The 114,465-nt window shown below is 59.3% G+C and carries 105 protein-coding genes, 9 pseudogenes and 1 other annotated feature (1 of these 115 cut by a window edge); of the genes and pseudogenes, 35 read left to right on the forward strand and 79 right to left on the reverse strand.

The annotated features are described in order from the left end of the window. Positions 1–71: 71 nt before the first annotated feature. The gene (locus QEG70_RS11135; RefSeq protein WP_308720723.1) at positions 72–605 is read right to left on the reverse strand and encodes a DUF2867 domain-containing protein; all 534 of its coding nucleotides are present in this window, start codon (positions 603–605) and stop codon (positions 72–74) included. 23 nt (positions 606–628) lie between these two features. Beyond that, positions 629–937 carry a muconolactone Delta-isomerase family protein gene (locus QEG70_RS11140; protein WP_308720724.1) on the reverse strand — a complete coding sequence of 103 codons (309 nt, stop codon included), beginning with the start codon at positions 935–937 and terminating at the stop codon, positions 629–631. A gap of 50 nt (positions 938–987) precedes the next feature. Between QEG70_RS11140 and QEG70_RS11145 the strand changes: the two genes are divergently transcribed. Then, positions 988–1,953: a LysR family transcriptional regulator gene (locus QEG70_RS11145; RefSeq protein WP_308720725.1), complete on the forward strand. Its 966-nt coding sequence runs from the start codon at positions 988–990 to the stop codon at positions 1,951–1,953. Positions 1,954–1,993: 40 nt separating this feature from the next. On the opposite strand, the gene QEG70_RS11150 is transcribed toward QEG70_RS11145, so the two are convergent. Continuing rightward, positions 1,994–2,899: an AraC family transcriptional regulator gene (locus QEG70_RS11150; RefSeq protein ID WP_308720726.1), complete on the reverse strand. Its 906-nt coding sequence runs from the start codon at positions 2,897–2,899 to the stop codon at positions 1,994–1,996. 95 nt (positions 2,900–2,994) lie between these two features. On the opposite strand from QEG70_RS11150, the gene QEG70_RS11155 reads away from it, so the two are divergent. Then, positions 2,995–3,822: an oxidoreductase gene (locus tag QEG70_RS11155; protein WP_308720727.1), complete on the forward strand. Its 828-nt coding sequence runs from the start codon at positions 2,995–2,997 to the stop codon at positions 3,820–3,822. A 112-nt stretch (positions 3,823–3,934) separates the two neighbouring features. Here the strand turns inward: QEG70_RS11155 and QEG70_RS11160 are convergent, their stop codons facing one another. Continuing rightward, positions 3,935–4,513 (reverse strand): TetR/AcrR family transcriptional regulator, encoded by a 579-nt coding sequence (locus tag QEG70_RS11160; RefSeq protein ID WP_308720728.1) that lies wholly within the window; start codon positions 4,511–4,513, stop codon positions 3,935–3,937. Positions 4,514–4,647: 134 nt separating this feature from the next. Here QEG70_RS11160 and QEG70_RS11165 point away from each other — a divergent pair, with 134 nt between their 5' ends. Further along, a complete protein-coding gene (locus QEG70_RS11165; protein WP_308720858.1) occupies positions 4,648–5,631 on the forward strand; it encodes an SDR family NAD(P)-dependent oxidoreductase in 984 nt (327 codons plus the stop codon). 367 nt (positions 5,632–5,998) lie between these two features. Continuing rightward, positions 5,999–6,826: an SDR family NAD(P)-dependent oxidoreductase gene (locus tag QEG70_RS11170; RefSeq protein WP_308720729.1), complete on the forward strand. Its 828-nt coding sequence runs from the start codon at positions 5,999–6,001 to the stop codon at positions 6,824–6,826. A 111-nt stretch (positions 6,827–6,937) separates the two neighbouring features. Here QEG70_RS11170 and QEG70_RS11175 read toward each other — a convergent pair whose 3' ends face one another. Further along, on the reverse strand, positions 6,938–7,849 hold the full coding sequence (locus tag QEG70_RS11175; protein WP_308720730.1) for a LysR family transcriptional regulator: 912 nt from the start codon (positions 7,847–7,849) through the stop codon (positions 6,938–6,940). 79 nt (positions 7,850–7,928) lie between these two features. Here QEG70_RS11175 and QEG70_RS11180 point away from each other — a divergent pair, with 79 nt between their 5' ends. Genes QEG70_RS11180 through QEG70_RS16995 form a run of 3 tightly spaced genes read left to right on the forward strand, consistent with a single transcriptional unit; the run spans position 7,929 to position 9,507 of the window. Then, complete coding sequence (locus QEG70_RS11180) at positions 7,929–8,594, forward strand: FMN-dependent NADH-azoreductase (protein WP_308720731.1); 666 nt, start codon at positions 7,929–7,931, stop codon at positions 8,592–8,594. 30 nt (positions 8,595–8,624) lie between these two features. Next, positions 8,625–9,248 carry a YceI family protein gene (locus tag QEG70_RS11185; RefSeq protein WP_308720732.1) on the forward strand — a complete coding sequence of 208 codons (624 nt, stop codon included), beginning with the start codon at positions 8,625–8,627 and terminating at the stop codon, positions 9,246–9,248. A 40-nt stretch (positions 9,249–9,288) separates the two neighbouring features. Next, positions 9,289–9,507: a hypothetical protein gene (locus QEG70_RS16995; protein WP_374762595.1), complete on the forward strand. Its 219-nt coding sequence runs from the start codon at positions 9,289–9,291 to the stop codon at positions 9,505–9,507. A gap of 712 nt (positions 9,508–10,219) precedes the next feature. On the opposite strand, the gene QEG70_RS11190 is transcribed toward QEG70_RS16995, so the two are convergent. Then, positions 10,220–11,451 (reverse strand): IS3 family transposase gene (locus QEG70_RS11190; protein ID WP_308720733.1). Its coding sequence is split into 2 segments (ribosomal slippage): positions 10,220–11,160 and positions 11,160–11,451, totalling 1,233 coding nucleotides; the frame shifts between segments, so codons are not numbered across the junction. Further along, positions 11,051–11,167, reverse strand: a sequence feature (AL1L pseudoknot). Its footprint overlaps the gene before it by 117 nt. 46 nt (positions 11,452–11,497) lie before the next feature. Between QEG70_RS11190 and QEG70_RS11195 the strand changes: the two are divergent. Then, positions 11,498–12,211, forward strand: a pseudogene (locus tag QEG70_RS11195) (DUF3363 domain-containing protein); the annotation flags it as partial. A gap of 206 nt (positions 12,212–12,417) precedes the next feature. Here QEG70_RS11195 and QEG70_RS11200 read toward each other — a convergent pair. The 4 genes from QEG70_RS11200 to QEG70_RS11215 all read right to left on the reverse strand — a co-directional run bounded on the left by QEG70_RS11200 (position 12,418) and on the right by QEG70_RS11215 (position 15,236). Further along, positions 12,418–13,350 (reverse strand): nucleotidyltransferase domain-containing protein, encoded by a 933-nt coding sequence (locus QEG70_RS11200; RefSeq protein WP_308720734.1) that lies wholly within the window; start codon positions 13,348–13,350, stop codon positions 12,418–12,420. Further along, positions 13,322–14,443 carry an HD domain-containing protein gene (locus QEG70_RS11205; protein ID WP_308720735.1) on the reverse strand — a complete coding sequence of 374 codons (1,122 nt, stop codon included), beginning with the start codon at positions 14,441–14,443 and terminating at the stop codon, positions 13,322–13,324. Before QEG70_RS11205 ends, QEG70_RS11200 begins: the two co-directional genes overlap by 29 nt. A gap of 207 nt (positions 14,444–14,650) precedes the next feature. Beyond that, positions 14,651–14,962 (reverse strand): CcdB family protein, encoded by a 312-nt coding sequence (locus tag QEG70_RS11210; protein WP_308720736.1) that lies wholly within the window; start codon positions 14,960–14,962, stop codon positions 14,651–14,653. Positions 14,963–14,966: 4 nt separating this feature from the next. Further along, positions 14,967–15,236 (reverse strand): type II toxin-antitoxin system CcdA family antitoxin, encoded by a 270-nt coding sequence (locus QEG70_RS11215; RefSeq protein ID WP_183116691.1) that lies wholly within the window; start codon positions 15,234–15,236, stop codon positions 14,967–14,969. A 227-nt stretch (positions 15,237–15,463) separates the two neighbouring features. Here QEG70_RS11215 and QEG70_RS11220 point away from each other — a divergent pair. The 3 genes and pseudogenes from QEG70_RS11220 to QEG70_RS11230 all read left to right on the forward strand — a co-directional run. Further along, positions 15,464–17,407: pseudogene (locus QEG70_RS11220) on the forward strand (conjugal transfer protein TraG). A 7-nt stretch (positions 17,408–17,414) separates the two neighbouring features. Further along, positions 17,415–17,846, forward strand: coding sequence for a CopG family transcriptional regulator (locus QEG70_RS11225; RefSeq protein WP_308720859.1), 432 nt, complete (start codon positions 17,415–17,417; stop codon positions 17,844–17,846). 87 nt (positions 17,847–17,933) lie between these two features. Next, positions 17,934–18,205, forward strand: a pseudogene (locus QEG70_RS11230) (transposase); the annotation flags it as partial. Between the two features lie 10 nt (positions 18,206–18,215). Here the strand turns inward: QEG70_RS11230 and QEG70_RS11235 are convergent. Beyond that, positions 18,216–18,978 (reverse strand): annotated as a pseudogene (locus QEG70_RS11235) (IS5 family transposase). Positions 18,979–19,130: 152 nt separating this feature from the next. On the opposite strand from QEG70_RS11235, the gene QEG70_RS11240 reads away from it, so the two are divergent. The 7 genes and pseudogenes from QEG70_RS11240 to QEG70_RS11270 all read left to right on the forward strand — a co-directional run bounded on the left by QEG70_RS11240 (position 19,131) and on the right by QEG70_RS11270 (position 28,004). After that, complete coding sequence (locus QEG70_RS11240; protein WP_308720737.1) at positions 19,131–19,433, forward strand: hypothetical protein; 303 nt, start codon at positions 19,131–19,133, stop codon at positions 19,431–19,433. 985 nt (positions 19,434–20,418) lie between these two features. Continuing rightward, positions 20,419–20,766: pseudogene (locus QEG70_RS11245) on the forward strand (HigA family addiction module antitoxin); the annotation flags it as partial. Between the two features lie 28 nt (positions 20,767–20,794). Then, positions 20,795–22,333: a type I restriction-modification system subunit M gene (locus QEG70_RS11250; RefSeq protein ID WP_308720739.1), complete on the forward strand. Its 1,539-nt coding sequence runs from the start codon at positions 20,795–20,797 to the stop codon at positions 22,331–22,333. Beyond that, on the forward strand, positions 22,330–23,463 hold the full coding sequence (locus QEG70_RS11255; RefSeq protein WP_308720740.1) for a restriction endonuclease subunit S: 1,134 nt from the start codon (positions 22,330–22,332) through the stop codon (positions 23,461–23,463). The genes QEG70_RS11250 and QEG70_RS11255 overlap by 4 nt, the downstream gene beginning before the upstream one ends. Beyond that, positions 23,463–24,461, forward strand: coding sequence for a hypothetical protein (locus QEG70_RS11260; protein ID WP_308720741.1), 999 nt, complete (start codon positions 23,463–23,465; stop codon positions 24,459–24,461). The genes QEG70_RS11255 and QEG70_RS11260 overlap by 1 nt, the downstream gene beginning before the upstream one ends. A 7-nt stretch (positions 24,462–24,468) precedes the next feature. Then, on the forward strand, positions 24,469–24,612 hold the full coding sequence (locus tag QEG70_RS11265) for a hypothetical protein (RefSeq protein ID WP_010512321.1): 144 nt from the start codon (positions 24,469–24,471) through the stop codon (positions 24,610–24,612). Then, positions 24,609–28,004, forward strand: a complete 3,396-nt coding sequence (locus tag QEG70_RS11270) for a DEAD/DEAH box helicase family protein (RefSeq protein WP_308720742.1) — start codon at positions 24,609–24,611, stop codon at positions 28,002–28,004. Before QEG70_RS11265 ends, QEG70_RS11270 begins: the two co-directional genes overlap by 4 nt. Positions 28,005–28,356: 352 nt before the next feature. Here the strand turns inward: QEG70_RS11270 and QEG70_RS11275 are convergent, their stop codons facing one another. Further along, positions 28,357–29,277, reverse strand: coding sequence for an SDR family oxidoreductase (locus QEG70_RS11275; protein WP_308720743.1), 921 nt, complete (start codon positions 29,275–29,277; stop codon positions 28,357–28,359). Positions 29,278–29,426: 149 nt separating this feature from the next. Between QEG70_RS11275 and QEG70_RS11280 the strand changes: the two genes are divergently transcribed. Beyond that, positions 29,427–30,119 (forward strand): type 1 glutamine amidotransferase domain-containing protein, encoded by a 693-nt coding sequence (locus QEG70_RS11280; protein WP_308720744.1) that lies wholly within the window; start codon positions 29,427–29,429, stop codon positions 30,117–30,119. On the opposite strand, the gene QEG70_RS11285 is transcribed toward QEG70_RS11280, so the two are convergent. Further along, entirely contained in the window at positions 30,116–30,625 is a 510-nt protein-coding gene (locus tag QEG70_RS11285) for a MerR family transcriptional regulator (RefSeq protein ID WP_308720745.1), read from the reverse strand. The two genes, QEG70_RS11280 and QEG70_RS11285, sit on opposite strands and share 4 nt — an antisense overlap. A 96-nt stretch (positions 30,626–30,721) precedes the next feature. Here QEG70_RS11285 and QEG70_RS11290 point away from each other — a divergent pair, with 96 nt between their 5' ends. After that, positions 30,722–31,558, forward strand: coding sequence for an alpha/beta fold hydrolase (locus tag QEG70_RS11290; protein ID WP_308720746.1), 837 nt, complete (start codon positions 30,722–30,724; stop codon positions 31,556–31,558). A 189-nt stretch (positions 31,559–31,747) separates the two neighbouring features. On the opposite strand, the gene QEG70_RS11295 is transcribed toward QEG70_RS11290, so the two are convergent. Genes QEG70_RS11295 through QEG70_RS11305 form a run of 3 tightly spaced genes read right to left on the reverse strand, consistent with a single transcriptional unit; the run spans position 31,748 to position 33,113 of the window. After that, positions 31,748–32,131: a type II toxin-antitoxin system VapC family toxin gene (locus QEG70_RS11295; protein WP_062247761.1), complete on the reverse strand. Its 384-nt coding sequence runs from the start codon at positions 32,129–32,131 to the stop codon at positions 31,748–31,750. Further along, a complete protein-coding gene (locus QEG70_RS11300; protein ID WP_308720747.1) occupies positions 32,128–32,466 on the reverse strand; it encodes a type II toxin-antitoxin system Phd/YefM family antitoxin in 339 nt (112 codons plus the stop codon). The genes QEG70_RS11295 and QEG70_RS11300 overlap by 4 nt, the downstream gene beginning before the upstream one ends. Before the next feature lie 8 nt (positions 32,467–32,474). Continuing rightward, on the reverse strand, positions 32,475–33,113 hold the full coding sequence (locus QEG70_RS11305) for a tyrosine-type recombinase/integrase (RefSeq protein WP_308720748.1): 639 nt from the start codon (positions 33,111–33,113) through the stop codon (positions 32,475–32,477). A gap of 230 nt (positions 33,114–33,343) precedes the next feature. Here QEG70_RS11305 and QEG70_RS11310 point away from each other — a divergent pair, with 230 nt between their 5' ends. Next, a complete protein-coding gene (locus QEG70_RS11310) occupies positions 33,344–34,066 on the forward strand; it encodes a hypothetical protein (RefSeq protein ID WP_308720860.1) in 723 nt (240 codons plus the stop codon). A 94-nt stretch (positions 34,067–34,160) separates the two neighbouring features. On the opposite strand, the pseudogene QEG70_RS11315 reads toward QEG70_RS11310, so the two are convergent. Continuing rightward, positions 34,161–34,961 (reverse strand): annotated as a pseudogene (locus tag QEG70_RS11315) (chromosome partitioning protein ParB); the annotation flags it as partial. Between the two features lie 43 nt (positions 34,962–35,004). Here QEG70_RS11315 and QEG70_RS11320 point away from each other — a divergent pair. Next, entirely contained in the window at positions 35,005–35,349 is a 345-nt protein-coding gene (locus QEG70_RS11320; RefSeq protein ID WP_308720749.1) for a hypothetical protein, read from the forward strand. Positions 35,350–35,755: 406 nt separating this feature from the next. On the opposite strand, the gene QEG70_RS11325 is transcribed toward QEG70_RS11320, so the two are convergent. From QEG70_RS11325 to QEG70_RS11360, 8 genes and pseudogenes are all read right to left on the reverse strand, one after another. Further along, positions 35,756–36,685: a hypothetical protein gene (locus QEG70_RS11325; protein WP_308720750.1), complete on the reverse strand. Its 930-nt coding sequence runs from the start codon at positions 36,683–36,685 to the stop codon at positions 35,756–35,758. After that, complete coding sequence (locus QEG70_RS11330) at positions 36,670–37,629, reverse strand: MvdC/MvdD family ATP grasp protein (protein ID WP_308720751.1); 960 nt, start codon at positions 37,627–37,629, stop codon at positions 36,670–36,672. Before QEG70_RS11330 ends, QEG70_RS11325 begins: the two co-directional genes overlap by 16 nt. Before the next feature lie 382 nt (positions 37,630–38,011). Further along, a pseudogene (locus QEG70_RS11335) lies at positions 38,012–38,251 on the reverse strand (helix-turn-helix domain-containing protein); the annotation flags it as partial. A 79-nt stretch (positions 38,252–38,330) separates the two neighbouring features. Then, a pseudogene (locus QEG70_RS11340) lies at positions 38,331–39,142 on the reverse strand (IS630 family transposase); the annotation flags it as partial. Positions 39,143–39,167: 25 nt separating this feature from the next. Continuing rightward, positions 39,168–41,465: a protein kinase domain-containing protein gene (locus QEG70_RS11345; RefSeq protein ID WP_308720752.1), complete on the reverse strand. Its 2,298-nt coding sequence runs from the start codon at positions 41,463–41,465 to the stop codon at positions 39,168–39,170. A gap of 537 nt (positions 41,466–42,002) precedes the next feature. Further along, positions 42,003–42,761: pseudogene (locus tag QEG70_RS11350) on the reverse strand (IS5 family transposase). 417 nt (positions 42,762–43,178) lie between these two features. Further along, the gene (locus QEG70_RS11355) at positions 43,179–48,464 is read right to left on the reverse strand and encodes a sacsin N-terminal ATP-binding-like domain-containing protein (protein ID WP_308720753.1); all 5,286 of its coding nucleotides are present in this window, start codon (positions 48,462–48,464) and stop codon (positions 43,179–43,181) included. Between the two features lie 198 nt (positions 48,465–48,662). Next, positions 48,663–49,940: a type II restriction endonuclease gene (locus tag QEG70_RS11360; protein WP_308720754.1), complete on the reverse strand. Its 1,278-nt coding sequence runs from the start codon at positions 49,938–49,940 to the stop codon at positions 48,663–48,665. 400 nt (positions 49,941–50,340) lie between these two features. Between QEG70_RS11360 and QEG70_RS11365 the strand changes: the two genes are divergently transcribed. Further along, the gene (locus QEG70_RS11365) at positions 50,341–50,706 is read left to right on the forward strand and encodes an antitoxin Xre/MbcA/ParS toxin-binding domain-containing protein (RefSeq protein WP_308720755.1); all 366 of its coding nucleotides are present in this window, start codon (positions 50,341–50,343) and stop codon (positions 50,704–50,706) included. After that, entirely contained in the window at positions 50,703–51,236 is a 534-nt protein-coding gene (locus QEG70_RS11370) for an RES family NAD+ phosphorylase (RefSeq protein ID WP_308720756.1), read from the forward strand. Before QEG70_RS11365 ends, QEG70_RS11370 begins: the two co-directional genes overlap by 4 nt. Before the next feature lie 132 nt (positions 51,237–51,368). Here the strand turns inward: QEG70_RS11370 and QEG70_RS11375 are convergent, their stop codons facing one another. After that, positions 51,369–52,787, reverse strand: coding sequence for an alkaline phosphatase family protein (locus QEG70_RS11375; RefSeq protein ID WP_308720757.1), 1,419 nt, complete (start codon positions 52,785–52,787; stop codon positions 51,369–51,371). Between the two features lie 613 nt (positions 52,788–53,400). Between QEG70_RS11375 and QEG70_RS11380 the strand changes: the two genes are divergently transcribed. Beyond that, entirely contained in the window at positions 53,401–54,744 is a 1,344-nt protein-coding gene (locus QEG70_RS11380) for an IS1380 family transposase (protein WP_308720758.1), read from the forward strand. 299 nt (positions 54,745–55,043) lie between these two features. Further along, entirely contained in the window at positions 55,044–57,434 is a 2,391-nt protein-coding gene (locus QEG70_RS11385) for a copper-transporting P-type ATPase (RefSeq protein WP_308720861.1), read from the forward strand. A gap of 68 nt (positions 57,435–57,502) precedes the next feature. On the opposite strand, the gene QEG70_RS11390 is transcribed toward QEG70_RS11385, so the two are convergent. From QEG70_RS11390 to QEG70_RS11420, 7 genes are all read right to left on the reverse strand, one after another. Next, a complete protein-coding gene (locus tag QEG70_RS11390; RefSeq protein ID WP_308720759.1) occupies positions 57,503–57,808 on the reverse strand; it encodes a type II toxin-antitoxin system RelE/ParE family toxin in 306 nt (101 codons plus the stop codon). After that, entirely contained in the window at positions 57,805–58,056 is a 252-nt protein-coding gene (locus QEG70_RS11395) for an antitoxin (protein ID WP_308720760.1), read from the reverse strand. The genes QEG70_RS11390 and QEG70_RS11395 overlap by 4 nt, the downstream gene beginning before the upstream one ends. 103 nt (positions 58,057–58,159) lie before the next feature. After that, positions 58,160–59,239: an ArsO family NAD(P)H-dependent flavin-containing monooxygenase gene (locus QEG70_RS11400; protein ID WP_308720761.1), complete on the reverse strand. Its 1,080-nt coding sequence runs from the start codon at positions 59,237–59,239 to the stop codon at positions 58,160–58,162. An 8-nt stretch (positions 59,240–59,247) separates the two neighbouring features. Further along, positions 59,248–59,946 (reverse strand): arsenical resistance protein ArsH, encoded by a 699-nt coding sequence (arsH, locus tag QEG70_RS11405; RefSeq protein WP_308720762.1) that lies wholly within the window; start codon positions 59,944–59,946, stop codon positions 59,248–59,250. A gap of 25 nt (positions 59,947–59,971) precedes the next feature. Beyond that, positions 59,972–61,267, reverse strand: coding sequence for an arsenic transporter (locus tag QEG70_RS11410; RefSeq protein WP_308720763.1), 1,296 nt, complete (start codon positions 61,265–61,267; stop codon positions 59,972–59,974). Continuing rightward, positions 61,267–61,689: an arsenate reductase (glutaredoxin) gene (arsC, locus tag QEG70_RS11415; protein WP_308720764.1), complete on the reverse strand. Its 423-nt coding sequence runs from the start codon at positions 61,687–61,689 to the stop codon at positions 61,267–61,269. The genes QEG70_RS11410 and arsC overlap by 1 nt, the downstream gene beginning before the upstream one ends. Beyond that, entirely contained in the window at positions 61,686–62,039 is a 354-nt protein-coding gene (locus QEG70_RS11420; RefSeq protein ID WP_308720765.1) for an ArsR/SmtB family transcription factor, read from the reverse strand. The genes arsC and QEG70_RS11420 overlap by 4 nt, the downstream gene beginning before the upstream one ends. Before the next feature lie 230 nt (positions 62,040–62,269). Here QEG70_RS11420 and QEG70_RS11425 point away from each other — a divergent pair, with 230 nt between their 5' ends. Further along, a complete protein-coding gene (locus tag QEG70_RS11425; protein ID WP_308720766.1) occupies positions 62,270–62,698 on the forward strand; it encodes an RcnB family protein in 429 nt (142 codons plus the stop codon). A 27-nt stretch (positions 62,699–62,725) separates the two neighbouring features. Here QEG70_RS11425 and QEG70_RS11430 read toward each other — a convergent pair whose 3' ends face one another. From QEG70_RS11430 to QEG70_RS11460, 7 genes are all read right to left on the reverse strand, one after another. Beyond that, on the reverse strand, positions 62,726–63,274 hold the full coding sequence (locus QEG70_RS11430; RefSeq protein ID WP_308720767.1) for an MFS transporter: 549 nt from the start codon (positions 63,272–63,274) through the stop codon (positions 62,726–62,728). A 67-nt stretch (positions 63,275–63,341) separates the two neighbouring features. Further along, complete coding sequence (locus tag QEG70_RS11435; protein WP_308720768.1) at positions 63,342–64,958, reverse strand: ISL3 family transposase; 1,617 nt, start codon at positions 64,956–64,958, stop codon at positions 63,342–63,344. A 70-nt stretch (positions 64,959–65,028) separates the two neighbouring features. Further along, a complete protein-coding gene (locus QEG70_RS11440; RefSeq protein WP_308720769.1) occupies positions 65,029–65,733 on the reverse strand; it encodes an MFS transporter in 705 nt (234 codons plus the stop codon). Positions 65,734–65,819: 86 nt separating this feature from the next. Continuing rightward, positions 65,820–67,163, reverse strand: coding sequence for an IS1182 family transposase (locus tag QEG70_RS11445; protein ID WP_308720770.1), 1,344 nt, complete (start codon positions 67,161–67,163; stop codon positions 65,820–65,822). 113 nt (positions 67,164–67,276) lie between these two features. Next, entirely contained in the window at positions 67,277–68,728 is a 1,452-nt protein-coding gene (locus QEG70_RS11450; protein WP_308720771.1) for a multicopper oxidase family protein, read from the reverse strand. A gap of 388 nt (positions 68,729–69,116) precedes the next feature. Then, the gene (locus QEG70_RS11455) at positions 69,117–69,689 is read right to left on the reverse strand and encodes a TetR/AcrR family transcriptional regulator (RefSeq protein WP_308720772.1); all 573 of its coding nucleotides are present in this window, start codon (positions 69,687–69,689) and stop codon (positions 69,117–69,119) included. 141 nt (positions 69,690–69,830) lie between these two features. Then, positions 69,831–70,457 (reverse strand): TetR/AcrR family transcriptional regulator, encoded by a 627-nt coding sequence (locus tag QEG70_RS11460; RefSeq protein WP_308720773.1) that lies wholly within the window; start codon positions 70,455–70,457, stop codon positions 69,831–69,833. Between the two features lie 145 nt (positions 70,458–70,602). On the opposite strand from QEG70_RS11460, the gene QEG70_RS11465 reads away from it, so the two are divergent. Continuing rightward, positions 70,603–71,349: a glucose 1-dehydrogenase gene (locus tag QEG70_RS11465; protein WP_308720774.1), complete on the forward strand. Its 747-nt coding sequence runs from the start codon at positions 70,603–70,605 to the stop codon at positions 71,347–71,349. A gap of 96 nt (positions 71,350–71,445) precedes the next feature. Here the strand turns inward: QEG70_RS11465 and fabF are convergent, their stop codons facing one another. From fabF to QEG70_RS11495, 6 genes are all read right to left on the reverse strand, one after another. Beyond that, the gene (gene fabF / locus QEG70_RS11470) at positions 71,446–72,705 is read right to left on the reverse strand and encodes a beta-ketoacyl-ACP synthase II (protein WP_308720775.1); all 1,260 of its coding nucleotides are present in this window, start codon (positions 72,703–72,705) and stop codon (positions 71,446–71,448) included. A 143-nt stretch (positions 72,706–72,848) separates the two neighbouring features. Beyond that, complete coding sequence (locus QEG70_RS11475; protein ID WP_308720776.1) at positions 72,849–73,526, reverse strand: DUF1638 domain-containing protein; 678 nt, start codon at positions 73,524–73,526, stop codon at positions 72,849–72,851. After that, entirely contained in the window at positions 73,523–74,173 is a 651-nt protein-coding gene (locus tag QEG70_RS11480; protein WP_308720777.1) for an SIS domain-containing protein, read from the reverse strand. The genes QEG70_RS11475 and QEG70_RS11480 overlap by 4 nt, the downstream gene beginning before the upstream one ends. Before the next feature lie 154 nt (positions 74,174–74,327). Further along, entirely contained in the window at positions 74,328–77,438 is a 3,111-nt protein-coding gene (locus QEG70_RS11485; RefSeq protein ID WP_308720778.1) for an efflux RND transporter permease subunit, read from the reverse strand. Then, positions 77,435–78,535 (reverse strand): efflux RND transporter periplasmic adaptor subunit, encoded by a 1,101-nt coding sequence (locus QEG70_RS11490; protein ID WP_308720779.1) that lies wholly within the window; start codon positions 78,533–78,535, stop codon positions 77,435–77,437. The genes QEG70_RS11485 and QEG70_RS11490 overlap by 4 nt, the downstream gene beginning before the upstream one ends. A gap of 87 nt (positions 78,536–78,622) precedes the next feature. Beyond that, a complete protein-coding gene (locus QEG70_RS11495; RefSeq protein ID WP_308720780.1) occupies positions 78,623–79,231 on the reverse strand; it encodes a TetR/AcrR family transcriptional regulator in 609 nt (202 codons plus the stop codon). 139 nt (positions 79,232–79,370) lie between these two features. Here QEG70_RS11495 and QEG70_RS11500 point away from each other — a divergent pair, with 139 nt between their 5' ends. Further along, positions 79,371–80,858, forward strand: a complete 1,488-nt coding sequence (locus QEG70_RS11500; RefSeq protein ID WP_308720781.1) for an efflux transporter outer membrane subunit — start codon at positions 79,371–79,373, stop codon at positions 80,856–80,858. A 108-nt stretch (positions 80,859–80,966) separates the two neighbouring features. Then, complete coding sequence (locus QEG70_RS11505) at positions 80,967–81,845, forward strand: LysR family transcriptional regulator (RefSeq protein ID WP_308720782.1); 879 nt, start codon at positions 80,967–80,969, stop codon at positions 81,843–81,845. Here QEG70_RS11505 and QEG70_RS11510 read toward each other — a convergent pair. The 11 genes from QEG70_RS11510 to trbB are packed head-to-tail and all read right to left on the reverse strand — an operon-like array spanning position 81,817 to position 91,155. Further along, positions 81,817–82,062 carry a DUF2274 domain-containing protein gene (locus QEG70_RS11510; protein WP_308720783.1) on the reverse strand — a complete coding sequence of 82 codons (246 nt, stop codon included), beginning with the start codon at positions 82,060–82,062 and terminating at the stop codon, positions 81,817–81,819. The two genes, QEG70_RS11505 and QEG70_RS11510, sit on opposite strands and share 29 nt — an antisense overlap. Continuing rightward, positions 82,059–83,219, reverse strand: coding sequence for a TraB/TrbI/VirB10 family type IV secretion system protein (locus QEG70_RS11515; protein WP_308720784.1), 1,161 nt, complete (start codon positions 83,217–83,219; stop codon positions 82,059–82,061). The genes QEG70_RS11510 and QEG70_RS11515 overlap by 4 nt, the downstream gene beginning before the upstream one ends. Continuing rightward, entirely contained in the window at positions 83,216–84,202 is a 987-nt protein-coding gene (gene trbG / locus QEG70_RS11520; RefSeq protein WP_308720785.1) for a P-type conjugative transfer protein TrbG, read from the reverse strand. Before trbG ends, QEG70_RS11515 begins: the two co-directional genes overlap by 4 nt. Next, positions 84,202–84,882 (reverse strand): conjugal transfer protein TrbF, encoded by a 681-nt coding sequence (trbF, locus tag QEG70_RS11525; RefSeq protein ID WP_308720786.1) that lies wholly within the window; start codon positions 84,880–84,882, stop codon positions 84,202–84,204. Before trbF ends, trbG begins: the two co-directional genes overlap by 1 nt. Before the next feature lie 2 nt (positions 84,883–84,884). Then, positions 84,885–86,144, reverse strand: coding sequence for a P-type conjugative transfer protein TrbL (gene trbL, locus QEG70_RS11530; RefSeq protein WP_308720787.1), 1,260 nt, complete (start codon positions 86,142–86,144; stop codon positions 84,885–84,887). A 4-nt stretch (positions 86,145–86,148) separates the two neighbouring features. Continuing rightward, positions 86,149–86,421 (reverse strand): putative entry exclusion protein TrbK-alt, encoded by a 273-nt coding sequence (gene trbK-alt, locus QEG70_RS11535; protein WP_173571232.1) that lies wholly within the window; start codon positions 86,419–86,421, stop codon positions 86,149–86,151. Then, positions 86,421–87,167, reverse strand: coding sequence for a P-type conjugative transfer protein TrbJ (gene trbJ, locus QEG70_RS11540; RefSeq protein WP_308720788.1), 747 nt, complete (start codon positions 87,165–87,167; stop codon positions 86,421–86,423). The genes trbK-alt and trbJ overlap by 1 nt, the downstream gene beginning before the upstream one ends. After that, on the reverse strand, positions 87,164–89,590 hold the full coding sequence (trbE, locus tag QEG70_RS11545) for a conjugal transfer protein TrbE (RefSeq protein WP_308720789.1): 2,427 nt from the start codon (positions 89,588–89,590) through the stop codon (positions 87,164–87,166). The genes trbJ and trbE overlap by 4 nt, the downstream gene beginning before the upstream one ends. A gap of 7 nt (positions 89,591–89,597) precedes the next feature. Then, positions 89,598–89,864 (reverse strand): VirB3 family type IV secretion system protein, encoded by a 267-nt coding sequence (locus tag QEG70_RS11550; protein ID WP_308720790.1) that lies wholly within the window; start codon positions 89,862–89,864, stop codon positions 89,598–89,600. After that, positions 89,864–90,190, reverse strand: coding sequence for a TrbC/VirB2 family type IV secretion system protein (locus tag QEG70_RS11555; protein ID WP_308720791.1), 327 nt, complete (start codon positions 90,188–90,190; stop codon positions 89,864–89,866). Before QEG70_RS11555 ends, QEG70_RS11550 begins: the two co-directional genes overlap by 1 nt. Then, on the reverse strand, positions 90,187–91,155 hold the full coding sequence (gene trbB / locus QEG70_RS11560; RefSeq protein ID WP_308720792.1) for a P-type conjugative transfer ATPase TrbB: 969 nt from the start codon (positions 91,153–91,155) through the stop codon (positions 90,187–90,189). The genes QEG70_RS11555 and trbB overlap by 4 nt, the downstream gene beginning before the upstream one ends. A gap of 213 nt (positions 91,156–91,368) precedes the next feature. On the opposite strand from trbB, the gene QEG70_RS11565 reads away from it, so the two are divergent. Next, a complete protein-coding gene (locus QEG70_RS11565) occupies positions 91,369–91,638 on the forward strand; it encodes an HU family DNA-binding protein (protein WP_308720793.1) in 270 nt (89 codons plus the stop codon). Positions 91,639–92,229: 591 nt separating this feature from the next. On the opposite strand, the gene QEG70_RS11570 is transcribed toward QEG70_RS11565, so the two are convergent. The 5 genes from QEG70_RS11570 to QEG70_RS11590 all read right to left on the reverse strand — a co-directional run bounded on the left by QEG70_RS11570 (position 92,230) and on the right by QEG70_RS11590 (position 98,509). After that, entirely contained in the window at positions 92,230–93,492 is a 1,263-nt protein-coding gene (locus tag QEG70_RS11570; protein ID WP_308720794.1) for a hypothetical protein, read from the reverse strand. Positions 93,493–93,932: 440 nt separating this feature from the next. Continuing rightward, complete coding sequence (locus QEG70_RS11575; protein ID WP_308720795.1) at positions 93,933–94,358, reverse strand: CopG family transcriptional regulator; 426 nt, start codon at positions 94,356–94,358, stop codon at positions 93,933–93,935. Positions 94,359–94,363: 5 nt separating this feature from the next. Next, a complete protein-coding gene (locus QEG70_RS11580; RefSeq protein ID WP_308720796.1) occupies positions 94,364–96,346 on the reverse strand; it encodes a conjugal transfer protein TraG in 1,983 nt (660 codons plus the stop codon). 109 nt (positions 96,347–96,455) lie between these two features. After that, a protein-coding gene (locus QEG70_RS11585; protein WP_308720862.1) for an IS630 family transposase occupies positions 96,456–97,402 on the reverse strand; the annotation gives its coding sequence in 2 pieces (ribosomal slippage) (positions 96,456–97,063 and positions 97,063–97,402; 948 coding nt in all). Positions 97,403–97,678: 276 nt separating this feature from the next. Next, complete coding sequence (locus tag QEG70_RS11590) at positions 97,679–98,509, reverse strand: class I SAM-dependent methyltransferase (protein ID WP_308720797.1); 831 nt, start codon at positions 98,507–98,509, stop codon at positions 97,679–97,681. A gap of 582 nt (positions 98,510–99,091) precedes the next feature. Here QEG70_RS11590 and QEG70_RS11595 point away from each other — a divergent pair. Continuing rightward, complete coding sequence (locus tag QEG70_RS11595; RefSeq protein ID WP_308720798.1) at positions 99,092–99,739, forward strand: glutathione S-transferase family protein; 648 nt, start codon at positions 99,092–99,094, stop codon at positions 99,737–99,739. Between the two features lie 56 nt (positions 99,740–99,795). Beyond that, positions 99,796–100,401: a TetR/AcrR family transcriptional regulator gene (locus QEG70_RS11600; RefSeq protein ID WP_308720799.1), complete on the forward strand. Its 606-nt coding sequence runs from the start codon at positions 99,796–99,798 to the stop codon at positions 100,399–100,401. Between the two features lie 213 nt (positions 100,402–100,614). Here the strand turns inward: QEG70_RS11600 and QEG70_RS11605 are convergent, their stop codons facing one another. Continuing rightward, complete coding sequence (locus tag QEG70_RS11605) at positions 100,615–101,178, reverse strand: TetR/AcrR family transcriptional regulator (protein ID WP_308720800.1); 564 nt, start codon at positions 101,176–101,178, stop codon at positions 100,615–100,617. Between the two features lie 147 nt (positions 101,179–101,325). Here QEG70_RS11605 and QEG70_RS11610 point away from each other — a divergent pair, with 147 nt between their 5' ends. Together QEG70_RS11610 and QEG70_RS11615 are read left to right on the forward strand one after the other, a co-directional pair. Further along, positions 101,326–102,033 (forward strand): SDR family oxidoreductase, encoded by a 708-nt coding sequence (locus QEG70_RS11610; RefSeq protein ID WP_308720801.1) that lies wholly within the window; start codon positions 101,326–101,328, stop codon positions 102,031–102,033. A gap of 115 nt (positions 102,034–102,148) precedes the next feature. Next, positions 102,149–102,832 (forward strand): GNAT family N-acetyltransferase, encoded by a 684-nt coding sequence (locus tag QEG70_RS11615; protein WP_308720802.1) that lies wholly within the window; start codon positions 102,149–102,151, stop codon positions 102,830–102,832. Between the two features lie 163 nt (positions 102,833–102,995). Here QEG70_RS11615 and QEG70_RS11620 read toward each other — a convergent pair whose 3' ends face one another. From QEG70_RS11620 to QEG70_RS11695, 16 genes are all read right to left on the reverse strand, one after another. Then, a complete protein-coding gene (locus tag QEG70_RS11620) occupies positions 102,996–104,486 on the reverse strand; it encodes an aldehyde dehydrogenase family protein (RefSeq protein WP_308720803.1) in 1,491 nt (496 codons plus the stop codon). Positions 104,487–104,588: 102 nt separating this feature from the next. Further along, a complete protein-coding gene (locus QEG70_RS11625; RefSeq protein ID WP_308720804.1) occupies positions 104,589–106,148 on the reverse strand; it encodes an MFS transporter in 1,560 nt (519 codons plus the stop codon). 15 nt (positions 106,149–106,163) lie between these two features. After that, entirely contained in the window at positions 106,164–106,655 is a 492-nt protein-coding gene (locus QEG70_RS11630) for a MarR family winged helix-turn-helix transcriptional regulator (RefSeq protein WP_308720805.1), read from the reverse strand. 578 nt (positions 106,656–107,233) lie between these two features. Then, positions 107,234–107,461: a ribbon-helix-helix domain-containing protein gene (locus tag QEG70_RS11635; protein ID WP_308720806.1), complete on the reverse strand. Its 228-nt coding sequence runs from the start codon at positions 107,459–107,461 to the stop codon at positions 107,234–107,236. A 95-nt stretch (positions 107,462–107,556) separates the two neighbouring features. Next, positions 107,557–107,982, reverse strand: a complete 426-nt coding sequence (locus tag QEG70_RS11640) for a LysR substrate-binding domain-containing protein (protein WP_308720863.1) — start codon at positions 107,980–107,982, stop codon at positions 107,557–107,559. Continuing rightward, positions 107,970–108,263 carry a type II toxin-antitoxin system RelE/ParE family toxin gene (locus QEG70_RS11645; RefSeq protein WP_308720807.1) on the reverse strand — a complete coding sequence of 98 codons (294 nt, stop codon included), beginning with the start codon at positions 108,261–108,263 and terminating at the stop codon, positions 107,970–107,972. Before QEG70_RS11645 ends, QEG70_RS11640 begins: the two co-directional genes overlap by 13 nt. Further along, the gene (locus tag QEG70_RS11650; protein ID WP_019086914.1) at positions 108,260–108,532 is read right to left on the reverse strand and encodes a type II toxin-antitoxin system ParD family antitoxin; all 273 of its coding nucleotides are present in this window, start codon (positions 108,530–108,532) and stop codon (positions 108,260–108,262) included. The genes QEG70_RS11645 and QEG70_RS11650 overlap by 4 nt, the downstream gene beginning before the upstream one ends. Positions 108,533–108,621: 89 nt before the next feature. After that, complete coding sequence (locus tag QEG70_RS11655; protein WP_308720808.1) at positions 108,622–110,376, reverse strand: relaxase/mobilization nuclease domain-containing protein; 1,755 nt, start codon at positions 110,374–110,376, stop codon at positions 108,622–108,624. A gap of 246 nt (positions 110,377–110,622) precedes the next feature. Beyond that, the gene (locus QEG70_RS11660) at positions 110,623–111,324 is read right to left on the reverse strand and encodes a lytic transglycosylase domain-containing protein (RefSeq protein WP_308720809.1); all 702 of its coding nucleotides are present in this window, start codon (positions 111,322–111,324) and stop codon (positions 110,623–110,625) included. Continuing rightward, positions 111,311–111,649 (reverse strand): DUF736 domain-containing protein, encoded by a 339-nt coding sequence (locus QEG70_RS11665; protein WP_308720810.1) that lies wholly within the window; start codon positions 111,647–111,649, stop codon positions 111,311–111,313. Before QEG70_RS11665 ends, QEG70_RS11660 begins: the two co-directional genes overlap by 14 nt. A gap of 1 nt (position 111,650) precedes the next feature. Next, positions 111,651–112,193, reverse strand: a complete 543-nt coding sequence (locus tag QEG70_RS11670) for a S26 family signal peptidase (RefSeq protein ID WP_308720811.1) — start codon at positions 112,191–112,193, stop codon at positions 111,651–111,653. Beyond that, on the reverse strand, positions 112,190–112,654 hold the full coding sequence (locus tag QEG70_RS11675) for a DUF2840 domain-containing protein (protein ID WP_308720812.1): 465 nt from the start codon (positions 112,652–112,654) through the stop codon (positions 112,190–112,192). Before QEG70_RS11675 ends, QEG70_RS11670 begins: the two co-directional genes overlap by 4 nt. Next, positions 112,651–112,893, reverse strand: coding sequence for a ribbon-helix-helix protein (locus QEG70_RS11680; RefSeq protein WP_308720813.1), 243 nt, complete (start codon positions 112,891–112,893; stop codon positions 112,651–112,653). Before QEG70_RS11680 ends, QEG70_RS11675 begins: the two co-directional genes overlap by 4 nt. Further along, positions 112,890–113,633, reverse strand: a complete 744-nt coding sequence (locus QEG70_RS11685; protein ID WP_308720814.1) for a DNA-methyltransferase — start codon at positions 113,631–113,633, stop codon at positions 112,890–112,892. Before QEG70_RS11685 ends, QEG70_RS11680 begins: the two co-directional genes overlap by 4 nt. Then, positions 113,630–114,268: a ParA family partition ATPase gene (gene parA / locus QEG70_RS11690; protein ID WP_308720815.1), complete on the reverse strand. Its 639-nt coding sequence runs from the start codon at positions 114,266–114,268 to the stop codon at positions 113,630–113,632. The genes QEG70_RS11685 and parA overlap by 4 nt, the downstream gene beginning before the upstream one ends. Continuing rightward, positions 114,265–114,465, reverse strand: the final stretch of a protein-coding gene (locus QEG70_RS11695) for a replication initiator protein A (protein WP_308720816.1). It continues 855 nt past the right edge of the window; the window shows 201 of its 1,056 coding nt (coding positions 856–1,056); the start codon falls outside the window, past its right edge — the gene reads right to left on this strand; its stop codon occupies positions 114,265–114,267. The genes parA and QEG70_RS11695 overlap by 4 nt, the downstream gene beginning before the upstream one ends.

Below are 114,465 nucleotides of genomic sequence, written 5' to 3' on the forward strand. Positions count from 1 at the left end.
TGCCGCTGCCCATCCACGCGCGGCGTAGCCTAAGGGCAACATGGTTCGAACCGCGTGATCTGATTTACGGATCAGGCCCTCCTTCCAACACGTTTCAGGCTTGATCGAACGACAAGGACATGAAACGGCTTAATCAAGACCAGATAAAGACGACCCAGATTATTGTGGCAATGAACGACGGTGGTGACGAGCACCTCGAAATCGCTTCTGTTAACTGGCATTCGGAGCATGATCGAAATCTTGAAATCAAGGTGCCGGTCATTTTCACCAAGTACAAGCTCATTGGCATTACGTGCAAGAACCGGAAAAAAATCGATGGATTTATTTCCCTCCGCCCGCGCCTTACATCGGAGTTCATCCGTTGTTTTTAAACCGAAGCGAGCGACTATATTGTCGCGTATTGCCAGCAGGCCACGAACCCACCAGGCAGGACGATCAAAAATGATACGCGCTATAAGGTCTATGTCGTAGGGCACATCATTATGAGGTGTTATGCTAAAGGAGTCGACAAGGTCGGCGTCCTTGAATGCGCTGGCAATACTGCTTTCTGTAGGCAGATTGACCAACTTCACAGCATTGCCCGCCCCATTCGATATCAGTTTCATCCGAATGTACCGCCCTGACCGCCTTATGCTGGCCCCAACAGGCTTTTATCGAACAATGCCTGAAACTGTACGAATGGACCTAGCGCGACTACCTGCCGATCAAGCAGATGTTCCTGAATCATAGGCAAGCGATCGAGTTCGGAGTGAAGGGCGGCTTCATCTGCCACTTCGTAGATTAGCGTGACGACAGGTGGTCCTGGCGAGGAATAGAACTCGCGGAGCACCCCATTATTATAAGACTCCCAGACCGCCTTGATCTCCGCAACCATGTGCGGTGCGATGTCTTCCACTTTCTTGCCTGCAGCCGGTGTCAGTAAGACCAGGTATTTCATCTCTCTCTCCATTCCAAGTAAAAATTAATATGTGGCGGATGAGGATGTTCTTGAAGCTAATTAACGTTCATGTCAGTGTTGACTGTATGTCCACACCGTCGCTGTCTCCGGGCCTTCTTCAGCTTTTGTGGTTCGTTCGCATCGTTGAAGCGGGCTCATTCGCAGAGGCTGCTCGCCGCGCGGGCGTTACAACTTCAGCCATGTCAAAGGCCCTGACCCGGTTTGAACAAAAGCATGGTGTTCGTCTGCTACACCGAACGACGCATGCCCTCTCGTTGACGGATGAGGGTGACCGTCTGCTTGGCCAGGGTCGTCATTTGCTGGACAGTCTGGAACAGATTGAAACGTCACTCGCTGAATTGGGAAATCAGAGTGCCATCGGACGTGTCCGGATCACCGCTCCAACAGCCTTTGCGCGCGCCTGTATCATGCCCGAACTCCCTGCGTTCCTGCATGCGCATCCTGAAATCAATATCGAGATCCAACTCGGTGACGAAATGGCGGACCTTGCCACACGTGGCATCGATCTCGCTATCCGCTCTGGTAGTCTCGTCGGTCTGCCCGGCCATATCTCTCGCAGGCTATATTCATTCCCCTGGATAGCATGTGCCACTCCCGAATATCTCCGGCTTCATGGCGTGCCAGAAACACCGGCGGATCTGGCAGGGCACAGGCAGATCGGCTTCAGGAACAAGGGGACAGGCCAAATCGATAACTGGCGCTTCGTGTCACCGGTAGACGGGAAGGCCATACGTCATGTTCCCCGGCCAAAGCATGTCTTTGACGATGGTGAGGCCGCCTGGAGCATCGTTCGGGCCGGGTTCGGCATCGGATGGGCACCTGCGTGGCTGGGTCTTGATGATCTTCGCAGTGGCCATGTCGTCGAGATATTAAAGGACTGGCGGATCGCCGAGGCGCCTCTTTCTGCCGTACGTCTGGAGAAACGCCATACGCCTGCGCGCACACAAATCGTTATGGACTTCCTTGCCGCCCTGCCTTCGACTTGGCAGATTTAAAAGTGAGGACGGCCTCGGGCGCGGGATTTTCGCTTCGGGCCTATGCCGGTTCTCCCAGATGTTCCCGCATCCATTGAGTCTCTTCGCTGGGACTGCGGCGGAAATGGCGCCTGAAGTCCCGGCTGAACTGGGCGGGGCTGGCATAGCCGACTTCGGCGGCAATCGCGGCAATCGACCCCTTACGCCGTGCGATCATCAACCTGGCTTCGTGCAGCCGCAGGGCCTTGATGTACTGGATCGGGGTATTCCCGGTAAGGGACTTGAAGCCAGCGTGATAGGAAGGAACGCTCATACCGACCGTTGCCGCAAGTTTCGGCACCGACAATCCTTCATTGTAGCGTTCGCGAATGAGCGACAGGCTCTGCACGATCCTGCCTGTCGTGCCGTTGCGACGCAGGGCCACCATTAGCGAGCCCCCCTGAGGACCGATCAGGACGCGATAATGCAACTCGCGCAGTAATCCTGGACCAAGAATGGCGAGTTCCTGCGGATGATGGAGAGCATGAAGCAGACGCTGGAGCACATCAGCAACAGAAGGCATCATCCGGCTGGAAACCAGACTTCTTGCCTTCTCCCTCTCCTCATGACCGACCTGCCCTTCCAGCATGGTCACGATTTCAGCGGCAAGGTGCAGGTCAAAATCGAAGTAGATGGCAAGCAGAGGCTGACCGGGACTGGCTTGCGAGGCCATTCGAAAAGGCACGGGGACCGAAACGGCAAGATAGTGGTCGGCGTCATAGCGGTAGACCTCGCCATTGAGGAAGCCCTGCTTGGACCCTTGCAATACGAAGACCGCACCGGGACGATAAAGGACCGGTACATCTTCAAGAATGGTCTCGGAACGCAGGATGCGGATACAAGGCAAGGGCGTGGCGTTGTAGCCATGTCGCGGTGCAAGTTCAGCGGCCAGCGCGATGAGCGGAGAGGATGCGGGTTGAGAATTCATAGTATCGAGCAAGAAAATCAGAGGAAATGCGATAGGGAACGCATTAATAAGATATTATTGATCAAGTCTTGAATACAATCAAGCAGAGCAGAACCATGCCAGAGCAGACTTTTTTCATCACGGGCGCCAACTCGGGGCTGGGGTTTGCCATTGCCCGAGCCGCCCTTGATGCGGGCCACAGGGTAATCGGGGCAGTCCGGTCAGAAACCGCAAGGGCCTCGTTACTGGAACGACTACCAGATGCCCGCGCGGTCCTTTGTGATGTCACCGCGTTCGACCGCATTCCCGCCATCGTCGCACAGGCAGAAGAAGACCACGGCCCGGTCGACGTGCTCATCAACAATGCGGGCTATGGACATGAAGGGGTTCTGGAGGAATCCCCTCTCGAGGAAATGCACCACCAGTTCGACGTCAATGTCTTTGGTGCGGTTGCGGTCGCCAAAGCCTTCCTGCCGCGTTTTCGCGAACGGCGCAGAGGGTTCATCGTGAACGTGACATCAATGGGTGGTCTGATCACGATGCCCGGCATAGCGTATTACTGTGGCAGCAAATTCGCCCTGCAGGGGATTTCCGAAGTCATGCGCGCGGAAATGGCGCCCTTCGGTGTTCATGTCACGGCGCTGTGCCCCGGATCATTCCGCACGGACTGGGCCGGGCGTTCGATGGTCAGGACCGAGCGCTCGATTGCGGACTACGACACTCTGTTCGATCCCATCCGGGCTGCTCGACACGAAAAGGACGGCAGGCAGTTGGGCGATCCGGCGAAACTCGCCGCCGCAGTGCTTCAGCTTGTTGCGTCGGACGCGCCGCCTCCGCAACTCCTTCTGGGCAGTGACGCCCTGCGTCTGGTGCGTGAACGTCTCTCCCGCCTGGAAAGAGAAATTGCGGATTGGGAGGACCTGACCCGATCGACGGACGGCTGACGTTTTCACACGCCACTGTTCGCTGACGGTGGTCCAAATCTGACCACGCCCTGCATCATGTTACCGGGATGGCAGTTGTCACGTGCTGACGCCCTGCCCTTCGCCAGAACGCTCACCCTTCGGGCCGCGAACCTGCGATCAGAACATCAACAAGACGTTTTGCACGCGGCTCCCAGCCGGGACCTGTCGCGTAGTTCGAGACGCCACCGAGGGCGCACAGCAGATCTACCGGTTCGATGTCAGGCCGGATATCACCGCTTTGCGTGGCACGGGTGACAAGCCCGCCAATCGCGGCGGTGAGAACGGTGCGGGAATCCGCATAGATCGCGTCCGTTCCGCCAATCAGGCTGTTCAGCGCGGGGGCGATCACCTGCTTGGTCGCGATGTAATCCACAAACAGGTTCAGCCACGCGCGCAGCGCTTCAACGGGCGCATGAGTCTCCGCCAGATGGGTGGCTGCCGCTGCGAGCCTGTTCAGTTCATCACGATAGACCGCCTCGATCAGGGCCTCGCGATTGGCGAAATGGCGATACAGCGTGCCAATCCCCACGCCGGTACGCCGCGCAATTTCATCCAGGGGAATGTCGATTTCGCCTGATCCAAAGGCAGTTCTAGCCGTTTCCAGCAGGCGTTCGCGATTTTTACGTCCATCGCTGCGTGGCCTGCGCTGGCGCGTCTGGTCCTCTTTCACGTCTTTCCCTCTTGTTAAACGGATGAATGCTCCGTATATAAATAAGCGGAGCATGCTTCCACATAACTCCCCGGGCGCCCATTCCGCAAGGAATGGCGTTCCCTTCATGCTGGAGGCCTATCATGGCACAGACTATGACACAGCAGTTTGGCGCGACATCCACAACCGAGGATGTCCTGCACAATGTTTCCCTTGCCGGCAGGCGCGTCCTTGTAACCGGCGTTTCAGCGGGACTGGGCGTTGAGACAGCGCGTGCGCTAGCAGCCCACGGGGCCACGGTTGTGGGGGCCGTACGCAACCTTGCGAAGGCGGAACACGCCACCGCACAGGTAAGAACTGACGCGGAAAAAGGCGGCGGATCGCTTGAACTGCTTGAACTCGACCTTGCCGATCTCGCCAGCGTTCGTGCCGCAACGGACCGCCTGAATGCGGCAGGCAGACCGTTCGATCTGGTCATTGCCAATGCAGGCGTGATGGCGACCCCTTTCGGGCATACGAAGGACGGGTTCGAAACCCAGTTCGGCACCAATCATCTGGGGCATTTCGTGCTGGTCAACCGGATTGCCGGCCTACTGCGGGCAGGCTCCCGCCTGGTCAATCTTTCCTCCGCCGGGCATCGCTTTTCGGATGTCGATCTTGCCGATCCGAACTTCGCACATACGCCGTACGACCCCTGGGTTGCTTACGGCCGCTCAAAGACCGCCAATATCCTGTTCGCGGTTGCGTTCGATGCCCGGCACAAGGCGCAGGGCATACGGGCCACTGCCGTGCACCCCGGCGCAATCATGACGGAACTCGTGCGGTACCTACCAGAGGGCGCACTGGACGCAATGGAAGCACAGATCAACGCGCAGGCTGCTGCCGCAGGCAAGCCACCATTCGAGTTCAAGACAGTTCCGCAGGGCGCTGCGACCTCTGTATGGGCTGGCGTCGTTGCAGCCGCCGATGCGGTAGGCGGCCATTATTGCGAGGACTGCCACGTCGCACCGGTCATTCCCAATGACGCGCCCAAAGGACTGCTTGATGAGGGTGTGCGTGCCTATGCCGTCGATCTGGCCCATGCCGAGGCATTGTGGGCAAAAAGCGAGGAAATGGTCGGAGAGCGGTTCGCATCGTAACCGCCACCTGCATGACAGCCTGATCTGAAGAGGCATCAATGCCTGCCAGATCAGGCCCTCCCCTATGAATGAACTGACCATCCTCCTGCCTGTCGATCCGCTTTAGATGCTCGGCATATCGGCAGATTGCGTTTCCTTTGTTATTCTTCAGGCTTCTTTCTTTTCGTCTGTAGAACGGCATCAGTATCGACTTCATCAAGCAATAGTTTTTCTTCAGTGATGCCTGCCCTTTGTCCGGTCGTCACTGAAAGAAGCATCGCAGCCGATCCCGGGAACATCAACCTGTACAGGGCAAAGTGGCGCTGCGCTTGATGGTCAGTCGAACGAACGTCCGGATGAGTAAATAATCAATTGAAAGGACAGGCATATGCCTAAAATCTGGTTTGTAACCGGCAGTTCACGTGGCCTTGGCCGCGACATTGTCGAGGCCGCCCTGTCGGCCGGTGATAGCGTCGTTGCAACGGCGCGCAAGCCCGCTGATCTCGATGCGCTGGTCGCTCAATATGGTGAGCGCATATTGCCTCTGCCCCTTGACGTTACCGACGCCCAAGCAGCCCAAGTTGCTGTCCTGCAGGCAAAAGAGCACTTCGGCCACATTGATGTCGTGGTCAATAACGCAGGCTATGCCAATACGGCCTCGGTCGAGGACATGACGATCGAAGACTTCACCCAGCAGGTCCAGACGAACTTCTTTGGCGTCGTCTATGTCAGCAAGGCTGTTCTTCCCATCCTGCGCGAGCAGGGGTACGGCCATATCTTCCAGATAGCTTCAGTCGGCGCGCGTATCACGGTTCCCGGTCTGGGTGCCTATCAGGCCGCCAAATTCGCGGTGCGTGGCTTTTCTCTGGTTCTGGCGCAGGAAATGGCACCGCTCGGCGTCAAGGCCACAACGATCGAACCGGGCGGGATCAGAACTGACTGGGCTGGTTCTTCCATGAAAATCCCGCCAATCAGTGCACCCTATGAACAGACAGTCGGGGCCTTTGCAAAGATGATACGTAAGAGTTCGGGCCATCAGAGTTCGGACCCCGCCAAGATCGCCAGCCTGATTGTCGGTCTGGCGAACCGGGCGGACGCACCGGCGGAACTGCTGGTTGGTGTCGATGCGGTTGACTATGTGAAACGGTCTGACGAAGCCGTGACGGAGAATGACCGTAAGTGGCATGACCTTTCGATCACGACCACGGCGGACTGATGGATGTTGTCTCTCCGGTTAGCAAAGGTAACGGACGAATAAGTCAGGCCTCAGGCGTCGGTGCCGATCGCATGGTGAGGCGGGTCGGGACCGGCTTTTTCAAAATCGGGATCACTGATCGGTAGTTTTGCCTAGGCAAAGCTTCAGCCTGTCGATCAGCCAGCGACCCGCACGCCCCGGCGGCTCGGCCGTGGGATAAACGACCGTCATGGGCATATCCACGCCTCCCCTGGAGATGTTGTCGATACGGAGTTCGACCAGTCGGCCGCTTTCGATATCGGCCTGAACGGTGTGCGACGGCATCCCGCCCCAGCCCAGGCCACCAAGAAGAAAATGATGCTTGGCGTAGAGATCCGCGAGCCGCCATGTCAGCGGAGACATCACGCCGCGTTCCTTGCCAGCGGACAATTCGGTCCGGTCGGTCAGTACGAGCTGGACGTGGCGGGCCAGTTCTTCCTTGGGAATAACACCGTCAATCTGCGCCAGAGGATGGTCATGGGCTGCCACGATCAGGAAACGGATATCCCCCAGCGCCTCGCTGGACATGGAGGCGGGCAGATCAGGAAGGGGTCCTGCAATGCCAATGCTGGCCCGACCATCGAGAAGCGGCTGAAACACGCCGCCAAGGGCCTCGACATACAGCCGCAAGGGCGTGTGTGGAAATGTCTCGCGGAATTTCGCGGCCACGGCTGTGATGCGGTCCATCGGGAAGAACACGTCCACCACGACCGACAGTTCAGGTTCCAGTCCCGACGCCATGCCCTTCGCCCGCGCCTTCATGAAGTCCACATTCGCGACCACGCCGCGCGCATCGGCCAGCAGCACCCGGCCGGCGGGCGTCAGTTGCGGGTAACGACCTGCCCGGTCGAAGAGCACAATCCCCATCTGCGCCTCAAGTGTTGCGATCATTTCACTGACCGCTGATTGCGACCGGTGCAGCAGCCGGGCGGCCGCCGAGAAGCTGCCCTCATCACTGGCGGCAATAAAGGTGCGCAGTTGATCCAGTGATACGCCGTCCAGCATGGGGCCTCCCGATCCATCGTTACAGCCGGTATTATATATCGGAATATAGCGACTTTATAGATGGATAAATCCATGGGACATGCTGGATCATGTTCAGGGCAACCTGTCCAATTCCTCTGCGGAGATGACCACGATGAAGATCCTGCATATCGATTCCAGTATTCTCGGCAACCATTCGGTCAGCCGTCAGCTTTCGGCAGAAACTGTCGCGCAGCAGAAGGCCGCGCACCCGGACGCCACCATCACCTATCGGGATCTTGCTGCAAATCCCATCCCCTATCTGACTGGCGAGCATATGGCGGCATTCCAGGGGGCACCGGTAACGGACGCCGCACTCGCCGATGATCTGGCGACCGGCAACGGATATATCGATGACCTTCTGGCCGCCGACATCATCGTTATTGGCGCACCGATGTACAATTTATCTGTTCCCGCCCAGCTCAAATCCTGGATCGATCGTGTGGTCGTTGCGGGCAGGACGTTCCAGTATGGCGCGGCCGGCCCCAAAGGTCTGCTTCCAAAGGGCAAGAAGGCGTTCATCATCTCGACACGCGGTGGGGTCTATACGGGGGACAGCCCGGCCGCCGCTCTGGATTATCAGGAGAAGTATCTCGGCACTGTCCTCGCATTCATCGGCCTGACAGATGTCACCTGGATACGCGCTGAAGGACTGGCGCTGGGGCAGGACGCAAAAGATGCCGCCATTGTGCAGGCCCAGGGCGAAATCGTCGGTCTTCCAGTCTGAATACCCTTTTATCTCACAGGAATAAGCCCCATGATCAAACGTCATTTTGCCACGTCCGCCCTTATGGCGGCCGTCGTATTCGGCGCGGTTTCACAGGCTTCCGCCCAGCAGGTTGCCAGCACCGATCCGTCAGCGGTGAAGGCTGGCACCTACAAGGTCGAGCCCTATCACACGCAGGTCGGCTTTACCCTCTCGCATATGGGTTTCAGTAATTTCTCCGGTTTTTTCACGGGCGCATCCGGTTCGCTCACGATTGATCCTGCCCATCTTTCAGCCACCAGCCTTGATGCCACGATTCCAGTGCAGTCAGTCGACACCACGGTGCCGAAGCTCGATGGCGAACTGAAAAGTGCGCAGTGGTTCGATGCCGACCAATTCCCCAACGCGACGTTCAGATCGACCCGGGTTGTCCGGACCGGTGCGAATACCGCGAACATCACCGGCAACCTGACCCTGCACGGCGTGACAAAGCCGATCACGCTCAAGGCCCGTCTGGTCGGCAGCGGGACCAACCCGCTCGACAAGATGTTTACCGTAGGCTTTGAAGCGACCGGCACGATTGTCCGTAACGAGTTTGGCGTCAAACAGTACGTGCCGCTCGTGGGTGATAATGTAACACTGACGATCGCCGGCGCGTTCGAGTTGCAGCAGTAAACAGCAATCAGCGCCATGGTCTGTTGAGCGATATACGCATCTGGCGATCATCCTTCACTGGATCATGGCACCCCTGGTATCGCAGGCCCGGTTCTCATCGGCTATGATTCAAGGCAGTCTCACGCCAGATGCAACGTTCCGTCTCTATCAGCTTCCTAAATCGATCGGCATCACGGTTCTTCTGGCTGCAGTGGTGCGGCTGGCATGGCGTTTCGCGCCACGGGCCACCACCGCTGCCACAGACAATTCCACAAGGTGAAAAGACGGGGCAGGCCCATACAGGCCACATCATGCTTTATGCCGCGCTGTTCATGATCCCGATAACGGGCTGGGCACTGGTATCCAGTTCTTTGTTCGGTATCCTGAGCGTACGGAGTGGTACCATGGTCATTCGGCGCAGCTTTTCAACTGGATCATCGGAGACAAACTGAAGGTCCACATCGGGGGCACATACCTGCTGGCAGACGCAGCATCGCAACTGGTTGCGGGTTAGGCGGCTCCGATTTGAACCTGTGAAATCAGCCCATTGATTTATTTGTGTTTTATAGACGCCCCACCATGCGGCCAAACAAAAAACCCCACGAACCTATTGGTTTCGTGGGGTTTTCGATGAGATCGTTGGTTGCGGGGGCAGGATTGGTTCTCAGCTTGCGGCAACCGCAAGTTGAGAACAAAGCGGGATTAATAGGCTGTTTTAATGCACTTTTTCTGCACACGCATGACCTCTCACTGAAATAAATGCCCCTTATCCTCGTAAAGCGTAAAGCTTATGCATCGAGAGCTATGTCAGCTTCCCCCCCATTGCAGTCGTGATTTCCGGTAGATGACGGGGACGCCGTGTTCCGGAACGAGGGGCTAGGTGTCTCTGGGATTGGATGGGATCCCGCGTGGGAAGTGGTGATCAGAGGAAGAGGGCGGCTTCGCCTTTGCTGAACTGCCCCGGGTTTACCGGAGAGCTATTTGTTCAGTAATCAGGCAGCGATATCAAGTATATTCTGATCTGCATAGAAGGCTCGTTCGGCTTCGGCGGGCGGCCTGTAGCCGATTGGCGCCAGCAGGCGTCGGTTATTGTACCAGTCCACCCATCTGAGGGTTTCCCATTCGACCTGCACCATGGATTTCCATGGCCCCAGATGATGGATGACCTCGGCCTTGTATAAACCGTTGATGGTCTCAGCCAGTGCATTGTCGTAGCTATCACCAATCGTGCCGACCGAGGCGTCGATGTCAGCCAGCGCCAGGCGTTCGGTATATCGGATCGACAGGTATTGTGATCCACGGTCCGAATGATGGATCAGCGCCTCGTTTCCCGCGGGCTTTCGTTGCCAGATGGCCTGTTCAAGGGCATCGAGCACGAACTGGGTGGTCATGGACGTCGAGACTTTCCAGCCCACGATCCTGCGGGCGAACACATCAATGACGAACGCCACATAGACCATGCCATTCCAGGTCTGGACATAGGTAAAGTCCGAGACCCAGAGCTGGTTGGGGGCCTCAGCCCGGAACTGCCGGTTGCCCCTGTCATCGGGACAGGGGCGCGCCGTATCCGGACGGGTCGTGATGACCTTCCGGCCCCGGATTACACCCTTCAGACCCATCTGCCGCATCAGGCGCTCAACAGTGCAGCGCGCAACCTGCCGCCCTTCACGCTTCAGGCTGTGCCAGACCTTACGTGCACCATAAACAGCACGATTGTCCTGCCAGATCCGACGGATATGTTCCATCAACTCCCTATCGCGCCGCGCACGCGGGCTGACCCTGACCGGATCTCTTGCTATGGCCGCCTGCTGGTAAAACGTGGACGGGGCAATCGGCAGAACGCGACAGATTGGCTCGCTCCCGTAATCGGCACGGTAGGCTTCAATAAACGCGATCATTTGTGAAACGGGCGGTCGAGCTCCGCCAGAGCAAAATAAGCCGAGGCCTTCTTAAGGATCTCATTGGCCTGACGCAGTTCACGGACCTCACGCTCCAGCGCCTTGATCCGTGCTGTCTCGGCCGTGGTCGGCCCCGGTTGCGCCCCAGCGTCCCGTCGGGCCTGCTTCCACCAGTCGTGCAGGCTGTCGCCCGAGCAGCCCAGCTTGCCACCAATCTCGCGACAGGCCGCCGATAGGCTTGCGTAATCCGATCGATGCTCGTCCAGAAGGCGCACAGCGCGCTCACGGAACTCAGGCGAATAACGCGATGTCTTCTTCTCTGCCATAGGGCTCATCTTCCGAGAGTTTTACTCTCCGGTAAACCCGGGGCAGTTCACCACCGATCCCGTTATCGGTCGGCTGGTCGATCGCGGCCTCGACGATGAACTGCGCGGCACGGCCTATGCGGTGATCGACGGGATTGATGGTAGCACGCACCATGTCCGCCTGCCGCACCTCGAAGCCGCCGGTGACGGGGCAGTCGGTTCCATCGTGGAACTGCGGCATTTTACCGACAAACAGGGACGTAACCGTGGCGCGCTGGCCGTGCGCTCGGACGTCACTTTGGAGCGGCAGGTGACGGCGGATGGCGCGACTTGGCTCGATCGGCAGGTCATTGCGCGAGAGCCTCTTGCCCTGGCGTCTATCGGGTTCGGCGCTGAGGTGCGCGAGGCGATGGAAAAACGCTCGGATCATCTCGTGGAGCAGGGGCTGGCCAGCCGCGACGGCGGAAGCATCCGCTACGCCCGGAACCTGATCGCCACGCTGCGCCAGCGCGAGCTGGACGCGCTGGGCCGGAGCCTCACCGGTAAGTCGGGGATGCCGTTCCGGCGGAGCGGGGAAGGCGATCCCGTCACGGGCACCTACCGCCAGCGTTTCAATCTGACGTCAGGCCGGTTCACGATGATCGATGACGGGCTGGGCTTCGAGTTGGTGCCATGGTCGCCGTCGCTGGAAAAGCAGCGAGGGCGGGAGGTGTCGGGAATCATGCGCGGCGATGGGGGGATCGACTGGTCATTCGCGCGCAAGCGGGGGGTGGGTCTATGAGCGGAAAATCAAGATTTCTGTAAGGGTGTTTGTTGAGTGGCGTGACAAACGAAATGCTCATTCAACATTCGTCTCACGCCTCTCGGAACATGCTACTGGTTAACGTCGCCTGCGTGACCATTTGGAACTTCGTGGTCAGAGAATAATCCTGCTGATGTCAAAAATGTATATGTAACGTGAAAAAATCTATTCACGATGCGAGATGGTTAAAAGATGACCGCCCGATGAATCGGATGATCGGCAGGAAAGGTATTGTTAAAAGCTGCCAGTAGCTCTGTTCCAAAACGATAACCTTCATCCTTGAGTTCACGAAATTTCTGGTCTGTGTCTCGATTTTCCTTCGAGATTGTCTCAAGATGGCTGCGCATTTCCTTGTTATCGATTTGACTGAGAAACCTATTATAGCTTGTTACAAGTTCTTGCGTATTTGCCTTGCCGCAAATATGCTCAATGCGTTTGAGTGGCGGTATGGAGAAAAGACTTTCGAGAGTTTCGATTTTTTCTCTCTGATTTCGGTTGTGGGTCATGGCGACGCTAAACAGGCCGCTCGCGTAGATAAGTTTGCGAGAAAAGACGAGCTTAATATTTCGGATTGCCCATGGCTTGCCAGACTCCTGGGTCTTAAAAGCGTAATCGACGGTTATCGTTCTCCAATATCGAATGATATCATTTAGGAGATATTGAGCAATGTGGCGGTCATCTCGCGTTTCAGATACATACCGTTCAATAATATCGCGCCTGATACTCTTGAATTCCGTATCATTTGTCAAATACTCGCCTTCAAGTAGGTAAAGCATTCTTCTTGTAATGGTCTGATTTGTGTCCTTGTCGCCGCCAAAGTTGTTAAGTAGATCATTTATTTGAATAAGAGATTCAAACGCACCGCCTGCGGCTGGTGGCTTTGTGACGACTTTAGCTATTGCGTCCTTGGCTCGCGTAAACCATTCAGATTCGCTACGATCGAGAGCTGGGACGAGGACATAGAAGTCTAAGTCTGACCCGACAGTGGCTTCGCGTCGAGCATACGACCCGCAGGTTAAGGCGATTGCCTCGGGAGGAATAATAGACTTGAGAGATTCACGTAGACGCTCAAGAGCGGTGTTGGATGTTTCAGTAGTCTTGTCGTAGGTCGAGATCATGAAAAAAATCCGGAATCGAAGGAGAGGATAGGTCGTTCGCAGTGGTAGGACTGGGCGCCTTCATCACCCTGTTCTCTTTTCTCTGCGTATACCGATATTTATCGTCACGTAAGTAAAAATCAAAACGATGATCAACCGAGAACAATCTCGCTTTGTAGGGTATTTCCTGTGTCGAAGACCGAGCCGCGCGCGAATGCAATTTGAATTTCAGGAGTAACATTTTTAGATCAGGTAGTTTTTTGAATATCTGTTTTTCTGTTAAAAAATAATCATCTCGATTAAGACATGAAATGTTGTTCAAGACGAGAGATTCACAAAGGTAGTCAGACGCTACGCCGAATTCCGACCGCACGATGAAACGATATGCGTGATCCTTGTATTCCCAGAACCTATCGACAATCTGCATGTCAGTAGATGTAGAGCGATTATAAGATGCAAGGACGACCTTTTCTGGACTAAGGGCGTTTGCATGGGGTTTGACGTAAGTCCAAGATCTCAATATTCCTTCGATCGTATCGAAGTTGATGGGACCATTGAAAAAACCATCAAAACGCTCAGTCTGCCCATTAGCTATGGAAAGCACCTCTTCGGGGTCAAGACCGTGTGATAACAGGATGTCTATGATCTCGCGACCGTAGGGCGACCGTCCGAGGATTATGTCGGCTCCAGCGATGTGATGGTCAATTCCGAAAGAGCGTTTAAAAGCGTTTTCAAGAGTATGAGAGAGGGGTGCATGGCCAATGTCATGGAGAAGCGCTGCAACCCATGCGAGGCGCCCCTCTTTGGGAGCCAGTCCTTTAACATCTGCGTAGAGTTTGGCAAGCTTAGCGACGCCGAGGCTATGCTGCAGGCGAGTGTAGCGCCTATTACCAGGAGCACCGTTGGGATAACGTACGAGAAAATAATCTATGCCGCCGAGAAAGCGGATATCTGCAAGGCGCCTGAATGCAGATGTCGACACGAGTTCGTAAAATAATGAATCGGAAACGGTATCGCGTGTTGGGACCGATTGTAAGTAATCAAAAGATTCTGGTCTTTCTCCATTCGTCACTTCGGTCGATGACTCGAAGCTAAGTGGTATGTCGAGGTTCACCAATTCATTCCTTTGTCTGATCTGCCTAAGGTTCGTAGATCATGACTCGCACATTCTTTCTAAGCCTACCCGGCTGTAAGGCAATAGGCTATCATAGTGCAGCGATTAAGTCAGTGGCATTTAGATGTTCCACTATCCAGATTATGCGACGAAATCTTAGTTGCCATCCGACTGTATGGGATGGTCGGAGCAGAGGCTCCGTCTCCCTCATGCCCTGCTGACCAGTTTGTCCAGCGCCCTTATGATCTTATCCTGATCGCGTTCGGCCAGGACGCCGACGGCGGTTCCAAGCTGCGCGGCGGGGACAGTCGCCAGGTCGAACGGGTTGGCGAAGACGTCCTCTCCCTCAACATGGAGATGCGGCGTCAGTGGGTGATCCGGCGGGGCACTGCCGGACCGTCTAACGAGCGGCATGACGACGCGGCCCACGCTGCGCTCCAAGCGATTGCTCTGGACCTGGACGACGAACGGGATATCCCGGTTACGGCCGGGGTTTCGGTAGATCGCGAATTGCGGCATCGGATCAGAGCATCGAGAATTCGTCGCTCAGGAAGCCGTGCCGTGTGTGCAGATCGTTCACAGCGTCGATCACACCGTCGAGCCTACGCTGTTCGTCCTCGCGCTGCTGACGCGCGGATTGCAGGTAGTCGCCCAGCAGGATTTCGACCGTCGCCGAGAGGTTAGGCGTCACTTCCCGGACCTGCGCCAGCAGATCGGTGTTGAGCGACAGATTGACCGGGCGGCGGGGGGCGCTTCGGTCATAGGAAACGCCGGGGCTGGTGCGGCTGGGCATAATCCGACTCCTTATGCGCATACCGTGCGCATGAAATAAGGATGCCGACGCCTGACCGCAACGCGCAAGTATTTTTTCGCTCCTGCCCGCTCCGGTACGATGGGTGCCGGATCATGCTTGCACGCCGAAAAATGCCGGTTCTTCGCTGTCTCCCATGACAAGGGGAGGGATCAATGGACCAGCCGGGAACGCGCATCCAGTGAGGGCAGGCGCTGCTGGTCCTGTCCATGATCGTGCTGTCCTGGTGGACAGCGACCCAATGGACGGCCTGGGCATTGGCCTTCCAGCCGGAACTTGGCCTTCCGTGGTTTACGGTCCTGCATCGCTGGCCAGTCTATGCCCCGCCGCTGTTCTTCTGGTGGTGGTACGAGTTCGACGCCTACGCGCCGGCGGTGTTCGCGCGCGGCGCCTGGATCGCGGGTTCCGGCGGGGTGCTGGCCTTCGCGGCGGCGGTGGCACTCTCCGTCCACCGTGCCCGCGAGGCGAAGCGCGCGGCGACCTATGGCTCGGCCCGCTGGGCCGAGGACGCGGAAATCCGCGCGGGGGGGCTGCTGGGCGAGGATGGGGTGGTGCTGGGCCAATACCGCCGGGCCTATCTCCGGCACGATGGTCCCGAGCACGTCCTGACCTTCGCGCCCACCCGCACCGGCAAGGGGGTGGGGATGGTGATCCCCACGCTCCTGACCTGGCCGGGTTCAGCCATCATCCATGACATCAAGGGCGAGAACTGGCAGATTACCGCCGGTTTCCGTAATCGCTTCGGGCGGGTGCTGCTGTTCGATCCGACCAATCCGTCCTCGTCGGCCTACAATCCGCTGCTGGAGGTCCGGCGCGGGGCGTCGGAAGTTCGTGACGTGCAGAACATTGCCGACATCCTGGTCGATCCCGAGGGTTCGCTGGAACGGCGCAACCACTGGGAGAAGACCTCCCATGCCCTGCTGGTCGGTGCGATCCTGCATGTGCTCTACGCCGAGGACGACAAGACCCTCGCCGGGGTGGCGAAATTCCTCTCCGACCCGAAGCGGTCGATCGAGGCAACCCTGTCTGCCATGATGCGGACATCGCATCTCGGGAAGGCAGGGCCTCACCCCGTCGTGGCGTCCGCTGCGCGGGAACTGCTCAATAAATCAGACAATGAGCGCTCCGGCGTTCTCTCTACCGCCATGTCGTTTCTCGGCCTCTACCGCGATCCGGTGGTGGCCACCGTGACCAGTCGTTGCGAATGGCGGATCGGCGATCTGCTGGAGGGCGACCAGCCTGTTTCGCTGTATTTCGTCATCCCGCCTTCGGATATCAGCCGCACCAAGCCGCTGATCCGCCTGATCCTCAACCAGATCGGGCGGCGGCTGACGGAAGATCTGTCCGGTCGGGAGGGGCGGCGTCGCCTGCTGCTGATGCTCGACGAGTTTCCCGCCCTCGGCCGTCTGGATTTCTTCGAGAGCGCGCTGGCGTTTATGGCGGGCTATGGGATCAAGGCGTTCCTGATCGCCCAGAGCCTGAACCAGATCGACAAGGCTTATGGGCAGAACAACAGCATCCTGGACAATTGCCATGTCCGGGTCAGTTTCGCGACTAACGATGAACGGACCGCGAAGCGCGTGTCCGATGGTCTGGGGGTGGCGACCGAAATCCGGTCGCAGAAGAACTATGCCGGCCATCGGTTATCTCCCTGGCTCGGGCACCTCATGGTCTCGCGTCAGGAAAGCGCGCGGCCCCTGATGACGGTGGGCGAGGTCATGTAGCTTCCGGCACGGGAGGAAGTGGTCATGGTGGCGGGGTGTCCGCCCATCCGGACGCGCAAGGCGCGGTATTTCCGGGATCGTCGCTTCGTCGAGCGCATCCTGCCGCCGCCCGATCCGGCACAATTGCCACGACCGGTCCGGCCTGATGACTGGAGTGGCTGCGCGCTTCCTGCCACCCCGCCGCCGGAGAAAACGTCGGCGGCGGAGCCTGACAAGCCCGACGATGCCGACAGCGATGAATCGCTCGGCACGGGGCGGAAATGGTCGCGCGAGCATGACCCGGCTGATGCCGGCAAGCACAGGGCGCGCACCGCCCCTGACCTCTTTGGAGAAGAACTGCCACCGGATCCGGAAGCACGCGATCGTGCCGACCTGACGCGGATCGCCCGGCAGGCCGGGCTCGACCGTGGCAACGATCTCGGGCTGTGAGGGCATGATGAGAACTTCCCCCAAGAAGGCGCGGCTGTCGGTCTATCTTGAGCCGAAGCTGCTGGACGCCCTTACCGCCCATGCGGCGCGGCGCGACCTGTCTCTGTCCCTGGTGGCGGAGGCCGCCATTGCATCCTTCCTGTCGCCCGATGCCGATGAGCGGCGGGAAGCGGCGATGAGTCGCAGGCTGGACCGCCTTGACCGACAGATCGCCCGGATGGAGCGCGATATCGGGATCAGCCTTGAGACGCTGGCCCTGTTCATTCGCTACTGGATGACGGTCAGCCCACCCTTGCCGGAACCAGCGGCCGCTGCGGCACGCTCACAAGGGGCGGAACGTTACGAGGCGTTCGTGGCCGCCCTTGGCCGACGACTCAGTCGGGGGCCATTTTTCCGGCACGAGATCCCGGAGGATGTGCCTCCCACATCGGAATCATGACGTCCGCAGTCAGCAAGTAAAAAACCGCATCCGTTACGATCCTGTACGATCGCAGGAAAATGCTGTTGAAAACGGGAGAAAACAGCACTCTCTAATGATCCCCGTCGTCTGGTCTTTATCGACAAAACCAACCTTTCCGCGAAGATATCCCGCCTATGTCGCCGCGCTTTACGCGGAGAACGCTGTCGGGCTGGCGTTCCTCATGGCCATTGGAAAACTACGATTTCATCGCCGGCCTGCCCCTCACGGGCATGACCGCCCCTTTCGTGCATGAGGGTGCTATGAACGGCGATATTTTTCAGGCCTATATCGAGCATGTTTTCGTGCCGACGCTGAGTCCGAGCGATATCGTCGTCCTAGGCTCAGGACTCATTCTTTGAGATAGAAGATGAAGCTTGCTGCGATGTGGATTGCAGACATGAATGTATGAGCGCAGCGGTCGTATCTGGTCGCCACACGTCGCCAGTCTTTCAGCTTTGCGAACATGTTTTCGATCAGATGGCACTTTTTATACAGATGCCAGTTGTAAGGCGGCTTTGATTTCCGGTTCTTTTTCGGGGGATACAGGCAGTGATATTGCGTTCTGCAAGCGCTAACCTGATCCGGTTGCTGTCATAGCCGCTGTCCCCGATGACTTCTTCCGTCTCGTCGGAGAGATCTGCCAGCAGCACGTCTGCGCCCTTGAAGTCACTGACCTGACCTGCTGTCAGATGCAGGCGAACAGGCCAACCCTGACCATCGCACACGGCATGGAGTTTTGAGTTCAGACCACCTTTTGTCCGCCCGATATGACGGGGAAAAGCCCTTTTTTGAGCAGGGACGCCGATGTCCGGTGCGCTTTGAGATGTGTCGCATCGATCATCAGGCGCTTCGAACAGCCAGCCTGCTCTGTCAGGGCGACGAAGATCCGGTCAAAGACACCCAGGCGGCTCCACCGGATGAAGCGATTATACAAAGTCTTGTGCGGACCATACGCTTTCGGGGCGTCTTTCCACTGAAGGCCGTTGCGGATCACATAAACGATCCCGCTCAGAACACGCCGGTCATCCACGCGTGGCACTCCGTGTGCCAGAGGGAAAAATGGCTCAATCCGCTTCATCTGGCTCTCAGATAGCAAAAATACCTCACTCACAGCCTCACCTCCATCGGTAAGCCTGTGAAGCACAACAGCTCGCTCAGTTCAATAAATTAATAGGTCCTGAGCCTAAGTTTCACGCTATGAAAAATGGCGGGAAACGTGTGCATGGGTCGGCACTATGCCGGTTTACGAATGCCTCAGACACGATGATTATCGCAGAGCATCACAGTGTCTGGGAAAAACCTGATGGTACATTGATAGATATCACACCGCCAGCTTCGGGCGGAGGCGCGACGCTTTTTGTTCGTGACGACACTGCATCAATAGAAGAATCTGAAGAGGGTTTTCTTTTAAGATCTGACAGGACAGATATAGAAGGATTACTCATGCTTCGAGGTCGGCCGACTGAAGAAGAATTTTGGCTTTTCAAGATAAAAGATTCTCCTGAAACGGCGAGTTATGCTTCGTCGATTGGTTTTGATTGGGCCTGTTTTCCCACCAATTCCTGAAAGTATTTTAAGCCGAGAGGAGTTCATTGGTTGCAGTAAGGGATCAGGTGCAGGCAGAAAAAAGAGCATCGAAATAGTCTATTAAGCCCGCTTTATTCTCACCTTGCGATTGTCGCAACTTGAGAAGCAATCCTGCCCCCGCAACCAACGACATATAGAAAACCTCGCTAAGTCTCTGACTCGGCGGGGTTTTTTGTTGATCCACACATCAGGCGCCCATCGAATACATAATCATTTCAACCACTTGGCTTCGGTAGGTTCAAATCGGGGGCCAATGAACCCGCAACCAACTGCTCCAGACACTGGCGTACAAGAGCGTGCTCCGACGTGCCAGGGCTTACCTGGGCGTAGGAGAAAGAGCGAGGGAGGGGACAGGAGGCAGCCGAGGGGAACGCGAGAACTCCCTCGACGAGGGCTACGTCGGGATGACGGCAATGGGGAGAGAGCGGAATGTCCAGTTTCCGCGCAGACCTCAAAATAACGGACATTCATTGGGGCTGCTGTCGGCTTTCGATTGTTCCCAGTGGAAACGAGGCCTGTACAAGTTTTAGAACGAGTGTCCACTGCCATCTTGATGGTTTTTATCTACAATTCCTACTCTATTTTTTATATTTGTAGTAATTATCTATATATAAGTGGAAATTTATCCGAATTGGTAACGGATACCATGAATTGTGTCATGCTCGACCAGTTGCATCTGCTATGCGTCAGTCTGGCCCCCTTTGCAACGAAGCATCGGGGTAAATAACTGTCGAGCCAAGGCCAGGCCACCAGTCTCGCAGCCGTGGCGAGATCGTTGCGGCCCATAGCTGGCGAGCGCAGCATGGCGGTAGGCTCCGACACAAAGGGCGATATCGGAAGTTCGCCGCGCGTGCGAACGCCGCCTTACCACAAGGTAGAAGCGGACATTCCGTCCCATCTGTTATTCTGATCAGCATTTTGGCTACGTGAATGTGCGTCTATCCACTAATTTAGGCGACTATGCGCACGACGACCTATTGATAACCGTCGATTATCACTCTACGGTTTCAGCAATGGAGGAGCAGGCGTGACCCATCCCGGAATCCTTGTTCGCCAAGAGTGCCTTGATCCCAACGGCTTGTCCGTCACCAATGCCGCCCAGGTGCTCGGGTGCAACCGTCAGACTCTCAGCAACCTCCTGAATGGGCGGTCCGGCATTTCGCCGGAGATGGCGCTACGCCTTGAAAAGGCATTCGGCACCTCCGCCCGGTGCTGGATGGAACGGCAAATGAACCACGAACTGGAAACGGTCATGGCCCGCGCCCATGAGATCGAAGTCCGGTCCTTTACAAGGCGCCCCTCATGCACATGAATCGCGCGACAATTACAGTAGGCAGCAAGTGATCACAGGCACTATCAAAACCCAAATCGACCAGATCTGGAACGCGTTCTGGTCCGGCGGGGTCTCCAACCCGCTTTCCGTGATCGAACAGCTCACCTTCCTGATGTTCATCAAGCGGCTTGACGACCTCCAGACGGTCGAGGAGCGCAAGTCTGAAGACCTCGGCCTCCCCATCGCCCGCCGCATCTTCCCCGAAGGCGCCGATGACAAGGGCGAGCCCTACGACAATCTCCGCTGGTCCCGCTTCAAGCATTTCGAAGCCCGAGAGATGATGCGCATCGTGGATGAGCACGTCTTCCCCTTCCTGCGCCAGCTAGGTGAGGAAGGATCGTCCTACGGCACCCACATGAAGGACGCGCGGCTTGGTTTCTCCAACGCCAACCTGCTGGCCAAGGTCGTGCAGATGCTCGACGACATCCCCATGGACGACCGTGATACGAAGGGCGACGTCTACGAATACATGCTGGGCAAGATCGCCAGCGCAGGCACGAACGGCCAGTTCCGCACGCCCCGCCACATCATCGAGCTGATGGTCAACATCATGAAGCCCCAGCCCGGTGATACCATCTGCGACCCGGCGGCAGGCACCTGCGGCTTCCTCGTGGCGGCGGGCGAATACCTACGCGGCCACCACCCGGAGATGTTGCGAAAAAAGCAAACCCGCGACCACTTCCACAACAGCATGTTCCACGGCTTCGACTTCGACGCGACCATGCTGCGGATTGGCGCGATGAACATGACCCTGCACGGGGTCGAGAACGCAGATGTCTCCTACCGCGATAGTCTGGCCGAGGAACATGGCACCGACGCGGGCGCCTATTCCCTGATCCTTGCCAACCCGCCCTTCGCCGGATCGCTCGATTATGACACCACGGCCAAGGACCTCCTGAAGATCGTCAAGACCAAGAAGACCGAACTGCTCTTCATGGCGCTCTTCCTGCGGCAGCTGCGGATCGGGGGGCGCGCGGCGGTAGTCGTGCCGGACGGGGTGCTGTTCGGCTCTTCGACCGCCCACAAGGACATTCGCAAGATGCTGGTCGAGGAACACAAGCTCGACGCCATCATCAAACTACCCTCGGGCGTCTTCCGCCCCTATGCCGGTGTGTCCTGCGCCATCGTGGTCTTCACCAAGACCGGCGTCGGCGGCACCGAGGGCGTGTGGTTCTACGACATGACGGCGGACGGTTTCAGCCTCGACGACAAGCGGATGCCTCTGCTGGAGACCGAAAAGCTCGGGGCCTGCCCGACGCAGACGCTGACACCCGAGGAGCATGCGAAAAACAACCTGCCCGACATCCTCGCCCGCTGGAGTGATCGGGACGCCGAGGCCACGCGGCCCCGCACCGCGCAAAGCTTCATGGTGCCTGCCGAGGACATCATCGCCACCGGATCATGGGACCTGTCGCTGAACCGCTACAAGGAGATCGAGCACGAGGAGGTCACCCACGCCGTCCCCGCCGACATCATCGCCGAGCTGCGCGCGCTGGAGGCCGAGATCGCCGCGGGGCTGGATCGGCTTGAGGGGATGCTGGGATGAACTGGCCAGAAGTTGCGCTCAAGTCAGTGGCTGACATCCAACGATCTGGCGTTTCGCCAGAGGAGATCGCTAGCGGTACCGACTATCTCGGCCTAGAACACATTGCTTCCGGAGGGGAAATCCTGTCCCGGCAGAGAGTTGATGCCGGAGAACTTGCAAGTACGAAGTTTTCATTCGGACCATCCCACCTGCTCTACGGAAAGTTGCGACCCTATCTCGGCAAAATTGCTCTACCTGATTTCGAAGGGGTTTGCAGCACCGACATCCTTCCTGTGTTTCCCGGCCCAGATCTTGATCGCCGTTACCTCGCGTACTTTCTACGCCAGCCGCAGATGATCGAGCATGCTAACAAACTTGCAACCGGGGCAAACCTGCCAAGACTGAGCCCCAAGGCGCTTGCTGAGTTCCCTATCCCCCTCCCTCCGCTGGAGGAGCAGAAACGGATTGCGGGGATACTAGATCAGGCGGCAGAGCTCTGCCGCCTCCGCACCCGCGCCCTCAACAAACTGAACACCCTCGGTCAGGCAATCTTTCATGAGATGTTTGGGGACCCGGCTGATAACCCAAAAGGCTTCCCTCGTAAGAAGCTGCTTGAGATTGTGAAGATCATTGGTGGTTCTCAGCCCGCCAAGAAGCACTTCCTCTATGAGGATGGTCCGGGCAGGGTCAGATTTGTCCAGACACGAGACTTCAGGACCGATGCCTACAAGACCTATGTTCCAGAGGATTTGGCAAAACGTCCGTTTTCTGAAGATGATGTCATTATCGGTCGCTATGGTCCGCCGGTTTTCCAGATATTTCGAGGCCTCGCCGGAACATATAATGTGGCTTTGATGAAGGCTCAGCCGATAGGCGAGATTACGAAGGACTTTGTCTTCTACCTCCTTCAAGAACCGAAGTTACATGGCTACGTGGTAGCCAACTCAGAACGGACAGCAGGACAGTCCGGTGTCAACTTGGATTTGCTCGAGGATTACCCTGTCTATGCTCCGCCGGTTGAGCTCCAGGCGGACTTCAGCAAGCGCTTGACTGAGGTGGATACGGTGACACGGAACGCTCGCCGACAAAGTCTGAAAGCGCAGACACTCTTCGCCTCCCTTCAACACCGCGCCTTCCGGGGAGAGCTTTGATGCGCGGTGAATTTCTGGGCGTCCAAAGCCTGTTGATGGCCGAAGTCTTCGAACCTTTGTTCGAGTTCATTGAAGAGAACGAAATCGAGGTCGAAGACTTGTGGTTGGATATCCTGCAGTCGGCATTGCCAAGGCCGATGCCGCCGGTCGCCCCGACATACCAATCGTACAACGACGACGGTGAGTTGCACCTGCCGGAGGACCTTGAGGCGCGGTCAACCTACGAAGCGGCTCTCGAACGACATCAAGCCAAGCTGGAGACCTACATGGATGCCAGCACAGACGATGGTCTCGCGCGGGATTACATCCGCAACTTTTTCGACGGCGCGCCATCAGAACATGCCATCGTCGAAGCGCTGGAAAAGGCCTTCCCGCCTTTTGACGATGCCAGCGGCGATCAGCTGTCAAACGCGTACTTCGTTGCCGTCCAGAGCTTCATCGAAAAGTTCAGCCTTCGCTACGATGTCCGCCGACCGTCCTTTAACCGTAGGATGGCGATATATCCAACGCTTCCAGGGCTATTCACAAAGATGCTGCGAGATCTGAGGATATCCAGCGCTCAAGATGCCGCTCTGGCCGCGCTAATGGCGGCCTTCGAGGAGACGATCCGAGATCTGCACGATGAGCGATTGCCTCGAAGAGTGAAGCAATGCATTGCGGCTCAGTTCAATCTGCTCGAAGCTATGTTATCCCAGCACCCAAACATACTTGCCTATAATGCCGATATGGAAAACCGCATTCCGCAAGGCCGGAGGGCGAACACCTTCGGTGCAATGTGCGACAAGGCGGGTGTGTGGCCTCACAACAAGGTCAGGGAGGCCGCAAAAGCCATCTATGGCTTTGCGTCCGACTATCCGGGAATTCGCCATGGCGGTAATCCGGCCAGCCAACTGCGTGAAGTTGATCTGCGCGATCTCCTTTCGATATCTGTGATTTTGACAGGGCTTTCCCCTTATTTGAGTCCCTCCATGGATCCCGAAAAAATTTATTTGGGTTGAAGATTAGATGACCACCAGTTTCACCAGTGCTACCGAAAGCCATGCAATCCAAAAGGGCATGCGTCAGCTCATGACCACAGGAGCCGATTTCTCTCTTGGTCAAGCTATTCTTGGTGAAACGGAATTCGATTTTAAGGGGGCTGATACATGAGCCAGTTCAGTTTTCTGTCAGCAGACTTTCCAGCCCTCTTCAAAACGGCCAGCAAAGCCGAGACACACGCGTTATCCGACCCGCGTGGCGCGTGCTTCTGGGCGCGACTGACGCTTGAGACGGCGCTGAAATGGCTCTACCGGACCGACCCGGCGCTGCGGAGGGTCTACACCGACACGCTGGCCGCGATGATTGCTGAGCCGAGCCTGCAGGCGCTGACCGGCCCCGCCATCGTCATCAAGGCCCGCTACATCAAGGACCAGGGTAACCGCGCCGCCCATGACACCGGCAAGCCGCTGAGCGCCTATGATGCCAGCGCCTGCGTGCGCGAGCTGTTCCATGTCTGCTACTGGATTGCCCGGACCTATGCCAAGGTCAATCGCCCGGACCCGGCGCTGACCTTCGACGCCGGGAAGTTGGAGAAGTCGCTGACAATCACCGCCAGCACCGTGGCGCAGATCCAGAAGGTCGAGGCGGACATCAAGGCCGAGCGCAAGCGCGCGGCGGAGGCCGAGGAAGCCCTTCGTGCCTCTGAAGAGGGACGCGCCAAGCTGGATGCGGAGCTAGCCGCCGTTCGGGCGGAGATGGCCGCACTGCGCAAGGCCAACAGCACGGTGCAGGACGACCATGATTACGGCGAGGCCGAGACCCGCGACAACTTCATCGACCTGCTTCTGAGCGAAGCAGGCTGGCCTCTCGATCAGGAGCGGGACCGGGAGTTCGCCGTGACGGGCATGCCCAACCAGAGCGGTGACGGTTACGTCGACTACGTGCTCTGGGGCGACGACGGGAAACCACTGGGTTTGGTCGAGGCCAAGCGGACGAAGAAAGACAGCCGGACGGGGCAGCAGCAGGCGAAGCTCTACGCTGACTGTCTGGAAAAGCGATACGGTCGCCGCCCGGTAATTTTCACCAGTAACGGCTATGAGCACTGGATCTGGGACGACCAGGCCTATCCGCCGCGACGGATCTCGGGCTTTCTGAAAAAGGACGAACTGCAGCTGCTTCTGCAGCGTCGCGAGAACATCCGCCCCTTATCGAAGGTCGATGTAGACCCGGAGATTGCGGGGCGCCACTACCAGCAGCGGGCCATTCGCCGTGTGGGAGAGGCCTTCGAACGCGACGCTCAGCGCAAGGCCCTGTTGGTCATGGCCACGGGCAGCGGCAAGACCCGGACCGTCATCGCCCTGATCGACCAGCTGATGCGAGCCAACCGGGTGAAGCGCGTGCTGTTCCTGGCGGACCGGATCGCGCTGGTGAAGCAGGCACACGGAGCGTTCAAGACGCATCTGCCCTCGACGCCCTCGGCCAACCTGCTTGAGCGACACGACATCAAGAAGAATGATCACGCCGGAGCGCGGGTCTGTCTGTCGACCTATCCGACAATGATGGGGCTGATCGAAGAGAGCAAGGGCGGCGAAAAGCGTTACGGCCCCGGTCATTTCGACCTGATCGTGATCGACGAGGCGCACCGGTCGGTCTACCGCAAATACCGGGCGATCTTCGAGTATTTCGACAGCCTGCTGGTCGGGCTGACCGCGACACCGCGCGATGAGATCGACAAGGATACCTATTCCCTGTTCGGGCTAGAGAAGGGCGTGCCAACCGACGCTTACGACCTCGATGATGCTGTGGACGATGGTTACCTCGTACCGCCGACTACCATCTCCGTGCCGCTGAAGTTCCAGCGCGACGGCATCGACTACGATCAGCTGACCGACGAAGAGAAGGAAGCCTGGGACGCCATCGAGTGGGACGAGGAAGGCACAGAGCGGGACCGCGTCGAAAGTGCCGACCTGAACAAGTGGCTTTTCAACAAGGACACGGTCGACAAGGTGCTGGAGCACCTGATGCGCAACGGGATCAAGGTCGAGGGGGGCGACCGGCTGGGCAAGACGATCATCTTCGCCAAGAACAGCAAGCACGCCCGGTTCATCGTCGACCGCTTTAATGAGGCCTATCCATACTACAAGGGGCAATTCGCCCAGTTGATCGATTACAGCGTCAGCTACGCCCAGTCGCTGATTGACGACTTCTCCGAGGCGGACAAGGCCCCACACATCGCGGTTTCGGTCGACATGCTGGATACCGGCATCGACGTGCCCGAGGTCGTGAACCTCGTCTTTTTCAAGATCGTTAGGTCCAAGACCAAGTTCTGGCAGATGGTCGGTCGAGGCACCCGCCTGTGCCCCGATCTGTTCGGCCCGGGCGAGGACAAGCAGCAGTTCGTCATTTTCGACTACTGCCAGAACCTTGAGTTCTTCCAAGAGAACCCTAACAGGACTGATGGCCCCGCGGCCAAGCCGCTAGGCGAGCGACTGTTCGGCTCACGCGTCGAACTGATCGAGGCCCTGGCAGACGCTGGCGAGCCGCACGAGGTGCTGATCAAGGACATCAAAAGGCGGCTCCATGACGAGGTACTTGGCATGCCACTGGACAACTTCATCGTCCGGGCCATGCGGCGGAGTGTCGAGAAGTTCCGCGACCCGAAGGGCTGGGACAACCTGACCCTCGACGACCGGCTGACGCTGATCGGGGAGGTCGCCGGGCTGCCAACGGCCTTCGAGGATGGCAACCTGCCCGCGAAGCAGTTCGACCTGTTGCTTCTGACCACACAGCTAGAGCTGTTGAAGCAGACCGGAGCCTTCACCCGGCTCCAGATGCGGATCGTCAGCTTCGCTTCAGCGCTGGAAGGCATCGACAACGTGCCTCTCGTGGCGAAGGAAATGGAGCTGATTCTCGACATTCAGACTGACACCTTCTGGGAAGGCATCACACCGGAGATCCTGGAGACCGTGCGTCGACGCCTTCGCCACCTGGCTGAGCTCATCAAGCCTGTGGAGCGCAAGGTGGTCGTCACCGACTTCGAGGATGACATCGGCGAAGGGACCGAGGTCACCATGCCGGAGGTGGGCAGCGGCGTGGACAAGGCGCGCTTCAAGATGAAGGTCCGTCGCTTCATCGACGAGCATCGTGACCACATCACCCTGATCAAGGTCCGCCGAGGTGAGCCCCTGACCAAGCAGGATCTCGAAGAGCTGCAGCGCATATTGATCGAGCAGGAGATCGCGAATGATACCCTCATCGCTGACCTCGAAGAGGAAGGAGGCCTCGGGCGCTTCTTGCGGTCATTGACCGGCTTGGACAAAGCTGCCGCGAAGGAAGCTTTCAGTACATTCGTGGGGCGACATCAGTTGAACGCCGACCAGACCGAGTTCCTCGACTTGGTTATCAATAGCCTGACGGAGTCTGGGTATGTCGACCCGACCAGCTTCTACGAGAGTCCGTTCACCGATCTGGACGACATGGGCATCGCCGGCATCTTCGATCGAGATCAGGCTAAAGAGATTATTCAGATTGTGAGAGCTCTGAACGACGCTGTTGCTGCGTGATGAACTACTTCTCACTGTCGCATATCAAAAACACATCTCTCATGCCTACCAAAGCAACTGCCCCTAGATATAAATTCTGGGGCTATTCACTGTGACACATCAATGCGGCACTCATAATCACGCACGAACTGGCGTCAGAGGATCATTGTTAGGCAGGTAGCGTTATAGGATGATGATCGGATCATAATGACGAGACGTTTAGTGTCCGCAGGTGGCATTTTTGGTCTCTCCACCTGCCCTGTCGTGCGTTCAGTTCCCACAATGTTGCCGCGCAGAAATCTACTTATCGATGTCGGCTTAAGGGAACATCGCTTACGGACGGAATGTCTGGGATGAGGCAGTATCCGCCTCTCTATTCCTTCCTGATCAGTTCCAGCCCCTCTTCATACGTCGTCACGGGAAACTCAGGGAAATGACGTTTGAATTTGCTTGAGTCAAAAAGATTGTCCTGCTCATAACGGGGAAGCAACTCCCTGATCTCCCGTACCTTTTTTGAAAAAATGCCTGCAATGATCAATGGCCATTTTCCAATGACCGAATAGGAAGGGGGATGTCCGAAAATCCTGCTCGCCATGGTGACAAATGTCTTGTAGGTCGGCCGCTCGTCACAGCACGGCAGATGCCAGGTTTGCCCGAAAGCTCCTGGTGTATTGCCCAGCGTTGCCAGCGCGCGGCTCGCATCCGGCGTCCAGATGAGGGTCCGGCGTGTGTCGTCACGGACAGGCACCAGGGGCCTTTTACCTGCTTTCAGCCTGTCAATGATCAGGGCGTTGGTGAAGCTCTGGGTTTTTCCCGGTCCATAGAATTCCGGTGCGCGGGCGATCAGCACGGGAATGTCTCCGCGTGCCATTTCTTCCAACACCATGGAGGCCATTGCCGCGCGCACCCGTCCTTTCCGGCCAATCGGCGCAAAGCGCGTTTCTTCTGTCTGGATCTGGCTGTTCTGCGGATACATGTAGGTATTGTCGAAATAGGCAAAGCTGGCGCCCGCCGCCCGGCACGCCTGCAGGGCATTCCTCAGCATGACGGGAAACTGTTCTTCCCAGAGCCTGCTGTCAGGGGGCAGGCCGGCCGTAAAGTAGACGATCCGGCTGCCTTTAACTGCCTGTGTCGTCTGCCCTGCATCCAGCAGGTTCGCCGCCATGAGCGTATCGTCTTCGTTGACCTTACGAGGATTGCGGCTCACAAGCCGCAACGCCCCCGTATGATGCTGATGCAATATCCGCGCCAGTTCCGTGGCGATCTGACCGTTTGCGCCCAGTATTGTCTGCATGTGAGGCTGCCTCCATGATGTCAGGTAGGTTTGCCCTTACACCATTAACCTTGAAGTCAGATTTAATGTCAAACCGCTGATTGACCTTCAACCGGGCTTGAACGTTACAGGGCAGTGATCAGAAACGCTGCCGCATGGGGGGGCCAGCCATGAACCGTCATATCCTTCACGTTGTCACCAACACCACTCATTTCGGCAATTCACCGCAGCCGACCGGATTATGGCTGTCGGAACTGACGCATGCGTGGGACGTCTTTGCCGCCAGCGGTTATGAACAACGAATTGTCAGCCCAAAAGGCGGCAGGGTTCCGCTTGATCCGCGTGCGTTGAAATGGCCGATGCGCGATGCCTCAACCAAGGCCTGGCTGGCCGATCCGGCAAAAATGGCCCTGCTGTCTTCAACAGATTGCCCCGCAGACATCAATCCGGGCGATTACGATGCGATCTACTTCACCGGCGGTCATGGCGTGATGTGGGATTTTCCCGACAATGAGGGCCTTCAGGCCATCACCCGCGCGCTATGGGAAAAGGGCGGCGTTGTCTCCGCTGTCTGTCATGGATATTGCGGGCTGCTGAACACCCGGCTTGCAGATGGTTCGTTTCTGGTCCGCGGTCGGAAAATCACCGGATTTTCATGGACCGAGGAAAGGCTGGCGGGTGTCACGCGCGAAATCCCCTACAATGCAGAGGCACAGATGAAGGCACGGGGCGCAATCTATGAAAAGGCGCTGCTTCCGTTCATGTCCCATGTCGTGACGGATGGACGGCTGGTGACAGGACAGAACCCCTTTTCCGCCAGGGCGACGGCAAGAAAAGTGGTGGCGCTTCTGGATAGGGCTTAACAGGGTGCCGTCTTTTTGCGGCGGCCCGGGCTTACCGACTGGCGGCGATCCGTCGTATCCAGAAGGCGGATATCGTCCGATGTGACATCGAGGGCTTCGGGGTGTTCCGCAAGCATGTTCGTCAGGACACGATGCGCATTGGCCGCACAGTCCATGTCATCGGGGCGCGCCTGAATATCCTCAACCAGACGGAGCAGATGCACCCTGCTCTGGGCCAGGCGTGCCTGCAGCGCTTCGATATCCGCAATCTTGCGTGTCAGGGCATCCATCAATGTAACATGGTCCCAGTGATCCAGATCAGGGGGCAGCAGGGTGCGGATTTCATCCAGCGTAAACCCGGCCCGCTGCGCCGTTGTGATGAGACCCAGGACCATCACGGCCTGCTGCGGATAGGTCCGGTATCCGTTGGGCCGGCGGTCAACCGTTTTCAGCAGTCCAATGCGTTCATAGAACCGGATTCTTGATGGCGTAAGGCCACTTAACCGTGCCAGTTCTCCAATCTTCATGATTTACTCCGGTCATGAACGCATGCTTGACCTTGAAGCTACCTTCAACGTTAGGCTCTGACCAGTATCCGTTATTGATCGGCAAGGAGGCGTATCATGTCATTCGTCACGACATCTGATGGCGTAGAGATTTTCTACAAGGATTGGGGACCGAAGGATGCCCAGCCAGTCGTCTTCCATCATGGCTGGCCACTCAGCGCCGATGACTGGGACACGCAGATGCTGTTTTTCCTGAGCAAGGGGTTTCGCGTGATCGCGCATGATCGTCGTGGTCATGGTCGCTCGGCACAGGTGAGCGACGGGCACGACATGGATCATTATGCGGCAGATACATCGGCCGTTGTCGAACATCTCGACCTAAAAAACGCCATCCATGTCGGACATTCGACCGGCGGGGGCCAGGTTGCCCGCTATGTCGCGAAATATGGTCAGCCCCAGGGACGTGTCTCCAGGGCCGTGCTCATCAGTTCCGTGCCGCCCCTGATAGTTCAGACGGACCGCAGCCCTGAAGGCGCACCGATCGCTGTCCTGAACGGACTGCGTGCGGGGCTTGCGGCCAATCGCGCGCAGTTCTTCCTGGATGTAGCCAGCGGGCCGTTCTACGGCTTCAACCGCCCCGGAGCAGAAGTTTCGGAAGGCACGATCCGCAACTGGTGGCGTCAGGGCATGATGGGCAGTGCCAAGGCCCATTACGAGGGTATCAGGGCATTCTCGGAAACGGATCAGACCGAGGATCTGAAGGCCATCACATTACCGGTGCTTGTGCTACAGGGCGATGATGATCAGGTCGTGCCTTACCAGAACGCGGCGATCCTTCAGGACAGGCTGCTTCAGGACAGCACGCTGAAAATCTATCCCGGTTATCCGCACGGCATGCACACGACCCATGCAGACGTCATCAATGCAGATATCCTGGCGTTCATTACCGGATGATGATCGCATCATAACGATGTGACGTTTAGCCTCAGCAGGTGGACGTCCTGGTCTCTCCACCTGCTGTTGTGCGTTCAGTTCCCACCATGTCGCCGCGTAGAAACCTGCCCGTTGATATCGGCTTACGGTAACGTCGCTGAGGGACGGAATGTCTTGACATGAAGACGTATTCTGACGGCAGTTTCTGCTTCACGAACAGCGTATTCGCTTGATGGGGTAATGATCCATTTGTCCGTCTTCCGAAAGGAATGTGGCATGTTCAGCTTGCGCCTGTGCCATCAGGAGATGATCAAAAGGATCACGATGATGCAGAGGCAAGGACATCAGGATCTGCAGGTGTTCGGGCTGTATTTGTAGTAGCGAGAAACCTTCCGCAGGAATGGCTGCCAGAATGTCGTTCATATCCGCATCCAGTTTTCCGATACGGATTTTGATCGCAATCTCCCATAATGATACGATACTCACCAGAATATCGTGGACCGGATCTGCAATGATCTCCCGTGCAGTCTCACCCAGCCGGTCGGAGTCCGAAAGCCACCACAGCAACGCATGCGTATCGAGCAGAACCTTCACAAGTCGCGTTCCATGCTCTCAAGAATGTCCGGTGGTGTCTCATCAAAATCTTCGCTCATTCTGATCCGTCCTCGAAGCGCTCCTGGCTGACGGCGGGGGCGATAGGAAGGAGCTGGTGGCCGCAGTTCAGCCACAACCTCATCATGAGACGTCACGAGAATCGTACTACCCTGTCTGACCTGGCGCAGATACGCTGTCAGGTTCCCCCGGAACTCCCGAACACCGACTTTCTGTGGGGATGCTGCGTTATCTGAAAGATGCTCGCTCATGGTCTCCTCCTTATGTGTCATCATATCATGTACACAAAAGGAGGAGGTAGAGAATTCCTGAGGCATACTCGATTTCAGAGATCAGTGGCTTCCGACAGTGCCAGAGCGTCCTCTACATCCACCCCAAGATATCGAACCGTACTATCCAGTTTTGAATGACCCAGCAGGATCTGCACGGTCCGGATATTGCCGGTTCGTTTGTAAATCATGGCAACCTTAGTCCGGCGGAGCGAATGGGTTCCATATTCCCCGGGGATAAGTCCTATCGCCTGAACCCATTGATCCAGAAGCCGGGCGTATTGCCTTGTGCTCAGGTGAGTTTTGGCGCTTAGGCGACTTGGAAAAACATACTCATTCAAGCCACCACCTCGATGCTCCAGCCACGCCCGCACGCTTTCCCGCGTTGTTTCTGTAATTTCGAATTGTACAGGTCGCCGGGTTTTCTGTTGGACGACCATGGCTCGGTGGCGCACCTGACCGCTGGTAACGACATCGCCGATACGAAGGCTGACAAGATCGCAGCCTCTGAGTTTGCTATCGAGAGCAAGATCAAACAAAGCTCTGTCTCTGACACGCTGTTCGCTCCCCAGCCAGAACCGAATTGCCCAGACGTGCTTTTCTTTAAGCGCCCGCTTGGCGCCAACTATTTTTCCTGCATTCCAGGGCACGGACGCCTTCAGCGTAGGCGATGGAAAACGCGTTTTCTTTTCCATGATACTTTCTCCTGATCAGCTGCACATGCAGCAATCAGAAGTCTGGAAAGGATATCGACGGATAACGAGAACTATTGCCGACCGTCCGTTTTCCGGAAACCCGAATGGCTCAGCTCATGTCCTACATGAGGCGATAGCCGACATTACAATGAAGGACGCGGGACGGAGATCGTCCCCGCGTGGCAAAGCCAGACTGGCAACTCGCACCGAGCTGGTTCATTGTTTCTGTGATGAATCCGTTTCGTTCGCCCGACACCGACCTTCCCCTGTCGCATGCCCTCATCCTGAAGGCCGCGCTGCTGACGATCGGCTATATTGAGGAAAACGGCCCGATCGGCCTTACGCCCACCAAGACGCTCAAGCGCTATTTTGTCGCGTGGGCCGCCGAGGCATTTGACTGGCCAGCCTATACGGTCGAAGACCTCTACGCCGTCAACAAAGTCCTGAATGAGCATGATTTCCCGCCGCTGGTGATCCTGCATGAGGTTCTGCTCAGCGCGAAGCTCGCACGGCATTTCAAGGGCACCCTGCGGCTGACCGACCTGGCGAGAAAGCTCCAATCAGAGCCTGCCCGGCTCTGGATACTGTTGACAACCCACCTCCTGTTTGTCGTCGACCACAGTCCTTACACCCGAAGCGATGAGCCGCTGTTCGGCAACTGGGATATCTTTCTCAACGTCATCAATATCGAGGCCCAGGTTGCCGTCACAGAAGAGCGGCTATGCGCGGTTCTCTACGGGGGTAAAGAGGAGGATATCCGTCACCGGGATTTCAAGCTGACCGCCAGTCTTTACGTCCATGTCCTGCGTCCGCTGTACTGGGCAGGACTGCTCAACGAGCACCGAACCGGCACCGGCCTCAACAGGCGGGATTTCTATACCAAAACACCATTGTGGACAGCAGCCCTCAAACTCGAAACAGATCGACACCTGCAGCCTATGACCCGTCACTGACCATCGTCGACAGCCATTCGGACGCGACATCGCTCCCATATAAAAGGCGGCTTCCGGAGACCGGAAGCCGCCCATATCAGTCAATGGACAGATGTTACTCAGCCGCAACCGCGTCCAGGCTGTCGGGCATGTCAGCCGCTCCTACTTCTCCTTCACTCCGCCCTGCCACGTTCCTTGTGCGCAGCGCCTCTGGCAACCAGCCCGAACCGTCCAGAAGCCGCTCGGCAGCCTGCGCCATGTCGCCCTTCTTCATATGGGCGATGCGGTCGGCGGCCTCGTTACCCCGCGCCTCGCGCACGGCTTCGAGGATGCGCGCCTTGGTGACGCGGCCGAGATAGTTCTCCACTGTCGCCTGCCAGCCCGCTTCGGCCAAGTCGAGCGTGAGCGCAGTGGCAAGACGGTCGGCGCGAGCCAGCCTCTCCCTGACGCTGCGTGCCAGAGACGGGCCATAGGACGATTCATGCAGCGCGTTGATCCCGAAAGACAGGCAATGCGCCAGCAGCGCGATGCGACTGGCATCGTCCAATCCGTCGAGCCACTGCCAGAGTGCGTCCTCATCCTCCGGCAGATCGTGCTGCCAGCCCTCGTTGCGCTGGCGTAGCGCGTGGGCCGGCAGGCTGCCGGGCATGTCGGGGGAATGGACCCGCAGCGGGATTTCCCGGACATAGGCTTCCAAGCAATCCACACTCGAGACCTGCCAGTAGAGGTCGCGCACCAGCGTGTGCAGTAGTTCCGTCAGCGCGATACGCGGATTGGCGGCAAACGCATCGCGCAAGGCCAGCGTGCGCCAGGCCGTCAGTTCGGTCAACAGGCGATCGGAAAGCGGCTTCAGTCCATCTTCCTCCTCGGGCTCGGCGTCGGGTGCGTCTTCCCTCCCTTCGCCGTCGTCACCCGCGCTGTGACAGACGACCGCGTCATCATCACCTGAAGTGAACCGTATGCGCATTGAACTGGACGCTGACCTCGTGGCGATGCAGAATGAGTTGCCTCGCATTGATCGCGAACTGGACAAGGCGATTCAGGCCATCCTCGACGGCGTTCCGGGCGCGAAGCTCAAAGATAAGATCGGCGCGCTCGAAGCGCGCAAAATCGAACTGACAGAACGTCTGGCCAACACGGAAGAACCGCCTCCCCTTCTCCATCCGAACATGGCGGAGATCTACCAGCAGCGGATCGCGTCTCTCTATGAAAGCCTTCAGGCCGAGGAGACGAAGACCGAGGCGGCCGAGCGCCTGCGCACACTCGTCTCGCAGATCACGCTCCAGCCAGCCGACAGCGAGTAGGCGATCATTCTGCGCGGCGATCTGGCGGCAATCTTGCAGTTCGCGGCACATAAGAAAAACGCCACGGTCCATCCGGACAGTGGCGTTCTCGATGCGTTCGTATCGCAAGTATCGTTGGTTGCGGGGGCAGGATTGGTCCTCAAATTGCGACAATCGCCAGTTGAGAACAAAGCGGCATTAGACATCTGTTTTAATAGGATTTTTTCTGCTTATGCCTGACCCCTTATAAAATTAATGAGCCCTGCCCTCGCTAAAACGGGGCCTCTTCGTTCAGAGCCACAATCATGTCCGCTGACGCCTTAGGCCAAGCATATAGCTCCTTGAATCGCTCTACGCAAAGCGGACAAGGTAAGCCAATGGAAGATAGACGGGAGCGAAAAATTGGTTTCTTGGAATAGGTCCAATGTTAACGTGACTCACCCGAACCCATTTTTCCTAAGCAGTCGCAGCATTTGGCGGCTGTCATTGGGCGTGAATTTTTCTGGAATGATGGGTGGAATGCTGCGGGCAGATGCGTATTGACGCTCTGGACATGGGCTTTTCCCTCTTCTGACGGGACGGTTCGAGATGGCACCTCACTAGTCGGGGACGACTTTAAGCCAGTAGGTTTATTTTCAGTAATTGGTTCGGGTTTGGTTGTGGTCGGTTCAGGCGGACGGATAGGTATTGCTGCCTGCGGACCATGGGTTTGCACTACCATCGTTTTCGCCGTAGACGTCTGCAAAGTCGAAGTGTTTTGTCCCATGACGGGAGCGAAAAAGCTGGTCGCCATCGCGAGGGTGAATACGAGCACGCCATTACGAATGAGCCCGATCGCCGTCGATGCTTCGTTTGAGCGAATGGCATTCATGATTTGGAAACCACTTGCAGCCGCCCTCATCGCATCTTCAGCTTGATCTCCACCTTGCGTAATAATGCGCAGGTACCCTGCACCATAGCCATAGCGTGGCTTCGGACGGAGGCCGCTGAATCCGATCATTGCACCCAATAGAAACATGCCCATCGATAGAAAGAGAAGGGCTGCGATGACTGTCTTTGTCGATGTAGCGGCCAGCCCATCGAAAACGGTTTTGGAAACAACGCCTCCAACCGTGACAGCCACCGATAGTGAAGCGGTCAGCTTATTCAGTTTTTCGTCGAGCTCTTTAGCGCGTGTCCACTCAGTCTCGAGGTATTTCTCCAACTGATCGGCATTGAGCGCCCTAATGTCGTCAAATGCTGGATTTGTCTCCCAGGCATCCAGCTGACGCTTCAGGTTCCGATTAACGAAGAATATGCGAATTGCATCGGGTAACGCTCGCACCGCCCGCTGTCGAATCTTCAACAGGAGGGGCATGCTAGTTCCTCCGCGATCGCCGCCGATAAACCGCGCCCATCGCGGTCCAGCCATCCCCATTCACCCGTAGGATTGATCTCAATAAACCAATAGCGCTCACCCGAGAGCGCTAAGTCGATTGCCCCGTACCGCAAGCCGAGGTCGCGAACAAGTGAACGACAACGTTCGGCAACATCGGCGGGCAGATCATAGTCCTGATAAGACAACTCATTCTTGGGTCGGACTCGCCAGTCACCATCAATGCCTCCATGTTGATCCATGACGGCATCACACCATAAGCGATCGCCGACGATTGTGACACGCAAGTCTAATTTGGGGGCGATGATGCTTTGGCAAGTTGCAGGTGCAAGATGGAAATACTTGTCCGCACATGCTGTCCAGTCTATCAAATTTGTATAGCCGAAATACTGATGAAGTTCATCCTGCAATAATACCGTGTCGACGCTTTTTAATGCAATCCGATTACCTATCATACCTGGCACATCGGCCTCGCTGTCATTCGTCACCAGTGTCAATGGAACATCGAAACCAAGCTTGGCCGCACGCCTTAATTGGTAAGGCTTGGACTCCGCCTGATATGTCACTGCCGGATGGTTCATCCAGACCGCATGGTCAAATAGCATCATGCCGCGCATGACACCCGACCACTGCGAGCGCTCTAACTGCTCCGCCGTCGTCAATTTGCGGCCCGGCGTATTGCGTAGAAAGGTCGCTTGCCGCCACCATACCGAGCGCAACCCAGCGCCCCCATACCAAGTTTCACCGCCATAACGGCAGGTCATGGTGGCGAGCAAGGGGTCGATTGAAAATCTCAAATCGGCAAGCTGATCTTGGTTGATGCGTAAAAACGATACACCTTGCCGAGAGAGGTGGTCGCATATTCTGTCGGTCGAATAATCCATTAAGCCCGACAGAATAAGAACTGCGACGCTGTTAGCCGTCATGGAATTATTGTCCTTTTTGATCCTCACCGGTCTCAAGGTCACATTTTTTTGTCTGCATCCCATCTTGAGAATCGTAAGCGATCAAGCCAGCGTGGCTACGCCACACTCCCGCCGCGAAGTCGTATATAGCATCTGCGGGCCCTTCGATTTCCCTGAGTTCTGTGACCTTTGCCTCGCGCTGCAGAACGTGCATCGCCAACTCTCCCTCTGAGTAATTTGCTTCCGTTAATTATCCAAAATGCTCCATTTTGAAACGTTTGCATTCACTATCATGAGTGCTCTGCGAACGGCTAGAGTCTGCCACGAATGACAGCTTTCTGGTCATTTTATCCCACACACCGGATCTTCCGTTCTCCCGGCCATTCCCGCTATCAATCTACGTTTCGTCGGTCAGGCCTTCGATGCCATCTCCCACAAACCGCCGCCGCCATTTGCCGACGGTGTGCTCATGCACCCCCAGGCGTGCAGCAACTTCCTTGCTCTGCAAGCCTTCGGCGCAGAGCAGAACCATCCGGCATCGCTCCGACAACGACCGCGGCGCCTTGTGATGTCGAACCTGCCCTTCAAGAAACGTCAGAGCCTGCGGACTCGGCACCACCTGACCTGCCTGCCGTCCCACCATCGTTCTGCTCCCGTCATTGCGACAGGAACATCATATAATGATGCTTATTTCTGTTCCAAGTGACTAGAGCACGTCCACGTTATTCCGGTTCATATCCTGCTGCGGTGAAGAATTTGGTACATTCGTGCGGAGTGAAAGCATCCAGGACTGATTCGGCGGCGTCCCACAGCGCTGTGACGGTTCTTGCTGCCTTGGCCCGCAAGAGAGCCTTGAGCTTGGCGAACGCCATTTTAATCGGATTGAAAGCGGGACTATAGGGAGGCAGAAACATCATCCGAGCCCCCACTTGTTCGATGGCTTTTCGCGCTCCCGGAACCTTGTGAGCGGGCAGATTGTCCAGGACGACGATATCGCCCGGACTCAGCGTCGGCACGAGAACATGCTCGACATAGGCCTGAAAAATATCACGGTTCATGGCACCCTCATGCACGAAAGGTGCGGTCATGCCCGTGAGGCGCAGGCCGGCGATGAAAGTCGTAGTTATCCAATGGCCGTGAGGAACACCAGCCCGACAGCGTTCTCCGCGTAAAGCGCGGCCACGTAGGCAGGACATCTTCGTGGAAAGGCTGGTTTCGTCGATGAAGACCAGACGACGCGGATCATGATCAGGCTGGTCGTTGAACCAGTCCTGCCGGCGTTTCAAGATATCTTCGCGCTCCTGCTCCAATGCATGTGCGGCCTTTTTTTGAATGTCCACCCGCGCCGCCGCAGCCATCGACTGAGCATGCTGCGGCCGATCCTGACGAAGTGCTCACCATGCAGGCGTGTCGCCATCTCGTTGAGCGTGATATCTTTCTGCGTTTCGATCATGCTGACGATAAAGGCTTCATGCCCATCCTGCTTTGAGTCGCGCGGCTTGCCCTGGCGGCGTGCCGCCCGCTCCCCGTTTTCACGTTCGCCGTGAGGCGGTCGATGGTTACAAACCGTCTCCCATCGTTTCTGGCGGAAAAGCGTCACTGCAACCTATTCGTTCAAGAAGAGTGTGTAGTCCCTTTCGTTCGGGAGCGCTAAGCTCCACGATATTGGCCACCGCATGGCGAGCCGAGATCGTCGCCTCAACAAGGCGTCCCATCTCCTGCTCTATCGCAGATTTAAGAAACCATGCCCGTGCATAGGTTTTGCTGATCTGCACGGCCTTTGACAACACGTCTAGAGCGATCTCGTTTCGGTCGACGCTGTCTTGGCTGTCGGCAAACAATGTTGCAATAGCAAGATTGTAGAGCGTCTCTGGCTGTTCGGGATAAAGTTTGATTGAGCGGCACAGATAAATGCGAGCACGTGTGGGATTACGTAATTCCAGATAGACCGAACCAGTAATACCGTGGTAGCGGGCATTTTCTGGTTCAAGTGAGCAGGATCGCTCGAAGCATCTTACAGCTTTTTCTGAATGCTTTCTCTCGAGGTGCATCTCGCCAAGTCGCCAGTATGCTAGACTATTTTTCGAATCAATCTTGATCGCCTCCCGAAAAAGACGAATGGCAGATTTTGTCTTTCCCATCCGAAGATATGCGTTCCCGATGTTCACCTGCATTATTGAACGGGATTGCGGATTGGTTTCAGCGAGGTCATTGAAAAGTTTTATTGCTTTTTCGGGATGTCCATGTTCAGCCATATGTGCGGCAATTTTATTCAGCGTTTCAGGATTGTCTTTGGAAAAGGAAATTGCCTTTTGGTAATGGATATCAGCAGCTGCAGATTTTTTTTGCTCTATCCTTATAGCAGCCAGCGAGAGGCGGGTGTCAGTCGCTAGAGGATTAAGGTGTAAGGAACTTGTGAAAGCGTCTGCCGCATCGTCAAGCTTTTTCAGCCTGTGTAGTACTCGCCCAAGATAATCGTAAGCTCGCCAGTTTTTCGGGTCGGCAGAAACGACGCTCATTATCAAATCGAGAGCCTCGTAGTCATTTCCTTCCATGCTTATTATACAGGCCGAGATTAGGAGGGCTTCAAGATTTTCTGGGTGACGAGATAATATGGAACTGACTGCGGCACGCGCTTCTTCTCGATTGTCGAGAACCAACCATGCGCGAGCAAGTCCGATCAACGGCCCATCTGCACCCGGTTGAAAACTCCTTGCAGCCTCAAATGCAGCCACCGCTTTTCTCGATTTACCCAGTTGCATCAGTGCTTCGCCTTGGGCAGTGAGCGCTTCTGGAGAATTGGGGTGATGTTTCACTGCTTGGGTAAGAATTTTTAGGGCTCGTTTGTCACGACCGAGTACAAGGTATGACCGACCGCGGTTCACATAATCATCAAAACCAGCTCGAAATCCTGGAGCCACCATAAAGTCCATGGCACGCATGCCAGCGGATTTTGCCGACGCTTTGATCGCTTCCCGAAGAGCTGGGAAATCGGAAAAACGTTTTTGTGGGTCTGGATTCAAACAGCGAGAAATAACATCTGAATATGGTGATGTGATAAATGTCGGCCCTTTTTCGTGGATCTTCTCTAAAATAGTGGACTGATAATTGTCGATGTCCCCTTGAAACGGGACGTCATATGGCGATGCAAGGGTCCGTGCTGCTAACTGCCATAATGTTATGCCAAAACTGAACATGTCGCTCTGCTGTGAGGCTCTAGCATTAGCGAACAATTCGGGTGCGATGTAGCCTGGCGTACCACAGATTAATTCTCCGCTCTCAGATTTCAGAATATGCAGTTGGCATGGAGGTTTCGAGGTGTCATTAATGGATGGCTTCTGCCAGCCAGAGGTCATAGCAAGACCAAAATCCGCAATTTTCAAAAATGGACTAGCGCCGAGTAACAAATTGCCGGGTTTGATATCTCGGTGTGCAGCGATTCCACATCTCAAAGCATGTTCCATTCCGACGCAGAACGCGACAGACCATATTCCGATAAGGCGTTCGTCGTAGTCCTGGGTTCTAGATATGCGATCCCCGAGCGTCGTACAGCCGGACTCATCAGGGGCCACATATTCCATAAGCAAGACGGTATTTCGTCCTTCCTCTCTCACTTCGAAAAGTCGGGTTACAAATGGATAGTCACCTAAATCTAGGAGTGAACGTGCCTCTCGTCTAAAGTCTGCGAGATCGCTCTCAGTTGCATTACCCAGGCCCCGCATAACTTTGGCGGCGCGAAGTTGGCCGGATAATAAATGCTCAACGAGATAGACTTCACCCATCCCGCCTTGTCCAAGGGGACGCCTGATTACATAATCATTGCCGAGTTTATCTCCAGGCGAGTAAAATAGATTCATAATATTTCTCATATTTATTTACGAAAACGTTCTTCTGAGATCGCATAAAGTGAATATTTAAACGTATTAGCCATATCAGATGTTATTTAGATAAATAAGTGACGTGCTCTCTTTTTGGATCCACTTAATAAGGAGAATTCCCGTTTTTTATGGCTGGTAGGTGATGGGATGACAAGGGACTTGGGGCCATGCCCCGCAAGACCTCTGTCGGCCTGATCCGGTGTTCTGCGATCCAGCACAAAAAAGCAAGTGTCATTGCACGACTGTGGCTTGAAGTACGTACAGCCTTCCCTTCCCTTTTCCCCTGCGCGCCCACACGCCGGGGTACGCCAGGTCACGCCCGTTTACGCCTGCGTACGGAACAGTTGGTTGCGGGTTTATTGGATCCCGATTTGAACCTACCAGTGCCAAGGCCTTGAAATAATGTGATATTTGATAGGCATGTAGTGTAGTGTTCAACAAAAAACCCCGCCGAGTCAGTGACTTATCGGGGTTTTTGGGTGTTTCTGGTTGCGGGGGCAGGATTAGGGCCCGGACTCATAACCAGTAGCTGACGGCCGCGACGAGGCAGATGGCGGCGTGGAAGTTAGTGGCATTGCGATCGTAACGTGCCGCGATGCGGCGGAAGTCCTTGAGGCGGTTGAACATGCGCTCAATGGCATTTCGCGTCCGATAAAGGACCGGCGAAAAGCAGTTCTTCCAGACCCGGTTGACCTTGGGCGGGATGTTCGGCGCGGCGCCCTTGTCCTCGATCTGTCGACGCACCGCGTTGGTGTCGTAGCCCCCTTGTCGCCGTGGATCAGCCGGACGTTCGAGACCTGTTCCAGCAGCGGGACCGCTGCCGTGCAATCCGCGACGTTACCGCCGGTCAGCACGAAGGCGACCGGACGGCAGGCGGCATCCGTCAGCGCGTGGATCTTGGTCGTGCGCCCGCCACGCGATCGGCCGATGGCCTGGTGTCGCTCCCCCTTTTTCCGCCGGAGGCGCAGCGATGGGCCTTCACGGCAGAAATGTCGATCAGAAGTTCGGCAGGCGGTCCACCGCTCTGCGCCAGCGCCTCGAACAGGCGCGCCCAGACGCCTTTCGCAGCCCAGCGCTGAAACCGATTGTAGAGCGTCTTGCGCGGGCCATACGCGGACGGCGCATCCTTCCACCGCGCGCCGGACAGCATGATCTGAATGATGCCGCTGATCACGCGTCGATCATCCACGCGCGGCTTGCCACGCGTATTGGTGGGCAGTGCGGCACAATCCGCGCAAACTGCCGGTCCGAGAGCCAGAAAAGATCAGCGTCCATCGCTCGTCTCCTTTCAGAGACAGCGAATCACAGGCCGCTCACAATGGGAATCCCTTTATGGATCCGGGCCCTAGTTCTCAAATTGCTACAATCGCAAGCTGAAAATAAAGTGCGATTAAAAGGCTGTTTGGATACACTTTTTTCTGCCTATGTCTGACTCTTTACCGAAATTAATGAGCCCCTCCCCGCCTCAAACGAAGGATTTATTTAGAGCCATATCCGCTTATGCCTCGTCCCAAACGTTTCGAGCGTCGTGAAATGATTCGCGAAGCGGACATAAACTGACCAAACGTCTGGCGCCGACTTGGGGGCTGGCACTGGACCGGCAGCTTTAGATTTCTGTAAGTCGGTAGCGGGCATCTCGCTCGGTGGAAACGGTAGTCCGAGAAGAACTTCGATATGCCTCGAAGCCACGTCTCATTGCCGCTCGAAGCTATAGCGCACCGAGCCGCCCCGCAATACGCGGAACCGATCGCGAGTATTCGGGGTCGCTGGGTTCGACAGCGGCAGCACGCGCCATTGGGCAGGATCGAACACGAACGGGACGTAGAGGATACGGTAGCGCCGCTTGCGCTCGAGGCTCGCACTACCCGCGACTTCGAGTTCACGGGCAGTGAGTTCGAATTCGCCACCCGCGTCCATTGCGGACTTCACCTCGTAAAGCCATTCGTTACGCTCTGTAACAACCCGGAAATCATAACCAAGGCTATCGTCGCCGACGGCACCCGTGCAGAAAGCTGCACGATTGGACGAGACCCAGCAGGCATCGGACATTTCCTTGAGATGCCGCCTACGCAAATATTCGCGGGCAAGCCACTCACTCGCGATCCCCATCGCGGTCTTCACCGCTTCCGGCGGCTGGGTCCGCCACGACCGACCGCCACCCCCACCTCCGCCGCCGGACGTTCCTGGTATGCGTTGAGCCTGCGAGCGTAGTCGCGGGGCGCGGCTACGCTTGAACCAGCCATCACCGTTTTCGATCGCCGCAGCGGCAAGAACTTCGAACCGCCGGGCAAAATCTCCAGCACCCGCGTCGAGATACTCTCCCGCGAACGGGATTGTGCGTCGCGCGGCTTCGGCTTTCCGCTTCGCCTCGCGCGTTTCGATCGCATCGCGCTGCAAATCGTCGGGAACGAGCCCAAGACTCACGAGATCGGCGGTGAGCGGCATCTCCGTGGGCCACGCTCCTACGCGCACGTAGAATTCTGGAAGCCTTACCGGGTCGAGCTTCTCGAAGTCGAGCAAGCCAGCTTCGTCGAGCGTGCGGACCAGTGTTTGCGGGTCCGCCGCTTCGATCGACGCCGGCACCGTCGCCTTGCACTTGCGGCACCAGGCGCGCACCAGCACTGCGAGGTCCTGATGATAGGTGAGCACGAGCTTGCGATTGTCGACGGCAACACGATCAAGCGGTGGGAGATTGACCTTCGGATCGTCCGGCCCCAGAAGTTCTGCGGCAGCCACCGCCGCGCGAGCGGCCACCACCTCGCGGGTGAGCGCTTCGAGGACCCGAAGCCATGCAGGATCGAATGTCACGAAGTCGAGGCGCCGTGCAGCCACATAGGAGGCGAGGTCCTCGCCCGCAGCCCATACGCCAGCAAAACGGCGACGGACCCGGTCGAGCAACCCCGGCTTGAGTTCACCCAGATACACCTCGAACATGCGTCGGAAGTCGTTCTCGTTGTTGAGCGGCGGATAACCCAACGACGCAAGCGTTTCGCCATACGCCACAAAATCGAACCCCATCGCCCGGCGGATAAACCTCTGATTGTCGGTCTCTTCGACTGCGGCTAGCGATCGCTCGGCGATCGTCTCATCGAACTGCTCGGCAACCCATGCACGTAGGTTCAGCGATGGACCAACCCGTTCGTGGAGCTCTTCAAGATCCCCAGCGCGTTCGAGACCCCCGAGATGCGCGACGACTGGAAGCAAGGCGCGCACCCGCCATTCGACACCGCTGCGGGTCGCAGCGAAATGATCGCGGATGATGCTCTCGTCTCGTTTGATAGCACGTGCATATTGCGCTTCGGTCGGTTTCCCGGTGCCGCCGAACCCCGCCCGCTCCAGACGTTCGAGCATGGTTTCCAGCGTGTTCCGCCGCACTCCCATCAATTTGGTAATGGCCGGCGCCGCCTCGCAGAGCAGGTCGAGCCCTATCGTAGCGTTCGCGACCAGCACGAGGGTCGGCGACTTGGGATGAGCGACCGGCTGAGCACGTTCATCGCCGCGCGCGTGCGCGAGTTCGCCATCGATCATCAGCGCAAAGCTGGCGCAGCGCCGGAGGCGGATCTGGCGAAGGCGGCGCTCCAGCTCGTCGGGTGGTATGGTCCGCAATTCGAGGGGATCGCCCAGATATTCATGCGCGAGGACGGCTGCATCGACGAGCCAGGCGAGCGCATCGGCCACGAGGGGAGGGTCATCCGATTCGGGTTCGAAGTCCTCGCCGTCGACGAGGAGCCGCACGTCGCTCGAGTTTGCGACCTGCACTCGAAAGCCACCCATAGCCTCGATAAGCGCGGCGATCGCCATGCCGTCATTCTCGCCTATGTCAAGCACCGCTGCTCCGCGATCGGCCAAGGCCCGCGCCGCGAAGCCCTGTCGTTCGCTGGTGACATGGACGAGCGGCGGATCGATCGAGTTCGGACGACAGAGTTCGAGACTCCCCGCGCGCTCGACAACCAATGAAAGCACAGTAGGCAATGCATGCTTCGTTTCCGCGACGTCGCTCCAAGCACGGCGCAACTGGTCGCGCAGATCGCGGCGCTCAGCGGCCGAGAGATCTTCGAGACTGTCCGCGAGCGATGCAAGGCGCGCCGCCGCAGTGTCGCGGCTCGACCAGTCGCGTAGACCGATGCGCGGGTCGAACAGGACCGCAGGCAACGCCGCGCGGGCGCCGACCTCGGATTGGAAGCGCGGAACGAAACGCGGCGGCGGCTGGCGGGCAGCGGTCGTCGACCAGCTCGCTGCAGGTGCCGCGAAGACGATCTCGTCCTGTTTCGTGCTGGCGACCCAGGGCGCGGTAGCGAGAAACACCGCCAGCGGCGTCGGCAACGCGACGCGGTTATAATGGCGATAATGCTCGATCAAGAATCGGAAATATTTGTCACCATGGTCGCGCAGGAAGGTGACGATGAGATCGGACAGCGCTACGCGGGCATCGAGGGACAACTCGGCATATTCGGTCTGACCCGGCAGCCGCCAGATTTCGCCGGTCAGGTTGTAATCGGTGTAGGGATTCTGGAAGAAGGTCGAGCGGACCCTGGCGATCCACGCCCTATCAAAGCCCTGCTTCGCCGAGACGGTGGAGAGAACACCGCTCCAATAGCCGTGCGGCGTCCCGCAGCCTTGGACATCGGCTGCGAGCGGCGGAAGGCCGTCGCTCGTTCCAAGCAAGGCGAGAAAGCGGGCCCAATCTTCGCGCCGCTCGTCCGCCGCGGCTCGCGGCCAATCGCCGAAGCTGACGAGCAGACAGTCGCGTTCCCGAGCGCAATCGGGCGAGACGGCGGCTGCCTCGACGAAATATTGTTCGACTGTGCGGCCGAGCGATGTCCAGGCGCCGGAGAATAACGCGGACCGTGCCCGGCTCCATCCGCCAAGGGTCGGCACCGACAAATCGGCCTCGCGCAGAGCTTCTTCGATCTGCTTGCCGCCCCCGCCGCGCCACACCTTGAACGACCAGAGCAAGGCTTCCTCACGTTGGAGATCGCTCGCTTTCGGCCCGAGTGCTCCCTTGAGCGCGAGCAGCACTTCAAGCGGATCGTAACTCCTGATGAGTCCAGCTTGCTCGAATGCGTGCTGGGTTGTCTCGGTCAGCGCGATCGCGTCGCTCAGGAAGCGGAATTTGCGCTTGAGTGACGCCGGCGGGCTGGGCGGCCCATCGCCGCGCCGGCCGCGCCCGCCCTTCGTCCGGACGAATACCGGCGGCGCGCCGTCGCGGCCCCTTGCCGTCGCCACAAGGAGCTTGCCGTCGGCATCGACCAGTATCTTCCGGCCCTCGAGCGACGACAGTGGGAGAGCAGCCGCGTCAAACACCGTGCGGACATCGTCGAGAAATGTCTTCCACCGGGTCGGTAAAGCCCGGCGCTCACGCACGAGCCAATCGGCCACCGCTTCGGTCCATGCACACAGCGTCTTTCCGGACAGATCCAGGGGCAAACTCACCAACGCAGCGAGCGCCTTGATACGCGATACGCGATCGGCACCAAGCGTATCGGCAAGAATGTCCGCCTCGGCGACCTCCGCGAGTCGCTGCGTCGTCACCAGCCCCGTTTTAATCTTGGGCCAGACGTAAAGTGTTCCGAAGCTCGCCCAGTTCGACGCACCGCCCGAAACGACGGGCCAGATCGCGGCTTCGCCGAGCGGGCGTTCGATATTTCGAAAGGCGGCGAGCAATTTAGGCGTATGCGGCGGCACCCAGGCAGTGAGATCGACGACGGCTGTCGGCGGCAATTCGAGGGCACGATCAACGATTTCGGTCGCCGCTATCGCGCAGGCAGTGGCCGCCGCCCCAAGCAGGTGCCTATTGAGCGGCAGATCGGACTTCATCGAGCGGCGATCGATGTCAGCGAAGAAGGGCGCATCGATATGGCCGGCTATCGGCGACATCGCATTTTCGGTCATCGGCAGAAAATTGTAGAGACGCCCCAACGCACCGTTCCCGACGAGCGGTACGGCTATTGATACGACCGCCTCACCCTGCCATTCGAGCCACCGTTTCAACGTCGCGGCAGCCTGTATGCTTGCGCGGATAGCATCGAGCAGGGGCTCCTTGGACAGCACCGAGCGAACGAGCAGATAAGTGCAGCCGTCGACCGTAACCTTCGCCAGAGAGCACGCATCCGATGCCATTTCGGCAATCGGTTCTACCGAGCGGGTCGATCGGCGGTGCAAGACTGACGTGCCCTCACGTACGATCTCCACATCCAATGCTGCGAGCCGATCTAGGAACAGAAGCACGGGCGCCTTAGGATCAAGCAACTCGTTCACTTGTCGTTCGGCGAGCGCGACGGCATCCATAGACGTCAGCGGCAGCGAGACGACAGTCGCAAAGCCGGCGGCCGCAAGCGCGTCGAGGGCATCATTTCGCTCTGACACGGGCTTGGGAACTAGATACCGCGGCACGGTGGCGGCCACGTAGCGCGCGTCCTCGGGGTTTGCACCGATGGCCGACAACTCCGCCTCGATCTCTTCCTGAGTCGCAAATCGGAAGCAATAGCCGTCGAAGCAACCAAGCGATCCCGTTGGAGAACTCGAGAATATCCGAACCTCGTCGGTTAGCGCCTCGACGCTTCGGAACCCGAGCCCCTTGTTGCCAATCCCTTCTCCGATACGCTTGTCACTGGTCCCGATATTGATGACCGCATCGAGGTTCGATCGGGTAAAGGCTCGCCCGCGGTTAGCGACAAGCAACTCGCCGCGATCGTCAGCCGAAATTAGGAGCCGGACGGCGATTTCTCCGTTACCGTCGAGCATGCTTGATGGGTGCGCGTCATGCCCGTTTTGTACCAGTTCGAAGAGGACCCGGTCGCCATATTGGGTTCCGATGACCTCGTTGAGATTCTTCAGGCTTTCATAGACCTTGATTTTGCGCCGGCGACCTTCGAGCGCATACTCGAGTTGCGAGGTCGCGATATTCGCGATTTCGCGAAAGAAGTCCGACGGCATGAGATCGCGGTCAGCGTGTCGAGACGCATCGGTGTCAACCATGATCGACCAGAATTTCTGCCTCCTCTAGCGCTTTGCACTCTGCTTGGTGGGATCGAGAAACCCCATCCCCTTGGAAATCGCGCCGAATCCGGCGGCCGCGCGTAGCTGTCAGACACATCAACCGTATGAATGGCCGCTTTTCTAATATCATCGTCTGATGATCGACTTCCGTTCTCTCGGCCATTCCTGCCATCAACATCATGCTGGCGTAAGCAGACGGGATATTGCCTGGATAGGCTTCAATCCGTGACCAAAGCGTTCGATTGCCTCGCGATCCTTCTCAAGCGCCCCATAAGGCAGATACCGGACTTTCAGGTCGGCAATCCTGCTGAAGGCCGGCCGCCGCAACTGTTCCCGCACATCGGCTTCCCGCTTGTCCGGTGCAACAAGGAACAAGCCCTCCAGAGCCTGCGCCTCTGACCCGAGAGCAAGATCCAGCATCCGCACGATACCGGAATAGATGGTCGTTGAATGCTCGACCTCGAATGCCGCAACAATCCCGTGGCTGTCCCGGTCCAGCCATAGGACATCGATCAGACGCACGGATTCTGCTCCCTGCGTTTCCGTCGTGAAACCCGGCAAAACCGACAGGCAGCCGTCTCCTAACTTGCCGTCCTGCCATGGACGACTGCGATCATTGGCCGCAATCCAGACATCATACCCCAGGGAAAGCCCCAGATCGCGAAGCCAACCCTGAATTTCGGTATGGGTATGATCCGTTTCCCGCTCTGCGGCGAGGATCCGGACCTCTTTCGCGCTCTGCTCCCTCACCTGGTGAAGATCGGCCTCCCAAAGTTTTCGAGCTGTCTCGTCATCCTCGAGAGGCGGCGCTGTATAGCGTTCACTTCCGAGATCAAACAGCAGTCCTCCGAGGGCGCCCAGATCATTGGAAAGTAGCGAACGATAGGTCGCATTCAGTTTCAGGATACCCTGCCGCATGGCAAGATATTCCTCCCATCGCCCCAGTTTCACCTTTGATCCGGTCAAGGCGTTATAGCCCTTCACGATCGCCGTATTGAAAGGAGGTATGATCGTGGGATGCAGGAAATACAGCAGATTGGCGACGGCTGGTCCCAGCCCCTTTATCTTTCGGGCATCGATCGCATGAATGGCCGAAACCACATGCTCTTCGGCATTGCAACACAAACAGGTATCTAAAAGCTGCCCGAATGCTTTCTGGTTGGCAGGATTTTCGTAGATATCGGGAATACGTAGCTTTGGCTTCCACAGGAAGGCGTGATCCGCACCCTTGAAAATCTGGCGCTGCTCCGCAATCGAATGAACAACCGTTTCCAGGGATGAGCCACGATAGGCGACCCCGAATGTGCCATCAGCAATCTCGACCACAACCTGCTGCAGACCGCGGCGGATAGAGCGAAAGTTCTTGAGGCGCTCATCCCATAGAAACCAGCTCTGATAGGCCCCTGCCGGATCGTTCCGCCAGCGAAGAATGAGGTCTCGAATAAGGTCGGTCATCAGTCCAGAAGCTAAAATTACATTCGCGTCTGAGCCTGATTGTAACAGCACCTCGCGTCAATGCGGATAATCGCAAGTGGTTGCGCGGTATGATACCCCCGATTTGAACCTACCTTCCCTAAACAACTGAAATTAAACAGTTCTCCAGAATGCGGCCTCAGTTTACGCATAGCAAAACCCCGCTAAGCCGTTGACTTAGCGGGGTTTCAGAAACTGCAAGTGGTTGCGGGGGAAGGCAACCAACGATACTTGCGATTGGTGGACCGCGAGATACCCCGTCTCGCCGCATGATAGAGTGACCATGCCAAAGTGCATGGGCATATCCAACTGGAATCCTTGCCATAAGCAAGTTGCCTCACATATAATCCCATATCATGGTTGATATATGAGGCACTTCGTCATGTCTGAGACCACATTCCTCTCCGACGCCTTCGATCCGTCAGGGCTGATCGCGGCGGAACGACTGAGCAACATGCTGCACATCACAAGGGGTGAACTGGCCATCACTCTGGGCCTGTCACGTGACGCCGTCTCCAAAAGCGCCCGCCTCGGTCGTCCCGCCACTCAGGCGAGGCTGCGCGACATGGTCGAGATCCTCAATCGCGTCCGGCCATGGGCGGGCTCAGCCCAACAGGCCTTCGCATGGTACCGGTCACAACCCCTGCCCTCCTTCGGTGATCAGACTGCCGAAGCGCTCGTCCGGGAGGGGCGCGCCGATGCCGTCCGGCGCTACCTGGACCGGATTGCAACCGGCGGTTACGCGTGAGGTTTACCGGACGGGTATTCAGGGCGCACAATCCCCGCTGGTCTTTCACGCCATTATCAGGCGACGGCGCGGCGCTTCACGGAGGACGATTCAACCCGGTCGGCACACCTGCCCTTTACACGTCACTTCGGATGGAGACTGCCTGGCTCGAAGCCCAGCAGGGCTTCCCGTTCAAGCCTCAGCCCCTGACTATCTGCGCCTATGATGTCGATAGCGAGCCTGTCCTCGACCTTACCGATCCGTCTAGTTTTAATGATCTTGGCTCTTCTCCCATCGCCTTGGCCTGTCCCTGGGAAGAGCTTGCCGACCAAGGCAAGATGCCGCCCTCGTGGGAACTCGCAAAAATGCTCACAGCCAATGGCGTGGCTGGCATCATCGTCCCGAGTTTTGCCCCTGGAGCTACGGAAAATGACAGGAATCTTGTCTTCTGGAGGTGGTCGGACAGTCTGCCCTCCCGTGTAATTGTCATCGACGATGAAAAGCGCTTACCAGCAACCGCAACGTCATGGTCACAGGCGGAGAATAAATGAAGGACTTACGACGATATCAGTCGGCTAAAAGTCCCAACGGAAGCCATTGGGACCATTACGTCACGTCGACCACCAACCATAAAGAAGACAGGCGCCCCTCTTTTTGAGCGGCGACGAAAAATTACGCGTCAATTATGAATTCCGTCCTATAAATGCGTTCATATGAGTCTGAATCTCAACGGACGCGTCTCCAACGGTAGACGGATGCGTTTGAGCAGTAGTCATCGCCGCGACGCGCTTGTTGTGAAGCGCGAGATCAGCGCCAGCGGTTGGTAATTGTCTAGCTGCCTGTGCCAGACTGACCTGAAGGCTGTTTAAAGGCTGTTTGACGGCATCAATCGAATCACGCATCGAATACGACGTTGATGCCTGAACACTGCTGGGACCTTGATTGTCAGGTGCTTTAAGAAGCTCATCGAGAAAGTCTGGAGCTGCCTGGTCACGTTTGGTTAGGGAACGAATTCCAAATAGTTTTCTAAGTGTCGCTATTATTGTCGTGTGGTCATAAGGGGTCGCACCCTGTGGCCTGAATACGTGACCTGGCTTTACATATGGTGATATGATTAATGTAGGGACACGAACACCGAAGTAATCAAAATTAAAACCATCTTGATGTTTATCGTCAGGTGACACTGCTGCTGGCGGAATCACATGGTCAAAACATCCGCCGTGTTCATCGTAGGTAACGATTAAAAGTGTCTTATCCCACAAGGGACCATTGCGAACCGCATTATAGACCGATGCAATGAGTTCCTCCCCGTAGACGACATCGTGCGCCGGATGCTGGTCATTGGGCATCTTCCCTAAAACGGGATCAGCAAAATACCGTGGCTCGATGAAACTGTATGGCGGTAACGCCCCTTTTTTTGCATCAGCCTCAAACTCCTCGAAATGTTTAAAATTCGAAAAAGAGAATTCCCAAAGAGAGGATAAAGTTGCCGCTTGTGGGATATCATGAAAGTATATTCTCCAATCTTTATGAATCTCCTTTAATCTGTTGAATACAGTAGGCATTTCAAACGGGAGCTTATCCGAATAGTTATTGACCCATCCACCAGATGTGCCCGTGTGTGCGAAGATACGGTTTGGCCATGTCTGACATGGAGCGGATGCGTGCCAACGGTCTGAAATGCCGAATTCGCGACCCAGCGTCGTCAATACAGGTAGCTGATCGGGGGTGAAGAAATGCATGACAGATTCAGGGCTACGGGAACCCGGGCGACCAGGCTGGGCCATATAATTATCTACGAATCCTGACATATCTGGTAATCGCGAAGCCAAGCTGCCTTTTTCCTGGCGTCCATGAATCTGTTCGTAAATGTCTTTAAATGATTCACCGGGATCAGGATCTGGAATGCGCACCACCTGACGGTCAGTTCCGTCCGTAGTCCACACGGCTATCGATTCGACGGAGCTGTCCGGATGATGCCAGAGATTAGTCTCCGTTCCTGTTAGTCGGTCGATCGGATCGGCGGACGATGGCGACTGCCCAAACATACTATCGAATGACCGATTTTCTAACATCAATACAACTACGTGCTCAATACCCACTAGTTTCCATTCCTTTTATTTTAACGCCTTTAAATAATGTAGATATCAGGAAATTATTTTTATTTTATTTCGTCAATACTACAAAACTCCCGAACCCGAAACCCAAGCCTCAGTTATTGACGAAGTCCCACTTCCCGATGATCACGGGCTGACTGCCCCGCCCGGCATAATGCCAAAAGCCCCCGAATATTGTTACAGCACCAGCTGTCCTCAGACACCAATTTGTGGAAATTCCGCTATTCCCCCTCTTTAGATGGGTGATACAAGAGAATGTAGAGAACAAGCCTACAGCTTCTGTACGGACACTAGCTCGGCATATCCACGTTGCCCTTCTTCCAACAGTATATCCTGCGTGGCGACGCCACGTAACCCCTGATGGTTACAGACAGATGTCCAGTCGCAGAAACTGGCCATGACCATATCGGGTCCCTGCACCGATGGCGCTTCCTTGGGGCACGTTTTCATGCCCAATCAATTGGGTAACGGCTTTAGCCCATCTTATTCACGGGGGCGGTCGAGACTGGGCGGCGGGTATCGCCTAAGCTTTTGATTGGGTTTACGAATTGGGTGTCAAAGCCATCCGTTTCTCCGATCACGCCGAGCCACACCCGCCATGTCCGACGATACGAGCCAGCCGTTCCTGTTTCCAGCCATCCGACACAAGAAAATCACGGCTGATTTTGATGGTGGCCGGATCACCTCGGATGGTGGTGTCCTGTTGCTGGCTGCCGCCGAGCGGCGGATCGGCATGGCCGATCGCCTCGCCCGGCTCATAGCCGATCCACGCAATCTGCGACGGGTGACACACGGCGTGGCCGATATTCTGCGCGCCCGTATGCTGGCCATTGCCTGCGGCTACGAGGACGCCGACGACCTCGATCACCTGCGGTGCGATCCGGGTTTCAAGCTCGCCTGCGGACGACTGCCCGATACGGGTCGGGATCTGTGCTCGCAACCCACGATCTCGCGTTGGGAGAACGCCCCGACTTTGCGCGAGGTCATTCGCCTGACCTATGCCCTGGTCGATACATGGTGCGACAGCTACGCCCGGCCACCCGCCGCGGTGACGCTCGACATCGACGATACGGTCGATGTGGTGCACGGTCATCAGCAACTCGCCCTGTTCAACGCGCATCATGACGAGCGGTGCTTTATGCCGATCCATGTTTACGATGCCGCCACGTCGAGGCCGGTTGCCATTATCATCCGCCCGGGCAAGACCCCGTCCGGACAGGAAATTCGCGGTCACCTGCGTCGTCTGATCCGCCGTATCCGCAGCCACTGGCCCAACACCCGGCTGACCATTCGTGGGGATGGTCATTACGGACGTCCCGAAGTCATGGCCTGGTGCGAGGCGCATGACGTCGATTACATCTTCGGCCTGCCGGGCAACAGCGTGCTGCACCGGCTTCTCGAACCCTCGGCCGATGACATCCGCGTCCGGCGTGCCGAGACGCGGGCGCAATCCCTGCGCGGCTATGCCGAAATCCGTTATGGCGCGAAATCCTGGAAGCAACAGCGGCGCGTGGCCGCCCGGATCGAAGCCACGACGCTGGGGCTCGACATACGCTGCGTGGTCACCAGCCTGCGAGGCGGCAACGCCGAATGGCTCTACGGTGCCCTCTACTGTGCCCGTGGACAGGCCGAAAACCTGATCAGGCGTCACAAGGGCCAACTGGCATCCGACCGCACAAGCTGTCGATCGCCACTGGCCAACCAGGTCCGCCTGGTGCTGCACACTGCCGCATACTGGCTGATGCTCACCCTGCGGGACGCCATCCCAGCCCCACAGCCGCTCGCCTCGGCCGAGTTCACCACGTTACGAAATCGTCTTCTGAAAATCGCCGGGCGTATCCTGGAAACCGCGACCCGTGTCCGTATCGCGTTTGCCGCCGCCTGTCCCGAAGCGGCGCTGTTCCGCAGTCTCGCCATCTCGATGCAGGCTGCCGGCCCGTGACAGACGGGGCTATCGCCCCCGAACGCGCCCCGTCCTCGCAACCTCAGCCGCAGCCATCCACCGTTTCAAAATGACACCGCCTCAACCCGGTGCGATCCCGCGCGCCCAAACCATAGAAACGGAAAAATCCACGCAAAATACTCAATGCCGTGAATAAGATGGGTTAGACCCTTTATTCTTCCTCCGGCTCGATTGCGGATGTACCATAACCTTCCAAATATCCGGCTGGGACGCCCCCTTCTTCCTCGCCTTCACCCGTTGCATCCATCGGGAGAGACCGCATGTCAGAAATACAGCAGATGGACGGTCAGCATACGTCTACATCTGGTACCGTTTGGACCTGTCCGATGCATCCGGACATCAGGGAAGCGCATCCCGGAAAATGCCCGATATGCGGTATGTCGCTTCAGCCGATGAGCAACCCCGATACTATGGGGCCAATGAAGGGAATGGGCCACGATCAGGCGGCTCACCATATGGCCTGTCACGATCACGACCGTCATGCGCCTCAGAAAGCCGTATTGCCGCCGGCAGGAGGGCACACGATCTGGACCTGCCCCATGCATCCGCAGATCCGGCAGAACCATCCCGGAAACTGCCCGCTTTGCGGCATGACGCTGGAGCCGGAGGAACCGACCGCACAGCACGACGACAATCCGGAGCTGAAGGACTTCACACGCCGCCTGATCGTGGCCGCCGCCTTCGCCATCCCGCTGATGGTCATCGCCATGGGCGGCGATATCGGCCTGCATCTCATACCGCCTGCTCTCTCGCCGTGGATCCAGTTGGTGCTCACGCTGCCTATCGTCTGCTGGGCCGGACTGCCGTTCTTCCAGCGCGGCCTCGTCTCGCTGCACACCGGCCATTTCAATATGTTCACCCTGATCATGTTCGGTGTCGGCGCGGCGTTCGGCTACAGCCTCGCGGCGACGCTCGCGCCAGCGGCCTTTCCCGCAACCTTCCGGCAAATGGACGGCACGCTGCCGGTCTATTACGAAGCGGCGGGCGTCGTGGTGGCGCTCGTGCTGCTTGGGCAGGTTCTGGAACTGCGCGCCCGCGCTGCGACCGGCAACGCCATCCGCGCCCTGCTCGATCTCACGCCGAAGCAGGCGCATCGCATCGGTCCGGACGGCCAGGAAAACGACGTGGCGGTCGAGGATGTTGTAAAGGGTGACCGGCTCCGCATCAGGCCGGGCGAGGCAGTTCCCGTCGACGGGATGGTGCTCTCCGGTGCATCCAGCGTCGATGAAGCGATGATCACCGGCGAGCCTGCTCCCGTGGCGAAAAAGCCCGGCGATCCGGTTACGGGCGGCACCATCAACGGCACCGGCAGCCTGGAAATCGATGCACAGGCCGTGGGCAGCGATACCATGTTGGCCCGCATCGTGAAGATGGTCGCCGCAGCACAACGCTCGCGCGCGCCGATCCAGACCGTCGCCGACCGGATATCGGGCTGGTTTGTGCCGCTGGTGCTGGCCATTTCCGTGCTGACCTTCGTCGTCTGGTATGTTGTCGGCCCCGCGCCACGCTTCGGCCATGCGCTGCTCAATGCCATATCCGTCCTGATCATCGCCTGTCCGTGCGCGCTGGGTCTGGCGACGCCGATGTCCATCATGGTCGGCACCGGACACGGAGCGCGTGAGGGCGTTCTGGTGCGCAATGCAGAAGCGTTGCAGGCGCTGGATAAGGTAGACACCCTGGTGGTGGACAAGACGGGCACGCTCACGGAGGGGCATCCACGACTGATCGCCCTCGACGTCGCAGAAGGCTGGCCGGATGCTGAGGTGCTGCGCCTGGCCGCATCGGTCGAGGCACAATCGCAGCACCCGCTGGCCCAGGCGGTCGTGCGCGCCTTAAAGGACCGTCATGGCGATCCCGCACCGGTCGGTGATTTCGCATCGCAGCCCGGTCTGGGCGTCAGCGGCACCGTGGACGGACATCAGGTGGTGATTGGCAATGCCGAGCGCCTGAAACAGGTCGGCGCTGAGACGGCGCCGCTGGAGACGGTCGCCACGACGCGGCGGCAGGGCGGCGCGGGCGTGATGTTCGTGGCGATTGACGGAAAACTGGCGGGGCTGATGGCCGTGGCCGATCCCCTGCGGGCGGATACGCAGGCTGCCCTCGCGGCTCTGCATGCGGACGGTCTGCGCATCGTCATGCTGACAGGCGATAACGAGACGACCGCGAACGCGGTGGCAAGAACGGCAGGGAATATCGCGGAAATCCATGCCGGGCTGAAGCCGCAGGACAAGGCGGACATCATCCGGCGACTGGAAGCGTCCGGCGCTCATGTGGCGATGACGGGCGACGGCGTGAACGACGCGCCCGCCCTGGCAGCCGCGTCCGTCGGCATCGCCATGGGCACCGGAACGGACGTCGCCATCGAGAGCGCCGGGATCACGCTGGCGCACGGAAGCCTTGGCGCCCTGGTCCGCGCCCGGACGCTGGCGCATGCCACCATGCGCAATATCCGGCAGAACCTCGCCTTCTCGTTTCTGTTCAACGGGATCGGCATCCCGGTCGCGGCTGGTGCGCTCTACCCGGTTTTCGGCATGCTGCTCTCGCCCATGATAGCGGGCGCCGCCATGGCGCTGTCATCCGTCACCGTCGTCACCAATGCGCTCAGGATCGGAAAGGAGCCAGTCGCGGCAATACACCCCAAAGACCAACGCCTTGCCGACGCCAGATAGTTGGTCCACTCTCGCCTCTTCCCGGACGTAGGGCTCGGCAATCTGCGTTGCCGGAAGCGGACGTCAAATCATAACCGGCCTGCCAGGCGGGTCAGAAGATCCATGCGCTCATGCAGGATGGCCACGACCAACGCTGGTGCGCCCTCACGCGGCAGGCAGAAAATGCAGTGATGGTCGACCCGCACCATTCTCAGCCCGTGATACAGCGTGCTCATATCCTTGAAAGCGCTATGGCCCTCGACGAGACTGACAATGCCTTGCTCCAGAACGGCGACATATCGACGAACCTGAGCGTCTCCCCACTGTTTTGTTGTGTAACGGATGACCGCACGCAAATCAGCTTCCGCGGCTTCAGTAAGGATGTAACTTTTCAAGTGCGCTTCTCGTTGAGTTCCTCACCGAGGATCGCACTGACGCTCTTTGAGCTTACCTTGCCATCAAGGCCTTCCTGAACGCGGGCTCTAAGAAGATTTTTAAGTTCCTGCCACGCATGGTCGGTATCAAGATTATCAGGGAGCAAGCGCTCAAGGGCATACTGCTTGATCGTTTTGCCCTGTAGCGCCGCCAGTGCTTTCAGGCTCTGGTGCTGCTGATCCGTCATATCAATGGTCAGTCGGCTCATGATATATCCCTCCCGTGAAGCACAAACCCACATTAGCACATATGTGGGCGCGATACGAGGAAAAGGCGGCAGTCGCCCTCATGTCGGTCGTAAAGAGAGTCGCTCAAGGTTTTGGTAAGCGGACATCCTGTGTCGGCGACGCAAGCCAGTCCGCCAGTTGCCGGACCATGGATCGCGCGACACGGCCCGCCCCCAGGAGGGTCGCGGATGCGGGACCGCACCAGGAGCCATACCCCAGCAGCCACAGGCGTGGCTCCCTGATGGCCTGCTGCCCGTTCACGTGGATCAGCCCGTCCTGCTCGATCACGTCGAGTGGTGCAAATGCAGAGAGCGCGGGACGGAAGCCTGTACACCAGATGATCGCATCTATGGCGTCTTCCCGCCCGTCGGGCCAGACGACGCCCGTAGCCGTCATGCGCACGAACGGGCGCACCGCTTTGAGGACTCCCCGTTCCCGGGCGGCCCGTACGGGTGGCACCATGACGATATCGCCAAAGCCTCCTGTCGGCATGGCGCCGGCGTTGCCCAAAACACGTGCGGTCGCCCGTTCGAACAGAACCCGTCCGTCCACATCGTCGGGCAGGAATACCGGATCCTGCAGCGTCACCCACGTTGCGTTCGCGAGCAGTGACACTTCCGCCAGGATCTGCGCCCCGGAATTGCCGCCACCGACCACGAGCACGCGCCGACCGGCAAAAGGTGCGGCGCTCTGATAGTGCGCGGAATGGATCTGCGTCCCGCCAAAGAATTCATGCCCCGCGACATCAGGAACGAACGGGGCAGACCATGTGCCGGTCGCACCGATGACGGCGCGGCTCAGAAAATCGCCCGCGTTTGTGCGGATATTCAGGAATTTCCCACCGGCCCGTTCCACGCGCCCGACCGTTACGGGACGGCGGATCGGCGGGGTGTAGCGCGCCTCGTACCGGCGCAGGTAGTCCAGCACCTCGTCACGGGTCGGATAGCTGCCATCCGGTGTGTCGGGCATCGGCCAGCCGGGCAGCGAACTGTAGGACGCCGGCGAGAACAGATGCAGGGAGTCCCAGCCATGCACCCACGCCCCTCCCGCCTGTGCGCCGTTGTCCAGAATGACATAGGTCAGCCCGGTCCGGCGCAGGAAATAAGAGGCGGCGAGTGCTGCCTGACCGCCGCCCACGATCACGACATCGAACTGTTCCGCCATTTCCCGGCTCACAGCTTTTCAGGCAGGCGGTGTTCTGATCTGCGCTCGCTGTAGCGATCGACAAGGTAGTCGGCCCGGTCCCGCAGCAGCCAGGTGAACTTCATCAGTTCCTCCATGACATCCACCATCCGGTCATAAAGGGGAGACGGTTTCATCCGATCATCGTCACCGAACTGGGTATAGGCCATCGGCACGCTGGACTGGTTGGGGATGGTGAACATCCGCATCCATCGTCCCAGCACCCGCAGGGCGTTGACGGAATTGAAGCTCTGCGAGCCGCCGGAGACCTGCATGACAGCCAGCGTGCGACCCTGCGTCGGGCGGATCGAACCTTCCGTGAGGGGAAGCCAGTCGATCTGGTTCTTGAACACAGCGGTGATGGTGCCGTGGCGTTCGGGGCTGCACCAGACCTGGCCTTCCGACCAGATCGAGAGTTCACGCAGTTCCTGCACCTTCGGGTGCGTGGCCGGTACGGAATCCGCGATCGGAAGACCGGTTGGGTCGAACACCCGTGTCTCGGCCCCCAGTACCGTCAGGATGCGTTCGGCCTCCAGCACCAGCAGACGGCTGAACGAGCGCGGCCGCAGCGAGCCATACAGCAGCAGGATGCGTGGCGGGTGGTCAACCCGTGGTTGCGGTTCCAATCGTGCGAGATCGACCCGTTCGAGATACTCCGGGTGCAGGGCGGGCATTTCCGGCTTGGACATCGTTCCGTCAGATCCTTCGGTCTTGTCAGGGATGGCTGATCAGGGGCAGCCACAAGGCCAGTGCGGCAAGTGTGACCAGCAGGACGGGTGGCGTGATCACCAGACCCACCGTCATGTATTGCCCCCAAGTGACCCGATGGTTTTTAGATGCCAGCACATGCAGCCACAGCAGGGTGGCGAGACTGCCGATCGGGGTGAATTTCGGCCCGAGGTCGCAGCCGATGACATTGGCATAGACCATCAGTTCACGGGTCAGAGGCGTGATGTCGTGCGCCTGCTGGATCGCCAGCGCGCCGATCAGAACGCTGGGCATGTTGTTCATGACCGACGACAGGACCGCCGCCAGAAAGCCGGTGCCGATCGTGGCGATGAACGGCCCCTGATGGCCAAGCCAGACCAGTGCCGCCGCAAGGTGATCGGTCAGCCCGGCATTGCGCAGGCCATACACCACCAGATACATCCCCAGCGAGAAGATCACGATCTGCCACGGCGCGCCCCGCAGCACGCGGCTGACGGGAATGACCTTTCCATATCCGGCGACGACCAGAAGGGTACTGGCAGCCAGGCAAGCCACGATACAGACCGGGATATGGAACGGGGCGGTCAGGAAATAGGCCGCCAGAACCAGGGCCAGCAGCGGAAAAGCCGCGCGGAACACAAGGCGGTCACGAATGGCGGTGACAGGTGCTGGCAGTTCAGAGACGGGGTAGGTCTGGGGCACCTGCCGCCGGTAGTAGAGCGACAGCATGGCAAGTGTCGCGCCAAGGGCGGCCAGATCGACGGGGACCATGATCGCGGCGTAGCGGTCAAAGGGAATGTCGAAGAAATTGGCGCTGACGATGTTCACCAGATTGGAAATCACCAGCGGCAGGCTGGTGGTATCCGCGACAAAGCCGGTCGCGATGATGAAGGCCAGCGCCGCGCCATGGTTCAGACGGAGTTGTGTGAGGATGGCAATGACGATGGGCGTGAGCAGCAGGGCCGCACCATCATTGGCGAACACGGCCGCGATGGCCGCCCCCAGCAGCACGATCAGCGGAAACAGCGTTCGACCTCGCCCCTTGCCCCAGCGCACCACGTGCAGGGCCGCCCAATGGAAGAACCCCGCCTCGTCCAGAAGCAACGAGATGATGATCAGGGCAATGAAGGTGAACGTCGCGTCCCAGACGATGTGCCAGACGACAGGGATATCGTGCCAGTGGATCACACCCGTCGCCAGTGCCACGGCGGCACCGGTCATAGCGCTCCAGCCGATACCGAGACCCCGAGGCTGCCAGATGACGAAAACCAGCGTTGCAATGAAAATGGCAAGGGCCAGCATCAGACGATCCGTTTCCCGGCCTCATCCACGATCTTCTCGCCGTCCTCCCTGGCGAAAGCACCCTTCTGTGGCGTGGGTAGAATGTCCAGAACCACCTCGGAGGGACGGCAGAGTTTCACGCCAAGCGGTGTGACAACGATGGGCCGGTTGATCAGGATCGGGTGTGCGATCATAGCGTCGATCAGTGCATCGTCCGTCAGGGCCGGATTATCAAGACCGAGTTCGTGAAAGGGCGTGCCCTTTTCCCGCAGGATCGCGCGCACCGGAACCCCCATACGGGCGATCAGATCAACCAGTTCGGCGCGGCTCGGTGGCGTTTTCAGATATTCGATGATCCGGGGCTCCTCGCCGCTATTGCGGATCAGTGCCAGCACGTTGCGCGACGTGCCGCAGGCCGGGTTGTGGTAGATGGTGACGGTCATGGGCAGGAGTCCGGGCTCGGGCAGCAGGAAGACAGGTTTGCGATCAGGGGCGCGCAGAGTTCTGGGCTGCCCGCACAGCAGTCCCTGACGAGGAAAAGCATCAGGTCGCGCAGGCGCGGAAGACACGCACGGTAGACGATCAGCCGACTGTGACGCTGCGAGGTCAGCAGGCCGGCGCGGGTCAGTGTGGCGAGATGGGCCGATATGGTGTTCTGCGGGACATCGAGGTGCCGCGCGACGTCCCCGGCGGGCAGCCCGTCCGGTTCGTGGCGCACCAGCAGGCGGAAGATCTCCAGCCGCGTGGACTGTGACAGCGCGCTCAAAGCGAGTAAGGCCGAATCCGTTTCCATATATCCACATTTATCGATATATAAAGGCCCGTCAAGACGGCCCATAGATGTACCAGCCACCTGTCCGTCGGTCGCCAGGCCGTCGGACAGGCTGCGAACATCGCATCGACAACTTGCCACGGGCTATCAGCAACATCATGCTGCAGCACAGTTCATAGTCTCCCGATCCCCGTTCACGAAAAAGCCATGAGGAGCGTGTTTCTTCATCGCACTCAACATATGGAGGTACCATGACGACACGACTCCCCGCCGCCATTCTGTCGGCCTGCCTGATTGCGGCGAGTACGACGGCTTATGCAGACCCGCCGTGGGCGCGCGGAGAGCATGGCGATGGTGGCCATGGCCGTCATGGCAAGGGACACGGATACGGTCATATGAAGAACTGGCGCAAAGGCGACTATTACTCCGGCCCGCGAGAGCAGCGCTGGATGGTCAGTGACTGGCGCCGCTACCATGGTCTCTGGGCTCCGCCTTCCGGTTATTACTGGATGCAGTCGGGTGGACAGTATCTGCTGATGGCCGCGGCAACCGGGCTTATTGCGGGCGTGGTCGCAGGGGCTGTTGGTGCGATGCCGACAGCCCAGGCAGCACCTGTAGCACCGGGTTATCCAGTAGCGCCAGCTTATCCAATGGCACCGGGCTACCCCCGGCCCTATTGAGTATCTGGCCAGAGGATTATGTGATAATTACGTCTGGCGTTGCTGATCCGATATGGACTGTCCTGTCCCCCTTGGCAGCAATGCCAGCAGCCCGATGATGCCGACGACCGCAAAGATCGCACCGTCGTAAAACACGGCCGCATGGCCGATGTGATCCCACAATTCTCCGGCGACGACACTTGCCACCAGCTGGAGCAAACCAACGGTGGCGCTATACCAGCCGATCCCGGTGGCTCGCAGCTCTGTCGGCACGAGGTCGGCCGCCAGAGCCTTGCCGACACTGCGAAAAATTCCCTGATACACTCCATAAACGACAAAAAGTGCCGAAATCAGAATACCATTTCTGGACAGGGCAAAACCGAGATAAGCGATCAGGAAGACAAGGAACGAGATAAGCAGCATGGTCCTTCGACCCCACTGGTCGGAAAGGTACCCGGCCGGATAGGAGACCAGCGCCGCCGTCAGGTTGAAGGCCGAATAGATCAGAATGGTGGTTTGCAAAGAGGCACCGGTATCCTGTGTCCGTAGAATGAGGAAAGCGTTGCTGGAACTGCCAATACCGAACAATGCGGTCACCAGCAGATACTTCCAGTAAATCCTTGGAAATTGGGTTCTTCCGCACTTTTCGTGATGATATTTTTGATTATGCGGGCTGGAGGACACGAGCCCTGAGGAGTTCGAAGCCTGCTCTCCCGAACATGGTGCGCTTGATCATTTTCAATCGGCTGATCTGTCCTTCAACCGGGCTGGTTGTCCATGGTGTGACGAGAGAAGCTTCAATGGCAGCAGCATCCCGTTCAAGCGCAGGAATCAAACGCGATAGCAGCGTCGTTTTCCCTTCTTCCAGCAGGGCCTTCAGATCGCCTTCCTTTCTGGTGTCCTCCTTTTTACAGAGGAGGTTCTGCATTTTCCTGAGCCAGCAGAGCGTGACAGCGAGTTGCGGTTCGGCTTCCAGAAGGGCAGGAACAAGTAGCCCGTCCTGTCGTCCAGCAGACAATGGATCATCTGCAAGAAGAAGGCGTGCAAGTTTGCGCCCCAGAGGGGGCGAGACATACGCGGAAGAAACGGGTTTCGTGGAAATACCCTGTCGCGTCGTCACCCATTTCCGGACAGTGCCATATTTTCCTGTAAACCCCTGCTCCAGGAGTTCCCGCCATAGCTGGCGAATATTCCGACATCCTTCGACCCATCTCTTTTCCAGATGGGATATGTAAGGCCCGAGTATGCTGCGTGTCGGAACCGTCCTTTTCCATGTTGGCGCATGGCCCCGCTGAAACCAGCGCCGCACGGTTTTTCTCTCTACTCCGATCGTTGTGGCGATAGCCTGAATACTGTGCCCTTCTGCTTTCAGGGCAAGAGCTTCATTGAAAAGAGTTTCACGTCGTTCCCCAGAGACTGACCTGATGAGCGTCTGCGCTTCTTCTGGTTGTGTCCTGACTGTTCCAGACGTTTCGCTCAATGTCGTTGATGCGCTGAGTTGTCGCGTCAGGGTTCTGACTGTTGTCGTGAAACGGCCCAGTATGCTGACAAAAGCCTCTGACAGGTTCTTCAGCAGATGCCAGCGGTCCGTCACCTGAAGAGCTGATGGCGCGCCTCTGTGGCATCCATCTGCATAAGCACCGGCACGGTCTCTGGCAATGATTTCAACACCGGGGTGGGCCTGCAGCCATTGGGCCAGGGTCGCAGCCTCCCGATCTGGCAGGAGGTCAATGACATCATTTTTCTCAAGATCGACCACAATCGTTCCATAGTGATGTCCCCGTCGCCATGCCCAGTCATCCACCCCTACCACGCGTGTAGGGGGCATGTCTTTCCTGGTGTTCCGTGCCCGGGAAAGGAGGCGGCGAATGAGAGTGTCCGGGCTGATGGGGCAACACAGGCGCACGGTCATTCGTGCACCAGCGGAACCGCCCAGGGTATGGGCGATATAATAATGAAGATCGGTAAGACGCGTGGTCTGTCTGCCATGACGCACGGTTATCCCGTCAAGGGGCATCACAAAGGTCCGACGTGGACAGACCGCAGCCTGACAGAAAAAGCGTGGTACAGAAACGATCAGCGTGGCCGGACGGCCCTGCCATGGAAGATCTGCAAGTTTTCTCTGATAGAAGCTGTGAACGCGTTGTGTCGGGCACTGACAGTCCGGACACAGTACACTCCGCTTGCGCAGACCGACTTCGATCTCCACTCTGTTGTCCAGTGCAACAACACGACGAACGACGAGGGAACGGGGAAGATCAGGGATCCGAAAGCGTGACACTGGGGAATATCCATGAAAGTGGGCGACTTTCAGGATTTTCCAGTTCCAGAACCACAGTACAAGATACCCATCACGAAAAGTGCGGAAGAACCGGAAATTGTCCCAGGCCGGTACCAAGCCTGGATTTGGCCGCCACCGTTTCGGTATTTTCCTTCACGAACAGCACCATGCAAAACGCTGTCAGTCCGGGAATGAGGGCCAGATAGAAAATCGACCGTATCCCGATATGCGACACGGACAGCAGGAATGCCGCAAGCAACGGCCCCAGAAAGGCGCCTGCATTGTCCCCTGCCCCTTCGAACCCGAAGGCCCTGCCCCGGTCCTTCTCATCCACCGAAGACGCGATGAGCGCATCCCGTGGCGCCGAGCGGGTGCCCGTACCCAGCCGGTCCAGCAACCGTGCCCCGAACAGGCCCATCCAGCTCGTGGAAAGCCCCATCAGGGGCTTGGAAAGTGCCGCCAGAAAATAGCCGATCAGCGCGATTGACTTTCGCTTTCGCAACCTGTCCGACAGCGTTCCCGAAATACCCTGTGCGATATTCTGCGTGGCCTGGGCGCAGCCATCTATCAGCCCGACGATACTCCCCGAAGCCCCCAACGTTTGCGTCAGAAAAACCGGCAGGACCGGATAGAGCATCTCCGTCGAAATATCGGTAAACAGGCTGGCGATGGCCAGAAGGATAACATTCCTAGAAAGTCCGACGAAGTAAGCCCGGGGCATCCATCGATCCACCCATGATGATGTGTCGTTATGAATAGAGAAAGCCCGGTTCACTCCACAGTTCCGGGGCTGCTCTCCTTTGCCCTAGCAGTCTGTCGGGTTGGCCATTTTGAGGGTTATAAGGTCGAGGCTAACCCGGCTTATGCCGCCTGAAGCCGTGCCATTCTTTTGCAGTTATATGCGAGTGCAACGAGGGTCCATTCGGTCGTGACTTTTGCAAGGCCACGCAGGCTGAACCTTCTGAAGCCCATGATGCTTTTGATAATTCCAAAGACCGGCTCCACGGTCTGTTTTCGTAGTCTGTAAACATCTCCGGCTTCTGTGGTTTCCAGTCTCGCCTTCATGGCGAGCCGCCAGGGTTCGGTTATCCGGCGTGGCTCCTTTGCTTCGGGATGGGGTCGGAAGTCGTAAGGCCTGCGGGCACAGGGCCGTCCAATGGCGACCAGCGGATCAATGCCCTTTTCCTGCAGTTTCCGGACCGCCTGTCCGCTGGCGTAACCGGTGTCGGCAAGCACCTTCTCCGGGAGACCGATTGTGTCTTCCATCGACAGCACCGTGTCGGCAAAGGATGGCGCATCCGCTGACGTGGCGAGAACGCCGGTTGTCACGATCAGCTGGCTGCCTTCGGCGCAGACTACGGCCTGGGCATTGTAAGCCTGCCGGAACTCGTGAGCGTCCGAACGCCGCATGAGGCGGCTGTCGGGATCGGTCAGGCTGATCTGCCGGTCGGGTGGTGGTTCATCATCCGGCGGTTTCGGCGCCCTGCCACGACGCCCGGTTTTCGCGTCATACGTGGCTTTTTTCTTCTCGTAGGCCGGACGTGCCGTTTCAGCCTGCTCCCTGGCATCAGCTTCCAGCCGGGCGCAGGCTTCGTCCAGCTTCGCTTTCAGCGTTTCCCGTCGGGCGAGTTCTTCTGGCAGGGCCTGCGGATCCGTGTCCGTGGTGTCAGCACGCTCCGCCTGGTCCATCAGTTTCGCGATATCCACCGCCAGCTGTTCGCGCAGCGCCCTGATCCGGTCGTAGCGCAGGGAACGGTATTTCGATGCGTCAGCATCGATTTTCGTGCCGTCGATCGACACCACGCCCAGGCGCAGCAGGCCTGTCTCGCGCGCCAGAAGCAGGACCTGCGCAAATGCAGCTTCAATGGCTGTCCGGTTCGTCCGGCGGAAGGTCGCAATCGTATCATGATCCGGATGCAGGTTCGCCGCCACGAAGCGCACCCCGATATCGCGATATGTCGCCCGCTCGATCCGGCGTGAGGAAAACAGCCCGTTCGCATAGCTGAAGATCAGAAGGGCCAGCATCAGACGCGGATGGTACTGTGCCTTGCCACCCGTGCGTACTGGCACGCAGAACGCATTCATCGGAACCCGCTCGACGGCGGCTACAACGAAATGCGCCATATCGTCAGCAGGAAGCCACGACTTCAGATCAGGCGGCAGAAGATACGGCTGAGACCGGTCAAACGGGATGAAGCTGCTCATCTCACCACCTTACAACCTTACCCCTTCACTGGGTACCCCAACCCGACAGGCTGCTAGAAAAGGGACAGTCTGCCTATGCTGGCGTCATCTCCGGCTCATCGCCGTGAGTGATGTCATGCGTAGTCGAACAGTGCCATGAACCCGAAATCCATGTGAAGCTGCTGATGACAATGAAAGAGCGTCGGGCCCGGATTGTCGGCGACGAAATCACATTCGAGTTCCTGGAAGCCCCCCAGCATCACAACGTCCTTGATCACACCACTGGTTGGCCTGCCGCCGATCCGGGTCAGTTCGAAGCTGTGCCGGTGCAGATGCAACGGGTGGATGTCATCGCTGGCATTGCGGACTTTGAGCCGGTAACGCCGCCCCTCATGCAGGGTATAGCGCGGGCGCATCATCTCCATCGAAAAGGCTTCGCCATTGAGGGTCCACTGGTTGAAGCCATGGAGTGCGGCGTTGTGCTTGACGATGGTCATCTCGATCGTCTCGTCGGGCGCAATCGCGGCCCGCGACCCGCCGAAGCGCGTATAATCCAAGCGCACCGGCTTGGGCGTGATCCAGACCGGCTTACCGCTTTGTCCATCATAGGCAACGACGATGCCCATCCCGCGTCGGCGGTCCTCGTCTGCCATATCCCCCATGACCCAGATGCCTGGGCGATCCATCTGGACGATGGCCGAAATGCGCTCCGCCGTGCCCAGCCACAGTACCGGGACTTCAGCCTGCGTCGACACCGGATTGCCGTCGAGCGCCACAACCCTGAAGACGTGTCCGGGCAGGGCAAGGCTACGGATTTCACCCGCACTGCCGTTCAGGACATGGAACAGCACGCGCTCACCCTGCTTCACGCGGATGGGCTCACCATGCCCCAGCATCTTGCCGTTGATCCCGAAGGAGTCATAACCGACTTCGAACCCCTTGGCCTTCTCCCTGGCGGCTGCGTCAGCGGCCCTGCCCATCTGCACAAGTTCCGCGATGGGAGCACCGGTCAGGACATCCATCGCCATGTCGCCGCCACGACTGAAAGACGGTTCGAATTCCTTCAGCACCAGGACTATCTCGCGATCATAGGCGCCGGGATTATCCTTTGGCTCGATATAGAGCGGCCCGACCTGGCCGGTATACATGCCACGATCGAGATCGCCCTGTGCCACAACATGCGTATGATAGAAGCGAAAGCCCGACGGCCTCGGCACAAAGCTGACCCGGCGCATACCGTGCGGCGGTATAGTAGGCGTGCCCTCCTCCGCCGCGCCATCGACGTCGCTGGGGATCTTCTGCCCGTGCCAATGCACCAGTTCCGGCGTGTCGGTATCATTGAAGATATCGACGACAACCCGCCGGCCTTCCGTAAGGCGCAGCAGGGGGCCGGGGAACTGGCCGTTATAGAGCGTGGTTGAGATGATGCGATCGGGTGCAAGCTCTACCAGTCCGGTGCCGATCCGCAGCGTATGATCGGCTTTTTCACCCGCTATGGAACCAGCACCCAAAACCCAGCCCGGGAGCGTGGCCGTCAGCGTGGTTGACCCGGCCAGGGTGAGAAGCGAGCGGCGATCCAGCATCATATGCTGCCCGATCATGAAGAAACAGGGTGATCTCCGAACGCGAACGGCCGTTGGCGGGTTCCAGGGGAATGCCCGTGCATCCCGGCACAAAACCTCCTTCGCCATAACACCGAAGGCAATCTGACGGAACTTCATTATATATCGCAAACGGTTGCGGGGCTGGCCGCCCCGATTTGAACCTGGAAATTAAGCAGTTGATTTTGCTTATTTCTCAAATTCAGCCCGGCACACAATCAAAAGGACGACACAATAAAAAAAGTCCTTTTAGATTTCGAGTGGCCTCATTCCCCAAGGAAAATCCGGATGTTGCCACGAAATCTGCCGTTGACGACTAAAGATCTGCCCGCATTCAGCAGCCTTGTTGAGGCGTGCCCCTTCCAAGGGCCTCTTATCCGCCGATCAAAAGCAATCCTGCCCGAATACCATTCTCCAAAATCGCGTCAGATTCCACACCTGCTCCCAATGCGCGGGCCAGTTGCAGTGTGCCAATCATCAGACCGTAGAGTGCCTGCGCGGTCGCCTGCCGCTCCGCCGGTGTTCCGGCTGGAAGAGTCCGCGCAATCAACCCGACGAATTTTTCATAACCCGCACGGAAGATCTCGCGCGTTTCTTCGGGATGACGCGCGATCTCCGCCGACAGAGCCGCCGCGATACAACCGGCACCCGGATTATCGCGGTGCTGCGTGCCGAGATAGCGCCGCAGCCAAATCTCCGGCGAAGCACCATCCCGGAGCGCCTGCACGGTAGCGCCTCGGTTATTCTCCTGAACCGCCTGCAAGACCTGCCGGACCAGGTCCTCCTTGGATTTGAAATGCGTGTAGAAGGCACCATTGGTCAGGCCCGCGTCGGTCATCAGTCCCGCGATCCCCGCCGCCGCCACTCCGTCCTCGCGAAAACGCCGCGCGGCAACGTCAATGATGTGCTGCCGCGCCTCCTCCCTGTGACCCTTCCGGTACCGCACGTGCTGTCCCTCCCGCTCTGCATCTCAAAATCTAGGGACACCCCCATTGCATTACAATCGTCATGCTACATTTTGGTCGCAATCCGATACCGAGACCCGCATCATGAGCAGAGGCCCACTGCGGAACGGCGAACGCTCGCCTTACTGCCTGACAGGCCACGCCTGCATGCCAATTCGTCCGATCTCCAGCAGCTTGTCCCGCGAGGCCCCGTCGCGCGCCTGCACAGCCATCCCACGCGCCAGCGAAGCGAAGAAGGCCGCCAGTGCCTCGACATCCGTATCCGCCGGCAGGTCACCATCTGCCACACCCTGGTGCAGGCGGTCTGCCATCGCAGTCTCGGACAGTGCGCGCTGCCGGGCCATCAGGTCCCGCAGGCGTGCCTGGCCGGGCGCGCATTGGGTGCCGGATACCGAAATCATACACCCCGCCGGCAGGTCCTCGCGCGTGAACTCGGTGGCTGCCGCTTCCATCAGGTGCTGGAACGTCGACTGTGTGTCGACGTTACCATGCAGGATATCGAGGAACCATGCGCCGGTGGCCTTCAGATAGGCGTCGGTCGCCTCCTGGTACAGCAGCTCCTTGGAACCAAAGGCGTTGTAGAAGCTCGACGGACTGATGCCCATAGCCCCGATCAGGTCGTCGAAGCTGGTGCCCTCATAGCCCCGGTCCCAGAACAGGCGCATCGCCGCACACAGCGCCTGCGCGCGATCGAAGGATGGCGGTCGGCCGCGGCCACGCCGTTCGCCATCGAGTTTTTTTGGTGTCATCGCTCCATAAATCCTTGAACGCGGAATTACGTCCCTCATATCCCATATCTTGGAGCGGTCGCTCCAGATTTTAAGTCCTTGGTTTCCGCAACCCGGACATGAGGATCGCGTGTCGATCCCGGTCCGAGCAGACAGGTACAGTCCAATGAGCAAGCTTTCAGGAAAAGTCGCGATCGTCACCGGCGCCTCCAAGGGGATCGGTGCCGGGATCGCCAAGGCGCTGGCAGCCGAAGGTGCTGCCGTGATCGTCAATTACGCCTCCAGCAAGTCGGGGGCGGATGACGTGGTCGCCGCGATCACCGGCGCGGGCGGCAAGGCCGCGGCGGTCCAGGGCGACGTGTCGCGCAGGGAAGACGCACAGGCCATCGTTGACGCCGCCGTCACGCAGTTCGGACGGCTGGACATCCTGGTCAACAATTCCGGCGTCTATGAAATGATGCCTATCGAGGACATAACCGAGGAGCATTTCCACCGACAGTTCAACGTCAACGTGCTGGGCACACTGCTGGCGACCCAGGCGGCGGTGCCTCATATGGGCGCGGGCGGCAGCGTCATCAATATCAGTTCGGTCGTCTCACGCATCACGCCCCCCGGCTCGGCGGTCTATAGCGGGACAAAGGGCGCCGTGGATGCCATTACCGGCGTGCTGGCGCGCGAGCTTGGGCCGAAGCAGATCCGCGTCAACGCCATCAATCCGGGCCTGATCGAAACGGAAGGCACCCGCAGCGCCCATATCGTCGGCTCCGACTTCGAACAGGCCATCGTGGCGCAGACACCCCTCGGCCGTACGGGACAGGTGGAGGATATCGCGCTCATTGCGGTCTTCCTCGCCTCCGACGAGTCCCGCTGGTTGACCGGCGATCATCTGATCGCGTCCGGCGGCCTGCGTTAAGGATCCGCCCGCGGCCCGATGCCGCAACATCGGGCCGCGAAGCATCCCGGCTGCTGAGAAGACTCCGCTTCTGTGGCAAATGGGGAGCTTTCTCCTCTAGGAATGCCAGCGCCGAAACATTACGGATGCATTGACACCACCAAAACCGAAGCCATTTGAAATGGCATAGTCGAATTGTTCACGACGCGCGTGAGGACCAACGACGTCCAGCCCGTTGGCAAGAGGATCCGGTTCGGTCAGATTCAGTGTTGGCGGCATAATCTGCTCCCGCAACGCCATTATGGTAAAAATAGCCTCGATCCCACCTGCCGCTCCGAGCAGATGCCCCGTCGAGGACTTCGTGGCACTGATGCCAGGTCCGCGACTTCCGGCAAAAACTGCCCTGATGGCCGCCAGTTCGCCCCGATCGCCGACAGGCGTGGAAGTTGCGTGGGCATTCAGGTGCCCGATTGCTTCCGGGGCAACCCCCGCCTGCTGTAGAGCGATCCTCATGGCGATGGCCGCACCGGCACCGTCTTCCGGGCCAGATGTAACGTGAAACGCATCAGCGCTGGTGCCATAACCAACAAGCTCCGCTAAGGGCGTCGCACCACGCTCCAATGCATGGTCCAGAGACTCAACGACAAGAATCCCGGCTCCCTCACCCATGACGAACCCATCGCGGCCCACATCAAAGGGACGCGACGCAAGCTGAGGCGCATCGTTGTAGCCCGTTGACAGCGCTCTGGCCGCGCCAAATCCGCCCAGGCTGACCCGGTTTATTGCTGCTTCCGCACCGCCTGCAATGGCTATGTCCGCCTCGCCCGCACGAATCAGCCGGGCGGCATCGCCGAGCGCCTGGACACTTGCTGCACAGGCAGTTACCGGCGCGCCGATTGGGCCTTTGAAACCATGTTGGATCGAGATCCAGCCGGCCGCAAGGTTCACCAGGAACGACGGCACCGTGAACGGGGAAAGTCGCCCTGCTCCACGAGTGTCAACAATGCGGACTGCATCGGCAATGGCGCCAAAACCTCCGATGCCCGATGCGACAACAGTAGCGGTCCGCGCTTTCTGCTGGTCTGTTTCCGGCCACCAGCCGGCTTGGGTTAGTGCTTCATTTGCCGCACCAAGCGCAAACTGGATGAAACGATCCATTTTCTTTCTGTCTTTTGTCGGGACAACAGTCTCGGCATTGAAGCCACTCCCCTCATCCATTTCCGGGACGATGCCTGCTATCTTGCAGGCGACATCGGGCGCAAATTCATCAGGAAGAGATCGGATACCCGACACGCCCTGAAGAAGCCGACGCCAGACCACTTCCACGCCACACCCGAGCGGGGAGACGATACCCATTCCGGTAACGACTATTCGCATATCAACCTGCTTTCCATTTTATTGCTTTGATGGCATGGACTTCCCGGACGCCCCGATGACCCGCAACTGATCGTCTCATTAGGGTCATTCGGTTCTGTGCGTTTTACGCGCGCTCGCAAGGATTGGCGCACGTCACATGCGGCCTAATTGTCCGATGCCGTTGCCGGGCGGGACAAAAAACGTGTTAATTCCCCTAGGCCTGTCGTGTGGATTTGCAACGGCAAGCCGATCCAAGTCGCAGCGGCCTGTGCGCGCGCTTCCAGGTCCGCGCTCGGCATCTGCGCCAGATAGACAATTCGTTCGAAGTTCCCGAAGATCATCGGCTTTAGATCCGGAAAGCGATCCAAACCGAAATGACGAACGACAAACCGGTCGAAATGCCGAACCAGGAAATCGGTAAGATAGAGCGTACCTTCTTCCTGTTCATGCAAAACATCGAACTCTGCGAGGCCGGTGAAAAAAGCGTAGCAATGCTCGCCCTCAATTCGCTCGACACGCTCCAATCGCAGAACCTCGTCGAGTGCTCCCGCCGTTCCGCAGTCCCCGAACAAACACAGAATTTCATCATATTTCTCACGATTTTGGCGAATCTTACGGCGCATTCCATCGGGAATCTTTTGAGGCGTGAGATGCCATTCCGCTGGAAGGCATGTGATGTCCATATGCGTCCAGCCGTTTGCTCGCACAACGGCAAGAAACTCATGGGCAAGCGCTCCGCAGGCAATCACGAGTGTCCGCTTTTCAGCCCCATCATGAGGACTATTTCGACGGGGCCCCTGCACAATATCAATATCAGAGACACCCAAGCGCTCTATATTCATTGATTTCTACCTTCACGAAGGGGCCCCTGGCCACATTGTCCCACCGCCATGTCAGGATACTCGCGTGCCTTGATCCCGAGATAGCCACCGTGGTGACGCAAACCGTAGTCTGTCTGCGTAATTCCCTTTTTTTCCATCAGAACAAGGGCTAGCGCGTCGCTAATGGACGACATGACTGCGATGCTTGCCGTCGGCGTGAGACCCAGTCGACACGGCTCAGCGATGTCTCCCATATCAATGATTAGCGAACTCATGGCCCGCAACTCGGAATCGGCATGGGACGTCACGCCGATGACAGGTCCGCAGCCGAGACGTCGCCCATGCCGCACCAACTCCAGAACTTCCCGCGTTTTCCCGCTCGTGGAAAACGCCACAATGCAATCGTTAACTTCGAGAACGCCGAGATCCCCGTGGGCTGCCTCACCAGGATGCAGAAACACGGCGGGAGTTCCGGTCGAACATAAGGTGGCTGCAAACTTACGCGCAACGAAGCCGGCTTTTCCCATTCCGGTCGTAACGACCTTTCCTTTGCACTCAGATAGCAGAAGGAGTGCTGCATCAAAGGTGGCGTCCAGTTCGACCGCGGCGATCGCCTCCGCCTCGGCCCGGAGTATGGCATTACCCCGAGCGACCGTTATACTTTTCATGATGACAATTCCTGATGAAAGACACTATCGCCGACTGCGGGATTGTACTTCCGGAGACTGGAGGGCCTGGCGGTCGGCCAATCCGGTAACTGCGCAGTCGTGAAATGCCCAGATGCCGGGGTTTTTCTCAGCTCTTCTGGCGCAAACGCCACGGTCATTCGGGTCTTGCTCCAGTGAAATCCTCTGCGACGAGTGGCTCGCTAGGATCGACATCTTTTGCGGGAGTGATGCGGTACCAAATCGCATAGAGTGCCGGCAGGAACATCAGGATCAACCCGGTACCGGCTGCGGTTCCCCCGATTAGCGTATAGGCGAGCGAGCCCCAGAATACTGATTCGGTCAGTGGAATGAAGGCTAGAACGGCAGCCATGGCAGTCAGAATGACGGGGCGCGCTCGTTGCACTGTCGCCTCTACGACGGCATGGAAAGGGTCGAGGCCGGCCTCCTGATTGACCTTGATCTGGCCGATCAGGATCAGCGTATTGCGCATCAGGATGCCCGCAAGCCCGATTAGACCCAGGATCGCATTGAATCCAAATGGCTGATTAAAGATCAACAGAGTCGGTACGGTCCCGACGAGCCCAAGCGGCGCCGTCAGAAACACCATGAACATGGCCGAAATTGATCTTGTCTCAAACACCAGTACAATGAGGGTCAGGAGAATCATGACCGGGAAAATGGGCACCAGTGCGTTGTTGGCCTTGGCGGATTCCTCCGCGTTGCCGCCGATCTCGATACGATAGCCGGGCGGTAGTGCTGACCTTACATTTACCAGCGCCTGATCGATTTCCGCCGTGACCTGGGGCGGCTGCAGGCCTTCGTCGATATCTGACTGCAAGGTTATCGTTGGAATTCGATCCCGCCGACGCAGGACGGGATCTTCGGCGCGGTTCTCAATATGACCGATCTGGCTCAGCGGTATGAGCTGGCCCGTCCGGTTGCTGATTGTCATGCCAATGAGCTTCGCCGGATCAAGGCGGTCGTGGCCAGCGCTACGAACCACAAGATCCACGGTCCGGACATCCTCACGGATCTGCGTGACCGGCACGCCCAGCAACAGGAATTGGATCTGTTCCGATACCTCCTCCGGCGTCAGGCCGATCAATTGCAGCCGCGCCTGATCGAGCACGAAATGCGTCGTCGGGGCGCGCTCGCCCCAGTCGGAGTTGACCTGCCGCGTATGGGGATTCTGTCGCATGATCGCGTCGACCTGAGCAGCGATCTCCCTAAGCTTATCAGCCTCCGGTCCCATGACGCGGAACATGACCGGAAAATGCGTGTAAGGGCCGAAAACAAATTGCGTTACGCGAACCCGAGCCTCGGGCGCCAGACCATCTGCGACAGCGCGGCGCATGCGATCCCGCAAGATGTCACGCGCCTTGGAACTCGGCGTTAAAACTACCAATTTTGCGAACGAGGGATCAGGTAATTCGGGGTTATAGGCGAAGAAAAAGCGCGGCGCCCCCGCTCCGATATAGCTCGTAGCAATCTTCGCTTCGGGCTGCTTCTTTAACCATGCTTCGACACGCGTGGTGGTCTGCATAGTGGCTTCTATGCTTGTACCCTCCGGCATCTGAACCTCGACGAGCAGCTCCGGCCGATCGGAACTGGGGAAGAACTGCTGCCTGACGGAGCCCATGCCGATAAAGGACAGGACGAAGAGAGCAAGCACGGCGCTTGCGACGAGGAATTTACGTCGAACGACCCAGACTACCAGGCGACGGAACCGCCGGTAGTTCGGGGTCGCGTAAATATGCTCGTAGGCTCCATCGATCTTCTTGATCTCCGGCAGAAGCTTGACGCCGAGATATGGCGTAAACACGACAGCGACGAACCACGACGTCAGCAGCGCATAGCCAACGATCCAGAAGATATTGCCCGCATATTCTCCGGCACTCGACTGAGCGAAGCCGACGGGTGTGAACCCGATGATCGTGACCAGGGTGCCAGCCAGCATAGGTGCGGCCGTGTGGCTCCAGGCATAGGCTGCAGCCTTGGTGCGTTCGTACCCTTCTTCCAGCTTTACGACCATCATCTCGATGGCGATGATGGCGTCATCAACCAGCAAGCCGAGCGAGATGATCAGCGCGCCCAGCGTGATACGATCCAGCGCGCGGCCCGTTACCAGCATGATAACCATGACAATCGAGAGCGTCAGCGGTACGGCCGCAGCGACAACGATCCCGACGCGCCAGCCCAGACTGAGCAGGCTGACGACCATGACGACACCGAGAGCGACGAAGAATTTCAGCATGAATTCGCCGACGGCGGCATGAATGATGCCGGCCTGATCGACGATTTTCGTGAGCGTAACGCCGATGGGAAGTCCCGCGCCTAGCGTTTTCTCTGCCGTTGCGAGGGATTGACCGAGTTTCAACCCGTTCCAATGATCCTGCATGACCACGTTCAGGATCAAGGTCTGATCGCCGCCATGCCTGACCAGATAGGTCGGCGGATCTTCATAGCCTCGCTCCACTGTGGCGATATCGGAGATCCTGAGCGTCCGGCCCTGCGCCGCGATGGGCGTGTCGCGAATTTTCTGCAGGTCGTCCAGCGCCCCATCGAGACGTACAAAAACCTGTGGACCACGTGTATCGATCGAACCAGCGGGCGTGACCGCATTTTGCCGTTGCAGCGCGGCGAAAACATCCTGCGCGCTGATCCCAAGCGTAACGAGCTTAGCGTTTGAGAAATTGACGAATATCTGTTCCGGCCGCTCGCCCACTATATCGACTTTGCGCACACCGGGCACATGCAGAAGCCGCTCGCGCACCGTCTCCGCCTGACGAACCAGCAGCCGCTCAGGCAGACCGTGTCCATCCAGCGCGTAGACCGCGAAATCGATATCCGAATATTCGTCGTTGACGAATGGACCCTGCACACCCTTCGGCAGAAGCGGCATCGTATCGTACAGCTTTTTCCGGGTCTGATAGAATTGCTCGGGAACCAGGCGGGGCGGTGTATTGTCCTTGACGGTGATCATCATCAGCGCCAGCCCAGGACGGGTGAGTGTCTCGACCCGATCGTAGTACTGAAGCTCCTGCACTCGCTTTTCGAGCGGATCAGCCACCAGATCCTGCATTTCCTGCGCAGTAGCACCCGGCCACACCGCGGTCGCCGTCAAGGTCTTGACGGTAAAAGTCGGGTCTTCTGCCCGCCCCAGGCTGAAAAAGGCGTAGGCTCCCGACAGCGAAAGCGCGACGATCAAAAACAGCGTGATTCCGCGCTCGCGAACAGCGAGGGCGGAGAGGTTGAATCCGCTCATTGCATCGCGACCTTTTCCGAAGCGATCCGGACATGTTCTCCCGCATGCAGATAGTGGCCTCCAGTCGCCACGATCAGCGCACCCGGACGGAGAGCGGCGCTTGGGATAATCCTGGCCGTCTCTTCTTCGATGCTTGCAATCGTCACCGAACTGAACGCGACGGTCGATGACTTGGCATCAACGACCCAGATGCCCGGCCCTTTGCCCTCGTCGGCAACGGCACCCAGCGGAACCTGAAGCGCGGGCTGCTCAGTCGCCTCCTCCGGAAGGCGAACACTCACAGTTGTCCCCAACGGTGCGCTTGCGCCCGGCCCCTCCATGACGTAGCGCGCCTCGAACGTGCGTGTGCGCGTATCCGCCGCGTCGGAAAGCTGCCGCAGGCGGGCCGGCACGCGTGTACCACCATCATACAAAGCCGCTTCCGCCGACGAATGCAGGGCCGGACGCACGCCTTCCGGGAGGTTGACGGTCGCCTCGCGCGGCCCGGCATGAGCCACCACAATCACGGTCTGTCCAGCGGATACGACGTGTCCGGGCTCCGCAAGGGTCTGGACAACAACGCCATCCGCATCGGCCCGAAGAAGGGAATAGTCGTCCTGATTTCGCGCAATCTTTTCTTGTGCAATCGCCGCATCCAGCTGCGCACGAATGCTATCGGCCGTTGCCTTCACCTGGTCATAGGTCGACGCCGCCACGGCACCGGTCGCAACAAGACCACGATAGCGACGCTCATCAGCCGCAGCCTGAACCCAATGGGCCTGTAGCGACGCGACGCTCCCGACCTGCGTGGTTACCGCATGGACATAGTCCGTTGGATCGAGGCGCATCAGCACCTGGCCTTTGGAGACGGCTTGACCGGTATCGACGAGACGCTCGACGATCTTCCCTGGGATGCGGAAACCCAGATCGCTCTGAACGCGGGCCGCTACGACGCCCGTATAGACGCGGTCGACGGATGCAGCGGATTCGACCTTCACCGTTTCGACGATGCGATCGGCTGTGCGCGGATCGGGGTCATCTTTGGATTTGCAGGCAGACAGCCCGAATGCGGTGCAAATGCATGCCGCTGCAAGAAAGGATGTGCGTGTTCCAGCCATGTTCGGGCTCCCAGCGGATTTGGGTGCCCAACGTGTACATTAGTGACCATATTGTCAATAAGTCACATTACGATCGTACTGCTATTTTTAGGGGGCGAGGCTTCGCAGCACGAGATTAGCCAGGGTCGCCGCGTCGTCATCGAGCGTTTCGAGATGCTGTTCGAGCAGAAGCGGATGGTGGATCGACTGAAGCACCAGCATGATGGCGTGGCAGGTTTCATCGATCGGCGTCTTGCGCTCGAATTCTCCACTGTCACGCCCTTCGCGGATCAGGCGCTCCACAATGCCCCGCAGCCATCCTCTGAAGGCCTTGGCTGGGGTCCATTCTTCTTCCATCGCGAAATAAACGATATCGTGCATTTTCCGGTCGTGAAAGAATAGCGCGACGGTATTGCGCGCAAGTGCAATAAAAACCCGACGCAACCGGTCTGATGCGGACTTTCCATCCTCGACGATTGCCTGCAGAACGGCCCGCATGCTGTCATGCTGAAGAGCGCATATGGCCTCGCCGATCGCCTTTTTGGATTCGAAAAATTTGTAGATGTAGGCCTTCGACAGACCGATCGCTTCGGCCAAGTCGGCGATCGTGGTCTTGTTGTATCCATAATGCCGGAAATGCTCGTTGGCCGCCGCAATGATCTGGTCCCGGCGTTCGTGGTCGGCCGGACCACGTTGTCCACTATGGGGCGTGAGCATTCTGTTCTCCTCGACTGGCAGTTCACCGCCCTAGATAGGCCACAACAGATGAATTGACAACGAGTGACCATCGTGTGCAATGTTCACTCGACTATAGCTGGATTACGTATATCCGACGCTGATTAGAGGCCGAACAACGATGGTAGCCATACATCCTTCCACGGGAGGGAGGTCCTCGCATCCCCTGTATCGAACGGCAGTTCACCGGGCAAAATCAATCACCGCACTCTCTCTTGCGCTCCTGGTCAGCGCCTGCGCGGTCGGCCCGAACTACAGGGAACCGAAGACTGATTTGCGGTCGTTTCATGCTGCCGCAGCCGTTGACACCCGGCAAGCGAGGACCTCGCCCCCACTTGATACATGGTGGGAGGGCTTTCACGATCTCGAATTGACCCGGATCGAGCAACGGGTGCTCAGCCAGAATTTGGATCTTGCCGCTGCTGTAGCGCGCGTACGCCAGGCACGTGGCGCGGCTGAGGCCGCCGCAGCACGCCTACTTCCGACGCTGGATTTCAACCCCCAGGCCTCCGCGAACAGGCTGTCGAAAGAAGGCCTGATTGGCCATATCGTGAATGATGTACCGGGCTTCAATCGCGATTATCGCTCCTACGATGTGAGCGGTGCCGCAAGCTGGGAAATCGACCTGTTCGGCGGCCTGCGCCGAGGGCAGGAAGCCGCGCGCGATGAGGCCGAGGCTGCCCGCGTGGAACGCGTGGGTGAGCGTATCACGGTGGCTGCCGATGCTGCGGACGCATATTTCCAGATCCGGGGAAACCAGGCGCGCCTCGCAGTTGCGGAAAAGCAGATTGCCGTGGACGCCCATCTGCTGGAGCTGGTTCGCCAGCGACGCACGCGCGGCGTCTCAAACGAGCGGGAGCTGGCTCAGGCTGAGGCTTTGCTGCAGTCCGCGCGCGAGACCGTGCCATTAATCCGCATTGCACTCGAAGCCCAGCTCAATCGTCTTGACGTGCTGATGGGTGTACAACCGGGCACCTATGCTGCCGAGCTTGATAATCCATCTGACATTCCGCCTATTCCAGCTATCGGCGGTAATGACAAGCCCGCCGATATGCTGCGTCGTCGCCCTGATATTGTCGCGGCGGAACGCCGTCTGGCGGCGTCGAACGCAAGGATCGGCGAGGCGCTGGGCGATTATTACCCCAAATTGTCCTTAATGGGGATTCTGGGCTTTCAGAGCCTCAGCCCCAACAAGCTTTTCACGGCGCCCGGCTTCCAGGCCGCCGGGTCCGGCGCGATCCGCTGGCGAATTTTCGATTTTGGCAAGATCGACGCTGAGGTCCAGCAGGCACGCGGCGCCAATGCCGAGGCACTCGCGCGCTACCGACTAACAGTCTTGCATGCAGCCGAGGACGTCGAAAATGCCTTTACGACTCTCGTGCAGAGCGAACAGCGCACCGATGAGCTGCAGGCTGCGGTCGCCTCCCTGACCCGCGCTCACGACCTGTCACAGCAATCATTTCAGGCGGGCGTCATTCCCTTGACTGACGTACTCGACGCAGACCGGCAGCTTCTGGATGCGCAGGATCAACTGGCCTTAAACCGGGCAAACGCGGCACGCGCGGCGGTAAGTTCGTTTAGAGCCTTGGGTGGGGGATGGCCCACATGAGGGAAATGATCCGGCGCGCATGGCAGGGGATCGGCTCCATCATTTTCTACCTAATCGTCGCTCTCGCTGTTCGAGGGTCAGGATTACTTACGTTCGTTCGCTCGCGTCATGCGAACCACAAATCTTGAGTATTTTAAGTTCGCTGTCGATGCCGGCAGCCTGACACGCGCGGCAAGCGTTCACGGCGTCAAAGTTTCTACAATTAGCCGCGCCATCGACAGGCTCGAAGATGAATTGGGCGTCACATTGCTTGAACGAAATCGCACCGGGGTGTGCCTTACGCCGGCGGGCGAACTTCTGTTCGAAAAGATTACCTCACTGCTTCACGACCTGGAGCGGATCAAAACGACGGGCCAATTGCTCGGCAGGAACGGACGAAACGTCATTCACGTGGGAAGCCTTCTGCCGCCGATTGGCGACCGATTCAGGCTCGCATTATCAAGATGGAAGATAAAACATCCGAAAGTCAGAATAATTTTCCATGAAATGGGAGCAAGAGACCTTCTTGTTGCATTATCTCGGCGTCAGCTCGACGCTATTTTTTTCGCCCCTTTCGTGAGATTCGACGAGATTGAGTCACTGCCATTCTGTGACGAAGAGCTTTTTCTGGCTCTGCCAACTGAACACCCCTTACATCACTATCAGAGTCTGTCACCAGATAAGGTACGGAACGAAACTTTCCTGATTCAAGACTGGGGACAGGATCATAGCGTCAGGGATCGTTACGCGGAGATCCTCGGCACAGATGTAGCGATCGAGACGCATCCTGTCGGAAAGCAGTGTGTATTTGCGCTGGTTGGGGCGGGGTATGGAGTAACGCTTGCTGCCCGCAGCCAGGCAGAGTGCGGTTTTCCGGGAGTAGTCTTTCGTCCTCTTGCTGCAATTGACGCTCGACTGCAGATCCTTCTTGGCTGGGACGCCAGTTGCCAGGACGCGATGACCGGCCGCTTCATATCCTTTATCCGTGATCTGGATCGACAGAGCTAGTCCGAGATCGTTTCGTTCTAGCGAAGGCTCTATCCCCCTCCATAAAGCGGGCGAGCATGGGCGGGATGAGCTTCGTGGGGGCGATCTCGCCCTGACCGTTCTCGCGTGCCAGCAACCGCGCATATTCGACAAGGTCGCGATGCACGGCGGCGGGAAGTTCCACACTCAAACGCACTGGCTTTTCGTCCGCGATCGGTCCCAGCCTGAGTTTCTTCATCGGGAAACCTCCTGTCCGTAGGGGGTGAGCACCAAGTCACGATGCACCATCACTCGCACCGGAAAGCCCGGCCGGATGATGTTGGTGGGCTGGATATTGAGTGAGCGCCCGACCATCTGCTCGCCGATCTGGTTGAAACCCTGCGAGCCGCCGGTCCGCAAGGCCTGGGCGATGCCATTGCCGCCGCTGATGTCGGCCTCCGAGCCCACGCTCAGCATCGTCGAGACCAGGGCGGCCTTGAACACCTCGCCCCAATGATTATCGGTTTGGTCCTGCAGCCCAGCAAAGCCTGCGGCGTCGGCGGCCGGCTCGTTCTCCAGCACGATCGAATCTCCCGCCCCGCGCAACAGTCGGGTCCAGACCAGCAGCACGCGGGTCTGGCCATAGGCGATCTGGGAATCATAGCGGCCGATCAGCATCGCCCCCTGCGGGATCAGCAAGCTATGCCCGGTCGGAGAGTCATAGACGTTTTCCGTCACCTGCGCCGTGACCTCGCCGGGCAGGTCCGAACGGATGCCGGTGATCAACGCACCGGGAATAATCGACCCGGCTTGGAGCACATAGGGGCTGGGGGACGGTGCGAGCCGTTCAGCGCTGACGGTGCGGTGATCGACGGGACCGTCGAGGAATGCCTGCTTGCGATCGGCAGGAGCGCCGCTGGACTGGGCTGCGGTCGCGCCCGCTGCCGCCGGCGTCGCGATATCCCGCCCCATCTGCGTCTGGGTGAACAGATGGCTGACCCGCGCGGCTTCCTGCTCCTGGGCGATACGCTGCTTCTCCGGATCGGCGGGTGCGGCCGGTGTCGCCATGCCGGGAGCACCCACGCCAGCCTTGAGCAACGGCCCACCAAGATCGCCAGGCAACGGCGGTCCGAGGCGCGGCGGATGGCTATAGTCGCCCGGCAGATTGGCCAGCCCGTCCGGCGTAGTGCGGCTGCCGGTATTGTAGAGTTCGGCATTGCTCTTCGGAGGCGCCGGCTTCAACGCCTGATAGAGCGCGCCGCCGATGCCGCCCACGGCGATGACCGACAGGCCGAGGATCACCTTGCGCGACAGCCGCGTGACCGGCGGCCGCGTCGTCCGCAGCCGCATCTCTTCGGGTGGCCTGACGGCGGCCCCTGGCGTTTCAGTGCCGCCGCTCCCGGCGCTTTCGCTCATGACCGCCGCGTCCCGTCGGTGCGGACGATGCGCACCACCTGCTGATGCTTCGCACCCAGCCGCAGTTCGGCGGCGGCGAACAGGCGATCGACGATCATCCGATTGCCGCGCACCCGATAATTCACGAGTTGGCCGTCGCCCTGCGGGCCGACCACCCACAATGGCGGCATCTCCCCCTGAGCGATGCCGGTCGGGAATTCGATAAAGACCTGCCGCCCGTCATCGAAGGCCCGCAACGGCCGCCACGGCGCCTCGTCGCCCTCGACTCGGTAGCGAAAATTCAGCGCGTCGAGATCGACGCCGGTCACGACCGAAGCCGCGAGATCCGCGTCACGATCCTGGCCGCGCAGGGCGACGATCTGGTCCTGCGGATAATCCCAGGACACCGACGCCATATAGGTCCGCTCATCGGAGCGCAGTTCCAGATGATAGGTGCGCCGGTCGGTATTGACGACCAGGTTGGTGGTCAGGTCCGGGCGGGTCGGCTTGAGCAGGATATGAATCCGTTTCGATGCCCCTGCCCCACTCTCGGTATCGCCTATGATCCAGCGCACGGTATCGCCAGCGGCGACCGGACCGGCACCGACCAGCTTCTCGCCCGGCTGCAGCGCGATGTCGGTGATCTCGCCGGGTGCGGCATAGAGCTGATAGAGCGCACCCTCGGAGAAGGGATAGACCTGGATCGCATTGAGATAGCCGGCCCGCGTCGGCTGGATCCGCGCCACACTGTTGGCGCGCTCGACCCGCTCATGCGGATCCGTCGGGTCCGGCGCCGCATGCCGGTATGGGATCGGCTTGAGCTGCCCCGGGAGCGGCAAGGGCTCTGGCAGCGCCACCACCTGCACCGGCTTGGGCGGCTCCGGGGTAAGGACCGCCTGTCGGGGCGTATCGTCGTATTTGATGACAGGCGGCGTCCATGAAGAGCAGGCCGCGAGCGGCGCCAGCAGGATCATGAGCGGCGCGATGGTGTTGAGGGTGCGCATCAGCCGAGTTCCCTGGACCAGTTGAGGGCGTGGACGTAGATGCCGAGCGGGTTTTTGCGCAGCCGATCGGCATCGGTCGGGGTAGTGACGACGATGGTGAGGATCGCGCTCCAGCGCTCGGTGGCGGCCAGGGCGCCATCGACATAGCGGCGCTCGATCCATTCCACCCGGAAGCTGTCGTCGGAAGCGCGGATGACGCTGGCGATCTCGACCGCCACCTGCATCTTGCCGATCTGGCTAAAGGGGTCGCTGGTGCGGGCATAATCGTTCAGGGCCAGCGCGCCGCGGTCGGTGACGTAATTATAGGCGTCGAGCCAGTTCTGTCGCAGCACCACCGGATCGGCCGGGATGCCGCGCACCTCGGAGATGAAACGCGCCAGATACCAGGCGATCTGCGGATCGGTCGGCCGATAGGCGGCGGTTGCCGGACCGACGGCCTGCGCCTGACCGAGATGGTCGATCTGCACCACCCAAGGGGTGATGGTGCCCCGCGCCGACTGCCAGACCAGCCCGGCGGAAAGCCCACCGCTTAAAGCGAGGCAACCGAAGAAAGCCAGCTGCCAGTTGCGGGCCTGGACGCGGGCCGAGCCGATGCGGTCGTCCCAGACCTGTCCGGCCTTGTGATAGGGCGTCTCGGGCTCCGGTGTTTTGCCGAAACGCACAGTAGGGCGGCGGAACATGGCTATTCTCCTTCCGAGAGATCGACGTCGTGACCGCCGCTAGGCCGGTCGCCGCCCTTGATCGCCTGCGCGGCCGCGTCCGCCCCGCCCCTGATCCGGTTGTTGCGCTGCATCCGGCTGGCCCAGGCCGGCGGCTTTCCGGTAGCACTCGCTCCACCGCCAGCGCCCGAAGCGGTCGCACCACCGGCCCCGCCGGTCGCGGCCGCTCCTCCGGCCTGATAGCTGGTGCGGACACTGGCCATGGCCCGGCGCAACGGGCTGGCGGCAGCCGACAGTCCGGCTTTCGCCACGCCGGCCGCCCCACCGGCCTGATAGGCGGCGGTCGTGCCGCCCGCGACAAAGGCGCCGCCACGCACCGCGGCCGCCGCAGCGCCCACAGCCAGTCCGGCCCCTGATGCGGCGGCCACACCAGCACCGATGACCCCGGCCGCCGTAGCGACGGCGGAGCCCGCACCCAGTTGTGGACCACCGGCGATCAGGCCGTTGGCCAATGCCGGGCCGAACACGGTCAAGCCGAGCAGCGTCAGGGACGCCAGGATCAGGGTCAGCGCGTCATTGATGGTCGGCGGGTTATTGAAGCCGCTGGTGAACTGGCCGAACACCGTCGAGCCGATGCCGACGATGACGGCCAGCATCAGCACCTTGATCCCGGACGACACCACGTTGCCCAGCACCTTCTCGGCAAGGAAGGCGGTGCGGCCGAACAGGCCGAACGGCACCAGCACGAACCCGGCAAGTGTGGTCAGCTTGAACTCGATCAGCGCCACGAAAAGCTGGATCGCCATGACGAAGAAGCTGATGACCACGATCAGCCAGGCAATCAGCAATACCGCGATCTGGATCGCGTTGTTGAAGATGGCGACGAAACCGACCAGCGAGGAGATCGAGGTCAGGATCGGTTTGCCGGCATCGATGCCGACCTGTGCCAGCCGCCCCGGCTGGAGCAGTTGCGCCTGGGTAAGATGCCCACCGCCCGCCTCGATGCCCAGCCCGGCGAAGGACTCATAGATGATCTTTGCCAGCCCGTTGAAGTCGCCGATGATGAAGGCGAACATGCCGATGAACAGCGTCTTGCGGATCAGCCGCGCCAGCACGTCTTCGTCCGGCGCCAGCGCCCAGAACAGCCCGGCCAGGGTGATGTCGATGGTGATCAGCACACCGGCGAGCCAGTGGACGTCGCCCTGCACCAGACCGAAGCCAGAATCGATATACTGGGTGAAGATGGCGAGGAAATTGTCGATGACGCCGGTGCCCTGCTGCATGGCGTCACCGTGCCGCGTCGGGCGCGAAAAAGCGCTTGCGGTTCTCGGCCCAGATCGCGGCACAGGCTGGATCGCCGTCGGCCTTCATGCCGAGCGCCTGGCAGCGCGCGAGACCGGCGACAAGCCGGTCACGCGAGCCTGGTGGCCCGAGATCCAGCACCTCGACGTCACGGGGCACATGCCGGAGATGCAGGCTCGCGGCGACCAGAATCAGAACGACCAGCCCGACGGCAACGAGCCGGAAGACGATCGGCGGGGAGAGACGTAACCCGCGCATCAGTGGAACATCTGCGCGGTGCCAGGCGTATAACCGGCCCCGTAATTGAGGAAATTCGCCAGTTGCGCCCTGCCCTGCTCCTCGCTCTCTTCCTGACGCGCGCCTTCCAGCGCCTGGGCGCGGCCCATCGCCATGACGACTGCGGTAAGGTCGGCAAGCTGGCGCGTCTGCAGCGCGGTAAGCTGGTTGCCCGATTGCGCGGCCTGTAGGGCGCCCGTCGCCGCCTGGCTCGACGTCACCAGACTGTCGATCTGGCTGCGCGTGGCATCGAGATTCTGCACCGCCCCGGTCTGCACGCGCAGCCCGTCCTGATAGGCGCCCCGCGCGTTCTGCCATCGCGTCTGGGCGTCGGCGGTCATCTGCGCCGCCGAACTCGGGCTACCCAGCGCCTGCGGATAGGTCTGCGAAAACGCCTGATCGATGCTGGTCAGGTTATAAGAGAGCCCCTGCGCCTGGCCGACGATCTGCTCGGTCTGCGCGATCGACTGCTCCAGCGGTGCCAGCACGGAGAACGGCAGACTGGTCAGATTGCGGGCCTGGTTCTCCAGCATGGTCGCCTCATTGAGCAGGCTCTGCGCCTGCTGGTTGACCTGCTGCAATTCCCGCGCCGCAATCAGGACGCTCTGCACATGATTGGCACCGTCATAGACCGCCCATTGCGCGCGGGCCGGCGCGCTCAGGATAAGCGGGAGCACAAAGCCAGCGCCGAACATGAAAGCTGATTTTTTTATCAGCATGTTTCTCATGACCCCTCTCCCGGATTGAGCATCTCGACCGCCCACTCGACGCCTTTGTGCGCCAGCCAGGCAGCCGCGAACCCGTCACGGCCATGACGGGAAAAAATCCGGTCGATGGCGGTCTGGTCGTCGGGTGACGACGCGGCGGTGAAAGCCAGCGCCACCTCGGATAGGCCGAGATCGAACAACCGGTTGCCGCGACGGGACTGACAGTAATAGTCGCGCTTGGGTGTCGCCCGGCTAAGGATCTCGATCTGCCGGTCGTTCAACCCGAACCGGCGATAGATCGCGGTGATCTGCGGCTCCAGCGCCCGGTCGTTGGGCAGGAATATACGGGTCGGGCAGCTTTCGATCAGCGCGGGGGCGATCGGACTGGCATCGATATCGGCCAGCGACTGGGTGGCGAAGATGACGGAGGCGTTCTTCTTGCGCAGCGTCTTCAGCCATTCCCGGAGCTGTCCGGCGAAGGCGCGATCATCCAGCGCCAGCCAACCCTCGTCGATGATCAGCAGCGTCGGGCTGCCATCAAAGCTGTCCTCGATGCGGTGGAACAGATAGGACAGCACGGCGGACGCCGCGCCGGAGCCGATCAGCCCCTCGATCTCGAAGGCCTGGATATCGGCGACGCCGAGACGTTCATGCTCGGCGTCGAGCAACTGTCCCCACGGGCCACCAACACAATAAGGCTGCAACGCCTGCTTCAGCGCCAGTGATTGAAGCAGCGCCGACAGACCGGTGAGGGTGCGTTCCGCGACCGGGGCCGAGGCCAACGAAGTCAGCGCCGACCACAGGTGTTCCTTGAGGTCGGGGGCAACCGCGACGCCCTCGCGTTCCAGCAGGGTCGCCACCCATTCCGCCGCCCAGGCCCGATCGCCCAACTCATCGATCCGCGCCAGCGGCTGCAACGCGACTGCATCATTCCCATCCTGCGACAACGCGCCGCCGAGATCATGCCAGTCGCCACCCATCGCCAAGGTAGCAGCGCGGATCGAGCCACCGAAATCGAAGGCGAAAATCCGGGCACCGGCGTAACGGCGGAACTGCATTGCCATAAAGGCCAGCAGCACGGACTTGCCGGCTCCCGTCGGCCCGGCGATCAGCGTGTGGCCGACATCGCCGACGTGGAGTGCGAAGCGGAACGGCGTCGAGCCTTCGGTGCGGGCATAGAACAGCGGCGGCGCGTTGAAATGCCCGTCCCGCTCCGGCCCGGCCCACACTGCGGAGAGCGGGATCATATGCGCCAGGTTCAGGGTCGAGACGCAGGGCTGGCGCACATTGGCGTAGACATGCCCCGGCAGGCTGCCGAACCAGGCTTCGAGCGCATTCACCGTCTCGCGCATGCAGGTGAAGTCGCGGCCCTGGATGGTCTTCTCCACCAGACGCAGCCGGTCGGCGGCGATCACAGGATCCTCGTCCCAGACCGTGACGGTAGCGGTGACGTACGCTTGCCCGACCTGATCGGTGCCGAGTTCCTGCAACGCCGCATCGGCGTCGGCCGCCTTGTTGGCGGCGTCGGAATCCAGCAGCACCGAGGCTTCGTTGGTCATCACCTCCTTGAGGATGGCCATGATCGATTTGCGCTTGGCAAACCATTGCCGCCGGATCCGGCCCAGCACTTTCGTGGCGTCAGTGCGGTCGAGGCAGATCGCCCGCGTCGACCAGCGATAGGGAAAGGCCAGACGGTTCAGCTCATCCAGCAGCCCCGGCCAGGTCTGGGTCGGGAAGCCGGTCACGGTGAGCGTGCGCAGATGGGCGTCGCCCAGGCGCGGCTCCAGCCCGCCGGTCAGTTCCTCATCGACCAGGATCGCGTCGAGGTGCATCGGGATTTCCGGCACCCGGACCCGCTGCATGCGCGTGGAGATACAGGAATGCAAATAAGTCAGCGTTTCGCCGTCATCGAGCCAGTCGGCCTCCGGCATGAAGCCGTCGAGCAGCGCCAGCACCCGGTCGGTCTGGTCGATGAAACCTGCGACCACCGCCCGCCAGTCGGAGCCGCCACGGGCGCGGTTCTCGTAGAGCCAGGCTTCGGCACGGGCGGCATCGTCCGCCGGCGGCAGCCAGACCAGGGTGAGGAAATAACGGCTCTCGTAATGCGCCCCCTCTTCCTCGAACTGCGCCCGCCGCTCGGCGTCGACCAGTTCAGACGCCGGATCGGGGAACAGGCTAGCGGGATAGCCCCGCGCCGGGCCGCGCTGTGCCTCGACGAAAATGGCCCAGCCGGAGCCGAGCCGGCGCAGGGCGTTGTTCAGACGGGAGGTGATGGCGACCAGTTCGGACGCGGTCGAGGAGTCCAGATCGGGGCCCCGGAACCGGACGGTACGCTGGAAGGCGCCGTCCTTGTTCAGCACCACGCCCTTGGCAACCAGCGCCGCCCAAGGCAGGAAATCAGCGAGCCGATCGCGGCGATGGCGATATTCGGCGAGGTTCAGCATGGCGCCCTCACCCGACCAGATGGGTGGGATAGCGCAGGTGCCGGCGCACCACGTCGACGAAGGCGGGATCGCGCTTGGCCGCCCAGACGGCGGCGAGATGGCCGACCAGCCAGAAGATCCCGCCCGCGATCCACAGCCGCAGGCCGAGGCCGATCGCCGCCGACAGCGTGCCATTGACGATCGCCACCGTGCGCGGCGCCCCGCCGAGCAGGATCGGCTCGATCAGGGCGCGATGCACCGGGACGGTGAAGCCGGGGATGGCGTCCGGCTCCATCAGATCAGCGCCCCGCCGGAGAAGGAGAAGAAGGACAGGAAGAACGAACTGGCGGCAAAGGCGATCGACAGGCCGAAGACGATCTGGATCAGACGGCGAAAGCCGCCCGAGGTCTCGCCGAAGGCCAGCGTCAGGCCGGTCACGGTGATGATGATCACCGAGACGATCTTGGCGACCGGCCCCTGCACCGAGTCCAGGATCTGGGTCAGCGGTTGTTCCCACGGCATGTTCGAACCGGCCGCATAGGCCGGCGCTGACAGCAGGGCGAGAACAAGGGGCGCGCTCGCCACGGCAAAGCGGCGGCGCAGGGCGATCATGCTTGTCATGACGGATCTCCGGCGGGTACGAGGACGTAGGTCCCGTCCGGAGTCAGGCCCCGGACAATGGCGAGTTCGGCCAGTCGGCGCGCGCTGCCGCGCCCGGACAGCACCGCGATCATGTCGATGGTCTCGGCGATCAGGGCGCGCGGCACGGTGACGACGGCTTCCTGGATCAGTTGCTCCAGCCGGCGCAGGGCGCCGATCGCCGAGCCGGCGTGCAGGGTACCGACGCCGCCGGGATGGCCGGTGCCCCAGGCCTTGAGCAGGTCGAGCGCCTCGGCGCCGCGCACCTCGCCGATCGGAATCCGGTCGGGGCGCAGGCGTAGCGAGGAGCGCACCAGGTCGGAAAGCGAGGCCGCGCCGTCCCTGGTGCGTAGGGCGACCAGATTGGGGGCCGCGCATTGCAGTTCGCGCGTGTCTTCGATCAGCACCACCCGGTCGCCGGTCTGCGCGATCTCGGCCAGCAGGGCATTGACCAGCGTGGTCTTGCCGGTGGAGGTGCCGCCAGCGACCAGGATGTTCTGCCGCTCGGCGACGGCGCGGCGCAGACACTCGGCCTGTGCGGCGGTCATGATGCCGGCTGTCACGTAATCGTCGAGCGAGAACACCGCGACCGCCGGACGCCGGATCGCGAAGCAGGGTGCTGCCACCACCGGGGGCACCAACCCTTCGAACCGCTCTCCACTTCCCGGCAGTTCGGCGGAGACGCGCGGGCTGCCGGGATGCACCTCCACCCCGACATGATGGGCGACCAGGCGGACAATCCGCTCGGCGTCAGCCGGCGTAATCCGGGTGCCGGTGTCCTCCATCCTGCCGGCGAGCCGGTCGATCCACAACCTACCGTCGGGATTGAGCATCACCTCGACGATCGACGGATCGTCGAGATGCCCGGCAATCGCCGACCCCAGGGCGGTGCGCAACATGCGCGTGCCACGGGCAACGGCTTCGGAGCGGAAGGGAGCGACAGACACCGGGAACCCCGCGATTGGCCTCCGACGGGAGGCGGTGGATCAGCGGGGTTGATTAGAAAGAGGCATGGACACGCCAGCGCAACAAGTCTCTGGGACCGTAGGGCGCTGGGATAGAAAAACTTGCATAGGGGTGTGTTGCCATTTGCGCAGTGACGGGGCGACAGGGCGCTGCTACCGTTTTCTGGAATCGACCACGACACGGATCCGCCCCGCATGAGCAAAGCCTTCATCGCCGCTGTTCTTCAGGACTCTCTCGCCTGCACCGGTGTGACCGCCACCAAGGCCGCTGATGATCTGGTCGGAGCCATTGTCGGCGAACTGGAGCAGGAAGGCGGGTTCACCCTGCCGTCATTTGGGACGTTCACCGTCCATAAGACCAAGGCCCGTAAGGCGCTCAATCCCCGCACCGGTGAGCCGGTGAAGGTCAAGGCGGGCAAGACCGTGCGCTTCAAGGCCAGTCCCGTTCTGAAGAAGGCAGTCTGATTGGACGCCCCGTTCAATGGCTGCCAGATGATAATTTGGGTAGGGCAGAGAGCAGGAGACTGGCGGCTTACGCCTCATGTCGGTCATTCTTCGCCTAAAATTGGAATCCCAAAAGCAGACCTCAGCCCAAAGAAGCGGACGGAGATTTATCGTAGTAGACTTAATAAGTAATTGAAGACAATATTTACGCCAAGAAAAGGCGACGCATGGGGATGGTTTTGACTTCAAATATCCAAGTTGTTAATTCAGTTTACGTTTGCCGTAGTCGATTGCCAATATTACCCGATCAAGGTAAGGTATTTTACCGAAGCTTAGCTGTATCAAAAAACATCTGTCGATTACTGTTAGTATACCCAATGAGGCACATAGCGCTCTAATAGCTACCAAATTTGCTCACCATAGAGTTGGTATTGCGATAATATTCTTTGGGGATTTCAACTCAGAATATACTCTTCTCGACCCGTTAGCCAAAACTATTTTGCAATATTGTCGCTTATTGTGCGGAGATGACGATTACGTCACTATGGCTCCAATCAACGGCTCCTTGATCCTGCCAAGTATCCCCATTCACGGGGCTGCACGGACAGTTTTTCACCCGAAAAGAGTGATTTCTTCGGAAGGTGGAAACTTTCCACTCACCTGGAAGTGGCCATTGAGTTTTTCAAAAATCGAATGCTGGATGATGCCTGGTGCGATGCAGCGGACACCACCATGCCAGTTACCGTCAGAGTCCGGAAAAACTGAGGTATAAAAGTCACCTTTTTGATAAATATAGCATTCATTTAGTGGCTGATTGTCGGCGACTATCTGGAACGGAGAGCCTTTTTGACTGATGACCCCAATGGGAACATTCATGCATATTACCCGGCCTTCAGCCAGCCAGCCAACGATGCTGGCCGCGGCTTCAGTGTGGAAAACATGCTGTAAGACCGTTCCGTCACCCATCCTGGCGGTTTGAGCTTGGTAGAGAAGCACAAAGCGAATTGGACCATGAGGATAACGCTCAAAATAGTTTTTAATCCAAGATGCCGCTATTTGCATTCCGAACCATTCGGGAATACGTATAAAAATTGCGTGCAGGGCGTCAGAGCCATATTTTGCAAATTTACTGGCATTGGCCGCGGCTACCTCGAGCTTTGCCTCGAGATTACTTACCTCATTACGATGGAAGGGCACGATTACGCTAACCTGATGTGAAATTTTTTGCGAGCTGAGTGGGTAGACGTCCAACTGCGGCGAAGTCAAATTTGTGGACCAAATACCAAACTCGTTAGCACATTTTCCGTTCACCGGTTGACTGAGAATCTCATCAAGTCTGGCATGGAGTTCTTTCCAGTCTTCCTCAGAGGGATAGCTACTTGCTCGTACAAGAACGCACAGCCCGTTTCGCTTTTGTGATTTGATACGGGCCTTGAAAGCTGCGTCGAATTTTTTCGAATGGCCTTGGAATATACGCTCATGTTGTGACATTCCATAGTCTTTTACTGAAAGAGGAACCGCAGCGCCATCGTCGAATGTTATGATTGCATCGTAACCAGCGGTGTTTTTTGGCGTGGGGGCAACGTTGGTTCCTGATTCCCGTATCAAGTAAAGAGCGAGAAGCTCCAGCATCGCACCTCGACTGTTGTTGCTGTCTCTACCTTTGATAATTTTGATCTGGCCTTTCAGCCATATAGGATGTGCCGTTTTGGCCCAATCCAGCGCGCAGGCAAGAATGAGCAACTCGGTGGAGGCTAGACCATCACGGCGCGCCCAAAGTCTACCAAGGGGGCGTTGGCACTGCTGTTTGAGCCAATTTTCGCCAAACTGCTCCGGTATTAAGGAAAAGAGACGATCAATCTCGTCTGTCTCCATGCCAAGATGACTTGTGGGACGCAGTGCTGAAGTTTCTGTCATTGGGCTTAAGGATTCTATATAATGTGTAAAACGATAGCCTGACGGGGCATCATAGGCGCTTTTTATATCATGGCAACACGCAGACTGAGCCGCAGCGGCCTTTCTGGAAGGTAGATTTGTGTAGTTCCACATAAAAAACTGTCGTCTATGTAAACGTCTGTCTGGAGCTTTGAAGGTCGACTGCATCAGCCGCCGCACGCAGCTCATCCCCTGCGTGAACGACATTTTTTGTCAGATTCGAACGGTTGCGCAGCTAGAGGCGAACATCGTAAACTGATAAGAAACAGACATATTCGACTTGATGCCGATGATGACTGCTATCAGTGTGGCGCATTCCCGAATGCAGACCGACAGGAATCCCCCAACCCAGACCTAAATTTGCGAGAGGGTCTGCCGGGTCAAGTATCCTGATCTTCCGCAACAGGCTCCAGGTCCAACCTGATCTCGTCGTCCAGCGTTTTTCCTCTGGCGAGCCGGCGTCCGATCGCTTCGATGAACCCGTCATACCGTTCCCGGCCCTTACTCTGCGCTGCCGCCAATGCCGCGTCGGGTAATGGTGGCGTGCTAGTCAGCCAGAACCGCACGAACACAGCTAATGATTCGTTCGAGATCGTGACCCGTCGCTCCATGCGCTCCAACTGCCGCGTCACCCGGTCCAGCCGCCGGGCCAACGCGGCCTCCAACCGCTCCGGGCCGTCCGGCGACAGGAACGATGCCAGCGCCGTCTCAACGATCAGCGCCTGCGGCACCTTTTTGCGGGCGGCGTAGTCGGCAAGCCTGACACTGAGATCGGCAGGCAGCCGGATCGTGTGCTTGATCCGCATGGCGGTCACAGCCCCATCTGATCGCCGGGATCGAGCGAGACCTGACGCGCGAGAACCCGCTCACCACGGCGTAGGGTCTGCGCCCGTGTGGCGTCGTCCTCGGGTTCGTCCTCCAGCAGATCGAACTCATGAACCGGCTTCCTCGGTGCCTGCACCACCTCTTCCTGTTCCGGCAATTCCGGCTCGCGGCGGATGCCCGCATTGGCCGGGTCGTCATCCGCGCTGGGCGACGCGGCTGGCTGCACCAAGTCGGCCCAGTCCCCCGGCGGCTGCGGTCCGATGGGCGGTGTTCCCGGCGGAGCAGATGGCGGCTCGAAGCGGGGTGGCGGGAGGATGCGCGCGGCCAGTTCGGCATCCTCGAAATACCGCGCCTTACGCGCCCGGATCGGCGGGCAGCCTGACACGAGCACCAGCTCTTCATCTGGCGGAAGCTGCATGATCTCGCCGGGCGTCAGCAGCGGCCGCGCGGTTTCGTGGCGCGTCACCATCAGATGCCCGAGCCACGGCGACAGACGGTGTCCAGCATAGTTCTTGGCGTCACGGATCTCGGTGGCGGTGCCCAGCGCGTCGGAAACCCGCTTGGCGGTCCGTTCGTCATTAGTCGCGAAACTGACCCGGACATGGCAGTTGTCGAGGATCGAGTTGTTCTGGCCATAGGCTTTCTCGATCTGGTTCAGGCTCTGGCCGATCAGGAAGCTCTTGATCCCATAGCCCGCCATGAACGCGAGCGCACTCTCGAAGAAATCCAGCCGTCCCAGCGCCGGGAACTCATCAAGCATCAGCAGCAGGCAATGGCGCCGCTTCGCCTCCAGTTCCTCGGTCAGCCGGCGGCCGATCTGATTGAGCACCAGGCGGACCAGCGGCTTGGTGCGGCTGATATCCGATGGGGGTACCACCAGATACAGCGTCGCCGGATGGCTGCCGGCGACAAGGTCGCGGATCCGCCAGTCGCAGCGCCGGGTCACATGCGCCACCACCGGATCGCGATACAGACCGAGAAACGACATTGCGGTGGATAGCACGCCCGAGCGTTCATTGTCGCTCTTGTTCAGCAGTTCCCGTGCCGAGCTGGCGACCACCGGATGCACACCCTTCGTCCCGAGATGCGGCGTGGTCATCATGGCGCGCAGCGTGGTCTCAATCGCGCGTTTAGGGTCAGAGAGGAAATTGGCGACACCGGCCAGGGTCTTGTCCTCCTCGGCGTAGAGGACATGCAGGATGGTGCCGACCAGCAGCGCGTGGCTGGTCTTCTCCCAGTGGTTCCGCTTCTCAAGGGCGCCCTCAGGATCGACCAGCACATCGGCGATGTTCTGCACGTCGCGGACCTCGCGTTCGCCGCGCCGGACCTCCAGCAGCGGGTTGTAGGCGGCACTGGCAAGGTTGGTCGGATCGAACAGCAGCACCCGACCAAAGCGGGAGCGCCACCCCGCAGTCAGCGTCCAGTTCTCGCCCTTGATGTCATGGACGATGGCCGAGCCTGGCCAGGTCAGCAGCGTCGGCACCACCAGACCCACGCCCTTGCCCGAGCGGGTGGGCGCGAAACACAGCACATGCTCCGGCCCGTCGTGACGGAGATAGGCATCGGCCGAACGGCCCAATATTACCCCATCGGGCGCAAGCAGACCGGCTCGACGAATCTCGCGCAGGTCGGCCCAATGCGCCGAGCCGTAAGTAGTGGCGCGCTTCTTTTCGCGGGCGCGCCAGACGGACATGGTGATCGCGACGATGACGGCAGCAATCCCGCCGGATGCCGCGATGTAACCGCCTGTGGTGAAAATATCCGGGGCATAGGCGTCGTAGGCGAACCACCACCAGAAGAACTCCGGTGGGTAGTAGACCGATCGGCCGAGCAGCGTGAACCACGGGGTGCCGAGTTGCGGCTGGAAGCCCAGCCGCCACGCAGTCCACTGCGTCGCGGCCCAGGTGAAGGCGAGGATCACGGTGCTGACGGCAAGCACCGCCCCCCAGAGGATCTTGGTTTGGTTCATGACAGGAACCGAGCAAGTGGCACAGACGAGTCCGGTTCAAGTGCAAATGATGCCGCCATGGTCCATGGCGGCATCCCGGATAGAAATCGGACGCTAGAGCACGTCCACGTTATTCCGGTTCATAGCCTGCGGCGGTGAAAAAGTTGGCACATTCGTCCGGAGTGAAATCATTCAGGACCGATCCGGCGGCGTCCCATAACGCTGTGACGGTTCTTGCTGCCTTGGCTCGTAAGAGGGCCTTGAACTTGGCGAACGCCATTTCGATCGGGTTGAAATCGGGACTATAGGGAGGCAGGAACATCATACATGCCCCCACTCGTTCGATGGCCTTTCGCGCTCCCGGAATCCTGTGAGCGGGCAGATTGTCCAGCACAACGATATCGCCCGGGCTCAGCGTCGGCACGAGAACATGCTCGACATAGGCCTGAAAAATCTCGCCGTTCATGGCGCCATCATGCACGAAGGGTGCGGTCATGCCCGTGAGGCGCAGGCCAGCGGTAAAAGTGGTGGTTTTCCAATGGCCATGAGGAACGCCAGCCCGACAGCGTTCTCCGCGTAAAGCGCGACCACGTAGGCGCGCCATCTTCGTGGAGAGGCTGGTTTCGTCGATGAAGACCAGGCGGTGCGGATCGAGGTCAGGCTGGCCGTCGAACCAGTCCTGCCGCCGTGTCAGCACATCTTCGCGCTCCTGCTCCAATGCATGTGCGGTCTTTTTTTGAATGTCCACCCGCGCTGCCGCAGCCATCGGCTGAGCATACTGCGGCCGATCCCGACGGACTGCTCACCCTGCAGGCGCGCCACCATCTCGTTGAGCGTGATATCTTTTTGCGCTTCGATCATGCCAACAATAAAGGCTTCATGCCCGTCCAGCCTCGAGCCGCGTGGCTTGCCCTGACGGCGCGCCGCCCGTTCGCCGCTTTCACGCTCGCGCCGAAGCCACCGGATCGCCGTCGAAATCCCGATCCCGAACCGCTTCGCTACTGAACGGGCTGACCCGCCCGCTGCGCCGGCTTCCAGAACGCGCACCCGAAGATCGTCACTCAATGCTCGCGCCATCACCATCTCCATCAATGGAAACGGTGAATCACAATCCACGCTCCGCGTCATCCCCCACGATTCATAGTTCAGTGGACGCGCTCTAGCCAATACGATGGGGCAAGGCCGGAGTCGCTTCCGGGAGGAACAGACCCGTCGGTGATCACTGGACGTAGTATCTCGCCATCAGGCCGTTGGGGATATCTCCAAGGCACTGGTGCCGGGCGATGACTATGGCCCACCGCAGTTGTAAGAATTCAAGATTCACCGGTTAGAACCCAGCAGCGCCAGGTGGCGTCAAGGGCGCTCCAGCACGAGCTGCGTTATCCTAGCGCGGCCTTCCCTTAGGTTTATGCCCAGATTGGCGACCAATTCCCCAAAGTCGGATCCCATCGCGACGTGAAGGCCCAGCGGCGGCGGCTCTCCCGCAGCTTGAGTTCGCGCCATTTGTTCCGCAAACCAGGACACGCCCGCATCAGTGCGGTCTTTACACTGGAGAACGCGAAACCCTTGATCATCCAGCAATGAATGCATGACCTCCGACGTCACAAGGAAGCTGGTGTCAGCATGGCGGGCCCAGGGCACAGGAAAATGCAGTGGTTCGCCATTCCCGACTACCACGTCGTAAACTGCAAACCGCCCGCCGCGGCGCAGCACACGATAAGCCTCACGGTACATGCTCGGGCGGTCAGCGATGTTCATTGCCACATGTTGCGTCCATGCCACATCGAAGGTCTCGTCGCCGTAGGGCAGCATCTCAGCGCGAGCAGTCTCGTACGTGACCTTCTCGGTTAGGGCCGCACGCGCCGCTAAGTAAGTTGCCGCTGCAACAAAGCTCGGACTTACATCGACGCCCGTCACGTGGCAGCCAAAGGTCGCCGCCAGATAGCGCGAGGGCCCACCAAGCCCAGACCCGATATCCAATACGCGCGACCCGGCTGAAATACCCGTCGCCAGGGCAAGCTCCACCGTCGCGTCGATCCCTCTGGTGTGAAACTGATCGAGAGGGGCAAGGTCCGCGAATGTGAGTAGTCTATCGTCGAGCCCAGCTTTCGTCAGCGCAGCGCGCAGACGATCTCTTAAATCGTGCTCCCCGTAATGCTGAACGACTTTTTGTGCCTGACTCATCGTACATCCTCGCCATTAATTGGGGTAGTTCAGAAACCGTCGTCCGGCATCCCGTCTCCTCGAAAGCCGGCTATTGTTGTTGTTCAAGAATTTTCCTATCGATTACTGCAAACAATGCTTCATCCCTCGTTCCGCTTCTTGTTCCACATTTAGTTGGCAAGTGCCGTAACTAGTTCCATGTATGTGATTACGACCCGACAGATTAGCCTTCGCACTTCGCACGGCTATCATCACGGCCCGATATGAGCCGGCCTCTGGTGCCAGTTAGATGTCGATAAGCATCGCAATTGCATATAGATGTCAAGCGACATATAAACAGGTGGAGAGCTTGAACGCAGCGGGAGCCAAGGCATGAACGTCACTAGGACTCACGTGCTGGAAAATCGCGACAACCTGGTCGATGCCGCGCGGGTGTGGTTGGCGGCGGGAGCGTTTGAGTGGTCAGGAATGCAAACCGTAGCCTTGCGAGCGAGATCCTTCGCATCATGGCGAGCACACTCGCATCCACAAGGTTACGCAATCGGGACAGAGAGACCGAAAACCGCTGCGAATGCGACAAGTTGTAGGTGAACGGACGTGAACATGAACTTGAAGCGCTCGGACCTGACCCCAATCGAGCTTTACGGCGCCAACACTGGAAACTGCCTGCGTGTCTCCATCGCGCTCGAAGAGGCGGGCATCCCCTATATTGTGAAGCTCATGGATTTGCGCCGCGGCGATCAGCACAGGCCCGAGCATCTGGCGCGCAACCCGATGGGCCGAGTCCCTACGATCGTATCCCAAGATCGAGATGGGCAGACCCTGGTCTTATCGCAGTCAAATGCTATTCTATTTTACATTTGCGATCTCACCCCCGGCGTATTGTTGCCGGTTGACGATATCATCGGGCGAGCACGTGTGCTGGAGCGCTTCTTTTTCGCACTCACCGACGTCATTGGCCCAAGTCATTCAGCTTTTGCACTGAGGCAGATCAATGCTGGAGATAGCAGCGCTGAGCGTCTTGATCGGCGTTCCGTCGAAGCATTGACCCGAGCCGAAGCATTTCTAAAAGAAGCGCGCTTTATCGGTGGAGAAGACTTCACTCTCGCAGACATCGCTGCCTTCACAATCACCATCGCATTGCGCAGGCTGATAGACTGGCCCTCGCTGCCGCACATGCAGCGCTGGTTTGATGAATTGCACGCACGACCGTCAATAGCCAATGGATTGCGCGCATTCGGGCATCGTTGAGATGCAATAGCATCCGGCGAGACCGAAGCTGCTTGTGCTAGGAAAGAAGTGGTTCAGTGAAGAAGTCGAAGCAGGAAACGATATTGACTCGTGTTCGAATTGTCGAAGCGGCATCTTCGGAGTTTCGGCGCAACGGTATTGATCGCACTGGGCTGAACGAGTTGATGGCTGCCGCCGGGTTGACCCGTGGCGGCTTCTATCGCCATTTCTCTTCAAAAGATCAGCTTGTTTCCGAAGCCTATGGGCACGCCCTGCAGTCCCAACTTGATCGGATCGTGGCCCTCACTGCTGACGCCAAGCGAACGAAAGCCCTGCAAGCAGCCGTCGACATGTACCTGTCGAACGCACAGCGTGATGATCCGGCCACGAGCTGTCCCCTGGCGATGCTGGGCAGTGAGTTGCCCCGCTCCAGCGAAGATACCCGAAGCAAAGCAACCGAGGGAATCAGAAAGTTTTCGGAAATACTTGGGACCGCGTCGGGCGCTTCCACGGCTAATGAAGCAATCAAAGCCGGTCTCCCATTATTGGCAACGCTCGTTGGAGCGCTAACGATGTCGCGTGTTGTCCTCGACGATCAACTCTCAGAGGAAATCATCAACGAGGCGAAGAAAGCTGTTAGTGCTTACCAGCGCCGCAAGACGACCTTGGCAGACACAGTCTAAGTTCCGGCGATGCAGACGGCAGAAAAGAAAGTGCCGTCACGACAGTCGCAGCGTTTTGCGACACGGCCCCTGTCCTTCCACCTATTGAATATATCCCTGATGCGGTGCCGCTCGCAATAAAGAATCTTGTCGTAAGGGACTTCGATGGTGCTCCTCGTTGGGAGCGCCGAAGCAGCACCACTTTTAGCAAGTGTAGCGCGAAACCCGTCCGAACTACGACGCCAAGAGCTGCCTCCGTGTCGCAGCGAGAATCTCGTCCGACAATTCGCCATCATCGACCGAGCGCGCCAGGATCACGGCACCGACCATTGCCGCGGTAGTGAGGATCGCTTTCTCCCGGCGATCCCCGCCACCGCTCCATCGGAACCCCCTAGCGATACGCTCGATCACTTTGCCCAGATGCCGAGAAAGCGCCGGCTTGTCCGGCTCTCGCCGACCAATTTCCACGGCTAGTGCGGCCATAGGGCATCCATTGCCCGCTCCATCGCGGTGCGCCCTGCTAAGATAGTTTTGCAGGAACGTCTCTTTTGCCGTCACCGGATCAGCAAGCGCACGGGACAATGTTGCGTCAGCCTGATCCATCGCCTCCCGAATTGCTGCAGACGCCAATTCATCCTTGCTACCGAAGTGCGAGGGAAATGCACCGTGCGTCATGCCTGCGGCCTTCATCACCTCGCTCACACTCACGTCGTTGATCCCGCGCTGGCGGAACAACTCGGACGCAGCATTCAAGAGTCTCTGGTGTTTCGCAGCAGTCTCCTCGGCGGGGTAGCGCATTGGGTTTCAGTCTCCAGTCAACCATCTTGACAAGATATATGATGACCATCATGTTACGGCAAGCATGATGATCATCATAAATGAGCGCCGTCTTAAATCGCTCCGCTGATCGCCAGCGCTTGTCTCAAGCCGAGGAGTAGAACCGCGATGAAGGTTAATGGTGCAGTCGTTTTCGTCACGGGGGCCAACCGTGGTTTAGGTCTGGCGTTCGCCCGCCAGGCGCTCGCGCTCGGCGCCGCCAAAGTCTACGCGGGCACGCGGAATACCGCAGGCTTCGGCGAGCCTGGGCTTATTCCCATTGAGATCGACGTGACTGATCCTGGGTCAATCGCTCGGGCGGCAGAACAGGCCAAGGACGTGACCATCTTGGTCAACAATGCCGGCATCGCCGCAACCGTTCCAGACGCGCTCGACGACGCAGTCGAAGAACTTTCGCGGCGAATGTTCGAAGTAAACTATTATGGCGTGATCCGCGTCACAAAGGCTTTCGCCCCCATTCTTGCGCGGAGCAGCGAGTCCGCGATTATCAATGTGCTTTCCAGTGCCACTTGGCTTCCCGTCCCGTTGCTTACGCCCTACTCGGCATCCAAAGCGGCAGCTTGGAGCTACGCGAACCACGTTCGCCTTGCCCTGAAACCGCAGAATACCTCGGTGCTCAGTCTCCATGTGCATTTCGTCGACACCGATCTCACCAAAGGCCTCAATATACCGAAGAGCGATCCGAACGACGTTGCCCGCCGCACTTTCGAGGCGCTCGAGGCTGGCAAGAGCGAGATCATGGCCGACGAGACCACACGCTTGCTCAAAGCGTCTCTTTCGGCTGAAAGACCAGGTTACATCGATCCCGACATGTGATCCGAGCCGTAGCTTGACTAGCAGATAGCCGTTGAGGACCGCCGGAACTGAACAAAGACGCACTCACTTTCGGGTGGCTTTCGGCGAACCGTAGTTCGTTCAAGAGGATTCACCCTTGAGTAAATTTGACTCGCTCAACAATCCTGTCTGGAACGCCCTCAATACTATTCAGAGACCGCTTGCGCTGACATTCGGTCTTGCTGCGCGCTATCCGCATAATGTTTCCCCCCTTGCAGGACTGCAGAAATGCACGGCAGCGGCCTTTGCCGACTTGGCGCAATTGGTTTCGTGGGGCGAGAGCATAGCACTGTTCACAACCACACCGCCCGAAGTGCCTTCAGGCTGGACGGTTGAACGAAGCCGTTGGATCGAACAAATGGTTTGCGAGAAGCCTCTCGCGACTGAACTCTGTGATCTGCTCGAACTCCAAGAAGAGGACGTGCCGGATATGCTGGCTCTTACGGCCGCCACAAAGCCAGGGCCATTCCTCGAAGCGACCATTCGAATGGGGCGCTATCGTGGCATTCGCTCTCATGCCGGCACACTACTTGCGATGGCCGGAGAGCGAGTTCGCCTCGGGAATTTCACGGAAATCAGCGCAGTTTGTACGACACCAGAAGCACGAGGTCGAGGATACGGTAGCGCTCTCGTTACTGCAGTCGCTTCTCGGAGTTTTGCCGACGGGATGACGCCGTTTCTCCACGTTAAGACCGAGAACGGCGCAAAGCAGCTCTATGAGAAATTGGGCTTCCGCGTGCGGTGTTCCATCCGGCTGACTGTGCTTACAAGGGCCAACTGAGCGAACAGACAAAAATCGCTGACCGCACGTGGCACTCGCAAAATTCGTGAACCTGCCTAGTCAAAGCTCAATGCCGAGACCCTAGCCCCCGAGGAATGCGAACAGGCGCGATAGCACGAGCGCAGAAGGGCTCCGGAGGTATTAATCGCTGAGCATCGTTCGGTCACCTCGATACGCACGCGTCGAATTGGCTCATCCGGTAGCGCACCGTGAAGATATCCGAAGCTGAAAGTATAGCACCGCGGCCCAGCGGACGTCCCTCCTGCCAGTTGGACAGTCCCAGTTCCGGTCTATCGAGCGCATACTGACCGTCCGCCCAACGCGTAAACCCATCGCCAACAAACGGAGCGTCGACAGCATCATAAAACCAGTCTTGCGCGACCGAATCAGCGCTGATGAGGGAGACGACGAAACGTGGCGCATAATTGTTGAACAGGTTGATCGCTTCATCCAGCCCTTCAACGACCACCAGAGAGATCTCCGGAGCGTCACTCCACTCCCATTCTGTTGGAAGTTTGGAAGCAGATATCAGCTCGGCGAATGGGCGCCTCCTAGTAATGTCATTAGTTGCAGATAGCGGCGAGCCCGAGAAGAGATCTTCCGGCAGATAGCTTTCGGAACCTTCGACGACGTGGATTCTAGCTCTAGTATCTCTACGTGCAGGGGCGAGCGATAACGTTTCGATCAGCATGGGTATCAACTCTGTCGCCTTCGACCTAACGACGCAGCAGACGTTTAGGGTGTTGCACACCTTCCGGTCGAGTGAGTTCTGGACGACAGCCCTGAAGCGGGCCGGATCAGCGTCATGATTCGCGACCAGCCATGCGCCGCCAGTCCCGTGAAGACTAGTAGGCACACCACTCTGCCGGGCGACGTCGCCAAGTCGCCTGACCACCTTGCCGGAGCCCCGCAAAACTGCGAGACCAAGTCGTCGGTCCGAAAGCAAAGCCCAAGTCGCGGCGTGGTTTTCGCTGTCGATCAGTCCAATAGCGCCACGCGGCAGACCGCTATTGGCAAGGGCAGGCTCAATGATTTGGAACAGCAGGCATTCGGCCGTGGCGCGGGCGTCGTGGCCGAACTTGAGCAGAGCCACATTTCCGGTACGCAGCACGCCGACTGCATCGATGATCACGCTTGGCCGTGCCTCAAAGACGAAGCCAACAACCCCAACGGGCTCGCGGGCGGCGTTGACGCGCCAACCATCGTGGAAATGCTCCTCCACGAGTCTCCCACGGCCTGCGTCCAGATTCGCCCACGAAAGCAGTCCACGGATCATGGCACTGCGCGATTTGTCTCCGAGTGCCAGTCGGTCGCTCAATCGACCTGCCGACGCGGCGCGAGCAAGATCGCGCGCGTTAGCGGCCAGGATGCGCTTCCAGATATCGTCATCTGCCAGCCTCGACGCCGCGTCATCGAAAAAGCTGTTGATCTGCGCGTCTGGGACTCTGGAGAACTCACGGAAGGCCCGAAGCGAATGCGCCATCGCGCGATCCACTTCCACGCGCACCTCGCGGGCGATGTGCATCAGTTCGCCGTCAGTCTGGTCAACGAGGAGAGCGTCGCCAGGCTTAAAAATCTCCGCCAATGCAGAAGATACGAGGGTAGCGCGATCACCGCCGAATGGGATAGGCATTCCTGCCGTCAAGCGCTCCAAGTGCATTCCCGACATTATCGTTCCTCTCACTGTTGTCTCTGCCCGAAAGCCGAAACCCACGGCCTTGGACGCAAATACATTCGCAAGCCCCAATGGAGAGCGTCACCGAACCCCGTTGGCCGGCGAAACCACCACGTTCTTGGTCCGCGTCAAAATGAGCGTTAGGATGCAGCTCGCTGCAGCAACTGCGGCCGCGACGAGACTTACTGTCGCGAATCCGCCAGCGAAGGCTGCCTGGGCGGCGCGGTGAACCCCGGATTGGAGCCCAGGGGGAACCGCACCGATGAAACCAGAGAGATCGCCGGAGGCGACCCGTTTGGCTGCGGCTGTCGCAAGGCGTGGATCAAGGCTCTGCACAGTAGCAGCAGCGGTAAACTCTCGGGAGACAGCCTTCGACAGGACTGCCCCCAGGCCCGCCACTCCGAGCAAGAGCCCGACGAAGCGGACTGTGGACGTTAGGCCAGACGCCATACCACCGCGCTGCGCGGGAACAGCTCCCTGCATGGCCTTCGTGGTCTCGCTGTTAAGCAATCCAGCGCCCGCACCCACGACGAGCATGCCGGCAGCGAAGACAAGATATTTCACGCCAGCCCGCGCGAACTCGTAAAGAAGAATATCTCCGACGAACGTGGTGATCAACCCGATGGCGAGCAGCGAGCGCACTGAATGCCGGTTTGCCAGCCGCCCACCAAACCGGGGCGTTAAAAACATCGGCAGTGCAAAGGGCACCATGGCCAGACCCGCGGCGGCCGGCTCATAGCCGTAGGCGTTCTGGAGGAACATAGGTAGAAAGAAGATCATTACCTGAGCGCCACCAGCGTATCCGAGCATCGCGAAGACAGAGCCGAGGAAATCTCTTTGTGTAAAGAGAGCGAAATCGACCATCGGCCGCTCTTGCCGAAGCTCTACGAAAATGAACGCAGCCAGCAGGACGACGGCACCTACGAACCGGCACATGATGGACCGGCTGGCCCAACCGGCGGTGTTGCCGTCGATGAGGGCCCAGATCAATAGAAACAGCCCTGTGCTGAAGGTTACGATGCCGGCGAAATCAAGACGTTTCGCTTCGTGGTCAGAGGATTCGGAAAGTATGTAGAAGGACACTGCAATCAGGATAGCGCAAATAGGCAGATTTATGAGAAAGGCCCAACGCCATCCCGCTAGATTGGTAATGATTCCGCCAATAATGGGGCCGCTGGTGATGGCGATACCGATGCAGGAGCCCCAGAAGGCGTATGCCCTCGCTCGCTCCGATCCGTCGAACGTGTGATTAATGACGGCAAGTGCGGCGGTCAGCAGGAGGCTGGCCCCGACGCCCTGAAGCGCGCGAGCCAGATTCAGCATGATGGCCGATGTAGCCAGGCCACAAAGTCCAGAGGCCACCGCAAACACTGCCAGGCCAATAAGCACGGCGAGCTTGCGTCCGTGTCGGTCCGCATAGGACCCGGCCGCCATTAGAAGCGCCGCAAAGGTCAGTACGTAGGCGCTTACAACCCATTCGATATCTGTGAATGAAGCGTGAAGGGAGCGCGCTATTGCGGGTAGCGACACTGCAACAATGTTCGAGTCCAGCATTATCATCGAACAAACAAGCGACGCCGTCGTAAGCACCAGGATCTTTTTCCTTTGGGCCACGGAGCCAACTTCACGCTGAGATGCCATGATCGTACTGGCCTTCTAACGTTGGGAAACGATGGGCTGCGAGGGGATACTTGCCAAAGCCGGATCCGCAGCGATCCCGAGGAGCGTCTCACGCAGATGGTCGGCTTTGTCTCTGCCGAAGCTGCCTTCGAAATGATGCTGCGCTTCGCGCCAGAGGGAATGCGCGTGGGAGTACTTTTCAAGCCCCTTCTTCGTGAGATGCACGTGCTTCCAGCGGCGATCTGCGTCGGCTGCCTTCAAGGCGATGAGTCCATCACGCTCAAGGGGACGCAGATTATGCCCAAGAGTCGAGCGATCCATCACCATCGCATCCGCAAGTTCCGACATTGTGGGAGGCTTGTCGTGACGGCGTTCGATCTCGCTGAGGATTGAGAACTGTGTCGATTTCAGGCCGCAAGGAGCTAGAGTGGCGTCATACATCAGTGAAAGCCGGCGCGAGGCTTTGCGAAGCGCCGTGCAGTTACAGCGACTGACTGCATAGGAAGTCTGCGATGATGGCTGGGTCATCTTGGCTCCAATACCGGGATATGCCCCTATTAATAGGGGCATATCCCGGTATTGGAATCTCTGTCAATCCAAATTCCCTTTGCCGACGAACTTCAGTTGCCGAAACGTCAACATCCAGAACTCGCCACGTTCTTAGAAGCGTATGAGAGCAAGCTTCGGCGGCAAGGAAAAAGAGTTCGACGCAGTCGTGATGTTATGGGGCGCGCCCACCGGTCGGGTGCTGCAAGAACGGTCCCTTCACCACCGAGACCGGATACGCATGTCGCTTCGCACGGCCGTATCAAAGGTGTCTAATGGTCCCATTCAGAGGTTGTGACGGAGCTCCTGCTTCTGGTGCAGCACACGGACGATCAGGATACCATCCTCCAGCTTCCGCTAGAACACGGTGTGGCTGTCATGCGGAAAGCGGAAATACCCATTTCTCAGGTCACGAACGTCGGTGCCCATCCCCGGCCAGGCGCTCGAAGGTAGCATGGAGATCAAGGATATAGCGTTCGGCGCGCGCTAGCTCCCACAGCCGGACGGAGGTCCTGACGATACTCACGTTATCCGCGTCGACTTCCCCGGAGAGGGTGTAGCTACTCATTCTCGGCGTCAGATGCCGATTTCACCGCGCAAAGGATATCAGGCACCGAGCGCTTGCTGATGCCGCTGCGCTCCCCCTTTATCAGAGCATCGACCAGCGCCTGATCACGCCGAATCAGGTCACGCACATAATCGCTCACGCTGGCATACTGCCCGCTGTCGATACGACGTTGGACCCAGTCGCGCATCAGTTCCGGCACGGAGACGTTCATGGAGGCCATCGCCATTCTCCTTTCTGGGTTACAATGGCAGATAATGGCATAACTTGCCATTCGAGTCTCCAAGGAGTGCTCATCTCACGATTTCGTCCAACGGATTATCCAGCCTGTTGCGTCAGCCATCTTTCGAGGATCTCCACGCTTTCCGCCACCTGCACGCCGCCTGACCGGATCAGCCCGTAAGACGTTCCATCTGAATCGAACCCGACCGGTGCCACAAGCCGGCCGGTCGCTACATCGTCTGCAGCGATGATACGGGGCGACAAGGCGACGCCCAGACCACTGGCGACGGCTTCCAGCATCATGAAATGATGGTCGTACAGACGGACGTCGCGCGGTATGGGAATGTCAGGCCGGGACGCCAGCCAGTTCCTCAGCCGCCGGGCCAACGCCGCTTCCAGCCGCTCGGGGCCTTCCGGCGACAGGAACGATGCCAGCGCCGTCTCCACGATCAGCGCCTGCGGCACCTTCTTGCAGGCGGCGTAATCCGCGAAGCGTAATGCGCTCTGGTTTACGAGTCGAATATCTGCGGCAGATCCCGTGCGCCATGAAGCACGCGGACGATGCGTACCTCGTCGGCCAGTTCACGGAAGAACAGCAGGTAGCGGCCGTGAACAATGACCCTCAATCCGGGACTGATTTCATCGCGCGCCGGAAAGCTCCCCGGATGGTGCGCTGCTGTGGCTGCCTTCGCTTCCAGCTCGGCAACGAAGCTCATGGCCCGATCGAGATTGTCTTCGGCGATGTAGAGCGCTATCTCCAAGAGGTCGGCACGCGCTGCTGGAGCGAAGCCAAGGCGTTTCATCCCTGCGCGCGGCGGCGGGCGATCACGTCGCGCAATTCGGCGAAGACGGTCTCAGCCGGGATGCTCGACCCGCTCTCATCACCAAGCCGGATCGCCTCCCGCAGGGCGTCGAGATCACGGCGGTCGGTATCGCGCCGACGCATCCATTCGCGCAATGCCTCGCGCACCACCTCGCTGGTCGAGGCATATTCACCGCCGTCAACGGATTGCCGCAGGATCGCGGCCATTTCGGACGGCACGGTGATAGTCATACGTTCGATTGTGGACATGAGGCGGCTCCTCCCGAGCGAGCATATTTTATCATACTTATGAAGCACCCGCTTTGTCAGCCGAAAACCCGCAGGCAAGCCGCCCGACGTCAAATCCCAAGCCCGCGCTTGCGCCCGAAATTCCAGTCCACCGATCCACCCGGCGACATGGTGCCGGAAACCTGCCGTCCGAGCTTCTGCTCCAGCGCCGGACGCCACGGCACGAGCTGGAAGCCCAGCCCGTCATCCACCATGGCGAAGCGACCCGAGGACAGGGCTAACCGCTGGCGATAGACCCCCGAGACGATATCTCCTTCCTTGGCAGGCCGATTTTCCAGCCCGGTCTGCGCCGCCAGCCTGGCCGCCGCCTGACCGAGATCGCGCTGGCGCAGGGTGCCGATCAGGTCGGGCGCGAACACCACGCGCTCGCCCTGCCGTCTGGCCAGCCCCTCGGACGCCAGATGATCAATCCGTTGCGCCATCGCCTCGCGGACCTCCGCACCGAAACCCGCATTGCCCAGCGCCGGATCCTTGGCGAGCAACTGGCGATCGAGCCAGGTCGCGCCGGGTGCCGTCACCTGCTCGGCCAGCGTGAAATCCGAACGGGTCGCGAGCGACAGGCGCTGCGTGCCTTTGGCATCCTCCCAGGTCCGGGTCTCGACGATCGCGCCCGTCTTCGCGTCACCGGTCAGCTCCAGATCGGGGAAGCGGACATGATGCGTCCGCCCGTCGGCCCCCGCGATCACCACGTAACCCGAGCCTTTCAACTCGTCATCCAGCCCGCGCTCGACCAGCCGGCCAATGACGGAATTGGCCAGCGTCTCGCCATGGATCGCGAAACCCGCGACATCGGGTTCCACCCCGCCGCCGGCCATGGCGCGGTGCATGCTCTTGATGATGTCGCCCCGAAGGGAGAGATCGCGCAGCGTCGCCTCCAGCCCCGGTTTGAGGGTCCAGCGCGCTACCCCGACGCGGTCGGCGAGACCAAGCCCCTCCAGCTTGGTCGCCCGGCCAACCAGCAGCCGCCGCAGTTCCGGGTCTTCGGCACCCGCTCCCGGCCGCAGATCGACGATACCTCCGCCCTCGTCGCTGAGATCCTGCAACGCGCGATCGAGGCTGGTCCAGCGGTCGGCGGCAATCTCGCTCTCCAGGGCGGTGCGGATTTCCAGCTCGCTGCGCGGACCCAGTTCCAGCGTCACCCGTTCGGCGGCGCGGTCGCGCAGGCCCTGGCTGATATAGGCACGACTGATCACCAGATCCTTGCCGTCATCGGCCACCCCACGCACCAGGATATGGACATGCGGATTGTCGGTGTTCCAGTGATCCACCCCGACCCAGTCCAGCTTTGTGCCCAGGTCGCGCTCCATGTCCTGCATCAGTTCGCGCGCGAAGCCCCGCAGATCCTCCATCCGCGCTGCGTCCTCGGGCGAGACGATGAAGCGGAAATGGTGCCGGTCGTCTTCACAACGTTCCGCGAAGGCCTTGCTGTCCGCTTCGTCGGACCCGGCATCGAACAGATGGGCCCTGGCACCGTCACGGGTGACGCCCTCGCGCCTGAGGTAGGCGATGTGCCGGGAGAGCGGTGCGGAACGAAAGCGCGTGCCCTGCTGGCGCACGACACGCGCCTTGACCACGACGCGACGGGCATTGCTGCGCAGCCGCATGGACAGCGCCGCACGTCGGCCGCGCCCGAAACGGGAACCGCCGCCGCCTCCCCTGCCCTTCGCGCCGAACCGGGTGCCGGTATGACCGGCCCTCTTCGCGGCACGCATGACCTCACCGACGAAGGATTTCGGTCGTGCGCCCTGGTTGCCGTGTTGGATGCGTCCGGGCCGAACAGTGAGGCCGTCATCGCGCGTCGGCATGGCCCGCTCTCCGCTTCGATGTGCGCCTGACGGCGCTCGGATCGTTGAAAAGATTAGGAAAAATGCCCGGACAGCCGCAGGCGGTGCGTGGTGAGAGGACAAATTCTCCAATCAAACCAACCACATGCAGCCCCGAAGGAGCGCTGCTTTTACCTTGCCGTCCTTCTGTCCGTTGCCTATCTCCCCCCAGCACCCCATCCCCAAGGCACCCATAGCCCGCCAGCGCCCGATGGACCGGAACGGGGATCATCGGCGTGCTTCCCCCTGCCATGACGCGAGGAACAGCCCGGCCGATTGCGGAGCGAGCGCCGTCCAGTCGGTTGGGCGGGCGCCGTCGGCATGCCCCGGATTGTGCGCACTCTCGCCATGCCGGGACGCACTGCCCGTGCGCAGGAATGACGCCGGAAAGAGGGAAGACTCCTGCCAGGATGGCGCAGCCAGAGCACTGATCGCTATGTCGTCGACGAGCGGAAGAGCCAGCCGCGCGCTGACCGACGCGACGTAATTCCGCGTCTCGGCAGGCAGCGGCCGGCCGGTCGCGAGATGTTCGTCGTAGCGTGCTGGACCGGCATTATAGGCGGCGAGAAACCCAGCCTCGCCGTAGCGGTCCCGCATCCAGCGCAGATAGGTTGCACCCGCCAGGATATTGTCGTGGGGATCGAACGGATCGTTGCCGAGTCCGAGCGACGTGCGTAGGCTGGCCCATGTTCCGGGCATCACCTGCATGAGCCCCATCGCACCCGCCGACGACACGGCATGCGCATCACCCCGGCTCTCGGTATGCAGGACGGCAGCAATCCATGAGGCTGGAATCTGCGCGCGCATGGCCGCTTCCGCGATCATGTCGGCGTATGGATCGGCAACCGCATTATGCGTCGGCACCGTCAATGAAACGACGACCGGAAGCACGACACCGAGCAGCCGGAGCCTCAATTTACCGCCGGTCATCACGCTTCACCGGGCGGCTCCAGACCAGATGGAAGGCACGCCCCTGACGGTCGGACTGGAACAGATTGGCGCGGATCGGCTGCGCCAGCATGGGGTCGTCGAGAACCAGCGAGAGATAGGTGCCCGCCTTCTCGCCGGTGCGTTTCCACCCCGCACCCACCTCCGGTCCGGCATCGGCGTCACCAAGATGGACGCGATAGTCGGGCGCGTGTTCGGCGTCCGACGATGTCGCCGGCACGATCGTCAGTTCGACGTCGAGGGCGAGCGTGCGCAGGCGCCCGGCGAAGCCGTCAGCCGTGCGCGTGAAAGTTCCGATCTGGGCCATGTCAGCCTCCTTTCTGATTGGGGGTGGGAGACATCGGTGACGGCACGAGCCACAGTGGCTGGGCATGGCCGAGCACTGCATCGAGCGGCAGGACGCCGAAATAGCGGCCGTCGAGACTGGTCGGGACGGCCGAATTCATGACGAAGACCTGACCGGGCAAGACACGTCGGCAGCCCTGCCAGACCGGCAGCGGACGGCCACGATGATCGCGGGCCAATGCATCGCCAAGCGCCTTGCCGTCGACCGTGACGGCAGCACCAATGCGACAGACCCGTTGTCCCGGCAGTGCGGCGACCGGCTTGAGCAGCGGCACACCGAGCGGCAGATAGCCACCGTGCGCCAGCATCGTGGCAATGTCTGTCGGGGGCCTAATCGCGATCAGGTCTCCGACATGCAGGATGCGCACCGATTGCAGGCGATACAGTCCGACCGGTGTGCTGGCGGTGGCATTCCAGATCAGCCGGGGCGCCGGATGGATCGCCAATGACGTGCCAACACCGAGCATTGCGAAATACGTGGTGAAGAACCAGCCAAAGCGCGTCATGACACCGCCCTCCGGCGCAGCCAGGCCTGATGGCGGTCGCGCGTGTAGGGACGTGGTGCCTGCCCGGCGAGCATCCGATTGTGCAGGTGCCGCCAATGCTCGGGCGCCACGTCGACGGGATCGATGCCGATCGCTTCGATACGATCGACGGCTTCGAGCACCAACCGGACCTTCGGCCAGCCGCTCTGGCGCAGCAGGCTCTCGCCGCCGGGACGCACGAACGGTACTGTCTGATAGGGCTCGCCGGGATGGGTGACGCGCACGATGTCGATGCAGGACACCACCGTGCCGTAATCGTTCGCCGCCCAGCGCAGGAAGGCGAATACGGTGTCCGGCGGAAAGCTCAGTATCCGCCGCCGACGATCGAGAATCTGCTCATGGGCGACAGAGCCGAAGCGGATCCAGTGCTCGATGCGCTTCTCGATCCAGGTCAGTTCGACATGAGCGAGGGTGTCGGTCATGGCACATCTCCAGCAGTATCGGGGAACTCGCGGGCCAGCAGCGCGCGCAGCATGTCGGCGACCGTGATGCCGCGCTGGAACGCCGCGACCTTGAGCCGCGCGCGCAGCGCCGGCGTGACGTCGATGGTCAGCCGGGCGGTAAAACGGTTGGCAGCCGCAGGCTTGTCCGGCGCCTTGACCCAGCACTCCGGGTCGGCGGGGCGCGATGCGAAGCCGGGAAACGTGCGACGCCCTGTCATGGCGCAGTTCCTTCGCCGAGCGGCAGCACCGAGGCGATGCGGTCGCGCGCCTTCTGCGCCATGACGGGATCGATCTCGCAGCCGACATAGCGCCGACCCGTCAGGCGACAGGCGACACCGGCCGCGCCCGAGCCGGCGAACCAGTCGCCCACCAGGCCACCCGGTGGGCAGCTCGTGCGGATCAGGATCTCCAGCAGTGCCACCGGCTTCTCGGTCGGATGGATGGCGCGCCCATGCGCATTGCGGACCGGAATCACGGAGCGCATCAGGCGCGGGCCGCCATCCTCGCTCACGTAATGGCCGGCATCGATCCGGCCCATGTGGGGCGGCCGGTGTCTCCGCCGTACCGTGCGCGCCCGCGCATCGGACGTGGTGGAAACCACGTTGTAGACGGCGCGCCAGGGCGTATCGTCGCGATAGAACTGGACGATCAGTTCATGCACGCGCCGGAACCGATCGGCATGGAAGCTGGAACCGTTCTGCTTCTCCCAGACCAGTTCCTGGGCATATTTCCAACCTGCGTTCCGGAATTCCGTGTTGGATGCGAGAAAGCTCCGCAGCGACCCGAACACCCAGAGCGAGCCACTCGGCTTCAGGGCGGCGAGCGCCTTGCCCGGCCAGTCCGCCACGCGCCGGTCCCAGGCGAGCGACGTATCGCCATAGGGGGGATCGACCAGGATCATGTCGTAGGGGCCGTGCCAGGGCATCAGGAGCGCGCTGTCGCCGGTCAGGAGGGTCATGATACCAGCCCCCCGATCTCGGTCGTCAGAGCGGCGATTTCGCGGGCGGCAATCCCTTGGGGGCGAAGATCGCACACCAGACGGCCGGTGCGCGCAGCGTCGGCGAACGCGACCCGCTGACCGATCCGCGCCGCCAGTGCCGCCGGCTCGTGGCCGGCCAGCGCCAGCCGGGTTTCGCGGGCGATGACCGTGCGCGCGGCGCAGCGGTTGAGCACGAAACGGGCGAGAAGGCCGGGACGGAAGAGGCGCGCGTCCGCTAGCAGCCGCAACATCTCGGCCGAGGCCCAGCCGTCGAACGGCGAAGGCTGCGCGGGAATCAGCACCAGGTCGGCGGCCAGCAGGGCGGAGCGCAGCAGCGCCGCCACGCGCGGAGGACCGTCGATGACGACGTGATCCACCCCCTGAGCCAGTGCCGGCGCCTCGTGGTGCAGCGTATCGCGCGCCAGCCCGATCACGCCGAACAGCCGTGGCAGTCCCTCCCGCACCCGTTGCGCCGACCAGTCCAGCGCCGAGCCCTGCGGGTCGGCATCGATGACCGTCACGCGCCGGCCTTCCCGAGCCCATTGGCCCGCGAGATGCAGCGCCAGCGTCGTCTTGCCGACGCCGCCCTTCTGGTTGAGGAAGGCCACGATCATGGCCCCTCTCCGGGGGTTATCCGCAGATCGGGCGGGGTGCCAACATCCTTAAAGTTAGACTCTTTTAAGTTAGATTCTAAGTTAAGGGCATCATAACCATTTGATTCAACGTCGTGATTCGGCGTTTTCCGCAAACGATAGCACGGATGCCGTGGCAGTGATGGCACGGATAAATCCACAACTGATAGCACGGATGG

This window comes from Komagataeibacter xylinus (assembly GCF_031081985.1).
Taxonomy (GTDB): Bacteria; Pseudomonadota; Alphaproteobacteria; order Acetobacterales; family Acetobacteraceae; genus Komagataeibacter; species Komagataeibacter xylinus_E.

Bases quoted from the DNA above. Each gene is read 5' to 3' on its own strand.
- QEG70_RS11135 (WP_308720723.1), bottom strand. From the start codon at position 605: ATGAAACTGATATCGAATGGGGCGGGCAATGCTGTGAAGTTGGTCAAT.
- QEG70_RS11140 (WP_308720724.1), bottom strand. From the start codon at position 937: ATGAAATACCTGGTCTTACTGACACCGGCTGCAGGCAAGAAAGTGGAA.
- QEG70_RS11150 (WP_308720726.1), bottom strand. From the start codon at position 2,899: ATGAATTCTCAACCCGCATCCTCTCCGCTCATCGCGCTGGCCGCTGAA.
- QEG70_RS11155 (WP_308720727.1), top strand. From the start codon at position 2,995: ATGCCAGAGCAGACTTTTTTCATCACGGGCGCCAACTCGGGGCTGGGG.
- QEG70_RS11165 (WP_308720858.1), top strand. From the start codon at position 4,648: ATGACACAGCAGTTTGGCGCGACATCCACAACCGAGGATGTCCTGCAC.
- QEG70_RS11170 (WP_308720729.1), top strand. From the start codon at position 5,999: ATGCCTAAAATCTGGTTTGTAACCGGCAGTTCACGTGGCCTTGGCCGC.
- QEG70_RS11175 (WP_308720730.1), bottom strand. From the start codon at position 7,849: ATGCTGGACGGCGTATCACTGGATCAACTGCGCACCTTTATTGCCGCC.
- QEG70_RS11180 (WP_308720731.1), top strand. From the start codon at position 7,929: ATGCTGGATCATGTTCAGGGCAACCTGTCCAATTCCTCTGCGGAGATG.
- QEG70_RS11185 (WP_308720732.1), top strand. From the start codon at position 8,625: ATGATCAAACGTCATTTTGCCACGTCCGCCCTTATGGCGGCCGTCGTA.
- QEG70_RS11200 (WP_308720734.1), bottom strand. From the start codon at position 13,350: ATGATCTCGACCTACGACAAGACTACTGAAACATCCAACACCGCTCTT.
- QEG70_RS11210 (WP_308720736.1), bottom strand. From the start codon at position 14,962: ATGCCGCAATTCGCGATCTACCGAAACCCCGGCCGTAACCGGGATATC.
- QEG70_RS11215 (WP_183116691.1), bottom strand. From the start codon at position 15,236: ATGCCCAGCCGCACCAGCCCCGGCGTTTCCTATGACCGAAGCGCCCCC.
- QEG70_RS11225 (WP_308720859.1), top strand. From the start codon at position 17,415: ATGAGAACTTCCCCCAAGAAGGCGCGGCTGTCGGTCTATCTTGAGCCG.
- QEG70_RS11240 (WP_308720737.1), top strand. From the start codon at position 19,131: ATGATTATCGCAGAGCATCACAGTGTCTGGGAAAAACCTGATGGTACA.
- QEG70_RS11255 (WP_308720740.1), top strand. From the start codon at position 22,330: ATGAACTGGCCAGAAGTTGCGCTCAAGTCAGTGGCTGACATCCAACGA.
- QEG70_RS11260 (WP_308720741.1), top strand. From the start codon at position 23,463: ATGCGCGGTGAATTTCTGGGCGTCCAAAGCCTGTTGATGGCCGAAGTC.
- QEG70_RS11265 (WP_010512321.1), top strand. From the start codon at position 24,469: ATGACCACCAGTTTCACCAGTGCTACCGAAAGCCATGCAATCCAAAAG.
- QEG70_RS11270 (WP_308720742.1), top strand. From the start codon at position 24,609: ATGAGCCAGTTCAGTTTTCTGTCAGCAGACTTTCCAGCCCTCTTCAAA.
- QEG70_RS11275 (WP_308720743.1), bottom strand. From the start codon at position 29,277: ATGCAGACAATACTGGGCGCAAACGGTCAGATCGCCACGGAACTGGCG.
- QEG70_RS11280 (WP_308720744.1), top strand. From the start codon at position 29,427: ATGAACCGTCATATCCTTCACGTTGTCACCAACACCACTCATTTCGGC.
- QEG70_RS11285 (WP_308720745.1), bottom strand. From the start codon at position 30,625: ATGAAGATTGGAGAACTGGCACGGTTAAGTGGCCTTACGCCATCAAGA.
- QEG70_RS11290 (WP_308720746.1), top strand. From the start codon at position 30,722: ATGTCATTCGTCACGACATCTGATGGCGTAGAGATTTTCTACAAGGAT.
- QEG70_RS11300 (WP_308720747.1), bottom strand. From the start codon at position 32,466: ATGCCTCAGGAATTCTCTACCTCCTCCTTTTGTGTACATGATATGATG.
- QEG70_RS11305 (WP_308720748.1), bottom strand. From the start codon at position 33,113: ATGGAAAAGAAAACGCGTTTTCCATCGCCTACGCTGAAGGCGTCCGTG.
- QEG70_RS11310 (WP_308720860.1), top strand. From the start codon at position 33,344: ATGAATCCGTTTCGTTCGCCCGACACCGACCTTCCCCTGTCGCATGCC.
- QEG70_RS11320 (WP_308720749.1), top strand. From the start codon at position 35,005: ATGCGCATTGAACTGGACGCTGACCTCGTGGCGATGCAGAATGAGTTG.
- QEG70_RS11325 (WP_308720750.1), bottom strand. From the start codon at position 36,685: ATGCCCCTCCTGTTGAAGATTCGACAGCGGGCGGTGCGAGCGTTACCC.
- QEG70_RS11330 (WP_308720751.1), bottom strand. From the start codon at position 37,629: ATGACGGCTAACAGCGTCGCAGTTCTTATTCTGTCGGGCTTAATGGAT.
- QEG70_RS11345 (WP_308720752.1), bottom strand. From the start codon at position 41,465: ATGAATCTATTTTACTCGCCTGGAGATAAACTCGGCAATGATTATGTA.
- QEG70_RS11355 (WP_308720753.1), bottom strand. From the start codon at position 48,464: ATGGTTGACACCGATGCGTCTCGACACGCTGACCGCGATCTCATGCCG.
- QEG70_RS11360 (WP_308720754.1), bottom strand. From the start codon at position 49,940: ATGACCGACCTTATTCGAGACCTCATTCTTCGCTGGCGGAACGATCCG.
- QEG70_RS11365 (WP_308720755.1), top strand. From the start codon at position 50,341: ATGTCTGAGACCACATTCCTCTCCGACGCCTTCGATCCGTCAGGGCTG.
- QEG70_RS11380 (WP_308720758.1), top strand. From the start codon at position 53,401: ATGTCCGACGATACGAGCCAGCCGTTCCTGTTTCCAGCCATCCGACAC.
- QEG70_RS11385 (WP_308720861.1), top strand. From the start codon at position 55,044: ATGGACGGTCAGCATACGTCTACATCTGGTACCGTTTGGACCTGTCCG.
- QEG70_RS11395 (WP_308720760.1), bottom strand. From the start codon at position 58,056: ATGAGCCGACTGACCATTGATATGACGGATCAGCAGCACCAGAGCCTG.
- QEG70_RS11400 (WP_308720761.1), bottom strand. From the start codon at position 59,239: ATGGCGGAACAGTTCGATGTCGTGATCGTGGGCGGCGGTCAGGCAGCA.
- arsH (WP_308720762.1), bottom strand. From the start codon at position 59,946: ATGTCCAAGCCGGAAATGCCCGCCCTGCACCCGGAGTATCTCGAACGG.
- QEG70_RS11410 (WP_308720763.1), bottom strand. From the start codon at position 61,267: ATGCTGGCCCTTGCCATTTTCATTGCAACGCTGGTTTTCGTCATCTGG.
- arsC (WP_308720764.1), bottom strand. From the start codon at position 61,689: ATGACCGTCACCATCTACCACAACCCGGCCTGCGGCACGTCGCGCAAC.
- QEG70_RS11420 (WP_308720765.1), bottom strand. From the start codon at position 62,039: ATGGAAACGGATTCGGCCTTACTCGCTTTGAGCGCGCTGTCACAGTCC.
- QEG70_RS11425 (WP_308720766.1), top strand. From the start codon at position 62,270: ATGACGACACGACTCCCCGCCGCCATTCTGTCGGCCTGCCTGATTGCG.
- QEG70_RS11445 (WP_308720770.1), bottom strand. From the start codon at position 67,163: ATGAGCAGCTTCATCCCGTTTGACCGGTCTCAGCCGTATCTTCTGCCG.
- QEG70_RS11450 (WP_308720771.1), bottom strand. From the start codon at position 68,728: ATGATGCTGGATCGCCGCTCGCTTCTCACCCTGGCCGGGTCAACCACG.
- QEG70_RS11460 (WP_308720773.1), bottom strand. From the start codon at position 70,457: ATGACACCAAAAAAACTCGATGGCGAACGGCGTGGCCGCGGCCGACCG.
- QEG70_RS11465 (WP_308720774.1), top strand. From the start codon at position 70,603: ATGAGCAAGCTTTCAGGAAAAGTCGCGATCGTCACCGGCGCCTCCAAG.
- fabF (WP_308720775.1), bottom strand. From the start codon at position 72,705: ATGCGAATAGTCGTTACCGGAATGGGTATCGTCTCCCCGCTCGGGTGT.
- QEG70_RS11475 (WP_308720776.1), bottom strand. From the start codon at position 73,526: ATGAATATAGAGCGCTTGGGTGTCTCTGATATTGATATTGTGCAGGGG.
- QEG70_RS11480 (WP_308720777.1), bottom strand. From the start codon at position 74,173: ATGAAAAGTATAACGGTCGCTCGGGGTAATGCCATACTCCGGGCCGAG.
- QEG70_RS11485 (WP_308720778.1), bottom strand. From the start codon at position 77,438: ATGAGCGGATTCAACCTCTCCGCCCTCGCTGTTCGCGAGCGCGGAATC.
- QEG70_RS11490 (WP_308720779.1), bottom strand. From the start codon at position 78,535: ATGGCTGGAACACGCACATCCTTTCTTGCAGCGGCATGCATTTGCACC.
- QEG70_RS11495 (WP_308720780.1), bottom strand. From the start codon at position 79,231: ATGCTCACGCCCCATAGTGGACAACGTGGTCCGGCCGACCACGAACGC.
- QEG70_RS11500 (WP_308720781.1), top strand. From the start codon at position 79,371: ATGGTAGCCATACATCCTTCCACGGGAGGGAGGTCCTCGCATCCCCTG.
- QEG70_RS11505 (WP_308720782.1), top strand. From the start codon at position 80,967: ATGCGAACCACAAATCTTGAGTATTTTAAGTTCGCTGTCGATGCCGGC.
- QEG70_RS11510 (WP_308720783.1), bottom strand. From the start codon at position 82,062: ATGAAGAAACTCAGGCTGGGACCGATCGCGGACGAAAAGCCAGTGCGT.
- QEG70_RS11515 (WP_308720784.1), bottom strand. From the start codon at position 83,219: ATGAGCGAAAGCGCCGGGAGCGGCGGCACTGAAACGCCAGGGGCCGCC.
- trbG (WP_308720785.1), bottom strand. From the start codon at position 84,202: ATGCGCACCCTCAACACCATCGCGCCGCTCATGATCCTGCTGGCGCCG.
- trbF (WP_308720786.1), bottom strand. From the start codon at position 84,882: ATGTTCCGCCGCCCTACTGTGCGTTTCGGCAAAACACCGGAGCCCGAG.
- trbL (WP_308720787.1), bottom strand. From the start codon at position 86,144: ATGCAGCAGGGCACCGGCGTCATCGACAATTTCCTCGCCATCTTCACC.
- trbK-alt (WP_173571232.1), bottom strand. From the start codon at position 86,421: ATGCGCGGGTTACGTCTCTCCCCGCCGATCGTCTTCCGGCTCGTTGCC.
- trbJ (WP_308720788.1), bottom strand. From the start codon at position 87,167: ATGAGAAACATGCTGATAAAAAAATCAGCTTTCATGTTCGGCGCTGGC.
- trbE (WP_308720789.1), bottom strand. From the start codon at position 89,590: ATGCTGAACCTCGCCGAATATCGCCATCGCCGCGATCGGCTCGCTGAT.
- QEG70_RS11550 (WP_308720790.1), bottom strand. From the start codon at position 89,864: ATGGAGCCGGACGCCATCCCCGGCTTCACCGTCCCGGTGCATCGCGCC.
- QEG70_RS11555 (WP_308720791.1), bottom strand. From the start codon at position 90,190: ATGACAAGCATGATCGCCCTGCGCCGCCGCTTTGCCGTGGCGAGCGCG.
- QEG70_RS11565 (WP_308720793.1), top strand. From the start codon at position 91,369: ATGAGCAAAGCCTTCATCGCCGCTGTTCTTCAGGACTCTCTCGCCTGC.
- QEG70_RS11570 (WP_308720794.1), bottom strand. From the start codon at position 93,492: ATGGAGACAGACGAGATTGATCGTCTCTTTTCCTTAATACCGGAGCAG.
- QEG70_RS11575 (WP_308720795.1), bottom strand. From the start codon at position 94,358: ATGCGGATCAAGCACACGATCCGGCTGCCTGCCGATCTCAGTGTCAGG.
- QEG70_RS11580 (WP_308720796.1), bottom strand. From the start codon at position 96,346: ATGAACCAAACCAAGATCCTCTGGGGGGCGGTGCTTGCCGTCAGCACC.
- QEG70_RS11590 (WP_308720797.1), bottom strand. From the start codon at position 98,509: ATGAGTCAGGCACAAAAAGTCGTTCAGCATTACGGGGAGCACGATTTA.
- QEG70_RS11595 (WP_308720798.1), top strand. From the start codon at position 99,092: ATGAACTTGAAGCGCTCGGACCTGACCCCAATCGAGCTTTACGGCGCC.
- QEG70_RS11605 (WP_308720800.1), bottom strand. From the start codon at position 101,178: ATGCGCTACCCCGCCGAGGAGACTGCTGCGAAACACCAGAGACTCTTG.
- QEG70_RS11610 (WP_308720801.1), top strand. From the start codon at position 101,326: ATGAAGGTTAATGGTGCAGTCGTTTTCGTCACGGGGGCCAACCGTGGT.
- QEG70_RS11625 (WP_308720804.1), bottom strand. From the start codon at position 106,148: ATGGCATCTCAGCGTGAAGTTGGCTCCGTGGCCCAAAGGAAAAAGATC.
- QEG70_RS11630 (WP_308720805.1), bottom strand. From the start codon at position 106,655: ATGACCCAGCCATCATCGCAGACTTCCTATGCAGTCAGTCGCTGTAAC.
- QEG70_RS11635 (WP_308720806.1), bottom strand. From the start codon at position 107,461: ATGGCCTCCATGAACGTCTCCGTGCCGGAACTGATGCGCGACTGGGTC.
- QEG70_RS11645 (WP_308720807.1), bottom strand. From the start codon at position 108,263: ATGAAACGCCTTGGCTTCGCTCCAGCAGCGCGTGCCGACCTCTTGGAG.
- QEG70_RS11650 (WP_019086914.1), bottom strand. From the start codon at position 108,532: ATGTCCACAATCGAACGTATGACTATCACCGTGCCGTCCGAAATGGCC.
- QEG70_RS11655 (WP_308720808.1), bottom strand. From the start codon at position 110,376: ATGCCGACGCGCGATGACGGCCTCACTGTTCGGCCCGGACGCATCCAA.
- QEG70_RS11660 (WP_308720809.1), bottom strand. From the start codon at position 111,324: ATGACCGGCGGTAAATTGAGGCTCCGGCTGCTCGGTGTCGTGCTTCCG.
- QEG70_RS11665 (WP_308720810.1), bottom strand. From the start codon at position 111,649: ATGGCCCAGATCGGAACTTTCACGCGCACGGCTGACGGCTTCGCCGGG.
- QEG70_RS11670 (WP_308720811.1), bottom strand. From the start codon at position 112,193: ATGACGCGCTTTGGCTGGTTCTTCACCACGTATTTCGCAATGCTCGGT.
- QEG70_RS11675 (WP_308720812.1), bottom strand. From the start codon at position 112,654: ATGACCGACACCCTCGCTCATGTCGAACTGACCTGGATCGAGAAGCGC.
- QEG70_RS11680 (WP_308720813.1), bottom strand. From the start codon at position 112,893: ATGACAGGGCGTCGCACGTTTCCCGGCTTCGCATCGCGCCCCGCCGAC.
- QEG70_RS11685 (WP_308720814.1), bottom strand. From the start codon at position 113,633: ATGACCCTCCTGACCGGCGACAGCGCGCTCCTGATGCCCTGGCACGGC.
- parA (WP_308720815.1), bottom strand. From the start codon at position 114,268: ATGATCGTGGCCTTCCTCAACCAGAAGGGCGGCGTCGGCAAGACGACG.